Source organism: Streptomyces sp. NBC_00683, assembly GCF_036226745.1.
Taxonomy (GTDB): Bacteria; Actinomycetota; Actinomycetes; order Streptomycetales; family Streptomycetaceae; genus Streptomyces.
Genome location: NZ_CP109013.1, coordinates 3,330,419 through 3,443,690, shown reverse-complemented (window position 1 = coordinate 3,443,690; position 113,272 = coordinate 3,330,419). Strand labels below are relative to the sequence as shown.

The 113,272-nt window shown below is 71.1% G+C and carries 108 protein-coding genes (2 of these 108 cut by a window edge); 63 read left to right on the top strand and 45 right to left on the bottom strand.

The annotated features are described in order from the left end of the window. The 6 genes from OG257_RS15105 to OG257_RS15080 form a co-directional block, all read left to right on the top strand. Positions 1–1,253: the 3' portion of a beta-N-acetylhexosaminidase gene (locus OG257_RS15105; protein ID WP_329208109.1), read on the top strand. The gene continues 343 nt to the left of window position 1, outside the view; the window shows 1,253 of its 1,596 coding nt (coding positions 344–1,596); the start codon falls outside the window, past its left edge; the stop codon is at positions 1,251–1,253. Positions 1,254–1,462: 209 nt separating this feature from the next. Then, entirely contained in the window at positions 1,463–2,194 is a 732-nt protein-coding gene (locus OG257_RS15100) for a DUF4328 domain-containing protein (protein ID WP_329208108.1), read from the top strand. Between the two features lie 74 nt (positions 2,195–2,268). Next, positions 2,269–2,775 carry a hypothetical protein gene (locus tag OG257_RS15095; RefSeq protein WP_329208107.1) on the top strand — a complete coding sequence of 169 codons (507 nt, stop codon included), beginning with the start codon at positions 2,269–2,271 and terminating at the stop codon, positions 2,773–2,775. A 112-nt stretch (positions 2,776–2,887) separates the two neighbouring features. Further along, complete coding sequence (locus OG257_RS15090) at positions 2,888–3,457, top strand: hypothetical protein (RefSeq protein ID WP_329208105.1); 570 nt, start codon at positions 2,888–2,890, stop codon at positions 3,455–3,457. Positions 3,458–3,743: 286 nt separating this feature from the next. After that, complete coding sequence (locus OG257_RS15085) at positions 3,744–4,427, top strand: RNA polymerase sigma factor (RefSeq protein WP_329208103.1); 684 nt, start codon at positions 3,744–3,746, stop codon at positions 4,425–4,427. Further along, complete coding sequence (locus tag OG257_RS15080; protein ID WP_329208101.1) at positions 4,427–5,512, top strand: hypothetical protein; 1,086 nt, start codon at positions 4,427–4,429, stop codon at positions 5,510–5,512. The genes OG257_RS15085 and OG257_RS15080 overlap by 1 nt, the downstream gene beginning before the upstream one ends. Positions 5,513–5,713: 201 nt before the next feature. Here the strand turns inward: OG257_RS15080 and OG257_RS15075 are convergent, their stop codons facing one another. Beyond that, the gene (locus tag OG257_RS15075; protein ID WP_329208099.1) at positions 5,714–6,592 is read right to left on the bottom strand and encodes a L,D-transpeptidase family protein; all 879 of its coding nucleotides are present in this window, start codon (positions 6,590–6,592) and stop codon (positions 5,714–5,716) included. A 222-nt stretch (positions 6,593–6,814) separates the two neighbouring features. On the opposite strand from OG257_RS15075, the gene OG257_RS15070 reads away from it, so the two are divergent. The 4 genes from OG257_RS15070 (at position 6,815) to leuE (ending at position 11,287) form a co-directional block, all read left to right on the top strand. After that, positions 6,815–8,404 (top strand): acyl-CoA mutase large subunit family protein, encoded by a 1,590-nt coding sequence (locus tag OG257_RS15070; protein WP_329208097.1) that lies wholly within the window; start codon positions 6,815–6,817, stop codon positions 8,402–8,404. 245 nt (positions 8,405–8,649) lie between these two features. Continuing rightward, a complete protein-coding gene (locus tag OG257_RS15065; RefSeq protein WP_329208095.1) occupies positions 8,650–9,795 on the top strand; it encodes a hypothetical protein in 1,146 nt (381 codons plus the stop codon). Between the two features lie 109 nt (positions 9,796–9,904). Next, complete coding sequence (locus OG257_RS15060) at positions 9,905–10,558, top strand: class F sortase (RefSeq protein WP_329208093.1); 654 nt, start codon at positions 9,905–9,907, stop codon at positions 10,556–10,558. Between the two features lie 69 nt (positions 10,559–10,627). Further along, the gene (gene leuE / locus OG257_RS15055) at positions 10,628–11,287 is read left to right on the top strand and encodes a leucine efflux protein LeuE (RefSeq protein WP_329208091.1); all 660 of its coding nucleotides are present in this window, start codon (positions 10,628–10,630) and stop codon (positions 11,285–11,287) included. A 24-nt stretch (positions 11,288–11,311) separates the two neighbouring features. On the opposite strand, the gene OG257_RS15050 is transcribed toward leuE, so the two are convergent. Both OG257_RS15050 and OG257_RS15045 read right to left on the bottom strand, forming a co-directional pair. After that, entirely contained in the window at positions 11,312–11,770 is a 459-nt protein-coding gene (locus tag OG257_RS15050; RefSeq protein WP_329208089.1) for a MarR family winged helix-turn-helix transcriptional regulator, read from the bottom strand. Between the two features lie 18 nt (positions 11,771–11,788). After that, positions 11,789–13,213, bottom strand: a complete 1,425-nt coding sequence (locus OG257_RS15045; RefSeq protein WP_329208088.1) for an FAD-dependent monooxygenase — start codon at positions 13,211–13,213, stop codon at positions 11,789–11,791. A gap of 38 nt (positions 13,214–13,251) precedes the next feature. On the opposite strand from OG257_RS15045, the gene OG257_RS15040 reads away from it, so the two are divergent. The 6 genes from OG257_RS15040 (at position 13,252) to OG257_RS15015 (ending at position 21,260) form a co-directional block, all read left to right on the top strand. Continuing rightward, positions 13,252–13,896: a TetR/AcrR family transcriptional regulator C-terminal domain-containing protein gene (locus OG257_RS15040; protein WP_329208087.1), complete on the top strand. Its 645-nt coding sequence runs from the start codon at positions 13,252–13,254 to the stop codon at positions 13,894–13,896. 178 nt (positions 13,897–14,074) lie between these two features. Next, a complete protein-coding gene (locus tag OG257_RS15035; protein ID WP_329208085.1) occupies positions 14,075–15,040 on the top strand; it encodes a glycosyltransferase family 2 protein in 966 nt (321 codons plus the stop codon). A 3-nt stretch (positions 15,041–15,043) separates the two neighbouring features. Next, on the top strand, positions 15,044–16,393 hold the full coding sequence (locus OG257_RS15030; RefSeq protein WP_329208083.1) for a polysialyltransferase family glycosyltransferase: 1,350 nt from the start codon (positions 15,044–15,046) through the stop codon (positions 16,391–16,393). Positions 16,394–16,450: 57 nt separating this feature from the next. Continuing rightward, the gene (locus tag OG257_RS15025) at positions 16,451–17,755 is read left to right on the top strand and encodes a tetratricopeptide repeat protein (RefSeq protein WP_329208082.1); all 1,305 of its coding nucleotides are present in this window, start codon (positions 16,451–16,453) and stop codon (positions 17,753–17,755) included. Continuing rightward, positions 17,752–20,097 carry a tetratricopeptide repeat-containing glycosyltransferase family protein gene (locus OG257_RS15020; RefSeq protein ID WP_329208080.1) on the top strand — a complete coding sequence of 782 codons (2,346 nt, stop codon included), beginning with the start codon at positions 17,752–17,754 and terminating at the stop codon, positions 20,095–20,097. The genes OG257_RS15025 and OG257_RS15020 overlap by 4 nt, the downstream gene beginning before the upstream one ends. A 50-nt stretch (positions 20,098–20,147) precedes the next feature. Further along, positions 20,148–21,260 (top strand): acyltransferase, encoded by a 1,113-nt coding sequence (locus OG257_RS15015; RefSeq protein WP_329208079.1) that lies wholly within the window; start codon positions 20,148–20,150, stop codon positions 21,258–21,260. A gap of 10 nt (positions 21,261–21,270) precedes the next feature. On the opposite strand, the gene OG257_RS15010 is transcribed toward OG257_RS15015, so the two are convergent. Further along, a complete protein-coding gene (locus tag OG257_RS15010; protein WP_329208078.1) occupies positions 21,271–22,611 on the bottom strand; it encodes a polysialyltransferase family glycosyltransferase in 1,341 nt (446 codons plus the stop codon). Then, positions 22,608–23,591 (bottom strand): glycosyltransferase family 2 protein, encoded by a 984-nt coding sequence (locus tag OG257_RS15005; RefSeq protein ID WP_329208076.1) that lies wholly within the window; start codon positions 23,589–23,591, stop codon positions 22,608–22,610. Before OG257_RS15005 ends, OG257_RS15010 begins: the two co-directional genes overlap by 4 nt. 208 nt (positions 23,592–23,799) lie before the next feature. Between OG257_RS15005 and OG257_RS15000 the strand changes: the two genes are divergently transcribed. The 5 genes from OG257_RS15000 to OG257_RS14980 all read left to right on the top strand — a co-directional run bounded on the left by OG257_RS15000 (position 23,800) and on the right by OG257_RS14980 (position 29,297). Then, positions 23,800–25,197, top strand: coding sequence for a DUF6716 putative glycosyltransferase (locus tag OG257_RS15000; protein ID WP_329208075.1), 1,398 nt, complete (start codon positions 23,800–23,802; stop codon positions 25,195–25,197). Between the two features lie 41 nt (positions 25,198–25,238). Next, positions 25,239–26,492, top strand: coding sequence for an acylneuraminate cytidylyltransferase (locus tag OG257_RS14995; protein WP_329208073.1), 1,254 nt, complete (start codon positions 25,239–25,241; stop codon positions 26,490–26,492). A 12-nt stretch (positions 26,493–26,504) separates the two neighbouring features. Next, on the top strand, positions 26,505–27,446 hold the full coding sequence (locus OG257_RS14990; protein ID WP_329208072.1) for an N-acetylneuraminate synthase family protein: 942 nt from the start codon (positions 26,505–26,507) through the stop codon (positions 27,444–27,446). Positions 27,447–27,457: 11 nt separating this feature from the next. Next, the gene (locus OG257_RS14985) at positions 27,458–28,504 is read left to right on the top strand and encodes a hypothetical protein (protein ID WP_329208070.1); all 1,047 of its coding nucleotides are present in this window, start codon (positions 27,458–27,460) and stop codon (positions 28,502–28,504) included. Positions 28,505–28,616: 112 nt separating this feature from the next. Beyond that, positions 28,617–29,297, top strand: a complete 681-nt coding sequence (locus OG257_RS14980) for a hypothetical protein (protein ID WP_329208068.1) — start codon at positions 28,617–28,619, stop codon at positions 29,295–29,297. Between the two features lie 6 nt (positions 29,298–29,303). Here OG257_RS14980 and OG257_RS14975 read toward each other — a convergent pair whose 3' ends face one another. Further along, entirely contained in the window at positions 29,304–30,662 is a 1,359-nt protein-coding gene (locus OG257_RS14975) for a helix-turn-helix domain-containing protein (RefSeq protein WP_443054562.1), read from the bottom strand. Between the two features lie 331 nt (positions 30,663–30,993). Here OG257_RS14975 and OG257_RS14970 point away from each other — a divergent pair, with 331 nt between their 5' ends. Both OG257_RS14970 and OG257_RS14965 read left to right on the top strand, forming a co-directional pair. Next, positions 30,994–31,656: a hypothetical protein gene (locus tag OG257_RS14970; protein ID WP_329208065.1), complete on the top strand. Its 663-nt coding sequence runs from the start codon at positions 30,994–30,996 to the stop codon at positions 31,654–31,656. Positions 31,657–31,827: 171 nt separating this feature from the next. Next, a complete protein-coding gene (locus OG257_RS14965; RefSeq protein ID WP_329208064.1) occupies positions 31,828–32,556 on the top strand; it encodes a hypothetical protein in 729 nt (242 codons plus the stop codon). A gap of 43 nt (positions 32,557–32,599) precedes the next feature. Here the strand turns inward: OG257_RS14965 and OG257_RS14960 are convergent, their stop codons facing one another. The 4 genes from OG257_RS14960 to OG257_RS14945 form a co-directional block, all read right to left on the bottom strand. After that, positions 32,600–33,145 (bottom strand): MOSC domain-containing protein, encoded by a 546-nt coding sequence (locus OG257_RS14960; RefSeq protein ID WP_329215102.1) that lies wholly within the window; start codon positions 33,143–33,145, stop codon positions 32,600–32,602. A 93-nt stretch (positions 33,146–33,238) separates the two neighbouring features. Continuing rightward, the gene (locus OG257_RS14955) at positions 33,239–33,418 is read right to left on the bottom strand and encodes a hypothetical protein (protein ID WP_329208063.1); all 180 of its coding nucleotides are present in this window, start codon (positions 33,416–33,418) and stop codon (positions 33,239–33,241) included. Positions 33,419–33,460: 42 nt separating this feature from the next. Beyond that, a complete protein-coding gene (locus OG257_RS14950) occupies positions 33,461–35,239 on the bottom strand; it encodes a hypothetical protein (RefSeq protein WP_329208062.1) in 1,779 nt (592 codons plus the stop codon). Positions 35,240–35,242: 3 nt separating this feature from the next. After that, the gene (locus tag OG257_RS14945; RefSeq protein WP_329208061.1) at positions 35,243–35,800 is read right to left on the bottom strand and encodes a hypothetical protein; all 558 of its coding nucleotides are present in this window, start codon (positions 35,798–35,800) and stop codon (positions 35,243–35,245) included. Positions 35,801–36,538: 738 nt separating this feature from the next. On the opposite strand from OG257_RS14945, the gene OG257_RS14940 reads away from it, so the two are divergent. From OG257_RS14940 to OG257_RS14895, 10 genes are all read left to right on the top strand, one after another. Then, positions 36,539–37,600: a MarR family transcriptional regulator gene (locus OG257_RS14940; protein ID WP_329208060.1), complete on the top strand. Its 1,062-nt coding sequence runs from the start codon at positions 36,539–36,541 to the stop codon at positions 37,598–37,600. Between the two features lie 342 nt (positions 37,601–37,942). Continuing rightward, positions 37,943–39,190 (top strand): amidohydrolase, encoded by a 1,248-nt coding sequence (locus tag OG257_RS14935; protein WP_329215100.1) that lies wholly within the window; start codon positions 37,943–37,945, stop codon positions 39,188–39,190. Positions 39,191–39,328: 138 nt separating this feature from the next. Then, a complete protein-coding gene (locus tag OG257_RS14930; protein WP_329208059.1) occupies positions 39,329–40,384 on the top strand; it encodes a BMP family lipoprotein in 1,056 nt (351 codons plus the stop codon). A gap of 186 nt (positions 40,385–40,570) precedes the next feature. Beyond that, positions 40,571–42,157 (top strand): ABC transporter ATP-binding protein, encoded by a 1,587-nt coding sequence (locus OG257_RS14925; RefSeq protein WP_329215098.1) that lies wholly within the window; start codon positions 40,571–40,573, stop codon positions 42,155–42,157. Then, positions 42,154–43,272, top strand: coding sequence for an ABC transporter permease (locus OG257_RS14920; RefSeq protein WP_329208058.1), 1,119 nt, complete (start codon positions 42,154–42,156; stop codon positions 43,270–43,272). The genes OG257_RS14925 and OG257_RS14920 overlap by 4 nt, the downstream gene beginning before the upstream one ends. Beyond that, on the top strand, positions 43,269–44,531 hold the full coding sequence (locus OG257_RS14915; protein WP_329208056.1) for an ABC transporter permease: 1,263 nt from the start codon (positions 43,269–43,271) through the stop codon (positions 44,529–44,531). The genes OG257_RS14920 and OG257_RS14915 overlap by 4 nt, the downstream gene beginning before the upstream one ends. Then, on the top strand, positions 44,528–44,944 hold the full coding sequence (locus OG257_RS14910) for a cytidine deaminase (RefSeq protein ID WP_329208055.1): 417 nt from the start codon (positions 44,528–44,530) through the stop codon (positions 44,942–44,944). The genes OG257_RS14915 and OG257_RS14910 overlap by 4 nt, the downstream gene beginning before the upstream one ends. A gap of 147 nt (positions 44,945–45,091) precedes the next feature. After that, positions 45,092–46,369 (top strand): thymidine phosphorylase, encoded by a 1,278-nt coding sequence (locus OG257_RS14905; RefSeq protein ID WP_329208053.1) that lies wholly within the window; start codon positions 45,092–45,094, stop codon positions 46,367–46,369. A 97-nt stretch (positions 46,370–46,466) separates the two neighbouring features. Then, positions 46,467–47,057 (top strand): Uma2 family endonuclease, encoded by a 591-nt coding sequence (locus tag OG257_RS14900; protein WP_329208051.1) that lies wholly within the window; start codon positions 46,467–46,469, stop codon positions 47,055–47,057. Between the two features lie 19 nt (positions 47,058–47,076). After that, positions 47,077–47,442: an STAS domain-containing protein gene (locus OG257_RS14895; protein ID WP_329208049.1), complete on the top strand. Its 366-nt coding sequence runs from the start codon at positions 47,077–47,079 to the stop codon at positions 47,440–47,442. Positions 47,443–47,467: 25 nt separating this feature from the next. On the opposite strand, the gene OG257_RS14890 is transcribed toward OG257_RS14895, so the two are convergent. The 4 genes from OG257_RS14890 to OG257_RS14875 all read right to left on the bottom strand — a co-directional run bounded on the left by OG257_RS14890 (position 47,468) and on the right by OG257_RS14875 (position 50,966). Continuing rightward, positions 47,468–47,761, bottom strand: coding sequence for a hypothetical protein (locus tag OG257_RS14890; protein ID WP_329208047.1), 294 nt, complete (start codon positions 47,759–47,761; stop codon positions 47,468–47,470). Next, positions 47,758–48,753, bottom strand: a complete 996-nt coding sequence (locus tag OG257_RS14885) for a sigma-70 family RNA polymerase sigma factor (protein WP_329208046.1) — start codon at positions 48,751–48,753, stop codon at positions 47,758–47,760. The genes OG257_RS14890 and OG257_RS14885 overlap by 4 nt, the downstream gene beginning before the upstream one ends. 96 nt (positions 48,754–48,849) lie before the next feature. Continuing rightward, positions 48,850–49,569, bottom strand: coding sequence for a L,D-transpeptidase (locus tag OG257_RS14880; protein WP_329208045.1), 720 nt, complete (start codon positions 49,567–49,569; stop codon positions 48,850–48,852). 86 nt (positions 49,570–49,655) lie between these two features. Then, positions 49,656–50,966: an MFS transporter gene (locus OG257_RS14875; RefSeq protein ID WP_329208043.1), complete on the bottom strand. Its 1,311-nt coding sequence runs from the start codon at positions 50,964–50,966 to the stop codon at positions 49,656–49,658. 62 nt (positions 50,967–51,028) lie between these two features. On the opposite strand from OG257_RS14875, the gene OG257_RS14870 reads away from it, so the two are divergent. Continuing rightward, the gene (locus OG257_RS14870) at positions 51,029–51,982 is read left to right on the top strand and encodes a LysR family transcriptional regulator (protein ID WP_329208042.1); all 954 of its coding nucleotides are present in this window, start codon (positions 51,029–51,031) and stop codon (positions 51,980–51,982) included. Positions 51,983–52,010: 28 nt separating this feature from the next. Here OG257_RS14870 and OG257_RS14865 read toward each other — a convergent pair whose 3' ends face one another. After that, complete coding sequence (locus OG257_RS14865; protein WP_329208041.1) at positions 52,011–52,769, bottom strand: alpha/beta hydrolase family protein; 759 nt, start codon at positions 52,767–52,769, stop codon at positions 52,011–52,013. 114 nt (positions 52,770–52,883) lie between these two features. Between OG257_RS14865 and OG257_RS14860 the strand changes: the two genes are divergently transcribed. Then, the gene (locus OG257_RS14860; protein WP_329208039.1) at positions 52,884–54,038 is read left to right on the top strand and encodes an adenosine deaminase; all 1,155 of its coding nucleotides are present in this window, start codon (positions 52,884–52,886) and stop codon (positions 54,036–54,038) included. 134 nt (positions 54,039–54,172) lie between these two features. Further along, positions 54,173–54,481 (top strand): hypothetical protein, encoded by a 309-nt coding sequence (locus OG257_RS14855; RefSeq protein WP_329208038.1) that lies wholly within the window; start codon positions 54,173–54,175, stop codon positions 54,479–54,481. Positions 54,482–54,569: 88 nt separating this feature from the next. Here the strand turns inward: OG257_RS14855 and OG257_RS14850 are convergent, their stop codons facing one another. From OG257_RS14850 to afsQ1, 5 genes are all read right to left on the bottom strand, one after another. Then, a complete protein-coding gene (locus tag OG257_RS14850) occupies positions 54,570–54,773 on the bottom strand; it encodes a PspC domain-containing protein (protein WP_329208037.1) in 204 nt (67 codons plus the stop codon). 91 nt (positions 54,774–54,864) lie between these two features. Next, entirely contained in the window at positions 54,865–55,437 is a 573-nt protein-coding gene (locus tag OG257_RS14845; protein ID WP_329208035.1) for a VanZ family protein, read from the bottom strand. A gap of 95 nt (positions 55,438–55,532) precedes the next feature. After that, on the bottom strand, positions 55,533–56,186 hold the full coding sequence (locus OG257_RS14840; protein ID WP_329208033.1) for a hypothetical protein: 654 nt from the start codon (positions 56,184–56,186) through the stop codon (positions 55,533–55,535). Next, entirely contained in the window at positions 56,183–57,712 is a 1,530-nt protein-coding gene (locus OG257_RS14835) for a HAMP domain-containing sensor histidine kinase (protein ID WP_329208031.1), read from the bottom strand. Before OG257_RS14835 ends, OG257_RS14840 begins: the two co-directional genes overlap by 4 nt. Then, the gene (gene afsQ1 / locus OG257_RS14830) at positions 57,709–58,386 is read right to left on the bottom strand and encodes a two-component system response regulator AfsQ1 (RefSeq protein WP_198959609.1); all 678 of its coding nucleotides are present in this window, start codon (positions 58,384–58,386) and stop codon (positions 57,709–57,711) included. Before afsQ1 ends, OG257_RS14835 begins: the two co-directional genes overlap by 4 nt. Before the next feature lie 203 nt (positions 58,387–58,589). Here afsQ1 and OG257_RS14825 point away from each other — a divergent pair, with 203 nt between their 5' ends. Continuing rightward, positions 58,590–59,366 carry a SigE family RNA polymerase sigma factor gene (locus OG257_RS14825; protein WP_329208030.1) on the top strand — a complete coding sequence of 259 codons (777 nt, stop codon included), beginning with the start codon at positions 58,590–58,592 and terminating at the stop codon, positions 59,364–59,366. 131 nt (positions 59,367–59,497) lie between these two features. Here the strand turns inward: OG257_RS14825 and OG257_RS14820 are convergent, their stop codons facing one another. Beyond that, positions 59,498–60,220 (bottom strand): uridine kinase, encoded by a 723-nt coding sequence (locus OG257_RS14820; RefSeq protein ID WP_329208029.1) that lies wholly within the window; start codon positions 60,218–60,220, stop codon positions 59,498–59,500. 63 nt (positions 60,221–60,283) lie between these two features. On the opposite strand from OG257_RS14820, the gene OG257_RS14815 reads away from it, so the two are divergent. Then, entirely contained in the window at positions 60,284–60,700 is a 417-nt protein-coding gene (locus OG257_RS14815; RefSeq protein ID WP_329208028.1) for a hypothetical protein, read from the top strand. A 75-nt stretch (positions 60,701–60,775) separates the two neighbouring features. Here the strand turns inward: OG257_RS14815 and OG257_RS14810 are convergent, their stop codons facing one another. The 3 genes from OG257_RS14810 to deoC are packed head-to-tail and all read right to left on the bottom strand — an operon-like array spanning position 60,776 to position 64,060. Further along, entirely contained in the window at positions 60,776–61,678 is a 903-nt protein-coding gene (locus tag OG257_RS14810) for an aldehyde dehydrogenase family protein (protein ID WP_329208026.1), read from the bottom strand. Then, on the bottom strand, positions 61,671–63,107 hold the full coding sequence (locus OG257_RS14805) for an aldehyde dehydrogenase family protein (RefSeq protein WP_329208025.1): 1,437 nt from the start codon (positions 63,105–63,107) through the stop codon (positions 61,671–61,673). The genes OG257_RS14810 and OG257_RS14805 overlap by 8 nt, the downstream gene beginning before the upstream one ends. Positions 63,108–63,112: 5 nt before the next feature. Then, entirely contained in the window at positions 63,113–64,060 is a 948-nt protein-coding gene (gene deoC / locus OG257_RS14800) for a deoxyribose-phosphate aldolase (protein WP_329208024.1), read from the bottom strand. Between the two features lie 136 nt (positions 64,061–64,196). Here deoC and OG257_RS14795 point away from each other — a divergent pair, with 136 nt between their 5' ends. Beyond that, positions 64,197–64,835 (top strand): PH domain-containing protein, encoded by a 639-nt coding sequence (locus OG257_RS14795; protein WP_329208022.1) that lies wholly within the window; start codon positions 64,197–64,199, stop codon positions 64,833–64,835. A gap of 95 nt (positions 64,836–64,930) precedes the next feature. Here the strand turns inward: OG257_RS14795 and OG257_RS14790 are convergent, their stop codons facing one another. The 3 genes from OG257_RS14790 to OG257_RS14780 form a co-directional block, all read right to left on the bottom strand. Beyond that, positions 64,931–66,571, bottom strand: coding sequence for a phospho-sugar mutase (locus tag OG257_RS14790; protein ID WP_329208020.1), 1,641 nt, complete (start codon positions 66,569–66,571; stop codon positions 64,931–64,933). 102 nt (positions 66,572–66,673) lie between these two features. Next, the gene (locus OG257_RS14785) at positions 66,674–67,498 is read right to left on the bottom strand and encodes a purine-nucleoside phosphorylase (RefSeq protein ID WP_329208018.1); all 825 of its coding nucleotides are present in this window, start codon (positions 67,496–67,498) and stop codon (positions 66,674–66,676) included. Positions 67,499–67,647: 149 nt separating this feature from the next. Then, positions 67,648–68,085 carry a gamma-glutamylcyclotransferase gene (locus tag OG257_RS14780; protein ID WP_307125293.1) on the bottom strand — a complete coding sequence of 146 codons (438 nt, stop codon included), beginning with the start codon at positions 68,083–68,085 and terminating at the stop codon, positions 67,648–67,650. 262 nt (positions 68,086–68,347) lie between these two features. On the opposite strand from OG257_RS14780, the gene OG257_RS14775 reads away from it, so the two are divergent. Further along, entirely contained in the window at positions 68,348–69,787 is a 1,440-nt protein-coding gene (locus OG257_RS14775) for an NAD(P)H-quinone dehydrogenase (RefSeq protein WP_329208014.1), read from the top strand. A gap of 210 nt (positions 69,788–69,997) precedes the next feature. Continuing rightward, positions 69,998–70,969 carry a DeoR/GlpR family DNA-binding transcription regulator gene (locus OG257_RS14770; protein ID WP_329208012.1) on the top strand — a complete coding sequence of 324 codons (972 nt, stop codon included), beginning with the start codon at positions 69,998–70,000 and terminating at the stop codon, positions 70,967–70,969. Between the two features lie 76 nt (positions 70,970–71,045). Here OG257_RS14770 and OG257_RS14765 read toward each other — a convergent pair whose 3' ends face one another. Then, positions 71,046–71,657, bottom strand: coding sequence for a TetR/AcrR family transcriptional regulator (locus OG257_RS14765; RefSeq protein ID WP_329208011.1), 612 nt, complete (start codon positions 71,655–71,657; stop codon positions 71,046–71,048). A 106-nt stretch (positions 71,658–71,763) separates the two neighbouring features. After that, entirely contained in the window at positions 71,764–73,518 is a 1,755-nt protein-coding gene (locus OG257_RS14760) for an acetyl/propionyl/methylcrotonyl-CoA carboxylase subunit alpha (RefSeq protein WP_329208010.1), read from the bottom strand. A gap of 367 nt (positions 73,519–73,885) precedes the next feature. On the opposite strand from OG257_RS14760, the gene OG257_RS14755 reads away from it, so the two are divergent. Continuing rightward, complete coding sequence (locus tag OG257_RS14755) at positions 73,886–74,350, top strand: hypothetical protein (RefSeq protein WP_329208008.1); 465 nt, start codon at positions 73,886–73,888, stop codon at positions 74,348–74,350. 12 nt (positions 74,351–74,362) lie between these two features. On the opposite strand, the gene OG257_RS14750 is transcribed toward OG257_RS14755, so the two are convergent. The 4 genes from OG257_RS14750 to OG257_RS14735 form a co-directional block, all read right to left on the bottom strand. Beyond that, positions 74,363–74,974 carry a nucleoside triphosphate pyrophosphatase gene (locus OG257_RS14750; RefSeq protein ID WP_329208006.1) on the bottom strand — a complete coding sequence of 204 codons (612 nt, stop codon included), beginning with the start codon at positions 74,972–74,974 and terminating at the stop codon, positions 74,363–74,365. 96 nt (positions 74,975–75,070) lie between these two features. Next, entirely contained in the window at positions 75,071–75,199 is a 129-nt protein-coding gene (mmpB, locus tag OG257_RS14745; RefSeq protein ID WP_099174806.1) for a morphogenic membrane protein MmpB, read from the bottom strand. 84 nt (positions 75,200–75,283) lie between these two features. Further along, positions 75,284–75,490, bottom strand: coding sequence for an acyl-CoA carboxylase epsilon subunit (locus OG257_RS14740; protein WP_329208004.1), 207 nt, complete (start codon positions 75,488–75,490; stop codon positions 75,284–75,286). Positions 75,491–75,505: 15 nt separating this feature from the next. Continuing rightward, positions 75,506–77,086, bottom strand: coding sequence for an acyl-CoA carboxylase subunit beta (locus OG257_RS14735; RefSeq protein ID WP_329208002.1), 1,581 nt, complete (start codon positions 77,084–77,086; stop codon positions 75,506–75,508). Between the two features lie 175 nt (positions 77,087–77,261). On the opposite strand from OG257_RS14735, the gene OG257_RS14730 reads away from it, so the two are divergent. From OG257_RS14730 to hutH, 5 genes are all read left to right on the top strand, one after another. Next, complete coding sequence (locus OG257_RS14730) at positions 77,262–78,170, top strand: biotin--[acetyl-CoA-carboxylase] ligase (protein ID WP_329208000.1); 909 nt, start codon at positions 77,262–77,264, stop codon at positions 78,168–78,170. 181 nt (positions 78,171–78,351) lie between these two features. Further along, positions 78,352–79,551 (top strand): adenylate/guanylate cyclase domain-containing protein, encoded by a 1,200-nt coding sequence (locus OG257_RS14725; protein ID WP_329207998.1) that lies wholly within the window; start codon positions 78,352–78,354, stop codon positions 79,549–79,551. 382 nt (positions 79,552–79,933) lie between these two features. Then, complete coding sequence (locus tag OG257_RS14720) at positions 79,934–80,746, top strand: enoyl-CoA hydratase/isomerase family protein (RefSeq protein WP_329207996.1); 813 nt, start codon at positions 79,934–79,936, stop codon at positions 80,744–80,746. A gap of 82 nt (positions 80,747–80,828) precedes the next feature. After that, positions 80,829–82,007, top strand: a complete 1,179-nt coding sequence (locus tag OG257_RS14715; protein WP_329207995.1) for a GGDEF domain-containing protein — start codon at positions 80,829–80,831, stop codon at positions 82,005–82,007. Between the two features lie 64 nt (positions 82,008–82,071). Then, positions 82,072–83,616: a histidine ammonia-lyase gene (gene hutH, locus OG257_RS14710; RefSeq protein WP_329215094.1), complete on the top strand. Its 1,545-nt coding sequence runs from the start codon at positions 82,072–82,074 to the stop codon at positions 83,614–83,616. A gap of 57 nt (positions 83,617–83,673) precedes the next feature. Here hutH and OG257_RS14705 read toward each other — a convergent pair whose 3' ends face one another. After that, positions 83,674–83,979, bottom strand: coding sequence for a hypothetical protein (locus OG257_RS14705; protein ID WP_329207994.1), 306 nt, complete (start codon positions 83,977–83,979; stop codon positions 83,674–83,676). A gap of 108 nt (positions 83,980–84,087) precedes the next feature. Here OG257_RS14705 and OG257_RS14700 point away from each other — a divergent pair, with 108 nt between their 5' ends. The 4 genes from OG257_RS14700 (at position 84,088) to OG257_RS14685 (ending at position 88,285) form a co-directional block, all read left to right on the top strand. Beyond that, entirely contained in the window at positions 84,088–84,489 is a 402-nt protein-coding gene (locus OG257_RS14700; protein ID WP_329207993.1) for a hypothetical protein, read from the top strand. Between the two features lie 179 nt (positions 84,490–84,668). Continuing rightward, positions 84,669–85,937, top strand: a complete 1,269-nt coding sequence (locus OG257_RS14695) for a L,D-transpeptidase (protein ID WP_329207992.1) — start codon at positions 84,669–84,671, stop codon at positions 85,935–85,937. Between the two features lie 153 nt (positions 85,938–86,090). Continuing rightward, positions 86,091–87,554, top strand: a complete 1,464-nt coding sequence (locus OG257_RS14690; RefSeq protein ID WP_329207990.1) for an ABC transporter permease — start codon at positions 86,091–86,093, stop codon at positions 87,552–87,554. A gap of 47 nt (positions 87,555–87,601) precedes the next feature. Then, positions 87,602–88,285, top strand: a complete 684-nt coding sequence (locus tag OG257_RS14685) for an ABC transporter ATP-binding protein (protein ID WP_329207988.1) — start codon at positions 87,602–87,604, stop codon at positions 88,283–88,285. A 46-nt stretch (positions 88,286–88,331) separates the two neighbouring features. On the opposite strand, the gene OG257_RS14680 is transcribed toward OG257_RS14685, so the two are convergent. Together OG257_RS14680 and OG257_RS14675 are read right to left on the bottom strand one after the other, a co-directional pair. Next, on the bottom strand, positions 88,332–88,835 hold the full coding sequence (locus tag OG257_RS14680; RefSeq protein ID WP_329215092.1) for an RDD family protein: 504 nt from the start codon (positions 88,833–88,835) through the stop codon (positions 88,332–88,334). Positions 88,836–89,084: 249 nt separating this feature from the next. Further along, positions 89,085–90,788, bottom strand: coding sequence for a hypothetical protein (locus OG257_RS14675; RefSeq protein ID WP_443054398.1), 1,704 nt, complete (start codon positions 90,786–90,788; stop codon positions 89,085–89,087). A gap of 214 nt (positions 90,789–91,002) precedes the next feature. Between OG257_RS14675 and gdhA the strand changes: the two genes are divergently transcribed. After that, positions 91,003–92,382 carry an NADP-specific glutamate dehydrogenase gene (gene gdhA, locus OG257_RS14670; RefSeq protein WP_329207983.1) on the top strand — a complete coding sequence of 460 codons (1,380 nt, stop codon included), beginning with the start codon at positions 91,003–91,005 and terminating at the stop codon, positions 92,380–92,382. A 55-nt stretch (positions 92,383–92,437) separates the two neighbouring features. Here the strand turns inward: gdhA and OG257_RS14665 are convergent, their stop codons facing one another. Both OG257_RS14665 and OG257_RS14660 read right to left on the bottom strand, forming a co-directional pair. Next, the gene (locus OG257_RS14665; protein WP_329207982.1) at positions 92,438–92,827 is read right to left on the bottom strand and encodes a YrdB family protein; all 390 of its coding nucleotides are present in this window, start codon (positions 92,825–92,827) and stop codon (positions 92,438–92,440) included. A 64-nt stretch (positions 92,828–92,891) separates the two neighbouring features. Continuing rightward, a complete protein-coding gene (locus tag OG257_RS14660; RefSeq protein ID WP_329207980.1) occupies positions 92,892–95,048 on the bottom strand; it encodes a sigma-70 family RNA polymerase sigma factor in 2,157 nt (718 codons plus the stop codon). 273 nt (positions 95,049–95,321) lie between these two features. Here OG257_RS14660 and OG257_RS14655 point away from each other — a divergent pair, with 273 nt between their 5' ends. From OG257_RS14655 to OG257_RS14640, 4 genes are all read left to right on the top strand, one after another. Then, positions 95,322–96,758 (top strand): pectinesterase family protein, encoded by a 1,437-nt coding sequence (locus OG257_RS14655; RefSeq protein ID WP_329207978.1) that lies wholly within the window; start codon positions 95,322–95,324, stop codon positions 96,756–96,758. 52 nt (positions 96,759–96,810) lie between these two features. Continuing rightward, entirely contained in the window at positions 96,811–98,274 is a 1,464-nt protein-coding gene (locus OG257_RS14650) for an RICIN domain-containing protein (RefSeq protein WP_329207976.1), read from the top strand. Positions 98,275–98,390: 116 nt separating this feature from the next. Further along, the gene (locus OG257_RS14645; RefSeq protein ID WP_329207974.1) at positions 98,391–98,759 is read left to right on the top strand and encodes a helix-turn-helix domain-containing protein; all 369 of its coding nucleotides are present in this window, start codon (positions 98,391–98,393) and stop codon (positions 98,757–98,759) included. Positions 98,760–98,905: 146 nt separating this feature from the next. Continuing rightward, positions 98,906–99,649, top strand: a complete 744-nt coding sequence (locus tag OG257_RS14640) for an esterase/lipase family protein (protein ID WP_329207972.1) — start codon at positions 98,906–98,908, stop codon at positions 99,647–99,649. A gap of 78 nt (positions 99,650–99,727) precedes the next feature. On the opposite strand, the gene msrA is transcribed toward OG257_RS14640, so the two are convergent. Together msrA and OG257_RS14630 are read right to left on the bottom strand one after the other, a co-directional pair. Continuing rightward, entirely contained in the window at positions 99,728–100,432 is a 705-nt protein-coding gene (msrA, locus tag OG257_RS14635; protein WP_329207970.1) for a peptide-methionine (S)-S-oxide reductase MsrA, read from the bottom strand. Between the two features lie 84 nt (positions 100,433–100,516). Continuing rightward, positions 100,517–101,620, bottom strand: coding sequence for a hypothetical protein (locus tag OG257_RS14630; RefSeq protein ID WP_329207968.1), 1,104 nt, complete (start codon positions 101,618–101,620; stop codon positions 100,517–100,519). A gap of 67 nt (positions 101,621–101,687) precedes the next feature. Between OG257_RS14630 and OG257_RS14625 the strand changes: the two genes are divergently transcribed. Beyond that, positions 101,688–102,836 (top strand): cystathionine gamma-synthase, encoded by a 1,149-nt coding sequence (locus OG257_RS14625; protein WP_329207966.1) that lies wholly within the window; start codon positions 101,688–101,690, stop codon positions 102,834–102,836. A gap of 52 nt (positions 102,837–102,888) precedes the next feature. Here the strand turns inward: OG257_RS14625 and OG257_RS14620 are convergent, their stop codons facing one another. Beyond that, complete coding sequence (locus OG257_RS14620) at positions 102,889–103,080, bottom strand: DUF1059 domain-containing protein (protein WP_329207965.1); 192 nt, start codon at positions 103,078–103,080, stop codon at positions 102,889–102,891. Positions 103,081–103,212: 132 nt separating this feature from the next. Next, positions 103,213–103,743, bottom strand: coding sequence for a MarR family winged helix-turn-helix transcriptional regulator (locus tag OG257_RS14615; protein WP_329207963.1), 531 nt, complete (start codon positions 103,741–103,743; stop codon positions 103,213–103,215). Between the two features lie 157 nt (positions 103,744–103,900). Here OG257_RS14615 and ilvA point away from each other — a divergent pair, with 157 nt between their 5' ends. The 3 genes from ilvA (at position 103,901) to OG257_RS14600 (ending at position 107,159) form a co-directional block, all read left to right on the top strand. Then, positions 103,901–105,130 carry a threonine ammonia-lyase gene (gene ilvA / locus OG257_RS14610; protein WP_329207961.1) on the top strand — a complete coding sequence of 410 codons (1,230 nt, stop codon included), beginning with the start codon at positions 103,901–103,903 and terminating at the stop codon, positions 105,128–105,130. A gap of 170 nt (positions 105,131–105,300) precedes the next feature. Next, positions 105,301–106,305 carry an ATP-binding cassette domain-containing protein gene (locus OG257_RS14605; protein WP_329207960.1) on the top strand — a complete coding sequence of 335 codons (1,005 nt, stop codon included), beginning with the start codon at positions 105,301–105,303 and terminating at the stop codon, positions 106,303–106,305. Continuing rightward, entirely contained in the window at positions 106,302–107,159 is an 858-nt protein-coding gene (locus OG257_RS14600) for an ABC transporter permease (RefSeq protein ID WP_329207959.1), read from the top strand. Before OG257_RS14605 ends, OG257_RS14600 begins: the two co-directional genes overlap by 4 nt. Before the next feature lie 61 nt (positions 107,160–107,220). Here OG257_RS14600 and greA read toward each other — a convergent pair whose 3' ends face one another. Both greA and OG257_RS14590 read right to left on the bottom strand, forming a co-directional pair. Further along, on the bottom strand, positions 107,221–107,718 hold the full coding sequence (gene greA, locus OG257_RS14595) for a transcription elongation factor GreA (protein WP_329207958.1): 498 nt from the start codon (positions 107,716–107,718) through the stop codon (positions 107,221–107,223). A gap of 194 nt (positions 107,719–107,912) precedes the next feature. Further along, positions 107,913–108,317 (bottom strand): DUF4307 domain-containing protein, encoded by a 405-nt coding sequence (locus OG257_RS14590; protein ID WP_329207956.1) that lies wholly within the window; start codon positions 108,315–108,317, stop codon positions 107,913–107,915. 97 nt (positions 108,318–108,414) lie between these two features. Here OG257_RS14590 and mca point away from each other — a divergent pair, with 97 nt between their 5' ends. Beyond that, entirely contained in the window at positions 108,415–109,296 is an 882-nt protein-coding gene (mca, locus tag OG257_RS14585; RefSeq protein WP_329207954.1) for a mycothiol conjugate amidase Mca, read from the top strand. A gap of 1 nt (position 109,297) precedes the next feature. Further along, positions 109,298–109,525 carry a hypothetical protein gene (locus OG257_RS14580; RefSeq protein WP_329207952.1) on the top strand — a complete coding sequence of 76 codons (228 nt, stop codon included), beginning with the start codon at positions 109,298–109,300 and terminating at the stop codon, positions 109,523–109,525. A 344-nt stretch (positions 109,526–109,869) separates the two neighbouring features. Here OG257_RS14580 and OG257_RS14575 read toward each other — a convergent pair whose 3' ends face one another. Next, positions 109,870–113,088 (bottom strand): tetratricopeptide repeat protein, encoded by a 3,219-nt coding sequence (locus OG257_RS14575; protein WP_329207950.1) that lies wholly within the window; start codon positions 113,086–113,088, stop codon positions 109,870–109,872. Between the two features lie 132 nt (positions 113,089–113,220). Here OG257_RS14575 and OG257_RS14570 point away from each other — a divergent pair, with 132 nt between their 5' ends. After that, positions 113,221–113,272 carry the beginning of a thioredoxin domain-containing protein gene (locus tag OG257_RS14570; RefSeq protein ID WP_329207948.1) on the top strand. It continues 1,970 nt past the right edge of the window, so only the first 52 of its 2,022 coding nucleotides appear in the window; its start codon is at positions 113,221–113,223; its stop codon lies off the right edge, out of view.

Here is a 113,272-nt window from a genome sequence, read left to right as displayed (position 1 = left end):
CGGCCCGCGCCGGTGACGTCGAGCTGGCGCTCGGGGCCAAGGGCGCCCCGGAGTCGTACACCCTGAGGACGGCGGGCGACCGGGTCACGATCAGCGGCCATGACCAGGCGGGTGTCTTCTACGGGACCCGCACGCTCAAGCAGTCGCTGAACGCCGCCGGGACCATGCCGGAGGGCGTGGTGCGCGACACCCCGGACCGGCCGCAGCGCGGTCTCAACCTCGACATCGCGCGCAAGCACTACAGCGCCGAATGGATCGAGGCCCGGCTGCGCGAGATGGCCGACATCAAACTCAACCAGCTCGGCCTGCACTTCTCCGACGACCAGGCCTTCCGGATCGAGTCCGAGTCGCACCCGGAGGTGGTTTCCGAGCAACACCTCACCAAGGCCGAGGTCCGCCGGATCGTGAAGCTCGCGCGGAGCCTCCACATCACGGTCGTCGGCGAGATCGACTCCCCGGGACACCTGGGCGCGGTCCTGCGTGCCCACCCCGACCTCCAGCTGCGCAACACCCAGGGGGTGGCCCGTCAGGGAGCCATCGACATCTCCGATCCTGAAGCGGCGCAGATCGTCGACGACCTGCTGAAGGAGTACACCGAGCTCTTCCCCGGTGACTGGTTCCACGTCGGTGCGGACGAGTACCAGGCGCTGACGGTGAGCAGCCCGCAGGCCTCGTACCCGCAGCTCGCCGCCGCCGCGCGGGAGAAGTACGGCGACGACGCCACCATCCAGGACCTGGCGGAGGGCTGGCTGAACGACCGAGCCGCGGTCATCCGCAAGGCGGACAAGATCCCCAAGGCCTGGAACGACGGCTTCTTCAGCGGAGGGACCGTCACCGCCCACAAGGGCATCGAGGTCGAGTACTGGACGGGCAAGGAGATCGGCGCCCGGCCGCCCGAGGAGTACCTGGCCGAGGGCCGTGACGTGATCAACCTCAACGACGAGTACCTCTACTACGTACTCGGCCAGCCCAACGACTTCGTCTATCCGACGGGGCAGCGGATCTACGAGCAGTGGACCCCGTTCGTCCTGCGCGGCACCGAGCCGGTGCCCGAGCGCTACTCGAAGCAGATCCTCGGCGGCCGGTTCGCGGTCTGGGGGGACCTGCCGAACGCACAGACCCCGCAACAGGTGGCCGACGGCATCCGGATGCCGCTCAACGCGGTCTCCCAGAAGCTGTGGGATCCACGCAAACCGGCGCTGACCTGGGCACAGTTCCAGCAGCTGGCGGACGAGGTCGAAGGGTCGAACTGATCGGCAACCGCGTGGACAGCGACGCCGCGGGAGGTTAGGTTCCGCTAGCCGCGCGCCCTGGGGAGGGGCGCGCGGCTCATGCGTTGCTGACGAATCCTGGGGGGTTCCGCTCCATGCTGTGTACCCGATGTCATAAGAGACCGGCCGCGTCCGCCGACGGTCGCTGCTCAGCCTGTGCGGCGCTGAGTTTCTTGCGGCCGGGCAGGCTGATGGCTCCGACCCCTGCCCCGATGCAGGAAGGGCTGCACCGGCTGCGCTCACCCGTAGGCCTGTCCAAGGCCGTCGTCGCGCTGCTCGGCGCCGTCATCGTGACCGATGTAGGTGCTGTGGCGGCTGGACTGAACACCAGGCGTGTGTACGCCGACATCGCCGACGGGGATCCCGCGTCCGGCGCCGGCGGCCTGGTACAGCGTGCCGAACTGCTCGACGAGCGGGTGTACAGCCTGCAGCTCCTCGCACTGATGGCCACCGCTGTCGTCTTCATCATCTGGTTCCGCCGGGTCCGGCTCAACGCCGAGGTGTTCGACGCGAGCCAGCAGTCCATGCGGCCCGGTTGGGCGATCGGTTCCTGGTTCGTCCCCGTCGGCAACCTCTGGCTGCCCCGCCGGGTCGCCGCCGGGATCTGGACAGCGAGCGCCCAGACCAACACGGACGGCAGCTGGCGCACCGTCTCCCGTACGCCGCTGAACCTCTGGTGGACAGCCTGGGTGCTCGACTGGCTCTTCGGCCGGTATGCCTCCCGGAATTACGAGCAGGCCGAACTGTGGCAGGACATCGTGGACGCCGTGGGGCTGACCGTCGCCTCCGACGCGCTCGACATCGTCGCCGCCGTCCTCGCGATCCGCTTCGTGCGGAAGCTGACCGCGATGCAGGGGGAGCGGGCGGCCCTCGGGGCGTACCCGCTCCGGGAGCAGCTGGCAGCCGGTCCTGTCCCGTCCTGAGTTGACCCGATTTCGCGCTTCCCCGCCGCGTCCGCCGGGAAGAATGGCACCCCGGACCGCGGGGGGAGCGCGATGTGGGTTTCTGGGGCTATTACTTGGTGGGCCGCAGCGGTGAGCCGCTTTCCGGCCACCCCGCACTGCGGTACGTGGCGGACCGGCTGACCCTGCGGCAGTACCGGGCGGACGGCTGGCAGGTCTGGTCCCACCCGAGCGAGCCGGCCCTCGGCTCCATGGCCGCACTCGCCGAATCCTTACGGGCGCCCGTCCTCTTCGGGTTCGTCATGAACAGTGCCTGCGTGGCCGTGGAGGCGGCGGCGCCGCAGAGCGGGTCCTGGTACGCCTGTCTGGGCCGGGCGCCCATGGCGGCGCATCTCGGTCCGGAGGGCATCACGCTCGAGGACCTGTTCCTGCCACCCGAGGACGCGGCGGCCCGGGCCGTTCAGTGGGCGTCGGAATCCGGCCGCGGCGTCCTCGAAGGACCTCTGCTCGAACTCCTGCGCGTCGAACATCCCGAGTCGCTCGCCGAGCCGCTTTTCTTCGCTTTTCTGGACCGTCTGGGCATCGAGAGCCCGTCTGACTGAGTCTCAGCGTGTTCTCCCGTGTCGCGAGAGTGACGCTTTTCAGCCATCTGGCGCAGTACGCGGTAACAGGAAGCACAGCGTCCCGCTGTGTCCTGACCGAGGGGAGACGCCGATGAGCCTGCTGGAGCTGATCGCTCTTGCCGACGAGCGAGGGCTGGCGGCGAGCGGGCTCGCATGCCTGGACCGCTGCCTGCCGCCTCCGTCCGAGGGCGAAGAACCGGAGCCGCTGCGCCCGCTCTGGGCGAGTTGCGGGAGCGGCGAGGAGTGGGCCACGCGGCTCGCGGCCGTCCGTGCGGCGCTGGACAGTGAAGGGGACGCGCCCGCGGCGGTGATCCGTGTCCGCGCGATGCTCGACGCCGCGCCCGGCGAATTCGCCGTGGCGCCCTTGCGCGCGTGGGCCGACGCCTGCTCGCTCGTCGCGCTGGACATCCACCGGGGGTTCGACTTCCCGGCCGCCGGCGGCGCCGAGCAGTTGGACCGCTGCCGGAGCGGCGACCTGGAAGGCAGCGGGCCGCTCGTCACGGGTGAGGTCCGCCGCCAGATCGAGATCCTGGAGACCCTCGCGGAGACCGCGGGCACCGTGGGCGGCGGAGCGGGCCTGCGCCGCGCGCTCGATCTGTCGACCGAGGGCCAGCGGGTGCTGCGTGCGGTGATGTCCCGCAGGGCGCGCGGCCGGGTCTGACTCTGCGGCGCCTCGCGGACGGGAGAGTAGAGAGGGGACGACGACCGGGGCCGCCACCCCCCACAGGAGAGGCCCCGGTCGTCTTCCACGGGGCCGCAGTGCGACCCCGTACTCATCTCAGCGCCGTGGGTGCGTTTTCTGTCACACCGCGCTGCGTCAGGGGACAGTTGCGGGTTGTACAAGTCATGGACGTGGCACCGTCCGACCACGTAGCGTGCTGAGTCGCGCAGAGTGGCGCAGCAGTGGTGACCAGCTGCGATTCAGATCAGCAGGGCGGGTTGAGGGAGTGCTGGGGGACGACGCGGAGCTGACTGCCGCGGTGCTCGCGGCACAGGACGGGGACGAGGACGCCTTCCGTACTGTGTATCGCGCTGTGCAGCCGCGCCTGTTGGGCTACATACGGACGCTGGTGGGGGAGCCGGACGCCGAGGACGTCGCGTCGGAGTCCTGGCTGCAGATAGCGCGTGACCTCGACCGTTTCAGCGGGGATGCCGACCGGTTCCGCGGCTGGGCCGCCCGGATCGCGCGCAACCGGTCGCTGGACCACATCCGGATGCGTGGCCGGCGGCCGGCCATCGGCGGCGACGAGACCGAGCTGGCCGGGAAGGCCGCCGAGTCCGATACGGCGGGCGAGGCGCTGGAGTCGCTGGGCACCGGCCGTACCCTTTCTCTCATCGCGCAGCTTCCGCAGGACCAGGCCGAGGCCGTCGTGCTCCGCGTGGTGGTCGGGCTGGACGCGAAGAGCGCCGCGCAGACTCTGGGTAAGCGCCCGGGTGCGGTACGCACGGCGGCGCACCGTGGACTGAAGAGGCTGGCGGAGCTGGTCGGAGCGGACAACGGCCCGGACGACGAGATTCCGGCGGCGGGTACCGGACTCGGTGCCGTGCCCGCGCAGCGCCCCGCCCGCAACGGTGTGGCGGCGCCCGCCGGTGTGACGCATTCGCGTCCGTGGACGCAGAAGGACATGTGATGGCCGACGAGCAGTACCAGTGGCTTGACGCGGACGCGGCGGAGCTTTTGCTCCGTGGCGAATCCGTCGAGCCCGTCGACGATCACGCCCGCGACGAGGCCCGGCGGCTGGCGGCCGCGCTGCGGTCCGCGCGTACCCCGCGCCCTTCCGGCGCCGAACTGCCCGGTGAGGCAACCGCGCTGGCAGCCTTCCGCGAGACCTCCCGTGCCAGGAAGCGGGACGGCGCGGTGAGAGCCGGAATCTCGGGCGAGCAGGACGCCCTGCACACCGTACGGATCGGCGCCACGCGGTCCGCCCCGTCCCGGCGCCCGCGCTGGAGCCGCCCCGTGCGCTACGGCCTCGCCGTGTCGCTCGCGGGGTGTGCGCTCGGCGGGGTGGCCGTCGCCGCCGGCACCGGCATGCTTCCCGCGCCGTTCGGAGGCCAGGGCTCCCCGGTCCCCGCCACGTCCGTATCGGCGGCGGCCTCTCCGGAGGAGCTTGGGGCCGAGATGCCCGACGGCGGCCGGCCCTCGCCCCTGCCGTCCGGCTCGCCCGCCTCCCCGGACGCCTCCGGGGCGCCCGGCGGAGCGGTCACCGGAACGGACCCGGGAGCCGGGCGGACCGGTGAGGACAGCAGCGGAACAGGCAACGGCACGGACCGGGGCGACAGCGACCGGGACGGCAGCGCGGACCAGGACGGTTCCGATGGCGGTACGGACGGCCGGGAGACGCCCGACAGTTCGGGCGGCCCGTCCGGTTCCGACGGCACCGGCACCGAGAGCGCCCGTGAGATGTACGAGAGGTCCGTCCGGGCGTGCCGTGACTACCGCGACGGCACCCTCAGCGACGCGAGCGAGCGCCGGCTCATCCGGCTGGCCAAGGGCGAACGCAACCTCGACCGTTTCTGCGACCGCCTCCTCGACGGGGACGGCGGGAGCGGTGACAGCGGTGGGGACGGTTCGGACGGCACCGACGGCGGCAAGGACCCGGGGGACGGCGCCGAGGGCGGCCTCCCGTCGATCTCCTTCCGCACGCCTCCGGTCCAGGACGAGCCGGACGGAGTGGACGCGCAGTCCTCGGCGGAAACCGCCTCATCCACCCGCTGACCTGCGCGGACAAGGCCCGGGAGTGACCTCCGGCTGACAAGTGTGACGTTTTTCGAAGCGCTGACGCAGTAGTAAGTGAGCCGACTGGTCATCGGCCGCGCATTGAGCCGGGGTTCCCCCCGTACCTTCGGCTCGGCGCATCCGGCGCGGGCGGGACACGTTCCCCCGGTCCCGTCCGCGCCCTCTTTTTGGTTGAAGGCGTTACCAATAAATGACGACCTTGTCGCCGTTCCGCACCTGGGCGAAGAGCGAGGCGATCTTCCCCTCGTCCCGGACGTTCACACAGCCGTGCGAGGCGCCGCTGTAGCCGCGGGCCGCGAAGTCCGACGAGTAGTGCACCGCCTGGCCCCCGCTGAAGAACATCGCGTACGGCATGGGCGAGTCGTAGATGGTCGACACGTGGTGACGGGACTTCCAGTACACCGAGAACGTGCCCTCACGGGTGGGCGTGTACTGCGAGCCGAACCGCACGTCCATCGACGAGACGACCCGGCCGTCGATCATCCACGACAGGGTGCGGCTGTTCTTGCTGATGCACAGGACCCGGCCCGTCATACAGCGCGCGTCCGGCTTGGCCGCCGGCCTGTCGGTCGGCGGATCCAGCTCCTGGGCAGTGGGCTTGCGCGTCATCCCGAGCAGCCGCTGCCAGGTGACCGTGTCGGTCCTCCCCGTACGCGACAGGCCCCGCTTGCCCTGGAAGGACTGCACGGACGCGACGGTCGCGGTGCCGTAGTACCCGGTGGGGCTGCGGTCGAAGTGGCCGATCTGGCGCAGCCGGGCCTGGAGCTCCCGCACCTGCTTGCTCCGGTCCCCGACGGACATCAGGGTCTTCGGCTGCGGTGCCGGTTTCTTGCTCGGCTTCGCCTCGGGGGAGGACGGAGTCGCCGGGCTGCTCGGCTTGGCGTCGTCCGTGGGGCTCGCGGCCGTGGAGGGGGCCTTCGGCGTGGCCGTGGGCTCGGCGGCGCCCACCGTCTCCGCCCTGCAGCCCGCCGTCAGTGTGGCGAGGGCGAGGACGCCGACGAATGCCGTCGCCGCCGTGCGCGTTCTGCCTGCACGGCTGTTCGTACCTGTGCGTCTCATCCTCGTCCCCCTGGTTCGCCCACTGTTTCCCGGTATCTCATGGCGCGGATATCTCATGAGACGGATTCCCGTCCTGCCCGGTTGCCGAATCCTGCGCATGATGGGGAAGGTGAGTCCAGGCCCCGGGGCATGCTGTGAGCAAGGTCCCGGCGCCCGGACCCCCGCCGGCAGGTCGGTGGCGACGCCGGTGGCCGAACAGTGGCTTGAGCGGAGGCGCAGGACATGACGCGTGAGTCCGAGTCGGGGTTCCCCATCGAGCCGGTGTACGGGCCGGACGCACTCGACGGCTGGCAGGCCCCGGAGAAGCTGGGCGAGCCGGGCGCGTACCCCTTCACGCGTGGTGTCTACCCGACGATGTACACCGGCCGGCCGTGGACGATGCGGCAGTACGCCGGATTCGGCACGGCCACCGAGTCGAACGCCCGCTACCAGCAGTTGATCGCCCACGGCACGACGGGTCTGTCGGTCGCGTTCGACCTGCCCACCCAGATGGGGCACGACTCGGACGCCCCGATCGCCTCCGGTGAGGTCGGCAAGGTCGGTGTGGCGATCGACTCCATCGACGACATGCGCGTCCTGTTCGGCGGGATCCCGCTGGACAAGGTCTCCACCTCGATGACCATCAACGCGCCCGCCGCCCTCCTCCTGCTGCTCTACCAGCTGGTCGGTGAGGAGCAGGGCGTCCCGGCGGACGCGCTGACCGGCACCATCCAGAACGATGTCCTCAAGGAGTACATCGCCCGCGGCACCTACATCTTCCCGCCGAAGCCCTCGCTGCGGCTGATCGCCGACATCTTCAAGTACTGCCGGGCCGAGATCCCGAAGTGGAACACCATCTCGATCTCCGGGTACCACATGGCGGAGGCGGGCGCCTCGCCCGCGCAGGAGATCGCGTTCACCCTGGCCGACGGCATCGAGTACGTCCGTACGGCCGTCGCGGCCGGCATGGACGTGGACGACTTCGCCCCGCGTCTCTCCTTCTTCTTCGTCGCCCGCACGACGATCCTGGAGGAGGTCGCCAAGTTCCGTGCCGCGCGCCGGATCTGGGCGAAGGTGATGAGGGAGGAGTTCGGTGCGAAGAACCCCAAGTCGCTGATGCTGCGCTTCCACACCCAGACCGCGGGCGTGCAGCTCACCGCCCAGCAGCCCGAGGTCAACCTGGTCAGGGTCGCCGTACAGGGGCTGGGCGCGGTACTGGGCGGCACCCAGTCGCTGCACACCAACTCCTTCGACGAGGCCCTCGCCCTGCCCACCGACAAGTCGGCCCGCCTGGCCCTGCGCACCCAGCAGGTCCTGGCGTACGAGACGGACGTGACGGCGACGGTGGACCCCTTCGCGGGTTCGTACGTCGTGGAGAGGATGACCGACGACGTCGAGGCCGCAGCCCTGGAACTGATGCTCAAGGTCGAGGACATGGGCGGCGCGGTCAATGCCATCGAGCGCGGCTTCCAGAAGGGCGAGATCGAGCGCAGCGCCTACCGGATCGCGCAGGAGACCGACAGCGGCGAACGTGTCGTCGTCGGTGTCAACCGCTTCCGCCTCGACGAGGAGGAGCCGTACGAACCCCTCCGTGTCGACCCGGCCATCGAGGCCCAGCAGGCCGCCCGGCTGGTGAGACTCCGGGCCGAACGCGACCAGGGGGCGGTGGACGCGGCGCTGGCCGAGCTGAAGGAGGCGGCGGGGAGCGACGCGGGCACGGCCAACGTCCTCTATCCGATGAAGGAGGCGCTGAGGGCGCGGGCGACGGTGGGCGAGGTCTGCAACGCTCTGCGCGAGGTCTGGGGGACGTACGTCCCGACGGACGCGTTCTGAGAACCTCCCTCCTCCGACGTGAGTTCACCGGGTCCTTCGCCGAGAATTCGCCGGGCGGCCATGGGAGGGATGTGACGGCTGTCACGCAGTGGTGACACGGAGTGGACACCTCCGTCGAAGGAGATCGTTACCTTCGAACCAGCAGCCCGCCACACCTCTCGGCCCCACCCGACCGAGGAAGCGGCATGCGACTCTCCCTTTTCTCCCGCAGGCCCACGAGGCCGCCTTTCTTCACGGAGTCGTCCATGTCTCTCACCACCTCGCGCCGTCGCCTCGCCCTTCGCACCGCCGTAGCAACCGCAGCGCTCACCGGCATGGTCCTGGCCCCCGCAGCCACGGCGTTCGCCGACACCACTCCGAAGGCCGGTTCAGCCGCCTCGACCACCGCCGAGGGCACCCTCGTCCGCACCGACCAGCTCAAGGGCGGACTGACCGCCGAGGTCTACCGGCACGGGGACACGGACATCTACTACACGGCGGTCGTCCTCAAGGGCGACCAGCAGCTCGGCACCCTCACCGCGGGTGCGGGACACGCCGCGAAGGAGAGCCGGGTCTTCGAAGGCATCCAGGTCACCCTCACCGGCACGGGTGCCGTCACCTCCGTCAGCGACCACGGCAGCGACGGCCAGGGGCCGGAAACCCCGGCGGGCGTCCTGGTCCACAAGGACACGCTCAAGGGCGGGCTGAGCGCCGAGGTCTACCGGCACGGCGAGAAGGACGAGGTCTTCCACTCGGCCACGATCCGCTCCGGCAGCAAGTTCCTCGGCACCCTCGCGGCCGGCCACGGATTCAAGAAGGAGGAGACCAAGCTCTTCGGGGACATCTCGGTGACCCTGTTCTCCGACGGGCGGATCACCTCGGTGAACGACCACGGCAGCGACGGCCAAGGCCCGGAGACCCCCGTCAAGTGCGTGGCCACCGCCCAGAAGGACATCGGAGCGGGCCTCGAGGCCCTTCTGACGATCAGCCCGTCCGGGCCGTCCGTCGTCTTCCGCAGCTTCGGCGACGGGAAGGTGTTCGAGACGCTGGACCGCAAGCACCCCAAGCTCCCCGCGAGCGCGGGAATCATCGGGGAGATCCTCAACCCGGACAGCCACACGCCGCAGTTGCGCACCAACGTCGAGGGCGGCGGCCACCCGGCAAGCGTCACGGACTTCCCGAAGCTCCCCAAGGGCTGCAGCTTCCTCTACGGGAACACTCCGGACAGCGGCACCACCGAGAACGGCACGCAGACCACGGTGATCCCCAAGGGCGGCGTCGCCGCCGGCGCGGAGTACGGGCAGGGCAACGACCACATGCTGGTGACCGCGGGAGGCGCCGCCGCGGCGCTCAGCGCCGCGGGCATCGGCTTCGTCGCCCTGCGCCGCCGCCGGGCCGCCGCCGGTCGCTGAGGCCGGACCGGCCGCCGGGCCGGACAGCCCCCTCAGCCGCCCACGTCGCCCGGACGGGCCGCCGCAGGAAGCGACGGCCCGTCCGGGCTCGCCCCGCCGGGAGCAGTTCATGCACACACGCCAAGGCCGCCGCTCCACCCGAACCGCCGGTCACCGCCTCACCGCCGCCGCGCTCGCGGTCCTCGTACTCGGTGCGCTGACCGGCTGCGGCGTCGACGACGGCGCCCGCGCGGCCACCCCGCCCGCACACGTGGCCACCACCGCCCCGACATCGCCCGCCCCCTCGTCGGCGGCCGTCCCCGCGGAGCCGATGACCGCCTCCGCGCCCGTCAGGGTGCGTGTCCCGTCCGCGGACGTCGACACAGGTCCCGTGCTGAAGCTCGGGCTGGCCGCGGACGGCACCGTCGAGGTCCCGTCCGTCGGACAGGCGGACCGGATCGGCTGGTACACCAAGGGCGTGACGCCCGGTGAGCTCGGTCCCGCCGTCCTCATCGGGCACTTCGACACGGCCGAGGGACCGGCGGTGCTGAAGAACGTTTCCAGGATCAGGGCCGGCGACCGCATCACCGTGTCCCGCGCGGACGGTTCCGACGCGGTCTTCGCGGTCCGGGCACTGGAACAGGTCGACAAGGACAGCTTCCCGACCGACAAGGTCTACGGGGAGACGACCCGCCCCGAACTGCGCCTGATCACCTGCGGCGGGGAACTCGAGAACGGTCACCGGCCGGACAACATCATCGTGTACGCCGACCTCGTGCGGTAGGCGACCGGCGGCAGTCCGGCATCCGGGCCGCCCGGACGGAGTGTCGTACCCGCATGCGACACTCCGTTCATGCTAGGTGTCACCGATCTTCCGACCTATCTCGCCGGCCTCGTGCTGATCATTCTGCTGCCCGGGCCGAACTCGCTGTACGTGCTGTCCGTGGCCGCCCGGCGTGGTGTGCGGACCGGGTATGTGGCCGCAGCGGGTGTGTGGACCGGGGACACGGTCCTGATGACGCTGTCCGCCATGGGGGCCGCGTCCCTGCTGCAGACGACGCCGCTGCTCTTCGCCGTCGTCAAGTACGCGGGTGCGGGGTATCTGACCTGGCTGGCCATCGGGATGCTGAGGGCCGCCGTGTCGACGTGGCGTGAGCGGCATCAGCGGGTCGCCGAGCTGACCGAGGAGGACCCGACGCCCGCCACGGCCGTCGAGCGTCCCTACCGCCGCGCGCTCGTCGTCAGCCTGTTCAACCCGAAGGCCATCCTGTTCCTGATCTCCTTCTTCGTGCAGTTCGTCGACCCGGGGTACGCCTACCCGGCCCTGTCCTTCCTGCTGCTGGGCGTCCTGCTGCAGATCGGCAGCTTCCTGTACCTCACGATGCTCATATTCGGCGGCACCCGCCTGGCCACCGCGTTCCGCCGCCGCAAGCGGCTGTCGGCGGGGGCCACTTCGGCGGCGGGTGTGCTGTTCCTGGGCTTCGCGGCGAAGCTCACCTTCAGCAGCGTCTGAGCGGGCCGCGTCCGCCCCGGGCGTTCAGTGGTGCCAGGCCTTGCCGCCCACGTTGTGGATCATGCGCTGGAGCACCTTGAGGGCGGCGACGAACTCCTCGTCCGGGATGCCGGCGTGGATCTCCGCGCTGGCCCGGCCGACCCGTTCGTACGCCTTTTCGCGCAGTGCGTGCCCCTCGGGGGTCAGCCGCAGGCGGGTGGTGGTGTCCTGGGTGACCAGGCCCCGTGCGATGAGGGTGTCGATCTCGGGCTCCAGTGCGTCCCCGACGGACAGGTAGCCGCGGAGCATCGCCACCACCTCCGCGCGGGGACGGCCCTTGTCGTCCGCGTCGACGAGCTGGTTGATCACCCACCAGGGCGGCTGGGTGAGGCCGTGCTCGGCGAGGGCGGCGCGGATGTGGGTCACGGTCGCTTCGTGGGCGGCCCAGCTCCAGTAGCCGATGGGCTGCCGTGCGAGTCCTGCGTCGTCATGTGAGTAGTCCATGTCCTCGAACGTAGGACCTCAACCAAGCTTGAGGTCAAGGCCCAGTGTCGCGGCGTACTCCGTGAGCCCCGAGGTGTCGTCGCCGGCCCAGCCGATGTAGCCGTCGGGGCGGACGAGGAACAGGCCCTTGCCGTACGCCTCGCAGGCCGCCGCCCGGTGGCTGTGCAGCAACGCGCCTCCGTATGCGGGCAGTCCGGTGTCGGTGCCGACGGCGAGCAGGGTGAAGTGCGGCCCCCGGAAGACGTCGAAGAGCCGCCGCCCGTCGCCCGCCGGCCCGTCCGGTGCCCGGTCGCCGGCTTCGAGCAGGCCCGCCCGGCCGCGGGACAGGGGGCCTTCGCGGTAGCCGAGCCCCAGCTGCTGGGTGGCGGCGCCGCGTTCCTGCTCGCCGCGGTGGATCCGGGTCGACAGGCCCAGCATGTCGGCGGCCACGGGGCGCCGCTCCTCCTCGTAGCTGTCGAGCAGTGCGGGCGGCGCGCCCTGCCGCAGGACCTGGCCGAGCTTCCAGCCGAGGTTGTACGCGTCCTGGACACTGGTGTTCAGGCCCTGCCCGCCGGCCGGGGAGTGGACATGGGCGGCGTCGCCGGTGAGGAAGACGCGGCCCGCGCGGAAGCGCTCGGCCAGTGCGGCGCGCGGCCGGAAGTCCGAGCTCCAGCGCACCTCGGTGACGTCCTGCGGGTTCAGGTGGGTGCGGGCGGCGACGAGCTCCCGTACGGCCTCGGGTGAGGTGTCCGGCTCGCCGTCCTTGAACTGGGCGACGAGCTGGAAGTCGGCCGTGCCGGGCAGCGGGCACAGGGTGGTGTAGCCCGCGTCGCCGGTGAAGATGTGCCAGTTCAGCCGGTCCAGGGCCGTTTCCGTGACCCGGACGTCGGCGACCAGCATGGGTGCGGGGTCGACGCTCTCGCCGTCCATCGGGATGCCGAGCGTGCGCCGGACCGTGGAGCGCCCGCCGTCCGCGGCGACCAGGTAGGACGCGCGCACCGGGCCCGTGGACAGTTCGGCGGTGACCCCGTCGGGGTCCTGGGCGAGGCCGGTCAGGGCGGTGGAGAAGGTGACGTCGCCGCCCAGCTCGCGCAGCCGGGCGAGCAGGATCTCCTGGGTCCGCCACTGCGGCATCATCCACGGTTCCCCGTACGGCTCCGCGTCCGTCGGTGCCGCGCGGCGGAACATGTCGTACGGGCCCTGCCGCTCCCCGTCGCGCCAGGTCATGCCGACGGGGGCGGCGCCGCCGTACGTGCGCACCGCGTCGCCCACCCCGAGGTCGTCGAGCACCTCCCTCGTGCGCGGCTGGATGCCCTTGCCCCGTGAGCCCGGGAAGAGCGCGGCGGCCTGCTCGACGACGAGGGCGCGCACCCCTCTGCGTGCCAGGTCGCAGGCGAGGGCCAGGCCACTGGGGCCGGCTCCGACGATCAGTACCTCAGTTTCCTTAACGCTGTTAAGTTCCATGGTTCGGAGTTTGCGCTTAACGCTGTTAAATTGTCAAGGTGGGTACGACGAAGATCGACAGGGCGCGGGTCGCCGACACGGCACTGCGCCTGCTGAACGAGGTGGGCCTGGACGGGCTGACCCTGCGCGCCATCGCCAGGGAGCTGGACGTCAAGGCGCCCGCTCTGTACTGGCACTTCAAGGACAAGCAGGCACTGCTCGACGAGATGGCGACCGTGATGTACCGCCGGATGCTCGACGAGGAACTGCCCGGCCCCACCGAGGACACCTGGCAGCGGCAACTCGTCGCGTACAACAGCGGACTGCGTGCCGCTCTGCTGCGCTACCGGGACGGCGCGAAGGTCTACAGCGGCGCCAGGTTCACCGGCACCGACCACGCCGAAGGACTCGAAACCCATCTGCGGACCATGGTCGGCGCGGGCTTCGAACTGCGGCAGGCGGTACGGGCCGGCATCACCGCGTACTCGTACACGATGGGCTTCGTCACCGAGGAGCAGGGCGTCCAGCCGATGCCGGACGAGCGCCGGGAGGGCTTCGACATCGGCGAACGGGCCCGGCGGATGGAGCGGTTCCCGCTCGCCGCGGCAGCGGGCGCCGAGATCTTCGCCGGCTACGACGAGCGCTTCGAGGACGGCCTGTGGATCATCGTCGCGGGCATCGAGGCGCGGTACGGAGTGCGGTGAGGCGGGTGCGGTGAGGCGGGGCGCCCCCGCCGGGCACGGCGCCCCCGCCGGGCACGGCGCCCCCGGGGCAGGTCATCGCGCGGATGCCCAGAGTTCACCGCTCGTCGGGCCGGAGGACACCCGCTCCTCCGCGTGACTCATTAGCGTGAGTGGACCAAGATCGAAGGTGAGTCCCCGCGTGCCGAAACTGTCCGTCGTCGTTCCCTTCCACAATGTCGCGGCCTTCGCCGACGCGGCGCTGAGCAGCCTGGCCCGCAACGCAGGCCCGGATGTGGAGTTCCTGCTGGTCGACGACTGCTCGACGGACGACACGCCGTCCGTCATCGACCGGTGGGCGGAGAGACTTCCGCAGGCCGAGGTCATCCGGCACGGCACGAACGTGGGGATCGCGGCAGCCCGTAACAGCGGCATCGACGCGGCCCGCGGCGACTTCGTCACCTTCCTCGACGGCGACGACTGGTACGCGCCCGGCCATCTGGCCCGGCTCCTGCACGCCGCGCAGGAACTCGACTGCGACTTCGCCCGCACCGACCACGTGCAGTCCACCGGCACCAGCCGCGTGGTGCGCCGCGCGCCGGCCCGGCTCCGCGACACCGTGCTCGACCCGAGGGAGGGCATCGCGGCCCCCGAGCGGGAGACGATGGTCGACTACCCGTTCGTATGGGCGGGGATCTACCACCGGCGGCTCTTCGAGGACGGCACACTGCGGTTCGCCACCGAACTGCGCACCGCCGAGGACCGGTTGTTCATCTGGCGGCTCCACCTGCACGCCCGCACCTACGCGGCACTGGGCCTCTACGGCATCTTCTACCGGCGCGGAGTCACCACGTCCCTCACCCAGATCAAGGACTCCCGGCAGCTCGACTTCTTCCCCGCCTACGACACGCTCGTCGAGGAGATCGACCGGGACCGGGACGCGGAACTCCTTCTGCCCAAGGCGGTCCGCACCTACTGCGCGATGATCGCGTTCCACAACGAGAAGGCGGACGTGTACGACCCCGCCACCGCCCGGCGGCTGCGCCACGAGTCGACCGCCGCACTGCACCGCATGCCGCAGCCGGTGCTCGACAGGACCCTGACGATGATGGACAACAAGCGCAGCACCCTGCTCAACCGCCTGCGTGACAAGCAGAAGGCCGCCTGACCCATGCCCACGCGTACCCAGATCTTCCAGGTCTCCACCCTGTACGGGGCGGCCACGCTCGCGGCGGCCCTGGACGCCGGCCAGTTCGGACCCGGCCAGGACAGCCACCGCATCCTGCTCGTCTCCAACAACGCGGAGATCCCCGAAACCGCCCTCCGGCTGGAGGAGATGCGGGGCTACGGAGACATCGCCGCCCGCTTCGACTCCGTCGTCGACTGGAACGAGGCGATCAGCCCCCACCACCCGAGCGGCTGGGGCCCCCGCTCGGAGGAGACCGAGCTGTGGCAGCGGGCCTTCCGGCTCGCCTGGGGGATCCCTCCGGAGAACCCCGTCGACCTGGCCGTCGAATCCATCCAGGTCAACCCGGCCCGCGCCCTGGCCGCGATCTTCGCCGAGAGCGCCCTGCACGTGTACGCGGACGGCCTGATGACCTACGGCCCCACCCGGAACAAGGTGCCGGTGTCGATCGCCTGCCGCATCCAGCGCGTGCTCCACCTGGACCTGGTGACCGGCCTGAAGCCGCTGCTGCTGGCGGAGGCGGGCGTCGAGCCCGAACTCGTACCGGACGATGCCTTCCGCAAGGTCCTCGGCGAGATCGCCCGGGCGGCCGACGGCGACCGCAGGCTCGCGGCGGTCGAGGCCGAGGCACCCACCGCAGTACTCCTCGGGCAGTACCTCGCCGCCCTGAACATCCTCACGCCCGAGGAGGAGGAGGACCTGCACATCCGCATGCTGCACGGTGCGGCGCGCGCGGGTCACACCTCCATCCTCTTCAAGCCGCACCCCACCGCACCGGCCCGCTACTCCCGGGCCCTGGACGACGCGGCCGCCGCCGCGGGGGTGCGCCTGAGCACACTGGACAGCCCGCTGCTCGCCGAGACGCTCTACGAACGGTGCGCACCCACGCTCGTCGTCGGCTGCTTCTCCACCGCGATGTTCACGGCCGCCGCGTACTACGGCATCCCCGTCGCCCGGGTCGGCACCCGACTCGTCCTGGACCGCATCACCCCGTACGAGAACAGCAACCGCATCCCGCTGACCATCGCCGACCACCTCGTACCCGACCTGGACGAGCAGGGGAGCGAGCCCGTCCCGGAGCTGTCCCGCACCGCCCCGGACACCCTCGCACCGCTGGTCAGGACCGTCGGCTACTGCATGCAGTCCGGCCTCCACCCCGCACTGCGCGGCGAGGCCGAGACCTGGCTGCGCGGCGGGCTCGACGCGACGACCCAGCACTACTTCAAGCGCCGCCGTCTGCAGAAGCTCCTCCTGCCCGGCGGCGGCGGACCCGGCGGAGCGGCGGTCCGGCTGCGCCGCACCGTACGGCGCACGCGCAGCAGCCTCGGACTCTGACCTGGCCCCGGGGCGCTGCCCCGGCCGGCCACCGATCACAGAACGGCGGGAACGAGCATGGGCCAGACCTTCACGGGGCTGCTCAAGGCCGTACGGACCAGGACCGCGACGGGCGGCCCCGGGCACCAGGTGCCTGCCGCACCGGCCGTGCTGCGCCTGTGCGGCGACCACCTCGCGGCCCTCGCCGCGTCCGGCCCCATGGACGACGCCAGAAAGAACCGCCTGGTCGCCTCCATCGGCACGCTCACCACGGCCTGTTCCCCCGGAGCGGACGGCCTCTTCGACGCACTGCTGCGGACCGGGCAGCACGCCCTGGAGGCCGGCGGCGACGACCAGGTGCGATTCGCCCTCGGTATCGCCGTCGAGGCGACCGGAATGCGGGACAGGTCCAAGGGGGCGTGGCGGCTGCGCGGACGCGCGCTGGACGCCCTCGGCCGGAGCGAGGAGGCCCTACAGGCCTACGAGCGCCACCTGACGCTGCAGCAGGAACCGTCCTCGTCACAGGACATCGCACGGCGCATCGCGACCCTCCGGGACCTCCGCCGCTGCCTCGACGACGCCGCCGGACTCCTGCCCGAGGGGGAGGACGCCGCCCGGCTGCGGGCCCTGCGCGACGTGCCGGCCGCGGAGGCGGGGGCGGGCTTCGCCGATGTCGTACGGCAGCGGACCACCGGCCGGGGCATGGCCGACCCGGCCGTCCGGAAGCTCGCCGGGGCGTACGCCGCCCACCGGCGTCTGCTGGACAGGGACAGGATGGCCGACCCGCTGCTCGGCGGCACCGAGCCGATCGGGGTCCCGGCCCTGCGCCGTCTCGTCGAGGGCCGCACCGTATGCCTGGTGGCCGGCGCGCCCCGGGTCCTGGAGGAGGAACGGACCGCGGGCAGTCCGCTCGGGAAGCTGATCGACGGGTACGACCTCGTGGTGCGCTGCGACACCCTGCCCACGGGCGGGGACTCCGCGCTCGTGCGCACCGATCTGCACGCCCTCACCCTGCGCGGCGACACCCCTTGGGCCGGACCCGGCTGGGGCCGCCGGGCCGGCACCCGCCTGGTCTTCGGCGACCGGCTCGCCGACTGGCGCCGGGCGCTGCGCGCACGGCTCGTCCCCGATGCCCAGGACCACATCGGCGACGCCTCGTTGCGCCGGCCGCTGAGCGATCCGGCGCTGATCGGGGAGGACGGCTGGGGAACCCGTACCACCACGGCCTTCACCGTGCTGCGGCTCCTGGACTTCCTGGACGCCGACCGCCTGGACCTCATCGGGTTCGGCCTGCCGGGACAGCTGCTGCCGCGGGAGCACGCGTGGGTCACGGCCCGCGCGACCCATGAGGACGAGACCGACCTGAGGACCCAGCTGAGATGAACCCTCGCGCCGATTCCGCCGCCGCGGACGCCGACGACAGACGCGCCGTCACCGGAAAGCGGAGGATCGCCTTCGCCGCCTACACCGACGAGGCCCGTATGCCCGGCCTCCTGGTGCTGCTGCGCAGCCTCGTCCTGACCAACCCGGCCGTCTGCGAGGACTTCCTCGTCCTGCACCCGGGCCTGCCCGACGCCGCCTTCGACGCCGCGCGCCGACTGCACCCCCGGATAGTCCCGTACGAGGCCGCCGACCGCCTCGACGTCTTCCGGGTGGACGCCTACGACACCGTCGTCGCCCTCGGCCCCGGCACGGTCGTGCTCGGCCCGCTGCTGCCCCTGCTGCGGTTGCGCACCGGGGTGGGCGCGGTGCCGCAGCCCGGCCCCGACGGCCGGCGGACCGTACGGGACGACGGCCTGCTGGTCATCCAGCGCCAGGACACCGGCGGAGCGTTCCTCACCGGCCTAGCAGGCCCGGAGCGGTCCGGCGACGCGCACGGCGGCGACGCGCGGGTGCACCGCGCGCTGGGGCGCGAGCCCGGGCTGCTCACGCCCGTCGATTCCCGGTACGACTTCCTGGTCGGCCGGCTCTACGACGACACGCCCGTGCCCGACAGCACCGCCGTACTGCGTTTCACGGACACCGACCGTGCCGGGTACGCCCCGGCGTACGAGGCCCGCGACCGCTACGAGCTGGACGACGACGCGTTCCGTGCCGCGTACTGCGCCCTGTCCGGCCCCAAGCACCCCGAACTGCTCCTGCACCACGCCCTACCGCTCCCGGCCGGGGGGAACGCCCCGGTGGAGCTGGTCCGCCAGGTCGCCGACGTCCTGCGGCAGCAGGGCCGCTACGAGGAGGCCGTCACGCTCCTGACCGCGGCGGTGGACGACCGGCCCGACCTGCCGCGCTGCCACGAGACGCTGGGCATCTGCCTGATGGCTCTGTCCAGGTACGAGGAGGCCGAGGCACACCTCCTGCTGGCCACCGTGTCACCGGACTTCGCCGCCCGCGCGTACGGGCAGCTGGCCCGGCTGGCCTGGCTGCTCGGCCGGACGCGGGACGCACACGGCTACGCCCGCGACGGCCTGGACGCCGACCCCACCGACGCCAACTGCCGTGCCTGGTACGTGCGTACCCCGGAGCGCGGCACGCCCGCGCCCGTCGCCCCTGCCGCCGACCCCGCCGAACAGCTCGCGCACGTCGCGCTGTTCGCCGACGGCCAGGAGAACGCGGGCGACAAGGTGCTGCCCGAAGCCGTCCGCATGTGCTTCGACGCCGACACCGGTCCGCGCCGCTGGCACCAGCAGTCCGTGCACCGGCTGGTGGACGAGCCGGTCCTGGAGGAGCTCAACGCCCGTCGCGGGGTGATCGTCGGCGGCGGCGGGCTCTTCCTCCCCGACACCGCGCCCAACAGCAACAGCGGCTGGCAGTGGAACATCGCGGACGACGTCCTGGGCCGGGTCACCGCGCCGCTGGCCGTCTTCGCGGTCGGCTACAACGTGTTCGACGGCCAGCGCTACCGCCGTGACAGATTCGCGGCGAGTCTGCGCGCCCTGGTCGAACGGTCGGCCTTCTTCGGACTCCGCAACCAGGGTTCCGTCGCCCGGGTCAGGGAACTCCTGCCGGACGACCTGCGCGACCGGGTGCGCTACCAGCCCTGCCCCACCACCGTCGCCCGCCACCTCGACCCCGACTGGACCGATCCGGTGCGACGCGACGACACCGTACTGGTCAACTGCGCCTACGACCGGGCCAATCTGCGCTTCGGGCACGACTACGGGCACTTCCTGGCCGAGATGGACGCCGCCATACGTGCGACAGGGGAACGTGCCGAGGTCCGCTACGCGGCCCACATGCCGGCGGACGAGAAGTTCGTGCACGACCTGCGCCGCGAGCACGGGACCTCCCTGCCGGTGGAGCCGCTGTACCTGCGCTCCAACGAACAGATCCGCGACCTCTACCGGCGTACCCGCCTGGTGATCGGGATGCGCGGACACGCGGGCATGATCCCGTTCGGCTGCGGCACACCCGTCATCAGCCTGGTCTCGCACCCCAAACTCGCCTACTTCCTCACCGACATCGAGCGCCCCGAGTGGGGCGTGTCCGTCCACGACCGGGCCCTGGGCGCCCGCCTCGCCGAGCGGGCGACGGCGGTGCTGGAGGATCACCGGGCCGCCGTTGCCGACGTGCACGGCAGGCAGGAGCACCTCTGGTCGGTGACCCGGGCCAACCTCACCGGGCTGCGCGAGGTCTTCGGTCTGCCACTGCCCGCCCCGCGCATCCCGGGCCCGCGGAGCGCCGGGGGAGCGCACGGCCTTCACCTGCCCGACACCCGGACGAAGTGACTGTTCACCTGCCCGGAGTTCACCCCGGGCGAGTGCGTTCATAGCCTTCGATGACCATGCCATCCTCTGTTTCTCCGGCCGGAGCACCGGCCACCGCACCGGCCACCGCGCCGTCCCCGGAGCCCGCCCCGCAGCCCCGCCCGGTCCGCGAGCACCGCTACGACGTCGACCTGATCCGGCTGCTCTGCTCGGTCGGCGTGATCCTTTGCCACACGGGCTCCGCGTTCGTGAACACGGCGGGCCGCGAGGCCTCCAACGGCCCCGGTACCTACTGGGCCGGCCTGGTGGCGGACTCGGCGGGCCGTTTCGCGGTGCCCCTGTTCTTCGCGATCGCCGGCTGGGTGGTGCTGGTGGGAGCCCCGGTCGGGGACGGCCGCCGGCTGTGGAAGCGCATCGTACGGATCGCGGTACCGCTCGCCGTGTGGACGGCGCTGTACCTGGCGTGGGGCCGCCTGCGCTCCACCAACGACGATCCCATCGGCGACCTGGCACTCGACTCGCTGTTCGCCTCGGTCCGCCCGGCGTACCACCTCTGGTACCTGTACGCCTACATCCCCGTCATCATGCTGCTGGCCTTCGCCGCCCTGGTGAAGGCGGGCAAACGCCCCTGGGGGCTCGGCGCCGCCCTGCTCGTCCTCGGTGCGGCCCCGTCCCTGTTCGGCGACATCGCGCAGGTCACGGACCTCGATCTGCCGCGGTTCGGCTGGGGCTTCGGCCCGTACCAGCTTATCTACGCGGTGCTCGGGGCCCTGATCCTCTCGGTGCCCGTCGGCACGTTCGGCAGGCGCCGCCTGTGGTGGCTCCTCCCGGCGGGCGCGGCGCCGGCCGCGATCGTCGCGTACCAGCACGAGGTGCACTACGCGATCCCGTACGCCAGTGTCCTGGTCGCCCTGTTCAGTGCCGGAGTGCTGCTCTCCCTGCACCGACTGCACATCCCGGACCGGCTGCGGCCGGCCCTGACCCGGCTGTCCGACGCCTCGTTCGGCGCGTACATGATCCATGTCCTCGTCCTGGGCGTCCTCACCGATGCCATGGTCACGGCGGACCTCACCTGGGTGGCGGCCGCGGCCCTCATGGCCGGCATGACGGCCGCCACCACGGTGCTCTCCTTCGGAGCCGCCCTCCTGTGGACCCGTCTCGGCCTGACCCGGCTGCTCGGCTGAGAGCCGGTGGTCACCTGCCGCGGACGCGGCGGGCGAGGCGGCGCAGCGCCGGGTTGCGGCGGATGAAGGCGAGGCGTGAGGGCACCACGCCCGGGAGCGCGAGCGAGGCCAGCCGACGGCGCTTGAAGTAGCGCCAGGTGCGCCCGTCCAGGTGCTCGGAGAGGTAGCGCTCGGCGGCCGGGCGGAGGTCCGGGCGCACCCGGGGCTGCATGGCGAAGCCGACCGCGTGCAGAAGGCCGTCCAGTTTCCGGGCCACGGCCGCCTTCGTGGGCGGCGACTGGAGGGTGACGGCGGCGGCGTCCGTGAGCTCGGGGAGCAGCGCGTCCGTGATCGTGACCGGCACCCTGTGCGTGTTCTCGTACGGGGTCAGGCGCTCCAGGAGCGCTCCGGTGCCCGTCCTTGCCACGGGGAGCTCGTACAGGGTGGCTGCCGTGAGCAGTTCGGTCGCCGAGCAGCCGACGACGAGCGCGGGGCGTATCCGCTGGTACAGGACTTCCGGGAGGACGGGGGCGCCGAGCGGCCCGCTGTCGAGCACCGTCAGTTCGGCGCCGAGGCGGGAAGCCTCACGGGCGAGCGCGTTCGACCACGGGACCGGCGCGTGGGGGTGGGGTACGAGGAGGAGCCGGGTGTGGCCGAGGGCGACGGTGCCGCGCACCATCCGCAGGTGCAGCTCACTCGTCCCGGCCGGGGAGAGGAGCCCGGACTCGGCGAGGCGCTCGCCCAGGAGCAGCGCAGGGCCGTCCGGGAACGGGAACTCCGGCGCGGCGTCGGCCAGTTCGGCGAACACCTTCAGCAGGGCGGCGGCGGGCAGGGGGACAGGCTCCACACCGAACTCGGCCAGCAGCAGCGGCCGCAGACCGGGGAGCAGATCCGGGTGGAGCAGGCGCTGGACCCGGGTGCCGATCAGCGGCGGGAGCTTGCTCCCGGTCGGGCCGTAGCCGGCCAGATCGTCCACGTACACCGTGACGGGTCCGCCGCCGAGGATCTGGGCGAGCGCCAGGGCGGGGGCGGCGTGCGGCGACGCGAGCGCCAGCTCGACCTCGTCGTCCCCGAGGTTCCAGGCGTGGCGCAGATGGCGTTCCCACAGGGGTACGTCGTCGGCGCGCGGGGTCCACTCCGCCGGGTGCTGGGGGGAGATGGTGTCGTTCCAGGAGAGCACCTCGTCGAAGCGGGCGCGCAGCAGGCCGAAACCGGGCATCGAGTCGGCGGGGGGCGCCGCCTCCGGGACCGCCGAGGTGTCGCAGAGCAGCAGGATGCGGCGGTCGGCGTCGTCGAAGCAGTGCGCGTCGAGTGCGGCGGCGAGCGTCGCCGTGCCCTGCGGAGTCGAGGCGACGAAGATCTGAGTGGTCACGCGGCAGCCGCTTCCTTCGCGGCGACCGGCCGGCGACGCAGTCTGCGCAGCAAGGTCGCCCGTTGTACGTCCATGGCATCGAGGGTGTCGTCCAGGATCGGCTGAGGCATGTCCCCGAGCGCTGCCGAACTGAGTGATTTCAGCTTTTGGGCCACGGACGGTTCGAATTTCCCGACGGCGCCGACATGGTGGGCAATGACAGCACAGTACGTACGCACCGCTTTCGGCAGAAGGGCCTCCGCGTCGCGGTCCGCCGCCGTCTCACCCAGGACCTGGTTGTAGGCGCGGATGAAATCGAGCTGACGCTCGTCGCTGATCTGTGTGAGTGATGACGCCACACCCCGGCGGTAGAAATGGCCCAGTGTTCCCAGGACCGCGAAGGAATCCGCTTCGCGGTGCAGCCGCCAGATCCACGGCCGGTCCTCGGCGGTGCGCAGACCGTCGGCGAAATGCAGCAGCCCCCGGTCCAGGAGGCTCCGGTGGTAGAGCCCGGCCCAGGCGTACGCGTAGTCCACCGAGGTGGTCCGGGAGGCCGGCAGAATCGCGTCCCGGGGGGAGCTCACCGCGCCGCGCCGGCCGTGCGGGACGCGGTGCACCGTGCGGGACCTGCCGGTGACCTGGACGTGGTCCGTGCGGACGAAGGAGCAGCCCAGGGCCTCCGTCTGCGCGAGCAGCCGGGCGTAGTGGCCCGGTGCGAGCCAGTCGTCGCCGTCCAGGAAGGCGATGTACTGCCCGCGGGCCGCGTCCAGGCCGGTGTTGCGGGCCGTCGCCAGTCCCGCGTTCCGCTCGTGTCTGTGGACGACGACCCCCTCGATGTCGTCCTGGGCCCGGCGCAGGAGCTCCGCCGTACCGTCGGTCGAACAGTCGTCGACCAGGATGAACTCGAAGTCCTCGCGGGCGTTGGCGCGCAGGCTTCGCAGAGTATCGGGGGCGTATGTCCGCACGTTGTAGAACGGCACGATGACGGAGAGCTTGACCACCCGCATCACGCTAAGGGCGGGCCCGGCATTTCCCTTGTCCCCGAAGAGGACTGAGGGTGAACGACGCATGTCGGATCAGTGAATCGGTGTGAATTCGCGGCTCTTTGGGGTGCTCCCCAGGTCATATCCCCAACCGTCGGCGGGCTGTTAACCATTTGTTGCCCCCGCGTTGGGCCGCTCATAGAAATGCCTTCCTAGCTTTTAGGACGTGCCTCCACGTACCAGTAATTCGGCTGATCCGGCCGACACCGCAGCAGCTGCCTCCCCGGCGCTCAGGGTTGCCGTACTCGCCGACTCCGACACCCGGTGGAAGTGGGGCGCGCTCACCGCGCGCCGCCTGACCGCGGGTGCCGGCGGGACCTTCGGGACCGGCGAGGGCGAACGCCCCGTCGAGGTCACCGGACTGCTGCTGCGCGGCCGTGCCACCCCGACTCCCCGTCAGCTCGCCGAAGTCGGGGAGGTGGGCGTGGACGCCGGCCGGGTGCGTGAGGTGACGGCCGTCGAATTCCTGCACGCGGTGCGGGACGAGGCGTACGACGTCGTCGTGCTCGCCCTCGTCGGCGGTGCCGTCCAGGCGATGCTGCACGGCCTGGCCGCCCTGGGCCTGCCCCGCAGGCCCGTGATCGTCACCGGGTACGTGGGAGTCGTCTACGAGAAGCTCGCCGACGGACTCCTGCTGCGGCACGGCGCGGACATCGTCCTCGCCAACTCCCGTCACGACGCGGAGCGTTTCCGCGCGGTGTACGAGGGCGTGGGTGCCGACGCCTCGTCCGTGACGGAGGCCGCGCTGCCGTTCCTCGGCGGGGCGCCGTACCACCCGGAAGAGGGCCGCGACACCGTCGTGTTCGCCGCCCAGCCCTCCGTGCCGGCCTCCCGCGCGGACCGTACGTACCTGCTGCGCAGGCTCGTCGAGCACGCGAGGCTGCACCCGGGCCGCGAGGTTCTGCTGAAGCTGCGCTCGAAGCCGGGTGAGCACACGACCCACATCGAGGAACTGCCCTACCAGCGGCTCGCGGAGCGCCTCCCGGGCGGACTGCCGCCCAACTTCCGCCTGGTGTACGGGCACATGGGCGAGGTCCTGGACCGCACCGACCTGCTGGTCACGGTCTCCTCGACGGCGGCGCTGGAGTCCCTGCACCGCCGTATCCCTACCGCGATCCTCTCCGACCTCGGCGTACGGGAAACCCTCGGCAACCACCACTTCACCGGCTCCGGGCTGATCACGTCCTGGGACCGGCTCGACGGCGGATACCGCCCCCGGCCCGACGACGCATGGGTGTCCGGCCAGGGGGTCGCCGCCGACGGCTCGTACGACACGGCCTACGACACCGCGCGGGCCAAGGTCGCCGTCCTGCTCGAACGCGGCTCCCTTCCCGACCTTGCGCCGTACTACACCCCTGTCACCGCCCCCGGTTACCTCCCCGGCATCCTCGCCCGCCACCACCTGGCCACCGACGGCCGCCCGCTGCCGGGTGCCACGACGCCCAAGGAGACCGGCCGGGTCAGAGGGGCGGTGCGCGAGACCGTCCGCAACGCGGCGCGCGGCGCCTACCGCCACGGCGTCCAGCGGGTCGCCCCGGTGATCCGCCGGATGGGCGAGCTGTGACCGCCGACCCCGCCGCCACGTCCACCGTTCCAGGAGCAGCCATGACCCCGCCACCGGCCCCGACCGTGCTCGCCGTGATCCCCGCCCGCGGCGGATCCAAGGGTGTGCCCGCCAAGAACCTCGCCCAGGTCGGCGGCGTCCCCCTGGTGGCCCGCGCGGTCCACGCCTGCCTCGCCTCCCCGGAGGTCACGGACGTCGTCGTCACCACCGACGACCCCGCCATCGCGGACGCGGCGCGGGCCGCGGGCCGGGCAGTGGGCGAGTCGGACCGGCTGCACTGCGTGCAACGCCCCGCCGCCATCGCCGGCGACACCGCGACCAGTGAGGCCGCGGTCCTGCACGCCCTCGACGCGTACGAGGCGATGCAGCCCGGCAGGACCGCCGACGTGGTGCTCCTGGTGCAGTGCACCAGCCCCTTCATCACCCGCGAGGACATCGACGGCGTCGCCGCCGCGGTCGCCCGCGAAGGCGCCGACACGGCCGTCACCGTCGCCCCGTTCCACGGGTTCGTCTGGCGCGACGGCAGCGCGGTGGAGGACGACACGTACGGCGTCAACCACGACAAGGCCGTACGCCCCCGCCGCCAGGACCGTCCGCAGGACCTGCTGGAGACGGGCGCCGCGTACGCCATGGACGTCGAGGGCTTCCGCACCCACCGCCACCGCTTCTTCGGCCGCACCGCGCTCGTACGGACCGACCCGGCGCGGGTGCTGGAGATCGACGACCCGCACGACCTGGCCCGCGCCCGCGCCCTCGCGCCGCTCCTGGACCCCTCACCGCTGCCGACCCGCGAGGACATCGACGCAGTCGTCCTCGACTTCGACGGCACGCAGACCGACGACCGCGTCCTCATCGACTCCGACGGACACGAGATCGTCGCCGTGCACCGCGGTGACGGCCTCGGCATCGCCGCCCTGCGCAAGGCCGGCGTACCGCTCCTGATCCTGTCCACGGAGCAGAACCCGGTCGTCGCCGCCCGCGCCCGCAAGCTCCAGGTCCCCGTCCTGCACGGCATCGACCGCAAGGACCTGGCGCTCAAGCAGTGGTGCGAGGAACAGGGCTTCGACCCCGACCGCGTGCTCTACGTCGGCAACGACGTCAACGACCTGCCCTGCTTCGGACTGGCGGGCTGGCCCGTCGCCGTAGCGAGCGCCCACGACTCGGTACGCGCCGCCGCGCGGGCCGTGACCACAACCCCCGGTGGCTTCGGCGCCATCCGCGAGATCGCGGCCTGGCTCCTGGGCCCGACCCTCACCACCGGCTCCACCCCTGCCGGCACCACCCCCACCAAGTAAGGAAGCACCACCATGAGCAGCACCTCCCGCCTGCGCACGTTCGGCACCCGCACCGCCGGCCCCGGCCACCCCGTCTACATCACGGGTGAGATCGGCATCAACCACAACGGCGACCTCGACAACGCCCTCGCGCTGATCGACGTGGCCGCCGAAGCCGGTTGCGACGCCGTCAAGTTCCAGAAGCGCACCCCGGAGATCTGCACCCCGCGCGACCAGTGGGACATCGAGCGCGACACCCCCTGGGGCCGGATGACGTACATCGACTACCGCCACCGCGTCGAGTTCGGCGAGGCCGAGTACCAGGCCATCTCCGACCACTGCGCCAAGCGCGGCATCGACTGGTTCGCCTCCCCGTGGGACACCGAGGCCGTCGCCTTCCTCGAGAAGTTCGACGTCCCGGCACACAAGGTCGCCTCCGCGTCCCTCACCGACGACGAGCTCCTGCGTGCGCTGCGCGCCACGGGCCGCACGGTCGTCCTCTCCACCGGCATGTCGACCCCGCGCCAGATCCGGCACGCGGTCGAGGTGCTCGGCAGCGACAACATCCTTCTCTGCCACGCCACATCGACGTACCCGGCCAAGGCCGAGGAGCTCAACCTGCGCGTCATCAACACCCTGCAGGGCGAGTTCCCGAACGTCCCGATCGGCTACAGCGGCCACGAGACGGGCCTGCAGACGACCCTCGCCGCCGTCGCGCTCGGCGCCGCGTTCGTCGAGCGCCACATCACGCTCGACCGCGCCATGTGGGGCTCCGACCAGGCCGCCTCCGTCGAGCCGCAGGGTCTCACCCGCCTCGTCCGCGACATCCGCACCATCGAGGCCTCCCTCGGTGACGGCGTCAAGAAGGTGTACGAGTCGGAGCTCGGCCCGATGAAGAAGCTCCGCCGGGTCACGGGCGTCGTCGCCGAGACCGAGACCGAGAACGCGCCGGCCGCCGAGCCGGTCGCGGTCTGACGGGCAGACCGGTGAACCTCGCCTTCGTCGAGAGCCCGGTCCAGCTCCTGAACGTCCTGGAGTGGACCCACACCCGGGGAGGCTCCGCCGACACCACGGTCGTCGTCCTCCCCCCGGTCGACCCGATGTCGCGCGGACAGCTGCGCAGGATGGCGGAGCTGGCCCGCGACGAGGGCATAACGGTCCGCTGGCAGGAGGCGCGCGGGGAGACCGGCGCGCCTCTGAAGGCCCTGCGCGCCCTGACCGGGCTGATCCGCAGGGCGGACCGCATCGTCATCGGGGACCCGTTCTCCCGGTACGTGCAACTGCTCCTCTCCCTGGTCCGTACCCGCCGGATCACGGTCGTCGACGACGGTACGGCCACCATGGAGTTCGTCGCCCAACTCGCGCGCGGCGAACGCCTGGTGCGCTGGCACCGGCGCGGCAGCCGGGGCCCGCGCGAACTGCTCCTGGCCCCCGTGACCTCCGCGGCCCGCCGCAGCTTCACACCGTCGGCGACCCGCACGGTCGAGGTGTTCACCGCGATGCCGGTGGATGCGCCGCAGGGCGTCGAGGTCACCCCCAACACCTTCGCCTGGACCCGCGGCCGCTTCGGCCCGCCCCTGATCACCAAGGGTGCCGACCTGGTGGGCACGTCCCTGGTCGAAACGGGCGTGATCGACCCGGTCCCGTACCAGGAGGCGGTCACCTCCCTGGCCCGCGCCCACGGCGCGACCCGCTACTTCGCCCACCGCCGTGAATCCGCGGACAAGCTCCACGCGCTGGAAGCCGCCACCGGCCTGGAGATCGTCCGCCCTGACCTCCCTCTGGAACTCATCGCCCGCAGAGGCCCCATCGGCCACACGGTCCTGAGCTTCCCGTCGACGGTCGTCCACACCCTCCCGCTGGCCCTGGTCGGCACCGGGGTGAAGGTCGCTGTCTGCGACATAGCGCCGGAATGGCTCCGCGACTCGGCCTCCCCGCGCGCCCAGGGCTTCCTGAGCGGGGTCACGGAGACGGCCCGGGACGTCCAGCGGCTCTCGCCCTGGAGAGTCACGGCGGTGACGGCGGAGGGCTGAGGTACCGGCTTGCACACGGTGTGCGCGTGGGGGCCGGAGGGCGGTACCCAACTGGCTCCCGTAGGTTGTGCGTCGACCGTTCGACCCGGACACGCATGAAGGAGCCCGTCGGGTGCCCAGTACTCTCACCCTGCGAACCCTGGGGAAGCTGAGGACCGCACCTGGCGGCCTGTTCGACTGCAGGGTCGACTTCACGGACGGCCCGGGAGCCTCACGGCCCGTCGCCCATGTGGAACGCGAGCTGCCTCCCGACGGCATCTCCGCCTACCTCGCGGCCCGGCAGAGCGGCGCCCGCTCCTTCGTCCTGTGGGCGGACGAGTCCCGCCAGGCACGGGTCGCCACCCTGGTCACCCTCTCCACGAGCGGGGGACGGGCGCAGTTCCAGGTGCTCGGCCCGCAAGGTGAACCGCTCGGTGTGCTCACGCGCGACAAGGCGTTCAGCCGAGGGCTGCGCACCCGCTGGACCGTGAGCCGCGCCGGTGCCCCCGACGCGGTGGGATACAAGGGCCGGCTCTTCTGGTGGGGCGTGTGGTGGCTCTGCACACCGCTGCTGCCGCTGCTGCTCGTGGCTCTCCTCTTCGGCGGCGGCGGCGGTGGCGGGGACTTCCCCCGCGGCCCCCGCCGTATCAAGTGGCGCTCGGGCGGACAGGTCCCGCTGGAGTTCAAGTCGTCCGGCAACGCGGTGCGCCTGCACGCGCCGGACCTGGACTGGCGGCTCGGAGCCGCCCTCACCGCCTTGATCCCCTCCTTCGACGGCTGGATCGGCGATGCCTGGGACGCGCGGAAGGACTGACGGACTTCAGTCCACGCGGGGCGCCCAGGCACGGGCAGAGGTGTCGTACGCGTATGACGTCAGGCCCTTGACGGCACTGGTGCGGAACGGGCGGCCACGGTCATCGATCCGGGCGGTGCCCGTGCGGCCCTGGGACGACCAGTCCAGCTCCAGGTACCAACTGCAGTCGCAGGCACCGGTCCTGGCGGTGACCAGCAGCACCTCGGGGTCCTCCGCGGACACCCGGTAGGGCATGCTCACCGCCGGGATCGGCGTGCCGGCGTCGTTGCCGGCGGTCGCACGGGCGACGGGCCGGTTCCTGTCCAGGTCCACGGCGAAGGACCGCGGGGTGAGGGAGCCGCCGCAGCCCTGGTCCATGGAGTACGCGTTGCCCGGAGCGGGATCGGCGCGGCCGGTCACGCGTACCCGTAGCGCTTCCAGGACCACGGCGGTGTCGGACGTCCCCTGCACGGACAGCTTCACGATCGTCTCCCCGCCGTGCACCGCCCGCTGGGTCGCCGCCCAGGTGCCGGCGTCCTGTTGGACCGGAGGGGGCGGCACCCGCTCCGGCGGTGCGGCGATGACGTAGTCGTGACCGCAGCCGAACGCCCATGCCTGGGAGTCGACGGACCAGGCGAGGGGAGGACCCGCGGGTTCGGACCCTGCCGGGGCGCTCGTGGAGCCGGCCGGGTCCGACGGCTCGCGCCGGGTTCCCGGAGAGCTCGCGGTGCCGTCCTTCGGACCATCGGAAGGCGACACGGAGCGGGTGTGCGAGGCCCTCGGGCCGGCGGACGCGGCCGCGGTCTCCGGGGCGACCGACGCGGCCCGTGCACCGTCGTCGGTGTCCCGGCCGCCGTCCGGCAGCAGGGCCAGGCTCCCCGCAGCGGCGAGCACGGCACACACGACGGCCGCGGCGCGCTTGCGCCGGTACCAGGGCGGGGGGAGGCGGGGCGGCGCGGGCGACGGACCGCTCACCAGGCCCTCCGCGCCGGCCGGACCACCGGCAGCCCCGCTCGTAGGGGCTCCGCCGTCATCGTTGCCGTTGCCGTTACCGTTGCCGCTGTCGCCGGGCTGAGGCCCGGCCGGGGCATCCGATTCCTCCGCCTCACCGAGGGGCGCGGTCGGGTGGGGGCGTTGCCGGGCAGCCACAGCCAGGAGCCAGCGGCGGTGCAGGTCCAGACGCTCCGCATCCGACGCCCCGCACAGAGCCGCGAAACGCTCCACGGGCGCGAAGTCGAGAGGGACCGCCTCGCCGGTGCAGTAGCGGTGCAGCGTGGACGTGTTCATGTGGAGCCGGCGGCCGAGCGAACCGTAACTGCGGTCCGTACGTTCCTTCAGTTCCCTCAGCAGCGCCGCGAACTGTGCCACGGAGTCCTGTGTCTGCACCGTCACCTCCGCACCCGTCAGGCCCGATCCGGTTCCGCGAGCAGGCGTCCCGGGGTGGGGGCCCGTCCCAGGCCCCCATATACCTGCACGTCAGGGTGGCTGGGATGGTTCCACCCCGGCCGGTCCGACGGCGGGCCTTGCGCCGGCCCACCGGGACCGCCGATGCTCGTGGTGCCGCCCCGGTTCCCGCCGGACGCACCGCCACCGTCACGGCGAGCGGCGCGGCGACCTGGCCGTACGACGGCCGGCGCGATGACGTCGGGTCGTCACACCGCCACATCCCACGCATGCCACCAGGCACTTCATCACGCACTCCACACGGGGGACACCCATGCCCATGCACACCCGCACCGCTGTGCTCGCCGCCGCGCTCTCCGTCGTCGCCCTCGCCGCCTGCGCGGTACCGACCCAGGCGCAGGAGGGCGCCGCGCAGGGGAAGGCCGTCGCAGCGAAGAATGCCGTCGTGTCGGCGAAGGCCGTTGCGCCCGCGTTCCTCAAGGCGTCCCAACTGCCTCCGCACCCCTCGTCCGACTGGGTCGCGGGGCCGGTCACCGACGGCTTCCCGGTCGAGCTCGCCTACTGCCTGGGCGAGGGCGTACCGGCTTACGACTACCGGCACCGGGTCTTCCAGACCGATCTGGACACCAACGCCGCGCAGGTCACCGTCATCGCGGGCTCCGACGCCAAGGGCAAGGCGCTCGCCGCACTGCTGAACGAGGAGATCCGCTCCTGCGCCGACCGGATCGAGCAGAGCGACCCGGAGACCGAGGCCGAGGGCCGGGACTACGGCTCGCTGCCGGTCGAGGAGGGCGCGCGGGTGCACGGTCTGCACACCACGACGTCCTACGGCGCCACGGACGTCCATCTGCTGTCCGTGGGACGGGACGGCCGGACGGTGACCGTCGTGAGCTGGGGGCAGATGGGGACCTTCGCCGACGCTCCGGTGGCCGGCTTCAAGAACACGACGACCACGGCGGTCAAGAGGCTGTACTGACACCCCGACAGACGGCATCGCGAAACCGGCCGACCGCACGACCACCATGAAAGTCGGGGCGTCCTCCCGCCGTGGGGGATCCGGGAGGACGCCCCCGACGGCGGCGCGAGCGCCTACCGCCAGGCTGCACGCCGCAGGTCTCCGGCGGTCATGCCGGGCAGACTGTGCGGGGTGAACGACTACCGCCCGGTGGACCGGGACCCCGCTCCCGAGAACTACGGACGCCTGCGCGTCCAGACCGACGATCTCGGCCCGGCGCACTGGCTCACCGAGCGTGCCCCGGGGCACGGTGACTTCGGGACCGTGGCAGGCGTCGCCGCACCCGGATTCACCGCCTACGCCCGGGTGTTGCATCCGGCCTCCCTGGATGAGAGGCCGGTGCGGTGGGCCGAGGTGGCTGCCGCGTACGGGCGCGATGTGGCGCCGGGCACGAACTGGCACGAGCTGATCGGGATGGACCGCGACTACTCCAACGCCGGCGAGTACGGCCTGCCCGGTGTCTGGGACGAGCACCCGGCGGAGGGACCGACGCCCCCTGCTGTCGCCCGGTCCCTGATCCCCGTCCTGGCCCGGCACACCCGCACTTCGGAGAGCTGCTGGTTCGGCCTGTGGAGCGGCTACGGGCGGTGGGACTTCGACCGGGTTCCCTGCTTCGACACTCCCGGCCGGGAAGAGGTCCTGCTCGCCGGGACGCTGGCCGAGGCCGTCTCACCGGTGTCCTTGGACGAGTTCGCGGAACTGCCCGACCTGTGGTGGCCGCAGGACCGTTCCTGGTGCCTGGGCGGTGACGTGGACCTGGTCAGCACCTACATCGGCGGGTCCCGGGCGCTGATCGCCGAACTGCTGGCCGCCCCGGAGCTGGAGACGCATCCGGTGGCGCCGGGCGACGGGGTCGGCTGAGACCCACGGTGGCCGGCCGGTGCCATCGGAACAGGGGAAGTCCCTAGACGCGTTCCAGGGGGCGGTGGGGCAGGGGCGGGAGTTCGATGCCGATGGTGTCGTAGGGGCGAACGGGCCCGCCACGGCGGACCACGGCCATGATGCCGGACTTGAAGGTGAACTCGCCCGAGACCGGGTCCAGGGCGAAGACCTCGCCGAGCAGCCCCGTGCGGAAGTCGTTGATCTTCGCGCACGGGTTGCGTAGTCCCGTCACCTCGACCACCGCCTGCTTCCCGAGGTGGAGCAGAGCGCCGGTGGGGAGGCCGAGGAGGTCGACGCCTCGGGTGGTGATGTTCTCCCCGAGCCCGCCCGCGGAGACATCGAAGCCCTTGAGTGCAAGCTCGTCGAAGAGCTCCTCGTGCATCAGGTGGACCTGGCGCAGATTGGGCAGGTCCGGCTCGTAGGTCATGCGGAACTGGTGGCGGATCGTCTCACCGGCGTGAACGTCCCCTTCGACCCCGAGTCCGGCAAGCAGCGTGATGGACTCGCGATTCGGTTTGCTGAACGAGTACGTCGCGTTGCAGCTCACTGCGGTGACGTGGCCGGCCATCATTTCCCCACCTGTTGTCGGTCTGTGGCCAGGCCGATCCTAAGAGGCGCGCAATCAGCCTCGACCAGTCAGACCCTTTGTGCGGGACAGGCCTCAGCCGTGCTTGCGCCTTCCACGGATCAGCCACACTCCGACAGCGGCCAGCACGGCCGCGATCAGGGCCGTTCCGACCGATCCGTCCGCCTGTGCCGTTCCGAATCCGTAGACCACCGTGAGGAACGCGGCGAACAGGAAGCCGCCTCCGAGGAACCGCTCCCGTGCTCGGACCGTCATCGTTGGCCGCCCCTCGTTGTGTGAACCTGTGAACTCATTGTTCTAACCCTTCAGCTTATCTGCGAGGCCTCCGGAGCATGGCGAGGCCGCCAGCTCCCTCGTGCGCAGAGCGGCATAGGTGCCCAGGCCGAGTCCCTCGCCGGGGTCGCCGTCCCCGGCAAGCGCCGGCAGTCCGACGGGGCGGGTCCGGGCCGCCCGCGCCTCGGCGCCCTTCGAACACGCCAGTTCCGCGCTGCTCCACGCCGTCACGGCTTGCGCCGTGGGGTTGTCCGCCGCCTCGTCCTTCTTCAACTGCTCCAGAAAGGAAGAGGACTCCGCCGCTGTCTGCTTCTGGAAGCCGCCGCAGTCGGCGGTGGTGCTCCAGAGCAGTGTCAGCCATGCCTTCACCGCGTCGCTGCCCTGCGCGTACTGCGCGACGGCTCGCTCCACCGCGTCCTTGAGCAGGGGCGTGTCGTGGTCGAGGACGGCGCAGGACCGGTCCGTCCGCAGCAGGGCGAGCGTCGCGGATGTCGTCACCGTGATCCGGTCAAGGGGGTCCTTCGTCCGCTTCAGCTCAGTCTTCGCCCTGCTGAGGATGTCCTTGGACGGCAAGGGTTCAGCCTTGAGGGACGCCTGCAGGAAGAAGCGCACCTGTTCCCGGAGCGGCGCTGTCGGAGCCGGCTCCCGGATGTCACCGAGGCCGGCGGCTGTTCCGGTCAGTTGAGCCTGAGCGACGGTCGCGAGATACCCGTCAACAGCCGAGTTGTCGTCCGGCTGGTCCGAGATCCTGCCCCGCAGCAGGGCGATGTCCGCCATCGCCTCAGCCGTCGCGTCCGCCACCGCGACCGGTGGCCGGCCGGGCACCGACGCGAGCGCTGCGGACGCCACTGCCAACTCGGTGAGGGAAGCCGAAGCCTTGCGGTAGTACGGGCCGTTGCCGGCCAGCGAATCCCGCAGCGCATCCTGGGCCCGCCGGCCCACGGTCTCGACGTCTCCGGCGTCCTGGCGTCCGTCCGAACGCGCAGCGCCCGACACCTGCAGAAGCAGAACGGCTTCCGGTACGGACCACGAGTCCTCCCGTTTCACCAGCCGCGAGATCTCGGCCCGGACGGCTTCACCGGTCCCCGGTCCCACGTTGCACGGAAATCCGAGGCCGGCCAACGTGCGCGCTGCGACGTAGTCCGACAGGACATCACTGGTCCCCGTGACCCGACAGGCCCGGGGCTGCGCCTTCAGGTGTCCCGCCACCAGCCCCCTGACCTGCGTACCGGCCTCCTTCCACCGTGCGTTACCGGGATCCGTGCGGTGGATCTCGTCGGCCAGCCGCGCCGCTGCCTCCACGTCCGGAAGGGCCGGCCCGCCGAGGAGCAGAGCACGGACGGCAGCGGAAGCCGCAGGCCGCACGAGGTCCGGGTCCAGCTCGCTCCCGAACGCCTGGATGCCGGCCCGCAGGTGCTGGATGTGCAGCGCTGCGTCGTTCTCGGGCGTGGCGAGTACGCGATCCGACCACCAGTCGGCACGCCTGACGAGGTCGGTTGCCGCTTCGGACCGGCCGGTGTTGCGGAGCACAGCGACTGCCGCCGCGGTCCGGTGCGGGTCCTCGCCCGTCAGCGGAACGGTGCTCATGGCGGACGGACGGTCGGCGAAGGTCGCTGCCAGCCGAGCCGTCACTGCTTCAGGAGCCCGCACACGGGGCCCGATGCGCAGCCCCTCATCGGGCGGGAGGTGCGGGGGAGCCTGACAACTCACGATGCCCATCAGCCCCGTGGTCAGCAGGGCGGCGAACATACGGCGCCGGGGGGCGGAAGCGGGCTTCCGCCCCCCGGTGGTCGAGAACGACATGCGTCAGACGGTCCCGCCTATGGGGCTGGTGCGCCTATAGGCATTCACGTCGTAGTGAGTGTTGCCGTACTTCATGCTGGCAGTGGCCGTGTGGGAGACCCAAATCCATCGGCCGTACGGATTCCCGCGTCCGATGACCCTCCCGTGATTGGCAACCACAGCGGAGTTCTTGTCGCCGGCGTAAACCCCGCCGCCACAGTCGTCCTCGCCACCGATGCCGCCGGGGGACAACCCGCCGCCACCGACACTCACGCTGCCTATCCCATACTTGTTGAAGCAGATACCGTCGCTCAGCTTGATGGTGTAGCTGGCCACCGGCCCCGCGGAATTCCTCTTCCAGGACGCAGAGGCAGTGGACGAATCGAGCGTCCACGTCCGCTGCCCCGCGCCACGCCAGGTGTCCTTGAAGCCGACCTTCAGCGTGCCGATACTCACCCTGCGGGTGTTCGACTTGCTGTTCTCGACCGCGACAGCCGGCAGCACACTCGCTGTCAGGACTGCCGAGGCGACGGCCCCGAGTACGACGGCCCGTGCAGCGGACCGTCCCTGATTCTTCCTCACGGAATGTTCCCCCATTTATTCTTCTGTCGCCCGGACGCAGGCAAGCGAAAGCGCCACGCCCGTAGCGGAAGATCGACAGAGCGGTCAGGAAGGAATGGAAACCCCCTGACGATCCCTGCCGCTGACGGTGCAAACCCACCAACGTGCCCCTGGTCAGGGGGCGGTGGGCGACCTTGATCAAAGTATGGCTTCCATGATCCGTTCGCTACAAGGCTCTTGAGGAACATCTGAGGTCGGCGCTCTCTCCGGTCAAAGGATCGCCCGGCTATTCGGCACAGCTGCGGGATTGTCCGCCCGCTTTCCGTACCGGTTGAATTCTGAACCAGATAAACCCCGGTGGTGAGGGTGTCCTTTTGGCCGGGGAAACGGGAGTGGCCACGTCTCGGGCGTCGGCCCGGAGCTCGGGTTCCGGGCCTCGGGTTCCGAGCTCCGGGACCGGACCGTTCACTCTTTGGGGGGTACGTGGAGGAGCGCGGCCCCGAGTCTTGAGCTTCGGGATCCGGGTGTCGGGATACGGGCGCCGAGGTCCGAGCGCTGTCTGTCCTCCGGTAGGTAAAAGAAGGGTTGGGGAAACCTCCCCACCCTCCCTGACCCCTCACGGCCAGCAAGTATGACTAATCGTGACCGGCTTGCGGCGGAGTGTCGCGGCTGCTTACGGTGCCCACAACTGAACGACCCCGACTCGGTGTTGATAGCACCGTGCCGGGGTCTCACCCCAAGATCGAAAAGAGCGATCTCGTGGCTACCGAGCACCCTAGCTCCGCCCTGCGCGCACCCGCATCCTCGCGCCCGTACGCGAGGGCCAATCCCGGCTACGGCAAGCGTTCCGTACCGGATCAACGCCCGCCCCGCGCAGACGACTTCGTGCTCCTTCCGGAGCGGGAGCGCCACATCGCCGGATACGTGGACAGGCTCCCCGACGGCGCCGCCATGGACATCAAGTCGCTGGCCAAGGACCTGCCGCCGTACGGGCAGATGGCCGTCGGCAGCGCACTGAGGGCCCTGGGCGTCGCCGGGCACCTGCGCCACGTCCGGTGCCTGGCCGCCCTCGGGGACGGGCAGGTCCGCTGGGTCACCCGCACGTACTGGTCCCGGACGGCCCGCGACAACGAGTGGTGGAACGCCCGCCTCCACGCCGAGGGCAACCCGGAACCGCCCGCGCCCCTCGCGATCCCGGCCCCTTCTGCCGCCGCCCCGGTCCCGGTGCAGGCCGCAGCCCCCGTCGTACCGCAGCAGCGGCCCACGGCGCCGACAGCGGTTCGCGCGTCGGCGCAAGCACCGGTTCCGGCAGCGGCGTCGGCACCGGTTCCGGCGGCGTCTGCCTCGGCAACGGCGTCGGCACCGCAGGGCCACTCGCCCGGCTACCTCGCCCTGGCCCGGCTCGGCCGCGTCGACCCGCGGCTCGCCCTCTCCGCCGGCGACTGCGACGCCCTGGAGGAACTCGCCGCCGCGTGGCTCGCGCGGGGCGTGGACGGTGAGTACCTCGTCCGTACCCTCGCGGCCGGTCTCCCCGACACCGTCGACTCACCGGTCGGATTCGTCAGGCGCCGGCTCCGCGACAAGATCCCGCCCCGGCTGCCCACCGCACCCACGCCGGGCGAGTCCGTACGCCGGCTGATGGTCGAGTGCACCCAGTGCGGCACCCCCGGCCGCCCGGAGGCGCTCCCCGACGGCCTCTGCCGGTCCTGCCGCACCACCGCCCCGGACGACCCGGGCCCGGACCCGGCCACCGAGCCGACTGTCGAACGCGATGTCACGGCTTACGTCGGCACCCTCCGCGAACTCCTCCGGCTGCCCTGACCTCCGTAAGCGGGGCCGACCACTCACGAATCCGGAACGATGCGTCGCGCGTCGCGTCACGGCCCCGTACCGGCGGGCGTGATCCGATGGGGAGGGCGAACCGGGAGTGGTCAGTGATCCTTGCCCGGCGACCGCGCCGATCGGGCGGGCCGGGTGCCTCGATCCCGCGTGCGGCCGCACTCGCGACCCACTCGCACCGCAGTGGAGAACGGCGGAGTGTACCCACCGTCAATGTCCGTCACACGCCGCAACGCCAACTTTTGTTCCTCTAAGCGGCTGAACTTTTATTGATCTGTGGCCAGTTGAAGGGCTCGGGGGCCTACCCTTCACTGGGTGAACCAGTTGAAGTCCCGCGCGTCCCACGCCGAAGCCGAGCTGCCCGGGGGAGTCGCCCTGCCCGGCGCGCTGCCCGGCGCCCTGTCCGATGAGCTGCGTGCCGAGCTGATCGCCTTCCGGCGTGACCTTCACATGCACCCCGAGCTCGGCAACCAGGAGTTCCGTACCACCGCGGCCATCAAGGCCCGGCTGGAGAGGGCGGGGCTGAAGCCCCGGGTGCTCTCGACCGGGACCGGGCTCATCTGTGACGTGGGACGGCGGGACGGCGACACACGGAGCATGCTCGCGCTGCGGGCCGACATCGACGCGCTGCCGATCCCGGACACCAAGGAGGGCGTCTCCTACCGGTCCACGGTGCCCGACCGGGCGCACGCCTGCGGGCACGACGTCCACACCACCACGGTCCTCGGAGCCGGTCTCGTGCTCGCCGAGCTCGACCGGCAGGGCCTGCTGCCGAACCCCGTGCGGCTGATCTTCCAGCCGGCCGAGGAGGTCCTGCCCGGCGGTGCGGCCGACGCGATCGAGGACGGGGCGCTGGAGGGCGTCCGGCGGATCATCGGCGTGCACTGCGACCCGAAGGTGGACGTGGGGAAGATCGGGCTCCGGATCGGTGCGATCACCTCCGCCTGCGACCGGCTGGAGATCGCCCTCGACGGGCCCGGCGGACACACCGCCCGGCCGCACCTGACCACCGACCTGGTCACCGCCGCGGCCAGGGTCGCCACCGACGTGCCCGCGCTGCTCGCCCGGCGGGTCGACGCGCGCGCGGGGCTCGCCCTCACCTGGGGGCGGCTGGAGACCGGGCACGCGCCCAATGTCATCCCGCAACACGCCGAACTGTCCGGAACGGTTCGCTGCCTCGATCTGGACGCCTGGCGCGAGGCGCCGGATCTGGTGCACGCGGCGGTCGACGAGGTGGCCGGAATGCACAGGGCCAAGACCGTGATCAACTACATCCGCGGTGTGCCGCCCGTCGTGAACGACGCGGAATCCATCGGCCTGCTGGACGCCGCGATGACCGTCCGCCGCGGATCGTATGCGATCGAGGACACCGAACAGAGCCTGGGCGGGGAGGACTTCTCCTGGTACCTGGAGCACGTCTCCGGCGCCATGGCCAGGCTCGGAGTGCGTACGCCGGGCGACACCCGCGGTCTGGACCTGCACCGGGGGAACTTCGACGTGGACGAGGAGGCGATCACTGTTGGAGTGGAGCTGTTCACCGCTTCGGCGCTGCTCGACGGCAACCGCTCGTAACCGGACAGGACACCTCCTGTTCGCGACGATCCGATAACGGCTTCCGTACAGGTCCTTATCTGACATCTACGCGCGTTACGATCGCCGCGAAACCAGCGCCGGAAGAGGCGCTTCGGTCAGGTTTGAAGGAGCCTTCCCTTGCGCCGGATCACCAGGATTGCCACCGTGGGCATTATGTCCGCGGCACTCGCACTCAGCGTTACCGCGTGCGGCGACTCGTCCTCGTCCTCCTCGGACACCGCGTCGTCGTCCACGGACAACAAGACCGCCATCGCGTACGACATCGGTGGCCGCGGCGACCAGTCGTTCAACGACGCCGCTTACGCGGGTCTGGCCAAGGCCGAGAAGGACCTCGGCGTCAAGGGCACCGAGGCCGAGCCCTCCGAGGGCGAGTCGGACGCGGACAAGGTCCAGCGCCTCACCTCGCTGGCCCGCGCCGGCAACAACCCGGTCATCGGTGTCGGCTTCGCCTACGCGCCCGCCATCAAGAAGGTCGCGCCGAAGTTCCCGAAGATCACCTTCGGCATCATCGACGACGCCTCGGTCACCGGCGACAACATCGCCAACATCGTCTTCAACGAGGAGCAGGGCTCCTACCTCGCGGGTGTCGCCGCCGCCAAGGTCACCAAGACCAAGAAGGTCGGCTTCATCGGTGGTGTCGAGACCCCGCTGATCAAGAAGTTCGAGGCGGGCTACGCCCAGGGTGTCGCGGACACCGACCCCTCGGTGAAGGTCATCCCGCAGTACCTGACCCAGCCGCCGAACTTCGACGGCTTCTCCAAGCCCGACCTCGGCAAGGCCGCTGCCCAGGGTCAGCTCGACCAGGGTGCCGACGTGATCTACTCGGCGGCCGGTCTGGCCGGTTCCGGTGCGATCGAGGCCGTCTCCAAGGCGGGCAAGTGGAACATCGGCGTCGACTCCGACCAGTACAACCAGGAAGGCCTCGCCGCCTACAAGAAGTCCATCCTGACCTCGGTCACCAAGGACGTCGAACTCGCCGTCTTCAACCTGATCAAGTCGGTCCAGGACGGCAAGCCGCAGACCGGTGAGATCCGCTACGGCCTGGACAAGGACGGCGTCGGCCTGGCCATGTCCAACCCGGCCTTCACCGAGATGACCGAGGTCATCGCCGCGGTGGACAAGGCGAAGCAGGAGATCATCGACGGCAAGATCACCGTCAAGACCACTCCGTAACGACCCCGGTCGTTCGTCTGGTTTCCTGTGGGCCCGGAGCGTGCGCATCACTGCCGCTCCGGGCCTCCGGAGTAACTCCCCGAAGAAGATCCGCCCGTCTGATTTACGATTCGGCAGCGCTACGCGTGTAGACAGCCCTCAGGCGCGATAACTTCACCCCGCCCCTTTGCCCCTCCGCCCCCGCTCCTGTCCGGCCAAGGAGAGTGCGTCATCAACGCGTCCAGCAGCCCCCCTGCCGTAGAACTGCACGGCATCACCAAGCGTTTCCCCGGCGTCGTCGCCAACCACGACATCGGCATCACCGTCCGCAAGGGCACCGTCCACGCCCTCGTCGGCGAGAACGGCGCCGGCAAGTCGACGCTGATGAAGATCCTCTACGGCATGCAGAAGCCGGACGAGGGAACCATCGCCGTGGACGGCGAGCAGGTCTCGTTCGGCAACCCCGGCGACGCCATCGCGCGCGGCATCGGCATGGTGCACCAGCACTTCATGCTCGCCGACAACTTCACCGTCCTGGAGAACGTCGTCCTCGGCGGCGAGAGCCTGTACGGCATCGGCTCCGCCGCACGTAAGAAGATCAAGGAGATCTCGGACGCGTACGGCCTGGGGGTCCGGCCCGACGCACTCGTCGAGGACCTCGGGGTCGCCGACCGCCAGCGCGTGGAGATCCTCAAGGTCCTCTACCGCGGCGCCCGCATCCTCATCCTCGACGAGCCGACCGCGGTGCTCGTGCCGCAGGAGGTCGACGCGCTCTTCGCGAACCTCCGCGAGCTCAAGGCCGAGGGACTCACCGTCATCTTCATCTCGCACAAGCTCGGCGAGGTCCTCTCGGTCGCCGACGAGATCACGGTGATCCGGCGCGGTACGACGGTGGGCACCGCGGATCCCGCGCACACGACCACCAAGCAGCTCGCCGAGCTGATGGTCGGCAGCGAGCTCCCCTCGCCCGAGACCCGTGAGTCCACGGTGACGGATGTGCCGATGCTTCGCGTCGAGGGCCTCTCCCTCGGCGTGACGGACCCGGACGGGGTCGTCCGTGACGTCCTGTCCGATGTCGGCTTCACCATTCACAAGGGTGAGGTCCTCGGCATCGCGGGCGTCGAGGGCAACGGGCAGACCGAGCTGATCGACGCGCTCATCGGCATGCGGGCGGCCGACAGCGGTGTGATCACCCTGGGCGACGACGACATCTCCCGCGCGCCCACGCGCAAGCGGCGCGAGGCGGGCATCGGCTACATCCCCGAGGACCGGCACCGGCACGGAGTCCTGCTGGACGCACCGCTCTGGGAGAACCGCATCCTCGGCCACGTCAGCGAGAAGCCCAACAGCCGCGGGTTCCTGCTGGACCCCAAGGCGGCGCGCCAGGACACCGAGCGGATCGTGCGGGAGTACGACGTCCGTACCCCGGGCATCGAGGTCACGGCCGGCTCCCTCTCCGGCGGCAACCAGCAGAAGCTGATCGTCGGCCGCGAGATGAGCCACGAACCGAAGCTCCTGATCGCCGCCCACCCCACCCGTGGCGTGGACGTCGGCGCGCAGGCGCAGATCTGGGACCAGATCCGCGCGGCCCGCCGCGAAGGACTCGCAGTCCTGCTCATCTCGGCGGACCTGGACGAGCTCATCGGGCTCTCCGACACCCTGCGCGTCATGTACCGAGGGCGGCTGGTCGCTGACGCCGACCCCGCCACCATCACCCCCGAGGAACTGGGCTCGGCCATGACCGGCGCCGCCGCCGGTCGCCTCGACGCAGCACCGGAGGACGAGGCCCGATGAAGAAATTCGACAAGGACCGGCTGATCCTGGGCTTCGCAGGGCCGGTACTCGCCCTGGTCGTCGCCTTCGCGCTCGCCACCGTGGTCCTGCTCATCTCGAACCGTGATCCGTTCGAGCTGTACCGGCTGCTGTTCGAGCAGGCGTCGTACTCCGACGTACAGGTACTGATCATCAACCAGGCCGGTACGTACTACCTCGCCGCTCTCGCGGTCGCGGTCGGCTTCCGGATGAACCTCTTCAACATCGGCGTCGACGGCCAGTACCGCCTCGCGGCGATGATGGCGGCCCTGGTCGGCGCGAGCGTCAGCCTTCCCGGACCGCTCCACATCGCCCTGATCGTCGTCGTCGCCATGCTGGTGGGCGCGTTCTGGGCCGGCATCGCGGGCATCCTCAAGACGACGCGGGGGGTGAGCGAGGTCGTTTCGACGATCATGCTGAACTCCATCGCGACCTCGTTGATCGCCTGGCTGATCCTGCCGAAGAACTTCGGTGACCAGGCAGCCGGTTCCAACAACCTGACCACGGGCGAGATCCCGGAGTCCGGCTGGTTCCCGGGGCTGTCCCTGGGCGCCGAGGCCGGAGAGATCTACGGCTTCACCTTCGTCGCCGCCGGCTGCGGCCTCGTCTACTGGTTCGTCCTGAACCGCACCCGGTTCGGCTTCGACCTGCGGGCCACGGGCGCGAGCGAGACCGCCGCCCAGGCGTCCGGCGTGGACGCCAAGAAGATGATCCTGACCTCCATGCTCATCTCCGGCGCGGTCGCCGGTCTGGCCGGAATGGCGACGCTGCTGGGCGACACCCACACGTACAGCCTCGACTTCCCGGTCGGCATCGGCTTCACGGGCATCACCATCGCGCTGCTCGGCCGTAACCACCCGGTGGGCATCGCCCTCAGCGCCCTGCTGATCGCGTTCCTGGACAAGGCGTCCTCGTCGCTCGACCAGTTCGGGTTCGAGAAGGAGATCGCCACGATCATGCAGGGCCTGATCGTGATCTCCGTCGTCATCAGCTACGAACTGGTCCGCCGTTACGGGACCCGCCGTCAGCAGCAGAAGGTCGGCGAGGAACTCGCCGCCGGCCACGCCCTCACGACCGAGAAGGAGGCGGCCCTGTGAGCACCCAAGTACCTGCCGCACGCGTCGCCCCCAAGAAGGGCGGCGGACGCCGCAAGCTCTCCCTGCCCGTCGTCCTCCTGATCATCGCCGGTGCCCTCGCCCTGGTCTCGCTGGTACGCCTCATCAGCGGTGCGGAGGACGTGACCTCCGTCGGACAGGTCGCGGGCGCCCTCGAACTGGCCGTTCCCATCGGCCTCGCCGGTCTCGGCGGTCTGTGGGCCGAGCGGGCCGGCGTCATCAACATCGGGCTCGAGGGCATGATGATCCTCGGCACCTGGTTCGGTGCCTGGGCCGGATTCCAGTGGGGCCCGTGGGTGGGCGTGCTGTTCGGCATCATCGGCGGCGCGCTCGGCGGTCTGCTGCACGCGGTCATGACCGTCACCTTCGGCGTGAACCACATCGTCTCCGGTGTGGCGATCAACATCCTCGCCGTCGGAGTCACCCGCTACCTCTCGAACTTCACCTTCGCCCAGGAGCCGGGCGGCTCCTCCAAGCAGTCCCCCCGGCTCGAGGAGATCGACAAGATCACCATTCCGGGGCTGTCGGACTGGATGCAGGACCTGCAACAGGAACACTGGTTCTTCGTCTCCGACCTCGCCGGCATCATCGGCGGGCTCGTCACCGGACTGTCCCTGCTGACCGTCGTGGCCCTGCTGCTGGTCCCCGCCACGTGGTGGATCCTGTGGCGCACCGCGTTCGGCCTGCGGCTCCGCTCCTGCGGCGAGAGCCCGGTGGCCGCCGAGACCCTCGGCGTGAACGTCTACAAGTACAAGTACATCGCCGTCGTCATCTCCGGCGGACTGGCGGGACTCGGTGGTGCGTTCCTCGCCATCGTCGCCACGAGCATCTACCAGGAGGGCCAGACCGGCGGCCGCGGTTACATCGGTCTCGCCGCGATGATCTTCGGTAACTGGATGCCGGGCGGAATGGCCCTGGGTGCCGGGCTCTTCGGCTTCACCGACAGCCTCAAGCTGCGCGGTGGCGCGGAGAACGTGCACGCGATGCTGCTGCTCCTGGCGATCCTGCTGGTGATCGCCGCGTTCTGGCAGCTGTACCGGAAGAAGTACGTGTCCGCGGTGATCTCGGCGGCCTGTTCCGCGCTGCTGTTCACCTGGTACGCGCTGACGGACCAGGTCCCGAGCCAGTTCGTCGACGCCGCTCCGTACGTCACCACGCTGCTCGTGCTCGCACTGTCGGCGCAGCGGCTGCGGCCGCCGAAGGCGGACGGTGTGCCGTACCGCAAGGGCGAGGGCAAGTGACACCGCCGACCGCGGATGCCGGTGCGGCGACTGTCGACTGGGAGTCGCTGCGCAGGGCCGCCCGGGACGCGATGTCCCGGGCGTACGCCCCGTACTCGGGCTTCCCGGTCGGTGTCGCGGCCCTGGTCGACGACGGCCGCACGATCGTCGGCTGCAACGTCGAGAACGCGTCGTACGGCATTGGCCTGTGCGCCGAGTGCGGCCTGGTCTCCCAGCTTGCCGCCACGGGCGGCGGCCGGCTGACCCACTTCACCTGTGTGGACGGCAGGGGCGCGGTGCTCGTGCCGTGCGGGCGGTGCCGGCAGCTGCTGTACGAGTTCGGGGGGCCCGAGCTCGTCCTGGAGACCCCGGACGGCTTCCGGACGCTCGACGAGATGCTGCCGCAGGCTTTCGGGCCGCAGCACCTGAGGTAATGCGGGGGCAGGGCGCCGCCGGGGTCTTCCGGCGGCCGCTCGCCCTCAATCGCCGGGCCGGCTTGGCCTTTTGTGAACCAGAATCTCTATGCGCGTAGAGTCATTCGGGACTCTTGCGTACGTACCGGCCGGAAGGACTCCAAGGACATGGACGCCATCTCCGTCATCCGCACGAAGCGGGACCGCGGCGAGCTGAGCCCCGAGCAGATCGACTGGGTCATCGACGCGTACACCCGCGGCGAGGTCGCCGACGAGCAGATGTCCGCGTTGGCCATGGCGATCCTGCTGAACGGTATGAACCGCACCGAGATCGCCCGCTGGACCGCCGCGATGATCGCCTCCGGTGAGCGGATGAACTTCGACGCGCTCTCCCGCCCCACCACCGACAAGCACTCCACCGGCGGCGTCGGCGACAAGATCACGCTGCCGCTCGCCCCGCTGGTCGCCGCCTGCGGCGCCGCGGTGCCGCAGCTCAGCGGCCGGGGCCTCGGCCACACCGGCGGGACCCTCGACAAACTGGAGTCCATCCGCGGCTGGCGGGCGCACCTCACGAACGCCGAGATGCTGCACGTCCTCGACACCACCGGGGCCGTGATCTGCGCCGCGGGCGACCAACTCGCCCCCGCCGACAAGAAGCTGTACGCGCTCCGCGATGTCACCGGCACCGTCGAGGCCATCCCGCTCATCGCCAGCTCGATCATGTCCAAGAAGATCGCCGAGGGCACGGGCGCGCTCGTCCTGGACGTCAAGGTCGGTTCCGGCGCCTTCATGAAGACCATCGAGGACGCCCGTGAACTGGCCTCCACCATGGTCGCGCTGGGCACCGACAGCGGTGTACGGACGGTCGCGCTGCTCACCGACATGTCCACCCCGCTCGGCCTGACGGCGGGCAACGCCCTGGAGGTACGCGAGTCCGTCGAGGTCCTCGCCGGCGGCGGCCCCAAGGACGTCATCGACCTGACCCTCGCGCTGGCCCGCGAGATGCTCGACGCTGCCGGGCTCAAGGACGCCGACCCGGAGAAGGCACTCGCCGACGGCTCCGCGATGGACGTGTGGCGCCGCATGATCTCCGCCCAGGGCGGCGACCCGGACGCCGAGCTCCCCGTCGCCCGCGAGCAGCACGTGGTGACGGCCCCGTCCTCGGGCGTGCTGACCCGCCTGGACGCCTACGACATCGGTGTGGCCGCCTGGCGCCTCGGTGCGGGCCGCGCGCGCAAGGAGGACCCGGTGCAGGAGGGTGCGGGCATCGAGCTGCACGCCAAGCCCGGTGACACGGTGACCGAGGGCCAGCCGCTGCTGACGCTGCACACGGAGACTCCGGAGAAGTTCGAGTACGCGCTGAAGGCACTGCCCGACTCGTACGACATCGCTCCGGCCGGCACACCGTTCGCCGCCACGCCGGTCGTGCGGGAACGTATCGCCTGACCTGGCGCTTTCCCTTTCGGGTGAACGGGACCGGTGGACCACCGCCGGTCCCGTTCGGCATGCTGGACTCGGTGACGCACCGAATGAGGAGACCGCCATGAGCGCACTCACTGTCGATCCCGTCCCGGGCAACGGCCAGGAATGGGACGACCTCGTCCGTATCTGGGAGGAGACGGACGCACCCGAGGGCTGCAAGGTGGAGATCATCGAGGGGATCGTCACCGTGTCGCCACCGCCGTCCGATGAGCACAACATCACCGCGGAGTTGTTGCAACGCCGGCTCTACGCCGTGCTGCCGGAGGACTGGGGTATTTACCAGACGGTCGGTGTCTCGATTCCGGGCCAGGACGGGCTGTACATTCCGGACCTGGTGATTCTGCCCCGTGACGCCCTCACCGGGACCGGCAGTCCCGTTCCGGCGGGGGAGGCTCTGCTCGTCGTGGAGATCACCTCCAAGGCGAATGCCAACCATGACCGCATCAAGAAGGCACACGGCTACGCGAAAGCGGGGGCCGAACTCTTCCTGCTCCTTGACCCATGGCACTCCGGTCGGCCCACTGCCACCCTCTACGGTGACCCGGAGCGTGGCACCTACCGTGTCTTGGAGTCGGTCGAGTACGGCGGGAAGCTGGCGCTCCCCGAGCCGTTCGGGCTGGAAGTGGACACGGGGATGTTCCCGGTCTGCTGAGGCGACTTCGTCGTGAGCGATGAGTTTCGGGCGTCACGCCGGTCTCTGTGGTGTGGATGCCATGACACCGAACGCTCTCGTCCTCACCGGCCGCATCACCAGGGCCGATGTGCCGGGACTCTGTGCCGAGCTGGAGGCACTGCTGCGCGGCCGCGAGGACGCCGGGCCGCCCGCGGCGGTGGACTGCGATGTGGGCGGTGTCCTGCGCCCGGACCTCGCCCTGGTCGAGGCGCTGGCCCGGCTGGCGCTCGTCGCGCGCCGGGCCGGAGGCGCCGAGCTGCGGCTGCGCAACGTACCGGGCGAACTCCGGGCGCTGCTCGACCTCGTGGGTCTGGCCGATGTGGTGGGCCTGGGTGGTGCGGACCAGGAGAGGGACCCGGTCTGATCCGGTGCCGCCCGGCATCCCGCGGTCAGCGGACGGCCACGGCGTAGTCGCAGAGGTGCTGGACCGCCCGCCCGTCCCCCTTCTCGACGCTCAGCAGCCACTCGCTCGGGCCGGGCGACGGTGTGGCGCCCGGCCTCGCTCGCACCGTCGAGCACGGCCCTTCGGGCTGCGGTCCCGGTTCCGCGTCGGCCGGAGAGCTCGGGGCCGGGGCGGGCCCCGGCCCGGCGGTGGCCGTCGGCTCGCCGAGCCAGAGGGTCGCCGCCCAGCCGCCCGCCGCGAGGAGGGCCCAGCCGATCACCACCGGTCCGCGCACCCTCACGAGGCGTCTGCCTCCAGATGGTCGGGGAGACCGAACAGCGGGAACCAGCGCGGCGTGTCCAGGAAGCAGTGCATCCCGGTGATGGAACCCCCCGAGATGTCGATGACCTGCACCGCCCACGGCACGAAGCCCGGTCCGTCGGGGTTCGGCTTGTAGTGCGCGAAGGCCGGGGATCCGTTGGCCTCGGTCGCCACCAGCCGGGAGCCCTCGCAGCTCGCGCCGATGCTGAGCATGAAGCCCGTGATGTCGTCGTGCCCCTGCAGCCAGAGGTCGAACGGCGGCATGGTCATCACGGCGTCCTCGTGGAGCAGCGCGGTCAGCGCCGCCATGTCGTACCCCTCGAAGGCCGCCACGTACCGGTCGAGGAGCTTGCGCTGCTCGTCGTCCAGCGGGTTCGCGGTGTCGGGGGCCGAGCTGTCCGTGTCCGCGAGCGTCGCCCGTGCCCTCTGCAGGGCGCTGTTGACCGAGGCGACCGAGGTGTCGAGGAGCTCGGCGACCTCGCTCGCCTTCCACGCGAGGACCTCGCGCAGGATCAGCACGGCACGCTGCTTGGGCGGCAGATGCTGCAGAGCGGCGACGAAGGCGAGGCGCACCGACTCACGTGCCACGGCGGCCTCGGCCGGGTCGGCCACCGAGGGCAGGATGCGGCCGTCCGGCATCGGCTCGAGCCAGGTGTTCTCCGGAAGCGGATTGAGCGCCGCCTGCGCCAGCGGCGTCGGGCCGGTCAGGTCGACCGGCCGCGCCCGCTTGTTGCCCGCGTTCAGCATGTCCAGGCACACGTTCGTCGCGATCCGGTACAGCCACGAGCGCAGCGAGGAACGGCCCTCGAACTTGTCGAAGTTGCGCCAGGCACGCACGAGCGTGTCCTGGACCGCGTCCTCCGCCTCGAAGGCCGAACCGAGCATCCGGTAGCAGTAGCCCGTCAGCTCGATCCGGTATTCCTCCAGACGGCTGTCGACACTCGTCCCGGCCGTGGCTGTCAGATCACTCATTGCTTCACCCCAGTTGCGCTGTGACACCGCTCACTCAGCACTGTGGAAGCTACCGCAGGCCACTGACAATCGGGCGGGAAGCGCGGAAACCGCTGCTCAGGTGCCGGGCTTACGTCCGTACACGAAGACGTCGTCGCCGTTCTTCAGCAGGTTCCAGTATGACTTCGCGTCCGCGGGGCGCATGTTGACGCAGCCCGCCGAGCCGGGGTTGTTGTACATGGACTTGGTGACCGAGTGGAACGCCTGGCCGCCGTCGAAGAACTGCGCGTACGGCATGCGGACGTCGTAGAGCGTCGACCAGTGGTTGATGCTGCGCCAGTAGACCTTGCGGGAGCCGGTCCGCGTCTCCGCGCCGTTACGGCCCGTCCGCACCGGCACCGGACCGAACTTCAGCTTGCTGCCGTCCTGGATCCAGGTCAGCTGCCGGGTCAGGTCCACGCACGCGATGCGCCCCTTGTTGGTGGGGCACTTCTTCGCGGCGTTGGGGGTCTTCCCGGCCGCCTTCTGGGCGGCGATCGTCTTCATCGTGCGCCAGGTCACCGGCCCCGCGTACCCGATGGCCGGGGTGATGCCCTTGGCCACCTGGTAGGAACGGATCGCGTTGCAGTCGGCCGTCGACTGCCGGCCGTCGGCGGGCAGCTTCAGGTTCCTCTCGACCTGGATCTGGTACGGCCCCTTGGCCGCCGTGCAGGACGCCGCCTGGGCGGAGGTCCCGGTGCCCAGGACGATGGCCGGTGCGGCCACCAGACCGGCGACGGACAGCGTGACCCCGCGCCGTGTCCCCGCGCCGGTGCGTATCTTCCCCGAGATTGTCATGTACGCCTGCTCCCCTTCGCGCGACCGCGCTGTGTCTTCGCCTGTTGGACGCGCGTGGGGGAGCGGTGGTTGTGCGTGCGCAGGTCTCAGTTCTGCATGGCTGCCGACGGCAGGGCCAGGCGGCGCTCCGCCCGTGCGGCCCGGGTGCCGTACAGCGTGATCGAGACCACGCCGAGGACCGCGAGGAGACCCAGTGCGACCGTGGCCGCCCAGCCCCCCGTGTGGAAGGCGACAGCGCCGAGCGTGCCGCCCGCGCTGGAGCCCAGGTAGTAGGCGGACTGGTAGAGCGCCGAGGCCTGGGCGCGGCCCGTCGTGGCCGTACGGCTCACCGAGGAGGAGGCGACCGCGTGCCCGGCGAAGAAGCCGGCCGTGATCAGGACCAGGCCGAGCAGGACGGCGGCGAGCACGTCGGCCAGGGAGAGCAGCAGGCCCGCGGCCGTCGTGGAGACGGCTAGGTAGAGCGCCCCGCGCCGGCCCAGCCGGGCGACCAGGCGGCCGGCCGCGGCGGAGGAGAGCGTGCCGACGAGGTAGATCAGGAAGATCGAACCGACGATGCCCTGCGGGAGGTTGAACGGAGCCCCGACGAGCCGGTAGCCGATCACGGTGTACACCGCGCCGAACACCGTCATGAACAGGGCGCCGATCGCGTACAGCCGGCGCAGGAGCGGGTCGGAGAGGTGTCCCCCGACCGTCTTCGCCAGGGCCCTCGGGTTCAGCGAACCGGGGGTGAAGTTACGGGCCTTCGGGATCATGAAGTGGAAGACGACCGCGCAGGCGAGGGCGAGGAGCCCGATCGCGCCGAGCGCGGCGCGCCAGCCCCACAGCTGGGCGACCCATCCGGCGAGGATCCGGCCGCTCATGCCGCCGATGCTGTTGCCCGCCACGAACAGGCCGATCGCGGCCACCAGTGCCTTGGGCCGCACCTCCTCGGCCAGGTACGCCATCGCCGAGGCCGGCAGTCCGGCCAGCGCCGCACCCTGGATCACGCGCAGCGCGATCAGCCAGCCGAGCGACGGGGCGAACGGGACGAGCAGCCCGACCAGTACCGCGACCGTCAGTGAGGCCGTCATCATCTGACGCCGCCCGAAGCGCTCCGAGAGGGCGCTCAGCGGCAGCACGCACAGTGCCAGCGCTCCGGTCGCCGCGGAGACCGTCCAGCTCGCCTGGCCGGCCGTGGCGCCGAAGGACGCGGAGACGGCGGGCAGCAGCGCCTGGGTGGAGTAGAGGAGTGCGAAGGTCGCGATCCCGGCGGCGAACAGCGCGAAGCTCATCCGGCGGTAGCCGGGACGGCCCGGCTCGAGGCGGTCCGGGTCCGGGGCGGGGACGGCGGCGACGGGCAATGACGGAGTTGAGGCGCCCAGCACGATGGTGGACGCCCCGGTACTGGCAGGAGGCATACCCCGAACGTAGGGCTCGGCGTTTCATGCGTCCAATGCATGAACTCGTCATAATCGTTCCCATGGTGCATCAACACAGCTCACAGCCTCGGCTGTCACCGAGCAGTTACGAAGAAGACATTCGCTCCGTGCTCGCGCCACGCCTCGCGTACTTCGAAGCGGTGGCGCGCCACGAGCACGTCACCCGTGCCGCGCACGAGCTCGGCGTCCCGCAGTCGACGCTGTCGCGGGCCATGGTCAGGCTCGAACAGGACCTGGGTGTCGCCCTGTTCGCCCGCCGTGGCCGCACCGTCTCGCTCACCCCGGCGGGCCGTACCTTCCTCGGCTCCGCCGAACGCGCCCTGGCCGAGGTGGAGAAGGCCGCCGACTCGGTACGTGCGGACGCCGACCCGACGGCGGGCAAGGTCGCCTTCGGCTTCCTGCACACGATGGGATCCGAGACCGTGCCCGCCCTGATCCGCGCCTTCCGGGCCGACCACCCGCGGGTCCGCTTCCAGCTCGTCCAGAACTACGGCGAGGCGATGATCGAACGCCTGCGGGCGGGCGACCTCGACCTCTGCCTCACCTCACCCGTCCCCGACGCGCCGGATCTCGTGACCCGCCGCCTGGACGAGCAGCGGCTGCGGCTGGTCGTCCCCGACGACCACAGGCTGGCGGGCCGCCGCCGCATCCGGCTGGCCGAGGCCGCCGACGAAACGTTCGTCACCCTCGAACCCGGTTACGGCCTGCGGCGGATCACCGACGACCTCTGCGCGGAGGCCGGATTCACCCCGCGCGTGGCATTCGAGGGGGAGGAGGCCGAGACGCTGCGCGGCCTGGTCGCGGCCGGGCTCGGGGTGGCCCTGCTCCCGCCGCCCGCGGTCGCCCGGCCGGGTGTGGTCGAACTGACGGTCACGGCTCCGCGCGCCGCCCGTGAGATCGGGGTCGCATGGCTGGACGGCCACCCGGACACGCCGCCGGTGGCCGCCTTCAAACACTTCCTGCTGTCGCGCCGGGGGAACCTGCTCCCTGACTGATGCGCGGCAACTGCTGCCGCACGGCCGCTCAGTACCGCAGCGACTGCCCGAACCCCGCGGCCAGCGGCATCCGCAGCCCCAGCGGCGGCGGCGCGGCGAACGCGTCGGCGACGGGCCGTGCGTACGACCCGGCGAACAGCGAGCCGCGGATGAAGTCCGCGGCCAGCGCCACTACTTCGGCCCGGTGCTGCCGCAGCGCGTGCCCGTCCGAGTGGACCTCGAACCGGCAGGTGTCCCGGTTGGCCTTCTTGGTCCGCTCGGCCAGCCGGTAGGAGAGCTCGGGGTCCGTCCGGGAGTCGTTCGTGCCGTGCACGATCAGCACCCGCCGCCCCGCCAGGTGCTTCACCGGCTCGGGCTCCGGTGCCTCGGAGCCGGGCAGCCAGGGAGCCATCGCCAGTACGGAGGTGACGGCGGGGTGCCCGCCCGCACGCAGGGCCGCCCGGCCCCCCATCCCGTGTCCGGCCAGGCAGACGGGGATGTCGCCGTAGCGGCGCACGGCCTCGTCGGCGGCCCATTCCGCGTCCGGTACCGGATCGCCGTCGGCGTTCCAGCCGCGCCGGCGGTAGTGCACCACGTGCACGGCGAGACCGTCGCCCTGCGCGGCCCGCGCCAGCATCCGGGCGAACGGCAGCTGTACCGCGTACGAAAAGGTGGAGGGGCGGCGCTGTGAGTGGGTCTCGCCGTCCGGGAGCAGCAGGACCACGCCGCTGACCTCAGGTGGTGCTCCGGCCGTGTGGACGGCCCGTCCCAGCCTCGCAGCAGGCAGGGGAAGTGCGCGCTGTGCCATGACAGAACAGTGTCAGAAGGGCAGGTGTATTCCACCCGACATCGCGGTCACTGTTACGCATCGGCAGCCGGCGCCCTCCACGCGCTCTACGCGCGTAGGCGCTAGAGTGCCCCAATGACGAGCCAGACCCTGAATGTCCCCGGACCCGATCAGATCCGCCGCGCGCCCAAGGTGCTTCTCCACGACCATCTCGACGGGGGCCTGCGCCCCGGCACCATCGTCGAGCTGGCGCTCGCGCAAGGCTATGACGCGCTGCCCGAGACGGAACCCGACAAACTCGGCATCTGGTTCCGCGAGGCGGCGGACTCCGGTTCGCTGGAGCGCTACCTGGAGACGTTCGCCCACACCTGCGCCGTCATGCAGACACGCGACGCCCTGTTCCGGGTGGCCGCGGAGTGCGCCGAGGACCTCGCCGAGGACGGCGTCGTCTACGCCGAGGTGCGGTACGCGCCCGAGCAGCACCTCACCGCCGGCCTGACCCTCGAAGAGGTCGTCGAGGCGGTCAACGAGGGCTTCCGGGAGGGCGAGCGCCGGGCCCGCGCGAACGGCCACCGCATCCGTATCGGCGCCCTCCTGACCGCCATGCGGCACGCCGCCCGCGCCCTGGAGATCGCCGAACTCGCCAACCGCTACCGCGACCTGGGCGTCGTCGGCTTCGACATCGCGGGCGCCGAGGCGGGCTTCCCGCCCACCCGGCACCTCGACGCGTTCGAGTACCTCAAGCGCGAGAACAACCACTTCACCATCCACGCGGGCGAGGCCTTCGGGCTGCCGTCGATCTGGCAGGCCCTCCAGTGGTGCGGCGCCGACCGGCTCGGCCACGGCGTCCGCATCATCGACGACATCGAGATCGCCGAGGACGGCAGCGTGACGCTGGGCCGCCTCGCCTCCTACGTACGGGACAAGCGGATCCCGCTGGAGCTCTGCCCGACCTCCAACCTCCAGACCGGTGCCGCGCCCTCGTACGCGGAGCACCCCATCGGGCTGCTGCGGAAGCTGCATTTCCGCGCCACGGTGAATACGGACAACCGGCTGATGAGCGGTACCAGCATGAGCCAGGAATTCGAGCGGCTGACCGAGACATTCGGATACACGCTCGATGACATGCAGTGGTTCACAGTCAATGCGATGAAATCAGCGTTCATTCCTTTCGATGAACGTCTGGCGATGATCAACGACGTCGTCAAGCCGGGATACGCGGAGCTGAAGTCCGAGTGGCTTTTCCGTCAGACGGCTACGACCAGCGCTTCTTCGTCGGTGGCAGGCTGAGGACACCGAAATGGGAACGGCCGGGATCTTCGGATCCCGGCCTTTTTTCGTGTCTTGGCATGTTTGCGGGAAGGGCGGAGGGATGACTACGTTGCAGAGCCGCTCACATCCCCTTCCCCAAGGATGAATTTCACATGAAGCAGTCTGCTGTCAGGACCCTCGGTGTCGCCGCTCTCGGTGCCGCTTTCGCTGCCGCCGGTGCGGGAAGCGCCTCCGCGGTCGCCCTGCCCGTCGACGCTGCCGCCGGCGCGCTCCCGGCCGGTGTCGCGCTCGACTCCGTGACTGACGCGCTGCCTGCCGTGCAGGAGGCGGCCAGCGGCCTCCTCAACCAGCAGGGCGGCGGCAGCGAGGTCTCGGCGCCGGGCACCAACCTGCTCGGCGGCCTGCCCGCGGGCGGACTGACGGGTGCCCTGCCGCTCGGTGCCCTGCCGATCGGCGGCTGACCGCCCCGCACACGCGTATGGGGCGCGCACCCGGCCGGGTGCGCGCCCCATCGTGTTCTCCTGTTCCGTACCCCCGTGGTCCCGCCGGTCACCAGGCCGTCGCGGACGAGGTCTTCTCCGACGGCAGCAGCAGCCACAGCGCCAGGTAGATCAGGAACTGGGGGCCGGGAAGCAGGCACGAGACCAGGAAGATGATCCGCATCGTCCTTGCGGAGGTGCCGAAGCGCCGTGCCAGCGCCGCGCACACTCCACCGATCATGCGTCCCTCACTGGGGCGGACAAGTGCGGCCATGGTGGGCTCCTTCGCGAACCGTTTCGGGGGCGGCTCCGTCGCGCTCCCGGTACCTCCATAGTGGCTCCGCGAAGGGGTGCAAAGCGTCGCTCTACGGGGCGATACCGACCCTGGAAATCGTCGGGGTCGACCCCTGAGGAGCCTCGCTCCTGAGGCGGGCCTCGTTCCTGAGGCGGGCCAGATCCCCGGCGCCGGCCCGGTTCCCGCGGCGCAGCCGCGCCCGGGACATCGGAACGACGAGCAGATGGGCGATCGCGACACCCGCGGTGTTCAGCAGCATCGAGTCGACATCGACGACCTGCCCCGGCACCCCGGTCTGGCCCAGTTCGATGGCCATGGAGATCAGTGCCCCGGCCGCGACGGTCCGGGCCAGCGAGGCCCACGGGGAGACGAGCAGCCGTCCCCCTGCCATCGGCAGGAGCACGCCCAGCGGAGACAGCAGCAGCAGCCCCTCACCGATCCGGCGCGCCGCCTCGACGGGGCCGAACGCCAGGTCCGCCCTGATTCCGGCGAACGGCTGCAGATTCGCGGCCGTCACCCAGGGCACGTCCAGCGGGCGCAACGTCAGCCAGCCGACGAACAGCAGATGCGCGAGGAGGAGGAGGATCCCCGCCGCGCGGAAGCGGATGACGGCGCTGCCGTCCGAACTGTGGCGCACGTGCACCAAGACGCCACGACCGGCAGGATCGGTTCCGCCCGGTTGCAGGAAGCGTCTGTGACGACGGGCACGGAGGGCGGATCCGGGCCCGGACACGGCCCTCAGGGCAGCTCGACCGCACCCAGCGTCGGTACGTTCCCCGGACGGCTCTTCGTCTCCGTCGTGCACAGGTAGCCCCGTGGGGTGTAGTTCCCGGGCCCGCCGAGGAGCACCGAACCCCCGGAGCTGAGCGGCTCGCTCTCCGCGTACGAGCACACCACCTGCGCGAGCGCCTCCGCGGGCAGGTCCTCGGGCTGCTCGCTGAGGCGCAGCGTGCCCTCCGGGTCGCCCTTGCGCGCCGCGGTGACCCGCAGATCCGTCGGCACGTTCGTGGAGAAGCCGGCGCGCCGCTCCTCGGCGGTCGGAACCCGCTGGAGCTCGCCGAGCAGCGACTGGGCCATGCGGAGCCGGTCGGAACTGGACTCGTCGACCTCCACCGTGCGCTCCACCGTCACCAGCTGCGAGGCGCAGACCAGGTAGATGTGGACCGGGATGCTCTCCAGCGGCTGAGCGGTCGCCGCCGGCGCCGACGTACGGCACGGCATCCGGGACGGTGCCGCCCCCGCGTCGACCGGCACGGAAGTGCTCCTGATGCCGCACCCGGCGGCCAGCGCCGTACACGCCACGACGGCCGCGAGTGCGGCGGCCACCCGGCCGGGGACCCTCTGGGAGGATCCCGTGCGGGGCGCGTCGTACGCGCGGTCGCTGCGTATCACTTCGCGCCGCCCTTCTCGTTCCGGTCCGGGTCGTCCCCGGGGGCGCCGGTCAGCCGCTCCGCGTCGCGCGGCAGCCGCAGCACGAACACCGCCCCGTCGCCGTCCGGCGAGTTCGAGGCCGTGATGTCACCGCCGTGGATGTGCGCGTTCTCCATCGCGATCGACAGACCCAGACCACTGCCCTCGGAACGCGGCCGGGAGGCACTCGCCTTGTAGAAGCGGTCGAACACGTGCGGAAGGACGTCCTCGGGGATACCCGGACCGTGGTCCCGTACCTCGATGACCAGCTCGTCGTCGTCGGCCCGCACGGACACGCGTACCGGCGAACCGCCGTGCTTGAGCGCGTTGCCGATCAGATTCGCCAGGATCACATCGAGCCGGCGCGGATCGAGCCGCACCATCATGCCCCGCTCCGCGTCCAGGTCGACCGCGTCCAGCCAGGCGCGTGCGTCGATGCAGGCGGTGACCATGTCGGCCACGTCGACCGTGTCCAGGACGAGCCGGGCGGTACCCGCGTCGAAGCGGGTGACCTCCATGAGGTTCTCGACCAGGTCGTTCAGCCGCCGGGTCTCGCTCACCACCAGGTGAACGGCGGGCGCGATCATCGGATCGAGGCTGTCGGCCTCGTCCTCCAGCACCTCGGCGACCGCGGTGATCGCGGTCAGCGGGGTCCGCAGCTCGTGCGACATGTCGGCGACGAACCGGCGGCTCGACTCCTCCCGCGCGGTCATGTCCGCGACCTTCTTCTCCAGCGAGCTCGCCGTCCTGTTGAACGTGCGGGAGAGATCGGCCAGTTCATCGGTGCCGGAGACCACGAGACGGGTGTCGAGCTTCCCCTCGCCGAGCTTGCGGGCCGCGTCCCCGAGCCGTTGCACGGGGCGCAGCACGGTCGTTGCCGCACCCTGCGCGAGGAGCGCCGAGCCGACGAGGGCCAGCGCGGTGGCGATGCCCAGGGACCAGGCCAGCGAGTTGAGGTCCTGGCGCTCCTGGTCCAGCGACTTCAGCATGTAGCCCGCGGGACCACCACCGATGATCTTCGTTCCGGCCACCAGGTACGGCGTGCCGCCGATGCTCGTGCGCTGCCAGAACAGGTGGTACTCGTGGGTGTTGCTCGACGTCAGCGGCTGCTTCTTGTTCACCTGCCGCTGCAGTGAGGCGGGTACGTCGAGCTTGGTGAAGGCATCGATGTCGGAGGACCCGACGATCGGCTTGCCGTCGTGGGAATCGACCAGCAGCACGTGGTAGCCGGGTCCACTGCTCGCCATCTGCCCGGCGGCGTCCCGCAGATCGCTGCCCGTCGGCTGCAGCGGCAGCGAGGCCGCCCGGTTCTGCATCTGCCGCCGGAAGTCGCCGAGCGCCGTGTCCTGCGTACGCGTCAGGACGGCCTCGCGGTTGAGCCAGTACGCGATGCCCGACGCGGACACCGCGGCTGTCAGTGCCACCAGCGCGAACACGACAACGAGCCGCAGCCGCAGGCTGGTCCAGCGAAGACCCGCGAGTATGGAGCGTTTCGCGGAATCGCTCACTGAGGCGAGTCCAGCCGGTAGCCCACGCCGCGCACGGTCCGGATCAGGGTCGGCGAGGACGGCACGTCCTCCACCTTCGCGCGCAGCCGCTGTACGCAGGCGTCCACGAGCCGCGAGTCACCGAGGTAGTCGTGCTCCCACACCAGGCGCAGCAACTGCTGCCGAGACAGGGCCTGACCGGGCCTGCGGCTCAGTTCGAGCAGGAGCCGCAGCTCGGTCGGCGTGAGCTGCAGGTCCTCCCCGTTCTTGGTGACGGTCATCGCCGAGCGGTCGATGACGACGCTCCCGAAGGTCGCCGAGTCGGTGGACTCGCGTTCACCACGCCGCAGCACCGCACGGATACGGGCGTCGAGCACCCGGCCCTGTACGGGTTTCACCACGTAGTCGTCCGCGCCGGACTCCAGTCCCACCACGACGTCGATGTCGTCGCTGCGCGCGGTCAGCAGAATGATCGGCAGCTGGTCGGTCCGCCGGATGCGCCGGCACACCTCGAAACCGTCGATCCCGGGCAGCATCACGTCCAGCACAACCAGGTCCGGCCGCTGCTCCCTGAGCAGGTCCAGGCCGTCCTCTCCCGTCGCCGCGGTGGCCACACGGTGGCCCTGGCGTGACAACGAGAGTTCGAGGGCCGTGCGGATGGCGTCGTCGTCCTCGATCAGCAACAGGAAAGGCACGGAGGTCATTCTGGCCCATGGTGGTGCCACAGTTCGACAAACCCCCCTACTGGATCTGTCTCCCCATGCACTCCGACGCCCCCGTGGCGCGGTCAACATGCCCTGTGACAGGCCTGTGACAGTCGGGGGACAGCGCCATGAAACTGCCCCGGCAAGCTCATTGGCACAGGGAACGAACGGACTCCACCGACGGGGGGCGCGAGATGAACGCACTGCACAGCACCACCTCAAGCGCAGTTGTCACGCGTCTCCACGACGTCGGCCGGAGCCCGGAGAAGTCCGGCGCCGGGGGAGGGCGGGGGTGCTTCCGCGGCGCCGGGCGTCAGCACTCGTCGTATCTGACGATGGTTGACGCGCCCACGGGGGGAAACGGGGGCCACGGGGGAAACGGGGCCAACGGGGAAACCGCGTACGGGGAGGTCACGGGGGAGCGGAAGCCCCTGGAGCGGACCGAGGACGCCGAAGCGGCGTTCACGGCCTACGTCCAGGAGCGCCGCGCCTCCCTGTACGCGACCGCCTATCACCTGACCGGCGACCGGTTCGAGGCCGAGGACCTGCTGCAGAGCGCCCTCTTCTCGACGTACCGGGCGTGGGACAGGATCAGTGACAAGGCGGCGGTCGGCGGATACCTCCGCCGCACCATGACCAATCTGCACATCAGCGCCTGGCGCAGGCGCAAGCTCAACGAGTACCCGACCGAGGAGCTGCCGGAGACGGTGGGCGACACGGACGCGATGCGCGGCACGGAGCTGCGCGCGGTGCTCTGGCAGGCCCTCGCGCGGCTGCCGGAACTCCAGCGCACGATGCTGGTCCTCCGCTACTACGAGGGCCGCACGGACCCGGAGATCGCGTCCATCCTCGACATCAGTGTCGGCACGGTGAAGTCGAGCATCTGGCGGTCGCTCCGCCGGCTGCGCGAGGACGAGGTCCTCAGCTTCGGCCGTGACGAGGAGGAGTCCTTCGGCGAGCTGGTGGCCTGAGGCGCAGGGGGGAACGGGGGAACGGGCCGCGGCTTCGGGGGAAGCGGCGGTACGGGGGAAGTGCGTGGCGGGGTCGGACGGGCCGGGGGGTCCTGTCCGGCCCCGCTGCGTCGTGCGTTGCGGTCCGAGTGTCAGGGCGCGGGCGGGGCCGGTGAGGCTGCCGCCGCCGTCGTCCGGCGGCAGCGGCCCGCCGCGGCCGCGGCCAGGCGGCCCAGGGCCTCGGCCTTGCCGCACGGGTACGCGCCCAGCGCGGTCTGGCGGGCCACGATGCGCCGCTCGGCCCGCATCAGGCGCCAGCCGCGGCGCAGCAGGAACGGAACCGACTTCCGGCCCTCGCGCAGATCCCGCAGCAGCCGCCGCCGGAACGTCGTCGACGGGCGCCCGCGCAGGCACAGCGCGTCCGCGAGCAGCCCCAGTTCCTGGCAGCGCTCCACGATGTCCGCGGCGAAGATGCCCTCGGCGACGAACAGGGGCGTGCGCTCTATGTCGAGCGCCTCACGGTCGACCCGGGAGCTCGTGGCGATGTCGTACACCGGGACGTTCGTACGCCCGGTGCGGCACAGCTCGGCGATGGCGGCGACCGCCCCGTCCGCGTCCCAGGACCGCGCCGAGTCCCAGTCGATGTCCGTGCTGCCGGTGACCAGAGGCAGCGTCGGGTCGTTGCCCTCCTTGTAGAAGTCGTCCAGCCGCAGGACCGGAAGACCGGTGCGGGCGGCGAGGGAGGACTTGCCGGAGCCGGAGGGACCGGCGAGCAGCACGACTCGAGTGGGGATCGGTTGGGAACTCACAGAACAGAAGTGTGAGGCATTGACCCGCGCAGGGGATCCCCGGGAGGTCCTGTTGGTATCGAGCATCACACCTCAACTACTCTGCGCGCACGGATGATTACTCAAACAGCCTCGATCAGGTGGGAAAACATGGCACGTCATGCACTCTCCAAGCCCCGGCGCCGCGCCCTGCTGCGCGCCGGCCTGACCCTCACCGCGCTGGGCGCGGCGCTCGGTGCGGGAGGTGCGGCGGCCCAGGCGGCACCGCTGCCCGCCGCTCCGGCCACCGGCGCGGACAGCACCCTCGGGGCGGTCAGCGACGCGGCGGCGCCCGCCCTGACCAGCGCGCTCGGCTACGGGCTCGCCGGTGCCGTCGCCCCCGTCACCGATCTGCAGCTCGACCCGCTGGCCGGGACGGGGGTGGACCCGCTGGACAACGCCGTGGGTACCCAGATCGCCGACTTCAAGCCGGTGACGACGGCCATCGTGACCGACCCGCTGACCAGTGGCGCGGCGCTCGGCGACCTGCCCGTGGTGGGACAGGTGACCGGCCTGATCACCGGCTGACGCGCGCACGGTGCGCACAGCACGCAGGGCCGCCCCGGGGAGCGGCCCTGCGTGCGCCCAGAGGGCCTTTGAGCGTCAGTACGAGGAGCCGGAGGCTCCCAGGGCGCCCGTCGGGTGCCAGACCGTCTTGGTCTCCAGGAAGGCCGTCAGGCGGCGCGTGCCCGGATCGGCGGTCCAGTCCGCGCTGTCCACAGCCTGTGGACGAAGAACCCGCTTCACGTTGTCCGCCGCCGCGATCTCCAGGTCCTTCGCGAGCTCGCTGCCCGCGACCGCACCCGTGAGATCGATCGCGTTGACGTCCTGGTGGGACGCCAGCGGAGCGGCGAGCTCCGCGGTCTTCCCCGACAGGATGTTCACCACACCACCCGGCAGGTCCGAGGTGGCCAGCACCTCGCCCAGCGAGAGCGCGGGCAGCGGGGCGTCGGCCGAGGCGATGACGACCGCCGTGTTACCGGTGGCGATCACCGGTGCGATCACCGAGATCAGGCCCAGGAACGACGACTCCTGCGGGGCCAGGACCGTGACGACACCGGTCGGCTCCGGGGTGGACAGGTTGAAGTACGGCCCCGCGACCGGGTTCGCCCCGCCCACGATCTGGCCGATCTTGTCGGTCCAGCCCGCGTACCAGACCCAGCGGTCGATCGCCGCGTCGACGACGGCCGCCGCCTTGGACTTCGACAGTCCCTCGGCGTCCGCCACCTCCCGTACGAACTGCTCCCGGCGGCCCTCCAGCATCTCCGCGACGCGGTAGAGGACCTGGCCGCGGTTGTACGCGGTCGCTCCCGACCAGCCGCCGAACGCCTTGCGCGCGGCCACGACGGCGTCGCGCGCGTCCTTGCGGGAGGACTGCGGGGCGTTCGCCAGCCACCTGCCCTTGGAGTCCGTCACCTCGTACACCCGGCCGCTCTCGGAGCGGGGGAACTTGCCCCCGACGTACAGCTTGTAGGTCTTGAAGACGCTCAGTCGTCCGTCAGACATCGAGGTAGGCCTCCAGACCGTGGCGGCCGCCTTCGCGGCCGAAGCCCGACTCCTTGTATCCGCCGAACGGCGAGGTCGGGTCGAACTTGTTGAACGTGTTGGCCCAGACGACGCCCGCACGGAGCTTGTTCGCCACCGCGAGGATGCGGGAGCCCTTCTCCGTCCAGATGCCCGCCGAGAGGCCGTACTGGCTGTTGTTGGCCTTGGCGACGGCCTCGTCCGGCGTACGGAAGGAGAGCACCGACAGCACCGGACCGAAGATCTCGTCGCGGGCCACCCGGTGCGCCTGCGTGACGCCGGTGAACAGGGTCGGCGCGAACCAGTAGCCGGAGGACGGCAGTTCGCACGGGGCGGACCAGCGCTCGGCGCCCTCCGCCTCGCCCGTCTCGACGAGCGCGGTGATCCGGGAGAGCTGCTCCTCGGAGTTGATCGCGCCGATGTCGGTGTTCTTGTCCAGCGGGTCGCCGAGGCGGAGCGTGGACAGACGGCGCTTGAGGGAGTGCAGCACCTCGTCCTGGACGGACTCCTGTACGAGGAGCCGCGAGCCCGCGCAGCAGACCTGGCCCTGGTTGAAGAAGATCCCGTTGACGATGCCCTCGACGGCCTGGTCGACGGGCGCGTCGTCGAAGACGATGTTGGCGCCCTTGCCGCCCAGTTCCAGCGTGGCCTTCTTGCCCGTGCCGGCGATCTGGCGGGCGATGGCCTTGCCGACCGCGGTCGATCCCGTGAAGGCGACCTTGTTGACGTCGGGGTGCTCGACGAGGGCCGAACCCGCGTCCCCGTATCCCGTCAGGATGTTGACGACACCCTTGGGCAGGCCCGCCTGACGGCAGATGTCGGCGAAGAAGAGCGCGGAGAGCGGGGTCGTCTCGGCGGGCTTCAGCACGACCGTGTTGCCGGTGGCGAGCGCCGGGGCGATCTTCCACGCGAGCATCAGGAGCGGGAAGTTCCACGGGATGATCTGTCCGGCCACACCGAGCGGGCGCGGGTCGGCCCCGTACCCGGCGTGGTCGAGCTTGTCGGCCCAGCCCGCGTAGTAGAAGAAGTGCGCGGCGACCAGCGGGAGGTCCGCGTCGCGGGTCTCCTTGATCGGCTTGCCGTTGTCCAGGGTCTCCAGGACGGCCAGTTCGCGGGAGCGCTCCTGGATGATCCTGGCGATCCGGAACAGGTACTTGGCGCGCTCGGAGCCGGGCAGCGCCGACCACTTCTCGAACGCCCTGCGGGCGGCCTTCACGGCCCGGTCCACGTCCTCGGCGCCGGCGCGGGCGACCTCGGAGAGCACCTCCTCGGACGACGGGCTGACCGTCTTGAAGACCTTGCCGTCGGCGGCCTCGGTGAACTCGCCGTCGATGAACAGGCCGTACGAGGGGGCGATGTCGACGACGGAGCGGGACTCCGGAGCCGGTGCGTAATCGAATGCAGATGCCATGGGGATCAGTCCACCGTCACGTAATCGGGGCCGGAGTAACGGCCGGTGCTGAGCTTCTGGCGCTGCATCAGCAGGTCGTTCAGCAGGCTGGAGGCGCCGAAGCGGAACCAGTGGTTGTCCAGCCAGTCCTCGCCCGCGGTCTCGTTCACCAGGACCAGGAACTTGATCGCGTCCTTGGACGTGCGGATGCCGCCCGCGGGCTTCACACCGATCTGCACTCCGGTCTGCTCCCGGAAGTCGCGCACGGCCTCCAGCATCAGCAGCGTGTTCGCCGGTGTGGCGTTGGTCCCGACCTTGCCGGTCGAGGTCTTGATGAAGTCCGCGCCCGCCAGCATCCCGAGCCACGAGGCCCGCCGGATGTTGTCGTACGTGGACAGCTCGCCGGTCTCGAAGATCACCTTCAGCCGGGCCGAGCCGCACTCGGCCCTCACGGCGAGGATCTCCTCGTACACCTTCAGGTAACGGCCGGAGAGGAAGGCACCGCGGTCGATCACCATGTCGATCTCGTCGGCCCCTGCCGCCACGGCGTCGCGGACGTCCGCGAGCTTGACGTCCAGCGCGGCGCGCCCGGCGGGGAAGGCCGTCGCGACGGACGCCACCTTCACTCCGGAGCCGGCCAGTGCTGCGGCGGCGGTCGCCGCCATGTCGGGGTAGACGCAGACCGCGGCGGTGCGCGGGGTCGTGCGGTCGGTGGGGTCGGGGTTGACGGCCTTGGCGGCGAGAGCCCGGACCTTGCCCGGGGTGTCCGCGCCTTCCAGCGTCGTCAGGTCGATCATCGAAATGGCGAGATCGATGGCGTACGCCTTGGCAGTCGTCTTGATCGATCGGGTACCGAGAGAGGCGGCGCGCGCTTCGAGGCCGACGGTGTCGACGCCGGGCAGCCCGTGCAGGAAGCGGCGCAGCGCACTGTCGGACGCCGTCGCGTCGGCGAATGCAGGTGCAGTGGTGGGCATGGTCACCACATGAGCATATCTACGCGCGTAGCGACCTGTACAGGGCCCTCCCCGTTTCCGCGTCTCCCGCAGGCCGGACGGGGCCGCCGGACGGGCCCCCCGCCACCGCCCGCGCCCGTCAGGCAGAATCGGGACCATGACGAGCCCCACACCTCCCGCCGAGCCCGCCTACGCCGACCGGACCTTCCGGTCGGTTGCCGGGCTGGTCAGCGGCGCCTTGCTGATCCTGCTGGTCGGCTGGATCGGCGGCGACGCGGTGGTCCGGGGCCACGGATGGGTGCCGTGGCAGGCGCTGGCCGCGCTGCTGACCCTGATTCCGCTGATCGTGGCGTTCACCCTGCGGCCGGCGGTGTTCGCCGACGAGGAGCGGATCCGCATCCGCAACCCGTTCCGGACGATCGTGCTGCCCTGGACCGATGTCTCCGACGTCCGGGCCTCGTACTCCAGCGAACTGTTCACCCAGGACGGCAGGAAGTACCAGCTGTGGGCGGTGCCCGTATCGCTGCGCGAGCGCAAGCGTGCGGCGCGGAAGGCGACCCGGGAGGCGCACGACGACCCGTACGGCCGGACCTCCGTGCACGCCGACGTCCGCGACATGCAGGCCCGCGCCGCCGCCGCCGACCAGTCCGTGCGGGACCTGAGGGAGCTGGCCGAGCGGGCGGGCAGGCGCGACGAGGAGGCCGTGACCACGGCGTCGGTGCGCTGGGCGTACGAGGTGATCGCCCCGGCCGTCGTCGGCGCGGTGCTGCTCGTGGTGCTGCTCGCGATCGCCTGAGGCGCCGGACGTGTACGCCGTAGGTCTCCCTGACGTGAGGGACGCGAGGGACGCGCGGAGCCGATGCCCGGACGCACCGGCCCCGCCCTCGACCCTCAGATGCCGGCGGCGGCAGCCAGGTCGCGCTTGATGCCGCCGAGCAGTTCCGTGGCCCGTTCCCGGGCCGCGGGCAGCTCGTCCGCCGAGGCGACCGGCACCACGACCTCCAGGTAGCACTTGAGCTTCGGCTCGGTGCCGCTCGGGCGGACGATGACCCGGGCGCCCGTGAGGTGGTAGCGCAGACCGTCCGTGGGCGGCAGCTGCTCCGAACCCCGGGACAGGTCCTCGGCCGAGGTGACGGGAAGGCCGGCCAGCGCGGCCGGGGGGTTCTCCCGCAGGCGGCGCATGGCGTCGGCGATGACCGTCAGGTCCTCGACGCGGACCGACAGCTGGTCCGTGGCGTGCAGGCCGTGCGCGAGCGCGAGGTCGTCGAGCAGGTCGAGGAGGGTGCGGCCCTTCTCCTTCAGTACGGAGGCGAGTTCGGCGATCAGCAGCGCGGCTGTGATGCCGTCCTTGTCGCGGACCCCGTCCGGGTCCACGCAGTAGCCCAGCGCCTCCTCGTACCCGTAGCGCAGACCCTCGACGCGGGCGATCCACTTGAAGCCCGTCAGCGTCTCCTCGTAGCCGAGACCCGCCTTCTCGGCGATCCGGCCCAGCAGCGACGAGGACACGATCGACTCGGCGAACACGCCTGTGGCGCCCCGGTCCACCAGGTGTGCCGCCAGCAGCGCGCCCACCTCGTCGCCGCGCAGCATCCGCCAGCCGCCGTCCGTGGACGCGTCCGGCACGGCGACGGCGCAGCGGTCGGCGTCCGGGTCGTTGGCGATGATGATGTCCGGATCCGTACGGCGCGCGGTCGCGAAGGCGAGATCCATGGCGCCGGGCTCTTCCGGATTGGGGAAGGCGACGGTGGGGAACGCCGGGTCGGGCTCGGCCTGCTCGGCGACGAGCACGGGCGCGGGGAAACCGGCCCGTGCGAAGGCGGCCGTGAGGACGGAGGTGCCGACGCCGTGCAGGGCCGTGTAGACGGTGCGCGCCGTACGCGGGGAGCCGGGGCCGAGGACGGTGTCCGTACGGGCGAGGTAGGCGTCCAGGACCTCGTCGCCGAGGGTCTGCCAGCCGGTCTCGGGGCGCGGCACGGTCTCCAGCGGGCCGACCGCCGCGATCGCGGCGGCGATCTCCGCGTCGGCCGGCGGCACGATCTGCGAGCCGTCGCCGAGGTAGACCTTGTAGCCGTTGTCGCGCGGCGGATTGTGGCTGGCGGTGACCTCCACGCCCGCCACGGCGCCCAGATGCCTTATGGCGTACGCGAGGACGGGGGTGGGCAGCGGGCGGGGGAGCACGGCGGCGCGCAGGCCCGCCCCGGTCATCACGGCCGCGGTGTCGCGGGCGAAGTCGGCCGACTTGTAGCGGGCGTCGTAGCCGATGACCACGAGTCCGCCGGCCTGCCCCTGCGCCCTCAGGTACGCGGCGAGGCCGGCGGCTGCGCGGATGACGACGGACCGGTTCATCCGCATCGGGCCCGCGCCGAGCTCACCGCGCAGGCCCGCCGTGCCGAACTGCAGGGTGCCCGCGAAGCGGTCGGCGAGGGCGGCGAGGTCCCCGGCGTCGACGAGTCCGGCGAGCTCCGCGCGGGTCTCGGGGTCCGGGTCCTCGGCGAGCCAGGTCCTGGCCCGCGTGATGAGGTCCTGCTGCACGGTGTCCGCCTTTCTGCGGTGCGGTTGTGTGGGCCGGGGAGGGGCGCTGCGGGGGCTCTGCCCCGACCACCGCGCCCCGGACGCCGGCGAGGCCGGTCCTGCTCAGATCCGGTCGAGGACCCGGGCCAGGAGCGAACCCATCCGGGCGGCCGAGTCCCGGCCGGCCTGGAGGACCTCTTCGTGGTTGAGGGGCTCACCGCTCAGGCCGGCGGCCAGATTCGTGACCAGGGAGATCCCCAGCACCTCCGCGCCCGCCTCACGGGCCGCGATGGCCTCCAGCACGGTGGACATGCCGACGAGGTCGCCGCCCATCACGCGCACCATGTTGATCTCGGCCGGAGTCTCGTAGTGCGGGCCGGGGAACTGCACGTACACGCCCTCTTCGAGGGTCTCGTCGATCTCCTTGCACAACGCGCGCAGCCGCGGCGAGTACAGGTCGGTCAGGTCGACGAAGTTGGCGCCGATGATCGGCGACGCCGCCGTGAGGTTGATGTGGTCGCTGATGAGCACGGGCTGTCCGGGGCGCATGCCCTCGCGGAGACCGCCGCAGCCGTTCGTCAGGACGATGGTCTTGCAGCCCGCGGCGACGGCCGTACGGACACCGTGGGCGACGGCGGCGACGCCGCGGCCCTCGTAGTAGTGCGTGCGGCCGAGGAAGACCAGGGCGCGCTTCTCACCGATCCGGTACGAGCGGATCGTGCCGCCGTGCCCCTCCACCGCGGGCGCCGGGAATCCGGGCAGTGCGGTCACCGGGAACTCGGCCTCCGGCGCGCCGAGCGCATCGCCGGCGGGGGCCCACCCGGAGCCCATCACGAGGGCGACGTCATGGGTCTCGGCACCGGTGAGCTCGCGCAGGCGGGCGGCGGCGTCGGCTGCGGCGACGTGGGGGTCGCCCTGGATGTGGTCCGGAATAACAGATGCGTTCACGCGGATGAGGGTAACCGGTGAATCCCTACGCGCGTAGATGCGCAGGTTCAGAGTCTGGCCTGTCGTACTCGTACTTTCGTACGAAAGCGGTGCGGCAGTGCTGCGGGGAGTGCCGCTCAACAGGGGATCGGCACGGGCTCGGCGGGAGCTCAGCAGGGGTGCTTGCGCAGGCCCATCACATAGTCGTGCGGCGCGCCCGCGGACTCGGCGGCGTCGGCCACCTCGCCCAGATAGCGGGCGGACGGCAGCCCGCCCTCGTAGCCGTTCAGCACGTACATCCAGGCCGGTTCCTCGCCGTCCAGGGTGTGCACGCGCACCCGCATCCGCCGGTAGATGTCGAGGCCGACACCCTCCCAGCGGTCCATCGAGTCCTCGTCCATCGGCGCCAGGTCGTACAGCGCGACGAAGACCTGGGAACGCGGCGCCTCCACGACCGTGGCGAGCGCGCCCTCCCAGCCCATCTGCTCCCCGCCGAACGTCAGCCGCCAGCCGTTGAGCCAGCCGGTGCCGCGCAGCGGGGAATGCGGGGCGCGGCGCGTCATCAGCCGCGCGTCGAGGTTGCCGGCGTACGCGGCGTAGAGCGACATGGGGTCGAGGGTACGGGAGGTGGCGGGGCGCGTGCCGTTTCCTGTGAGGAAGCCCCCGGCCGGGGCGTCGTCCGGGGCGGTGTCCGCGGGCCTGCGGGCCGTGGCCCGATCGGCCTCGTTCCCGTATGGAGGGCCCCGGGGCGAAGCACCTTGGCGCGTGCGGGACAATGAATTACGTACTGCATTCCCCGGGGCGATCCCCCGGACCCCCGGCCGGGGCGGCAGACGGCCGCGGGAAGACACCACGCGAGGCGGACTTTTCGTGACCCGGATCGTGATCATCGGCGGTGGCCCCGGCGGCTACGAGGCGGCACTGGTGGGCGCCCAGCTCGGCGCCGAGGTGACCGTCGTCGACTGCGACGGCCTCGGCGGCGCGTCGGTACTCACCGACTGCGTACCTTCGAAGACCCTGATCGCGACGGCCGAGGTGATGACCACCTTCGACTCCTCGTACGAGGAACTCGGCATCATCGTCGCCGACGACACGCCGCACATAGAGCAGGCGGCGCGTGTGGTCGGTGTCGACCTCGGCAAGGTCAACCGACGGGTCAAGCGCCTGGCGCTCGCCCAGTCCCACGACATCACCGCCTCCGTCACCCGCGCCGGTGCCAGGGTCATGCGCGGCCGCGGCCGCCTCGAGGGCCTCCAGGCCGCCGACGGCTCCCGCCAGGTCGTGGTGACCGCGGCCGACGGCACCGAGGAGCGCCTCACCGCCGACGCCGTCCTGATCGCGACGGGTGCCCACCCCCGGGAGATCCCGGACGCACTGCCCGACGGCGAGCGCATCCTGAACTGGACCCAGGTCTACGACCTGGACGAGCTCCCCGAGGAGCTCATCGTGGTCGGCTCCGGTGTGACCGGCGCCGAGTTCGCCGGTGCCTACCAGGCGCTCGGCTCCCGCGTCACCCTCGTCTCCTCCCGCGACCGGGTCCTCCCGGGCGAGGACCCGGACGCCGCAGCCGTCCTGGAGGACGTCTTCCGGCGCCGCGGCATGAACGTCATGGCCCGCTCCCGGGCCCAGTCCGCGAAGCGCGTCGGGGACCGCGTCGAGGTCACGCTGGCCGACGGCCGCGTCATCTCCGGTACGCACTGCCTGATGGCCGTCGGCGCGATCCCCAACACCGCGGGGATGGGCCTGGAGGAGTCCGGGGTCCTGCTCAAGGAGTCCGGCCACATCCGGACCGACCGGGTCTCCCGCACGAGCGCCCCCGGCGTGTACGCGGCCGGCGACGTCACCGGCATCTTCGCGCTGGCCTCCGTCGCCGCGATGCAGGGCCGGATCGCGATGTACCACTTCCTCGGGGACGCGGTGGCCCCGCTGAACCTGAAGACGGTCTCCTCCAACGTCTTCACCGACCCCGAGATCGCCACGGTCGGATACAGCCAGGCCGATGTCGACTCCGGCAAGATCGACGCCCGCGTCGTGAAACTGCCGCTGCTGCGCAATCCGCGCGCCAAGATGCAGGGCATCCGGGACGGCTTCGTCAAGATCTTCTGCCGGCCCGGCACCGGCATCGTGGTCGGCGGCTGTGTCGTCGCACCGAGGGCCAGTGAACTGATTCATCCGATCTCGATCGCGGTCGACAACAACCTGACCGTGGAACAGATCGCGAACGCGTTCACCGTGTACCCGTCCCTGTCCGGATCGATCGCTGAAGTGGCCCGGCAGTTGCACACCCGTAAGCGGGCCGGCGAGGCGTAGGCAGGACCCGGAGGGCTGCCGGCGAACCGGCAACTCCCGGCGTCCCCGGCGTCCTGACAGGGTGTTTGTACATCTCCCCGGCATCTCCCGGACCACCCATGAACAACAACAGGGCCTCCTATACCACTAGGGGGCCCTGTGCATGTACAACTTCTCTTATTCGGCGCAAACTGCTGAAAAGCAACCCATGGCCAGGTTACTGTCAGTTTCGTGTTCGCTGCAGAACGTCGTCAGTTGATCCTCGAAATGGTGCGCGCCAACGGGGCGGTATCGCTCCGTGAGCTCGCCCGCGTCGTCCAGACCTCCGAAGTGACCGTACGGCGGGACGTGCGGGCACTGGAGGCAGAAGGACTCCTCGACCGCCGACATGGCGGTGCGGTTTTGCCGGGCGGTTTTACGCGGGAGTCCGGCTTTCCGCAGAAATCCCATCTCTCCACCGCGGAGAAAACGGCTATCGCCGACCTGGCCGCCGGCCTCGTCGGTGAAGGCGAGGCCATTGTGGTCGGCGCCGGAACGACCACGCAGGAGCTGGCCCGCCGGCTCGCGCGTGTTCCCGGTCTGACCGTGGTCACCAACTCGCTGCTCGTCGCCCAGGCGTTGGCCCATGCCAACCGGGTGGAAGTGGTGATGACCGGTGGCACCCTGCGCGGGAGCAACTACGCGCTCGTGGGCAGCGGGGCCGAGCAGTCCCTCCAGGGGCTGCGGGTGTCCCGTGCGTTCCTCTCCGGGAGCGGACTGACCGCCGAGCGCGGGCTGTCCACGTCCAACATGCTCTCGGCGAGCGTCGACCGGGCGCTGGTGCAGGCGGCGGCGGAGGTGGTGGTCCTCGCGGACCACACCAAGCTCGGCTCCGACACCATGTTCCAGACGGTGCCCACGGAGCTGATCACCCGGCTGGTGACGGACGAACCACCGGTCCACGACGAGCGTGCCGCCACCGAGCTGCAGGCTCTGGCGGACCAGGGCGTGGAGATCACGGTCGCGGGACCCGACACGGAGTCCTCCGGCGGTGAGAGCGGCGCGGGCCACCGGCCCCGGCGGGACATGCCGCTCCCGGGCCAGCGCCGCACCCAGCCCGGGGGCCACTCGGGTCTGGGGCCACCGCAGTTGCGGAGTGCGGCGGCACTGGCCGAGCAGGGGCCGGGGGAGCGTGCCCGGGTGGCGGACCTGCGGCGGCGGTAGCGGTAGCGGGGCCGTGTGGCGGCCTCTCTCCGTCCGCCTTCCCCTCCCCGAAACAACCGGGGGCCGGGGGACTGCCTCAGCCGCCGTGTGGGCCAGGTGCGGCTGCCCCGCTCTTCAGGCCCTGGAGCGTCAGCATCAGAAGGCGGTCGGCCAGCCCGGGATCCGACGGAGTCTGCTCGGCCGCCAGCGCGATCGCGTTCGTCAGCTGGAGCAGGTCGTCGATCGAGACGTCCGCCCGCACCGAACCGCTCGCCTGGGCCCGCGCCAGTAGCCGCGCCCCCGCCTGACGCAGGGGCACATTGCACTGCGCCAGTGCCGAAGTCGTGTCGCCCGACGCCGACATGAGCGCCTGTGCCAGGCCGCGGTACTCACCGGCATGGGTGACGATCGCGCCCAGCCACTCCACCAGCGCCCTGCACGGCTGCTCCGCCTCCGCCAGTTCGTGCGAGCGGGCGAGCAGTGAGGCCAGGGCTTCCTGGAACACCGCGTTCATCAGCGCGTGACGGTTCGGGAAGTGCCGGTACAGCGTGCCGATGCCGACCTCGGCCTGCCGGGCGATGTCCTCGAGGGAGGCATCCGTACCGTGCTCGGCGAAGGACGTGCGGGCCTCGCCGACCAGCCGCTCGTAGTTGCGGCGCGCGTCGGCGCGCATCGGCCGGTCCGGTGTCCGTGCCGTGCTCATCGCCATCGCGCTGTCCTCCTGGTCTCCGCCTGCGTCCAGGATGCCACCGAGGGCCCGGTCGCTGTCGGGTACGTCATCGACAGCGACCGGGCCCCCGGGAGGAGAAGAGCGCTCAGTCCTTGATCTCGCAGATCATGGCGCCGGAGGAGACGGAGCTGCCGACCTCGGCTGCCAGGCCCTTGACGGTGCCGGAGCGGTGGGCGTTGAGGGGCTGTTCCATCTTCATCGCTTCGAGGACGACGATGAGGTCGCCTTCCTTGACTTCCTGGCCCTCCTCGACGGCGATCTTGACGATGGTGCCCTGCATGGGCGAGGCGAGGGTGTCGCCGGAGGCGGCGGAGCCGGCCTTCTTCGCGGCGCGGCGCTTGGGCTTGGCGCCGGCGGCGAGGCCGGTGCGGGCCAGGCTCATGCCGAGCGAGGAGGGCAGGGAGACCTCGAGGCGCTTGCCGCCGACCTCGACGACGACGGTCTCGCGGCCCGACTCCTCGTCCGCTTCGGTGTCGGCGGGGACGGCGAAGGCGGGGATCTCGTTGACGAACTCCGTCTCGATCCACCGGGTGTGGACGCGGAACGGGTCGGCGGTGAATGCCGGGTCGGCGACGACGGCCCGGTGGAAGGGGATGGCGGTGGCCATGCCCTCGACTGTGAACTCGCGCAGGGCGCGGGCGGCGCGCTGGAGTGCCTGCTCACGCGTAGCACCGGTCACGATGAGCTTGGCGAGGAGGGAGTCCCAGGCGGGGCCGATGACGCTGCCGGACTCGACGCCCGCGTCGAGGCGGACACCGGGGCCGGAGGGCGGGCTGAAGGTGGTGACGGTGCCGGGGGCGGGCAGGAAGCCGCGGCCGGGGTCCTCGCCGTTGATCCGGAACTCGAAGGAGTGGCCGCGCACGGCGGGGTCGCCGTAGCCGAGCTCCTCGCCGTCGGCGATGCGGAACATCTCGCGGACGAGGTCGAGGCCGGTGACCTCCTCGGTGACCGGGTGCTCGACCTGGAGGCGGGTGTTGACCTCGAGGAAGGAGATGGTGCCGTCCGTGCCGACGAGGAACTCCACGGTGCCGGCGCCGACGTAGCCGGCTTCCTTGAGGATGGCCTTCGACGCGGCGTACAGCTCGGCGTTCTGTGCCTCGGAGAGGAACGGTGCGGGGGCCTCCTCCACCAGTTTCTGGTGGCGGCGCTGCAGGGAGCAGTCGCGGGTGGAGACGACGACCACGTTGCCGTGGGAGTCGGCCAGGCACTGGGTCTCCACGTGGCGGGGCTTGTCGAGGTAGCGCTCGACGAAGCACTCGCCGCGGCCGAACGCGGCGACGGCCTCGCGGACGGCGGAGTCGTAGAGCTCGGGGATCTCTTCGAGGGTGCGGGCGACCTTGAGGCCGCGGCCGCCGCCGCCGAAGGCGGCCTTGATCGCGATCGGGAGGCCGTTCTGCTCGGCGAACGCGACGACCTCGTCCGAGCCGGAGACCGGGTCGGGGGTGCCGGCGACGAGGGGGGCGCCGGCGCGCTGGGCGATGTGCCGGGCGGCGACCTTGTCACCGAGGTCGCGGATGGCCTGCGGGGGCGGGCCGATCCAGGTCAGGCCGGCGTCCAGGACGGCCTGGGCGAACTCGGCGTTCTCCGAGAGGAAGCCGTAGCCGGGGTGGATCGCGTCGGCCCCGGAGTCCTTGGCCGCCTGGAGGACCTTGCCCATGTCCAGGTAGCTGGCGGCCGGGGTGTCACCGCCCAGAGCGAACGCCTCGTCGGCCGCGCGGACATGCAGAGCATCCCGGTCCGGATCGGCGTAGACGGCTACGCTCGCGATTCCGGCATCCTGGCACGCCCGAGCAACGCGGACAGCGATTTCGCCACGGTTGGCGATGAGCACCTTGCGCACGATGACTCCCTCCTTGAGAACAAGCTGAGTTTAGGGACTACCGACACGGCCGTACGACCCGTCCCCAAAGGTGAACTTGCCCACACGGAGTGTGATTCGAGGCTTGCTCGAGTCGCGAAATCCCTTGTCGCACCACGGTACGCCGCGATCCTTAACCGCACAGTAGCCACGAGGTGTGGTCCAAGTCTCTGTTCTAACGGTCAGCCACATGCAGTGTTTCTTTGTGGACACCCTACGAACGGCCGATGGAATCTTTGCCGAACGTACGAGGAGGCGCGAGGACTGCGCGACCCCTTGTCCGGAGGATTACCGGTTAGTAGGGTCCGCGCTGTATCGCAGGTACTACAGGTAACAGGGGGTGGGCGCCGTGGTGCGCAGATCAGTGGCCGTCATAACCGCGATCGTTCTGTTCGGGGAAGCCGCGGGCATCGTGCTCATCAACGGCATCCTCGCAACGGTCGTCGACAATCAGAAGATGTCCCTGGCGGGCATGGACCCGGACGTGATGTCCACCGGCACATGGGTGATGGGCGGCTTCTCCGGGCTCCTGCTGGTGGCGTGCGGTCTGATCCCGCTGCTGGCCGGGATCCGTGACCGCGCGCCGGGCCGGATCGGCAGGATCGCCCTCATCGGGTGCGCGGTCGTGCACGGGGTGCTGGGCGCCGTGGTGGTCGGACTGGTCGGCTGGACCGCGTTCGCCTTCATGATGGTCGTCCTGGGACTGATCGTGCTCACCCTGGTGGCGTACGGACGCCGTGAGACGGGCAGCGACGAGAAGGAGACCGGCACCAGCGGGAGCGGCGCCGGAGCCGGGGCGCCCGCGCCGGCGTGAAACCGGGCCCGCTCAGACCCACAACTCCGTCACGGAGATGTCGAGTTCGCCGAGCAGGCGGCGCAGCAGGGGCAGCGAGAGCCCGATGACGTTGCCGTGGTCGCCCTCGATCGAGTCGACGAAGGGCGCCGAGCGGCCGTCCAGGGTGAACGCGCCCGCGACATGGAGAGGCTCGCCGGAAGCGACATAGGCGGCCACCTCGGCGTCGGTCGGCTCGCCGAACCTGACGACGGTGGACGCGGTCGCCGACGCCGTACGGCCGGTCGCCGTGTCGATGACGCTGTGCCCGGTCTGCAGGACCCCGGACCGGCCGCGCATGGACTTCCAGCGCGCGGTGGCCTCCTCGCTGTCGGCGGGCTTGCCGAGCGCCTCACCGTCCAGCTCGAGGACGGAGTCGCAGCCGATGACGAGCGCGCCCGAGGCTTCGGGGCGGGCCGCGACGGCGGCGGCCTTGGCCTCGGCCAGTACGAGCGCCAGCTCGGCCGGTGTCGGGGCCGAGAGCGCGTCCTCGTCCACGCCGCTGACGATCACCTCGGGGGCGAAGCCCGCCTGGCGCAGGAGGCCGAGACGGGCGGGGGACGCGGAGGCGAGCACGAGGCGGCGCTGATCAGTCATAGCGGCCATCGTAGAAGGGCCCCGGAGCCCTCGGAACCCGGACTCGGCCCCTGTGACACGGGCCCGGCCCGCCGGGACGCGGACCCGGTCCCTCGTGACGGGGACTCAGCGGGTGCCCAGTACGAACATCGCGACGACCATGGCCAGGGCGAGCAGCAGCCCCGCGCGGCGCATCATGTCCTGGGCGTCGCGCAGTTCCTTGGGCGGCTTGTTCTCGGGGTCTGACCACAGCATGGTTCCGATGGTGGCCCCGGTACGACTGCGGCGCCTGAGTACGCGTACTCAGGCGCCGCAGCGGTGCGACTCAGCGCTTCCGGTTCAGACGGGCCAGTACGTCCGGGCCCAGGACCGCGGGCCCGGCCGCAGCGCCCCGCGGCGCGCGACACGGCCCGGGTCGGACCACTGCTCGGGCGGCAGCGGATCGCCGGACGGCAGGGCGGCACCCGCCACGGCGCGCGCACGGACGACCGCGAGCGCGGCAGCCAGTTCCTCCGGGGTGGGATTGCCCCGTACGACCTTGATCATGGTGGCTCCCGGTGCCTAGAGGGGGATGTTGCCGTGCTTCTTCGGGGGCAGCGACTCGCGCTTGGTGCGGAGCTGGCGCAGGCCCTTCACGAGGTGGGCCCGGGTGTCGGACGGCATGATGACCGCGTCGACGTAGCCGCGCTCGGCGGCGACGTACGGGTTGAGGAGGGCGTCCTCGTAGTCGGCCATCAGTTCGGCGCGGGTGGTCTCCGGGTCGTCGGCGGCGGCGATGGTCCGGCGGTGCAGGATGTTGACCGCGCCCTGCGCGCCCATGACCGCGATCTGCGCGGTCGGCCAGGCCAGGTTGAGGTCGGCGCCCAGGTGCTTGGAGCCCATGACGTCGTAGGCGCCGCCGAAGGCCTTGCGGGTGATGACCGTGATCAGCGGGACGGTCGCCTCGGCGTACGCGTAGATCAGCTTGGCGCCGCGGCGGATGATGCCGCCGTACTCCTGGTCGACGCCCGGCAGGAAGCCGGGGACGTCCACGAAGGTCAGGACCGGCACGTTGAACGCGTCGCACGTACGGACGAAGCGCGCGGCCTTCTCGCTGGCGTTGATGTCCAGACAGCCGGCGAACTGCATCGGCTGGTTGGCGACGATGCCGACGGGGTAGCCCTCGATGCGGCCGAAGCCCGTGATGATGTTCGGCGCGAACAGGGCCTGGGTCTCCAGGAACTCGCCCTCGTCGAGCACGTGCTCGATGGCGGTGTGCATGTCGTACGGCTGGTTCGCCGAGTCCGGGATGAGGGAGTCGAGCTCGCGGTCCTCGTCCGTCGTCTCCAGGTCGGCCTCCTCGGGGAAGGCCGGAGCCTCCGAGAGGTTGTTCGACGGGAGGTAGGACAGCAGGGACTTGACGTACTCGATGGCGTCCTTCTCGTCGCCCGCCATGTGGTGCGCGACGCCGGAGGTGGTGTTGTGCGTGCGGGCGCCGCCCAGCTCCTCGAAGCCGACGTCCTCGCCGGTGACCGTCTTGATGACGTCGGGCCCGGTGATGAACATGTGCGAGGTCTGGTCGACCATGACCGTGAAGTCGGTGATCGCGGGGGAGTAGACCGCGCCGCCGGCGCACGGTCCGACGATCAGGGAGATCTGCGGGACGACACCCGAGGCGTGCACGTTGCGGCGGAAGATCTCGGCGAACAGGCCGAGGGCGGCCACGCCCTCCTGGATACGGGCGCCGCCGCCGTCGTTGATGCCGATGACCGGGCAGCCGGTCTTCATCGCGAAGTCCATGACCTTCACGATCTTCTCGCCGTAGACCTCGCCGAGCGAGCCGCCGAAGATCGTGAAGTCCTGCGAGTACACGCAGACGGGGCGGCCGTCGACCGTGCCGTAGCCGGTGACGACACCGTCGCCGTAGGGGCGGTTCTTCTCGATGCCGAAGTTCGTCGACCGGTGCCGTGCGAACTCGTCGAGCTCCACGAAGGAACCTTCGTCGAGCAGGAGCTCGACGCGCTCACGGGCGGTCAACTTGCCCTTGGCGTGCTGCTTTTCGACGGCGCGTGCGGAACCTGCGTGCGTGGCCTCGTCAATACGGCGCTGCAGATCCGCGATCTTGCCCGCGGTCGTGTGGATGTCGCTCTGCGGCTCGGACATCGGGTGGCGGCTCCCTGCCTGGTCACGGGGACGGCTGGTACATCCAGTAAAGGTGCTGGACCGAAAAGTGCTCGACGGCTACCGGCTCGTCGGCTGGTGTTAGCTACTGACCCGTAGCGTATCGGCGCGCATACGGTTCGGCAGTGCGTCGTTGCCCACACCTAATGTGGGTTGCATGACACCTCCGGATGCGCCACACAACCGCTGGTCGGACCTCGACAGACCGCCCCTGAACGCCGCCGCGCTGCGCCGTGGACTGCTGAAACCGGGCGGCCTGTGGACCTCGCTCGAGATCGTCGGGACGACCGGCTCCACCAACTCCGACCTCGCGGCACGGGCCGCCTCCGGACTGGCCGAGGGCACGGTCCTGGTCGCCGAGGAGCAGACCGCGGGCCGCGGGCGGCTGGACCGGAGCTGGACGGCGCCGCCCCGGTCGGGGCTGTTCTTCTCGGTCTACCTGACCCCCGGTGACGTGCCCCCCGAGCGCTGGGGATGGCTGCCGCTGCTGGCCGGTGTGGCCACCGCGACGGGTCTCGCACAATCCGCCGGCGTCGACATGGCACTGAAATGGCCCAACGACCTCCTGGTGACCATTCCGACGGGCTCAGGCACCCTCCCCGGGGAGACAGGGACCCCGCCCGGCGCGGAGCGCAAGACCGGCGGCATCCTCGCCGAACGTGCCGGTGACGGCGTCGTCATCGGCATCGGGCTCAACGTCTCCCTGCGCGCGGCCGAGCTGCCCGCCCCTCAGGCCGGTTCGCTGGCGCTCGCCGGGGCCGTGTCGACCGACCGGGAAACGCTGCTGCGGGCCGTCCTGCGCTCGCTGGAGGAGTGGTACGGCCGGTGGCGCGAGGCCAACGGCGACGCCGCCGAGAGCGGCCTCCAGGCCGCGTACGCGGCGGGCTGCGCCACGCTCGACCGCACGGTGCGGGCCGAGCTGCCCGGCGACCGGTCCGTCGTCGGCGAGGCCGTCGCGATCGACGGCGACGGACGGCTGGTCCTGGCCACCGGGGACGGGCTCCAGGAGCCTGTCTCCGCCGGTGACATCGTCCATCTGCGCGGAGCGGAGGGCGGGCTGACCTGAACCGGGCCGGCGCCGGCGTACGCACGGCGCGGACGGCACAGGCGATTACGGACGATGTCTCTCATGACGCACCCGAACCGGGCAACCGGGGACGTGAGCTGGGGCACACCTGCCGTATCGTTGAGGCGATCCAGCGACAGATCGGCAGGGCAGTGCGCAGGGAACGGGCAGGAGGCGGCCGGTGACCGTCGACGACACGAACTCAGGCGAGGGCGCGGAGCCCCCGCCGGGATCCTCGGTCCACGCGACACCGCATCACGAAGTCGACCACACGGCCGAACCGACCGACGACCCTCTCGCGATCCGGCTGGAACAGCTGATCCTGGGGGCCGACCGGCGCTACACGCCGTTCCAGGCGGCCAGGACCGCCGGGGTCTCCATGGACCTGGCGTCCCGGTTCTGGCGGGCCATGGGCTTCGCCGACATCGGGCAGGCCAAGGCGCTCACCGAGGCGGACGTGCTGGCGCTGCGGCGCCTCGCGGGCCTCGTGGAGGCCGGGCTGCTCAGCGAGCCGATGGCGATCCAGGTGGCCCGGTCGACCGGGCAGACGACCGCGCGGCTCGCGGAGTGGCAGATCGACTCCTTCCTGGAAGGGCTGACCGAGCCCCCCGAGCCCGGCATGACCCGTACCGAGGTCACCTATCCGCTGGTCGAGCTGCTCCTGCCCGAGCTGCAGGAATTCCTCGTGTACGTGTGGCGGCGCCAGCTGGCCGCCGCCACGGGCCGGGTCGTGCAGGCCGCGGACGACGAGGAGATGGTCGACCGACGGCTCGCCGTGGGCTTCGCCGACCTGGTCGGCTTCACGCGGCTCACCCGGCGGCTGGAGGAGGAGGAGCTCGGCGAGCTCGTCGAGGCCTTCGAGACGACCTCCGCCGACCTGGTCGCCGCCCATGGCGGACGGCTCATCAAGACGCTGGGCGACGAGGTCCTCTTCGCCGCGGACGACGCGGGCACGGCGGGTGAGATAGCGCTCCGGCTGGTGGAGGCGATGGCGCAGGACACCACGATGCCCGCTCTGCGGGTGGGCATCGCGTTCGGCACCGTCACCACCCGGATGGGCGATGTGTTCGGGACGACGGTGAATCTGGCCAGCCGGCTGACCTCGATAGCGCCGAAGGACGCCGTGCTGGTCGACGGCGCGTTCGCCCAGGAACTGACGCGGACCGGTGACGCCCCCGCCTCCGAGGCGCAGGCGGCCGAGGTGGTCGCGGCGGCGGCCGAGCGGGCGCGGCTGGCCGAGAAGGAGGGCCGGCCGGTGGAGGATGAGCCGCCGCTGCCGACGTACCGCTTCGGGCTGCAGCCGATGTGGCAGCGGCCTGTGCGAGGGCTGGGCGTCGTGGAGCCGTGGTTGCTGGCGCGGCGGGGTAAGCCGGCGTCCTGACGGGGTGGGGGTGCGGGTGGCGCCTGCGGCGGGCCTGTCCCCTACCCGCCCCTTCCCGAAACCGTGGGCTCCGCCCCGGGCCCCGGTCCTCAAGCGCCGGACGGGCTCCAAGGATGCCCTCAAGCGCCGGGCGGGCTCGAAGGGTGCCGGGGTGGGCTCGAAGGGTGCCCTCAAGCGCCGGGCGGGCTGGGGGTAGCCGGGGTGGACTCGAAGTAGCCGGGGGTGGGCTCGAAGTTGCCGGGGTGGGCTCGAAGGGTGCCCTCAGACGCCGGGCGGGCATGGGGTTGCCGGGGTGGGCTCGAGGTTGGCGGGGTGGGCTGGGGCCGGGGGGTCCGGGCGCCTAGGATCCCCCGGTAACGCTCGTTAACCGGAGGGGTGCAGCATGACCGTCACGTCGGAGCAGCGGTTCGGGGAGTTCGTCGTCGTGCGGCGGCACGAGGGCCAGGAGCATGTGGCCGAGCTCGTGCTCGACCGGCCCAAGGCGATGAACGCGGTGTCCACCGACATGGCCCGTTCGATCGGGGCCGCCTGCGACGCGCTCGGCGCCGATCAGGGGGTGCGCGTCACCGTGCTCACCTCCAGCCATGAGCGGGCCTTCTGCGTGGGCGCGGACCTCAAGGAGCGGAACTCCTTCACGGACGCCGAGCTGGTGCGGCAGCGGCCCACCGCGAGGGCCGCGTACACGGGTGTGCTCGAACTGCCGATGCCGACCGTCGCCGCCGTCCACGGCTTCGCCCTCGGCGGCGGCTTCGAGCTCGCGCTGGCCTGCGACGTGATCGTGGCCGACCGTACGGCCGTGGTCGGACTGCCCGAGGTGTCCGTCGGCGTGATTCCCGGCGGCGGCGGTACGCAGCTGCTGCCCCGCCGGGTCGGCGCCGCGCGCGCTGCGGAGCTCGTCTTCTCCGCGCGGCGGGTGGAGGCGGCCGAGGCGCGTGAGCTGGGGCTGGTGGACGAGCTGGTCGACGCGGGTCTGGACCGGGACGAGGCGCTGGCGCTCGGCGGCCGGATCGCCGTCAACTCCCCGGTGGGGCTGCGCGCCGCGAAGCGGGCCCTGCGGCTCGGCCAGGGGCTGGATCTGCGGGCGGGGCTCGAGGTGGAGGACGCGGCCTGGCGGTCGGTGGCCTTCTCCGGGGACCGGGCCGAGGGCGTGGCCGCGTTCAACGAGAAGCGGAAGCCGAACTGGCCGGGTGAGTGACGACCGCGCCCGGCGGAACGCTCTGAAGATCATCCGCGCTGTCAACTGATCAAATCACCGCAAACCTCCCTAAGCTGTGGTGATGGGCGGTGATGATGTGCGTCTGCGCGCCGTGGTTTCGCTGGCGCAGACGATGGCGGCGGCCTACACCTCGCGCGAGTCCTGGCGGGCCGCGGCGCTGGGGGCGTGCGAGGCGCTGGGCGGCAGCTTCGCGGCCCTGTCCGTGTGGGAGCGCGACCGGGGCAGGCTGCGGGTGCTGGTGAACGCGGGGGAGCGGGCCGAGGGGGAGGAGGAGTTCCCCGACGAGGAGGCCTACCCCGTGCACCAGTTCCCGGAGATCACCGAGTTCCTGCACGAGCGCTGGGCGGGCGGCGGTGAGCCGGACGCCTGGGTGGAGACCGCCGACGGGAGCTCGGCCGCCGGTGCTCCGGCCCGGGGTGCCCGCCCGTACTGCCACCAGCGGGTCGCGGCCCTGCGGCGGCGGGGGCGGGGCTGCTGCGTGGTGGCACCGATCGTGCTGCACGGGAGGGCCTGGGGCGAGCTGTACGTGGCCCGTCCGGCCGGTGCGCCGGTGTTCGACCGGGACGACGCGGACTTCGCCACCGTGCTGGCCGCCGTCGTCGCGGCGGGCATCGCCCAGACCGAGCGTCTGGAGGAGGTCCGCAAGCTGGCCTTCACCGACCCGCTGACCGGGCTCGCCAACCGCCGCGCAGTCGACCTCCGGCTCGACGAGGCGGTGGAGCGGCATCGTATGGAGGACACCGTCGTGAGCCTGGTCGTCTGCGACCTGAACGGTCTCAAGGCGGTCAACGACACCCATGGCCACGCGGTCGGCGACCGCCTGCTGGAACGTTTCGGCTCCGTGCTCTCGCTCTGCGGGGCGATGCTCCCCGGCGCGCTGGCGGCACGGCTGGGCGGCGACGAGTTCTGCCTGCTGACCGTGGGGCCCTCGGCGGACGACGTGGTCCGGGTCTCCGAGGAGCTCTGCGCGCGGGCCGTCGCCCTGGAACTCGGCAACGGGGTCGCCTGCGGAGTCGCCTCGACCGGCGACGAGATCGGTCCCGTACGCTCCGCGCGCCGGCTCTTCCGGCTCGCCGACGCGGCCCAGTACCAGGCCAAGGCGGCCCATTCCAGGAGGCCGGTGGTGGCGGGGCGCGACGGCGAGGTGATCCGGCTCGCCGACTCCCCGCCCAAGTCGCCGCACGACCGCCGCAGGCTGCGCGGAAGTCCGCCGCCGGGGAACGGGATGCCGGATCGGTAAGGGGTCAACCCGTCGACCACTAGTGACATGTCGAGATTCAGTCCGTACGCTTCTGAATATGGATATGCATACAGTCGTGGTGGGGACGTCCGGTACCACCGCCGAGGACGTCATCGCCGTGGCCCGCGAGGGCGCCCGTGTCGAGCTCTCGCAGGACGCCGTCGACGCCCTGGCCGCCGCCCGGGAGATCGTCGACGCGCTGGCCGCCAAGCCCGAGCCGGTCTACGGCGTCTCGACCGGCTTCGGCGCTCTCGCCAGCCGGCACATCAGCCCGGACCTCCGGGCGCAGCTGCAGCGCAACATCGTGCGCTCGCACGCGGCGGGCATGGGCCCCCACGTGGAGCGCGAGGTCGTACGGGCGCTGATGTTCCTGCGGCTGAAGACGCTCGCCTCCGGGCACACCGGCGTACGCCCCCAGGTCGCGCAGACCATGGCCGACGTGCTCAACGCGGGCATCACCCCCGTCGTGCACGAGTACGGCTCGCTCGGCTGCTCCGGCGACCTGGCCCCGCTCTCGCACTGCGCCCTGACCCTCATGGGCGAGGGCGACGCGGAGGGCCCCGACGGCGTCGTGCGCCCCGCCGGTGAGCTCCTCGCCGCCCACGGCATCACGCCCGTCGAACTGCGCGAGAAGGAGGGCCTCGCCCTCCTCAACGGCACCGACGGCATGCTCGGCATGCTCGTGATGGCCCTCGCCGACCTGAAGAACCTCTACACCGCCGCGGACATCACCGCCGCGCTCTCCCTGGAAGGCCTCCTCGGCACGGAGAAGGTCCTCGCCCCCGAGCTCCACGCCATCCGCCCCCACCCGGGCCAGGGTGCCTCCGCCGACAACATGCTGCGGGTGCTGGCCGGGTCCGGTCTCACCGGCCACCACCAGGACGACGCGCCCCGGGTCCAGGACGCCTACTCCGTACGCTGCGCACCCCAGGTCAACGGGGCCGGACGGGACACCCTCACGCACGGGCGGCTCGTCGCGGACCGTGAGCTGGCCTCCGCCGTCGACAACCCCGTCGTGCTCCCGGACGGCCGCGTGGAGTCCAACGGCAACTTCCACGGTGCGCCCGTCGCGTACGTGCTCGACTTCCTGGCGATCGTGGCCGCCGACCTCGGCTCGATCACCGAGCGCCGCACCGACCGGCTCCTGGACAAGAACCGCTCGCACGGGCTGCCGCCGTTCCTCGCCGACGACGCCGGTGTCGACTCCGGGCTGATGATCGCCCAGTACACGCAGGCCGCCCTGGTCAGCGAGATGAAGCGGCTCGCGGTCCCGGCGTCCGTCGACTCGATCCCGTCCTCCGCGATGCAGGAGGACCACGTCTCCATGGGCTGGTCGGCCGCGCGCAAGCTCCGTACCGCCGTCACCAACCTCGCGCGGATCGTCGCAGTCGAGCTGTACGCGGCCACGCGCGCCGTCGAACTGCGCGCCGCCCAGGGGCTGGCCCCCGCGCCAGCCTCGCTGGCCGTCATCGAGGCGCTGCGGGCCGCCGGTGTCCAGGGGCCCGGCCCCGACCGCTTCCTCTCGCCCGATCTGGCAGCCGCCGACGCCTTCGTACGGGAAGGGAAGCTGGTCGCCGTCGCGGAGACGGTGACCGGACCGCTCGCCTGACCCCGTACGCACGGAAGGGCCGTTGCACCCGCGGGTGCAACGGCCCTTCCGCGTACGTCAGAAGCCCGGGCTCACGGTGCCCCGGCGTACCGAATACGCGACGAATCCCGCTCCGGCACACAGGAAGGCCGTACCGCCGATCAGATACGGGGTGGTGTCGACCCCCGCCCCGGTGTCGGCGAGCGTCTCCTGTGCGGTGATCTCTCCTGCGGCGGACGCCTGTTGGACAGGAGCCGAGGAGCCGGCGGAACCGCTCCGCGGGCCTGCCCCGTCCGTCGCGTTGGCGGAGGGGACGAACCAGAGAGCGCAGAGCAGGGTGCCTGCCGCGGTGGTGGTCAGCAGCGTGCGACGAGCGATGGACACAGAATCGATCCCCTTGCGACAACCATCAGTTAGCCCCGTGGGCCGATGCTAAGCAAAGCAGCGGGTCGGAGGAAAGCCGAGGGGCCCAGGAGCCTTACGCTCCGGCGTATGAGCACTTCAGAGACAACCGCATTTGTTCGGCTTCGCGTGGAGATGGTGCTGGAGATCACCGACGCGGACGCCCTGACCGGCACCGCGCTCGAGAGCATCGCCGCCGATCACGCGGCATCCGGCGCCGCCGCCGAGGACTCCGCCGAAGAACGTATGCATGCCGAGGCGACGGTCAGGGAAGACGATGCGGAGGCGCTCGCGTCACTTATCGACCCGTTCGACCTGGTCAGCCAGGTACCCGGGGTCGAGCTCGCCCAGGCCTCGTGGAGCAGCGAGACCATCGACTACGACCCCGGCGCCGACGACTGGACCGCCGGCGGGGACGACGAGGACGAGGGCCACTACGGGATCGAGGACAATGAGACGGACGACGAAGAGGGTGGCGGGACGGAACGCTGACTCCGCTCGGCACGCCGGCCGGGCAGCGGGAACCGCTGCTGCCCCCGGTGCGTCGATGAGTGGTGTTCCCCACATCTTCGGCTGATGAGGAACGGAAGACCCGGTCAGGGTGTTCTTGGAGCATTGACGGGTGTTCGCCGTCCGGCGGCCCCGTCGGGGATTTTGGGGAATCGGCAACGATGGAGAAGCGTGTGATGACGGACAGCAAGCGGCGCAGGGGCCTCATGGCCGCGTCCGCACTGCTCGGCGGCGTGCTGGTGCTTTCGGCCTGTAGCGACGACGGTGGTGGCAAGGGCGGCAGCGCCGAGAGCTCGAAGACGTCGCAGGCCGAGGTGGACGAGGCGGCGGCCAAGGACGCCTCCGAGGCGCAGATAACGATCGCGCCGAAGAACGGTGCCACCAACGCGAGCATCAACAGCGCCGCCATGGTCACCGTCGCCAAGGGCAAACTCACCGAGGTCACCATGACCACGTCGGCCGGAGAGACCGTCGAGGGCACGCTCGCCGCCGACGGCTCCAGCTGGAAGCCGACGGGCCAGCTCGAACGCTCGACCACGTACAAGATCAGCGCGACGGCCACCGACTCCAAGGACCGCGAGGCGCACGCCAACAGCTCCTTCACCACCGTTTCACCCGAGAACAGCTTCATCGGGAACTTCACCCCCGAGGACGGCTCCACCGTCGGCGTCGGCATGCCCGTCTCGATCAACTTCAACAAGGCGATCACGAACAAGAAGGCCGTCCAGGACGGCATCACCGTGACGTCGAGCAGCGGCCAGGAAGTCGTCGGCCACTGGTTCAACGAGAAGCGCCTGGACCTGCGCCCCGAGAACTACTGGCAGGGCAACTCCACCGTCACGCTGAAGCTGGCGCTCGACGGCGTCGAGGGTGCCGACGGCGTCGTGGGTGTGCAGCAGAAGACGGTCACCTTCAAGGTCGGCCGCAACCAGGTCTCGACCGTGGACGCCAAGGCGCACACCATGACCGTCACCCGGGACGGCCAGACGATCAAGACCATCCCGATCTCCGCCGGTTCCTCGGACAACCCGACGTACAACGGCCAGATGGTGATCTCCGAGAAGTTCAAGGAGACCCGCATGGACGGTTCGACGGTCGGCTTCACCGACGACGACGGCAAGGGTGAGTACGACATCAAGGACGTGCCGCACGCCATGCGGCTGTCCACGTCGGGCACCTTCATCCACGGCAACTACTGGGGCGCCAAGTCGATCTTCGGCAGCGTCAACACCAGCCACGGCTGCGTCGGCCTGTCCGACACGAAGGGCGCGGGCGACCCCGACGTGCCGGCCGCCTGGTTCTACAACAACTCCATGATCGGTGACGTGGTCGTCGTCAAGAACTCCCCGGACAAGACCATCGCCCCCGACAACGGGCTCAACGGCTGGAACATGAGCTGGGCGCAGTGGACGGCGGACTCCGCCGCCTGACCGTCCCACCCGCGCTGATCCCCCGTACGAAGGCGGCGGCACCCCGGATTCCCCGGGTGCCGCCGCCTTCGGCGTGTGCGGCCCGCAGGCGTTCTCATCCAGCTCTCATCGCAGACTTAACTCCTCATCACACCCGCTCCGTAACTTCGCGCCATGTTCTTCACCTATCTCCGGCGCGAGCTGCGCCGCCGCAGAAAGGCGGCGCTCGTCGTCGCCTCGGGGCTCGCCCTCGGCATTGCGCTGGTCATCATCGTCAGCTCGGTCTCCTCGGGCATGAGCAAGGCCCAGGACAAGGTCCTCCAGTCGCTGTACGGCCTGGGTACGGACATGACGGTGACCAAGGCCGCCGCCGCTCCGGGTTCCGGCACCGAACGGCCCCGGTTCGAGTTCGACGCCAAGGACGACGACGACGCGACCCAGAGCACCGACCGCGTCATGGTCCAGGGCTTCCAGACACTGGCCTCCACCACCGTCGACAAGGTCGGCAAGCAGAGCGGCGTCGCGGACGCCGTCGGCGGGCTGAGCCTGACCGTCATGAAGGTCGACGGCCAGTTCAAGCGCGGTGAGTTCAAGCAGTCCCCCGAGGACGGGGCAGCGACCCAGGGCGGCCCCCGCGGCGGCGGCAGCGGTCAGCCGCAGGGCGAGGTCCAGGGCGGCGGCGCCTCCTTCGACGTCAACTCCTTCACCGTGTACGGCACCGACGTCACCCAGCAGGACCTCGGTCCGCTGACCTCCTCCAAGATCACCAAGGGTCGTACGTTCAAGGCCACCGAGACGGACGCCAAGGTCGCGATCGTCGACGCCGCGTACGCCAAGGAGAAGGAGCTCGCGGTCGACAAGACCGTCACGATCTCCGGCACGAAGTACACGATCGTCGGAGTCTCGACGGCGGACAGCGGTGACGCGGCCGCCAACGTCTACGTCCCGCTGAAGCAGGCACAGACGCTCGCCGACTCCAAGGACAAGGTCACCACGGTCTACGTCAAGGCCGCCGACTCGCAGGCGATCGACACCGTCAAGGCCGCCATCCAGAAGAACATCTCCGGCACGACGGTCACCACGTCCGCGGACCTCGCCGACACGGTCTCCGGTTCCCTCTCCACCGCCTCCGACCTCGCCTCCAGCGTCGGCAAGTGGCTCTCCATCGCCGTCCTGGTCGCCGCCTTCCTCGTCGCGGGCCTGCTCACCTCCTCGGCGGTCAGCCGCCGCGTACGGGAGTTCGGCACCCTCAAGGCGCTCGGCTGGAAGAGCGGACGCGTCACCCGCCAGGTCGTCGGCGAGGCACTCGTCAACGGCCTCATGGGCGGTGTCCTCGGCATCGCCGTCGGGCTCGCCGGCGCCTACGCCGTGACCGCCATCAGCCCCACCCTCACCGCCCAGCTCGGCTCCCCGGGCGGCGGAGGCGGCATGGGAGGCGGCGGCCCGATGGGCGGCGGCGGCCCCGGCCGCCAGACCGCGGCCAAGACCCTCGACATCGCGCTGACCGCCCCGGTCTCCCTCACCACGATCCTGACCGCCGTCGCGCTGGCGGTGGCGGGAGGACTCATCGCGGGTGCCTTCGGCGGCTGGCGGGCCTCCAGGCTGCGCCCGGCCGACGCCCTGCGCCGCGTCGCGTAACGCCGCCCCCGCCCCTCCCCCCCCGTACGTACAGCAGGAGTCCACACGTGTACCAGCTCAAGGGCGTCACCAAGCGCTACATGCGCGGCAAGAACCCCGTCGACGCACTCGCGGGCGTCGACCTGACCATCGAGGACGGCGGCAGGCTCGTCATCCAGGGTCCGACCGGCGGAGGCAAGTCCACGCTCCTCCAGATGCTCGGCGGGCTGGACAGACCCACCTCCGGCACCATCGAGCTCGACGGCGTGGACCTGGCGAAGCTGCCCGAGTCCCGGCTCACCAAGGTCCGGGCGGAGTCCATCGGCTTCGTCTTCCAGAGCTTCAACCTGATCCCGACGCTCACCGCCCAGGAGAACGTCGAGACCGCGCTCGTCCCGCTCGGCCTCGGCGCCAGGACCCGCCGGGAACGGGCCGCGGAGGCCCTCGAATCGGTCGGCCTCGGCGACCGTCCCACCCACCTGCCGGGCGAGATGTCCGGCGGCCAGCAGCAGCGCGTCGCGATCGCCCGTGCGCTCGTGAAGCGGCCCAAGGTACTGCTCGCCGACGAACCCACGGGCAACCTCGACGAATCCATGCGCGACGAGATCATGGAACTGCTCGACGGGCTGTGGAAGGAGCACGGGCTGACCTTCGTGATGGTCACCCACGACAGTTCCCTCGCCCGCAAGGCGCCGCGGGTGGCGACCATCCGCAAGGGCAAGGTGACGGTGACGGAGAACGCGGCGGCCTGAGGCCGGCGGTACGTGGCGCTCCCGGCCGACGGGCGGGGGCGCCGCGTCACGCGGACGCGTGCGCGGCGACGGACCTGCGGTAGGTCCGCAGGTCCCCGCGCCTCACCTGGCGCAGCCCCGCCACGTCGTCGTCGGCCACGCTGCTGGGCCGTGGGCATTCGGGCTGCGCGATCCCGGGCTGTGGGTTGCCGGGCTGTCCGCTCGTGGACCGTGGGACGCAGGTCCGGGCGGGTTGCGGGCGCAGCCAGTACCAGGGCTGCAGCGGAGGCCGGACCAGCCCGTACAGCCAGCGCCTGACCAGCTGCCCCAGCCCCGGCCGGCGGGCGTCGGGCAGCCCGACCACCCGTACCCCCATGATCAGTTTGCCCGCGCTGCCCCGGACGGCCGCCGTCAGCAGCACCTGGTTGACGAAGGAGAGCGCGAGGGCCGGCAGGGCGGTCAGGACCACCGCCCGGCCCGTTTCGGCCGCATGCACGTACGGCCGGGTCAGTAACCCGGCCGCCAGCAGACAGAGGTAGCAGTCCAGGGCGATCGCGAGATACCGCCGCATGCCGTCGGCGCCGGACGGCAGGGAGGGCGGCGGCCGGAGCAGACCGTACGGGGGAGGCGGCATCGCGCTGTCGTGCGAGCGGGGCGGGCGCCCCAACGCCGTTTTCCTGTAGGTACGTTGACTTCCGGTGGCGTTCCGGGCCCCCCGTGGCGATGTCATGACGGCATCATGACCGATCGTCAGCCGGCGGGAGCTTCTCCTGCAGCCCCGACTTGCCGAGGATGTCGGCCGGGCGGCGCGGGAGCACGGTCAGCAGCCGCCGCCCCCGGGTAGCCCGTAGCGGGAATCCAGCCGGTACACGCCGGCCCGCGGCACCGTGAGCCGTGTCCAGGCGCCGTCCCGCCCCACGCACGCCCCGCCGTTCGCCCGCAGCCAGGGCGAGTACGCGATCCGCACCCGCACCGACCCCGCCGACGGCATCCGCACCACCAGCGTCGCCGCGTCCCCGCGCACCACCTCACCCGGCGCCGACACCGGACCGGCCGCCCCGCGGACCCGGTAGACCCGCCACCAGGTGTCCTGCCACACCGGTTCCAGCCAGTCCGCGCCGCGCCGGACGAGGGCCGCCTCCGCCTCGGCCGGACTGTCCGGCGTGCCGCTGTGCAGCACCACCAGGCCCACGCCCCACCGGTCGAGCCAGTCGCGGTACGCCGCCGGTGCCAGCGTCCTCCCGTAGAACAGCCGGCCGCGCTCCACGTCCAGCTGGCGGTTCCAGCCGCGCGCCATCGTGACGTGCGGGGCGAGCAGGGCCGCCTCCCGGTGGTTGCGGGCGGGGACGACCTCCACCCGGGTGCGGTCCGCGCCGAGTGCGTGCAGCGCGGCGACGACACCGTCGGTGTGCACGGCCCAGTCGGGCACGGTGGTGGAGACCTCCAGGTCGTCGCCGGTCTTGTCCAGCACCCAGCCGGTGTTGACCAGGAGGACGCCCGCGAGCACCGCGGTCCCCACCCGCCGGACCGCCCCTGCCCGGCCCCGGACGCCCGTGAGCAGCGCCGCGAGCAGCACGGGCGGCCCGGCGAGCCCCACCAGCCGCTCCACGTTCGTCCCGACCGGCGAGGCGACACAGAAGGTCAGGACGACCCCGGTCGCGTACACCGCGGCCGCGAACCTGACCACCCGCCAGCCGCCCGAGCGCGGCGCGGCGAGCCACACGGCCGCGCACGTGCCGAGCGGCATCCACAACACGCCCGCACGCATGGGCTGTTCGCCCGTGAACGGAAACAGCACCGCCGTCGCCGCGACCACCGCGACCGGCGCGGCCAGCAGCGCGAGCGCCCTGCGCCCCTGCCTGTCCAGTCCGTACGCCGCACCCGCCACCACCAGGAACAGCCCCGCCACCGGACTTGCCGCCGTCGCCAGGGCGGCACACCCCGCGGCGACGACGGGGCGCCCCGTCACGTACGACAGGGCGGCCAGCCCGATCGCCGCGCCCAGCGCGAACGTCGTACGCCCGGAGGCGACGTTGCACCAGATCCCGAACGACCCCAGCACCGCGGGCGCCACCGGCCACCGCACCCCGCTGCGCACGCACAGCCGCCCCAGCGCCCACGACCCGCCGAGTCCCGCTGCCACGGAGACCGTCCGCACGCCGAGGACGGCCATCAGGTGCGGGGTGAGCACGCTGTAGCTGGCGGTGTGCATCCCGCCGTACCAGGAGAGGTTGTACGCCGACGAGGGATGGCGCCCCGCGAAGTCCGCCCACGCCAGCTGCGCCGCGAGGTCCCCGCCGCCGGTGGACAGGGCCGCGGCCCACACCACGTACAACGGCACGACCGCCAGCGTCGCCACGAGCGGTACCCGCCACGGCGGACTCCGGTCGACCGCCACGCCCGGGCTCGAACTGCTGCGCGGCCGCGGGATCTTCGCGGACAGGCGGCCGGGCGCTTGCGTATGCGTACGAACACGTTCGGTGATCCCCACTCCGCACACCCTACGGCGGGGCGGGGCACTCATCCGGCCCTCACACTCCTGCCCGGGGGGCTGTGAGCTTCGCCACCGTACGGGTCGTCATGACGACGATCGTGGTCAGTATGGAGGCGGCTCCGGGCTTCTCCGGGGCCACGCTGGGACAATCGCCCGGTGCGACGGTCCTCCCCCCGACCGGTGGCGCTTCCAGGGACATGGAGCGCCGTTGTGCACGAGCCCACCCATGGAAGGTCTTGATCAGATGCCCGCCACCTCCGGCTCCGTCAGCCCGCACACCGCCTCCACCCGCGTCATCGAGCCGCTCTACGCGGAAGTTCTGCGACGCAACCAGGGTGAGAAGGAATTCCACCAGGCGGTACGCGAGGTCCTCGAAACCCTGGGCCCGGTGCTGGCACAGCGGCCGGAACTGGTCGACGCCCGGATCATCGAGCGGATCTGCGAGCCCGAGCGGCAGCTCATCTTCCGTGTGCCGTGGTCGGACGACTCCGGCGACATCCACGTCAACCGCGGTTTCCGCGTCGAGTTCTCCAGTGCCCTCGGCCCGTACAAGGGCGGACTGCGCTTCCACCCCTCGGTCAACCTCGGCATCGTGAAGTTCCTCGGCTTCGAGCAGATCTTCAAGAACGCCCTCACCGGCATGCCGATCGGCGGCGGCAAGGGTGGCGCGGACTTCGACCCGAAGGGCCGCTCCGACGCCGAGATCATGCGGTTCTGCCAGTCCTTCATGACGGAACTCCACCGCCATCTGGGCGAGTACACCGACGTGCCCGCCGGTGACATCGGCGTGGGCGGCCGTGAGATCGGCTACCTCTTCGGCCAGTACAAGCGGATCACCAACCGCTACGAGTCCGGCGTGCTCACCGGAAAGGGCCTCGGCTGGGGCGGCGCCCAGGCCCGCACCGAGGCGACCGGGTACGGCTGCGTCCTGTTCACCGCCGAAATGCTCCGCAGCCGCGGCGAATCCCTCGACGGCCAGCGCATCGCCGTCTCGGGTTCGGGGAACGTGGCCATCTACGCGATCGAGAAGGCCCAGCAGTTCGGCGCGACCGTCGTGACCTGCTCCGACTCGGGCGGCTTCGTGGTCGACGAGAAGGGCATCGACCTCGACCTCCTCAAGGAGGTCAAGGAAGCAGGCCGCGGCCGCGTCTCCGACTACGCGGAGCGCCGGGGCGAGCATGCGCGCTACGTCCCCGGTACGGGTGTCTGGAACGTCCCCGTGGACGTCGCCCTGCCCTGCGCCACCCAGAACGAACTCGACGAGACCGACGCCATCGCCCTCGTACGCCACGGTGTGAAGGCGGTCGCGGAGGGCGCCAACATGCCCACCACCCCCGAGGCCGTCCGCATCCTCCAGGACGCGGGTGTCGCCTTCGCCCCCGGCAAGGCGGCCAACGCGGGCGGCGTGGCCACGAGCGCGCTGGAGATGCAGCAGAACGCCTCCCGCGACTCCTGGACCTTCGCCCACACGGAGGAGCGCCTCGCGGAGATCATGCGCCACATCCACGACGCCTGCTACACGACGGCCGAGCGCTACGGCAGCCCCGGCAACTACGTGGTGGGCGCGAACATCGCGGGCTTCGAACTGGTCGCCGACGCGATGCTCGCGCAGGGCCTGATCTGATCCGCCCGGCTCGGGGCGGCACACGTCCCGAGCCGGCCGGCGGGGGCACGCGGCCTCACACCCGTCTGCGGGAGAACTCCGCCAGACCGGTGTTCACCACCAGCACCACCGCGAGGACCGCGGCCGCCACCGGATGACCCGTCCCGTGGACCGCGGCGGCACCTCCGCCGAGCACCACCGCCTTCACCGCCAGAACCCCGGCGAGCGGCAGCCGGACCCGCGCGCGGGGCGCCGCGAACAGCGCCCACAGGACGACGGCCGCCGCAGGTGTGCCAAGTCCCAGCAGCAGCGAGGCCGCCCAGCCGTCCACGGCCGTGAAGCCCCACCAGGCAAGGCAGCCGATCGCCACCAGTTCGAGGACGAAGGCGAGCACCTCGTTCGCGGCGAACCACCACGGACGGCCCCGCAGGGCGGTGAGGTGGCTGTGGTCGTCGCTCGCCGTCATCGGATCCGAACTCTCCTTCGATCGAGGCTCCTTGGGCGCAAGGGTGCCACGTGCCGGCGCCGGCTCAGGAGCCTTCGGCCATACGCGCCCCGGGCTGCCGCCCGGCCGGGGCCAGGAAGGACGTCCGGGGCAGTGCGGCGTCGGCGGTGCGGGGCGACTCGGCGGTGGACGGGTCGGTCGTGGTGAACATCGACGGGCTCCCGCCCCCGCCGTCCCAGGTGTTGCCCTCGGAACGGGCGGAGTCCGCGAGTACCGGCTCCGGTCCTTCCGCGTTGTCCACGGCCGCGTTCGCGCTCAGCACGGCGGACGAGCTGGCCAGGTAGAAGCCGGTGCCGTTGCGGAAGGCGGTGTTGCGGGTGAGGCGGATGGCGCCGGGATTGCCCTCGTCGTTGAAGCCGAGCCCGGCGTTGTCCCAGGCCGCGTCGTCGGTCAGCACGTGCGCCACCGAGGCGGCGGTGTTGCCCCCGCCGAGCGTGAAACCGTTGCCGTTGCGGTAGGACCAGGTGCTCTCCACGGTGACCGGGGTGGTGAAGCCGCCGAGGTCGATGCCGTCGGCCCCGTTGCCGAAGGCGCGGCAGCCCCGGACCACGTTGCCCACACCGGAGCCGAACTTGACCGCCAGGCCGACACCGCCCGCCGGTTTCGGCCCGTTGGAGTGGAAGTCGCTGTCGAGCACACTGTTGCCCTCGGTACCGGAGTCGCGCAGGGTGAGCCCGGACTCGGCGTTGTCGTGCAGGGAGAGCCCCCGGAAAACGTTGTCCCGGCAGCCCCGGCAGACGTACGCGTGGCTTCCCGAGCCCCGGATCTCCAGCCCCTGCACGGTCCAGTGATCCGCCTGCTGCGTGATCGCCCAGGTGTCCGCGGGTACGCCGGACGCGTCGATCACCGGCCGTTCGCCCCGGACGTTGCTGAGTGTGATGCGGCGGTCGGCGGTGCCGTCCGTGCCGATGTCCACCCCCTGGTCCGGCCGGTACGTGCCACCGCGCATGGCGATCGTCTGTCCGGGCCGGACCACCGACACCGCCTTGCCGAGCGTGGCGAAGGGCCGAGCCCGGCTGCCGTCGCCCGAGTCCGAGCCGCCGGGCGCGAGATAGATGTCGGCACTGGTCACTCCGATCGCCCCCGACCCCTTCCGCGCAGCAGCAGCCGCCTTCGTCGGGACCGCGGAAGGCGAGGCGGTGGCGGAACGCGCCAGAGCCGGACGGGAAGGCGTAGGGGCCGTCGGCTGCGCGGGGCGGCTCGCGGCCGGTGGCGCCGCCTGCGGAGAGGGCGCGGGGGAGTGCCACACCGGGTAGGTCAGGGCCCCGGCGACGACCGCCAGCACGGCAGCGGAGGCCGTGACCGACTTCGCCGTGAGGTGGTGCAGGTAGCCGCGGACCCCGCCGACCGCCGTCTGCCCGATCACGGACGCGGTCTCCACGCTCAGCCGCACCCCGTCCAGCAGCCCGCCGGGGATCGGTACGAGTCCCAGCCCGGGCAACAGCTTCTCCGGCGCAACCAGCCCCGAACCCTCGGCCCCGCACAGCGGGCAGCCCCGCACATGCCGGGTCAGTCTCTTGCGCCAGAGGGCACCTGTGCTGCCGTCCCAGCCCTGCGCCGCGTCCGCCAGCCCGGGGCAGCGGGGCGTGACGGCCAGCGCGCGGACGACCGTGCGCGCGGCCTCCAGCTGGACCTTCATGCGCCGTACCCGCACGGCGGTGTGCCGGGCGTCCAGGCCGATGGCACCGGCGACCTCGGCCCGGGTGAGGCGGCCGGCCTCCTCCTCCCACCACAGGGCGAGCAGCCGACGGTCGTCCCCGTCCAGCCAGCGGGCCGCACGGGCCAGTTCCCTGCGCTGCCCGGTGAGTTCCAGCTCGGCGACGGTGCGCTCGGCGAAGTCGGTGAGCGGGTCGGCGACCTCCTCCACCTCGTGCCGGTGGAACCGGTCGCGGGCCGTGCGCCGCTGGTGCTGCTGGATCTCCCGGTACGCGATGGCCACCGCCCAGGAGCGGAACCGCTCGGGCTCGCGCAGCGACGGCAGCGCGCGGACGATCCGCAGCATCACGTCCTGCACCAGGTCGTCGACGTCGGGGTGGCCGTTGAGGGCCCGCCCGACGATTCCGTATACCAACGGCAGGTGGACGCCGAGCAGTTCCTCCATCGCCCCGGTGTCGCCGCCCCTGGCCCTGTGCACCAGTGCCGGAACGTCGCGCACCGTAGCTCCGGTCCCGCTGTCCGTCATCCCGTCACGACTCCCTCGTCCCCTTCGGGGCCGGTCACCGGACGGCCCCGAACAAGCGGCCGACAGGGCCCCGGAGCCACGCATCGTGGCACAACGTGACCGACCCGTAAAGAAGTTGCCGCTTCCACCACAAGCGAACCCGGGCAACTTCCGCCTCCAGGGCCCCGGAGAAGTTTCTTCCAGGTTTTCTGTCATCCCCCTCCGTTTCGCGCATCTACCTGGGCACTGCGGCTCCAAAGCACCGCAGCAACCGTCCATCTGGAGGAGCGAACGATGTCCGAGAAACCGAACAAGAGACGGCGCGCCCTGGCACTCGCACTACCGGCCGCCCTCCTCGTGGCCGGTGGTCTGGTGTCGACGGCGGATGCGGCGGAGCTGCCGGCCGCAGGGGGTGTGTACCAGCTCGCCGTCACGAAGAGTGGCAAGTGCGTCGATGTGCCGGCGGCGTCGACGGCGAACGGTGCGTTGCTGCAGCAGTGGGGCTGCACGGAGGGGGCTGCGTGGCAGCAGTTCACGCTGACGGCGGACGGTTCGGGGCGGTACCGGCTGGTGAACAAGCAGAGTGGTAAGTGCGTGGATGTGCCCGACTATTCGAAGGTGAGCGGGGTGCAGCTCCAGCAGTGGGGGTGTGCCGGGCAGACGAACCAGCAGTGGACGCTGACCCCGAGCGGTACGGGGACGTACCAGATCATCAATGTCAACAGCGGTCTGTGCATGAGTGACAAGGACGCCTCCACGGCCAGCGGTGCCGCGATCATCCAGGAGACCTGCACCGCCAACAGCAACAAGCAGTGGGCCTTCAAACCGGTCGGCGGTTCCACCGGCCCGACCACCGTCGCCTCCGACGGAACCGGCACCTACCGGACGGTCCAGGCCGCGGTGAACGCGGTCGGCACCGGCAACGCGAGCCGCGTCACCATCACCATCAAGCCCGGCACCTACCGCGAGCAGGTGACCATCCCCGTCGACAAGCCCTTCATCACCCTGAAGGGAACCGGCGATTCGGCGGACGACGTGGTCGTCATCGGCAACCGCAACGCCGGCACCTACGGCACCGCGGGATCGGCCACCGTCGTCGCCAAGGGCCACGACTTCCAGGCCCTCAACCTGACCATGGCGAACGATTTCGACGAGAACAGCTCCGACACCGGCGACCAGGCGCTCGCCCTCTACCTCGACGCCGACCGCGCCGTCCTGGACGACGTCAGGCTGCTCGGCGACCAGGACACCTTCCTGGTGAACAACAGCGCCCGCGCCTACATCGTGGATTCCTACGTCGAAGGCACCGTGGACTTCATCTACGGCGGTGGCATCGCCGTGTTCCACACCTCCACCATCCACGAGAAGCGCAGCACCGGCGGCCCGATCACCGCGGCGAGCACCCCTGCGGACAGGGCGTACGGATTCCTGTTCTACCGGTCCACCGTGACCGGCGCCGTGGCGAACACCACCCAGCTGGGCCGCCCCTGGCGCGCCGACGCGCAGGTCCTCTACCGCGAGACCTCCCTCTCCTCGGCCCTCGCCACCGCCCAGCCGTGGACGGACATGTCCACCAACTCGTGGAAGAACGCCAGGTTCTCCGAGTACCGCAACACCGGCGCCGGAGCCACCGTCAACGGCAACCGCCCACAGCTGACGGACGCCCAGGCCGCGAACTACACGCCGCAGAAGTACCTGGCCGGCACGGACGGCTGGAACCCGGTGCGCTGACCGGGCTCCCGCATCCGAATCCCTACGCATCCCGTTCGAGAGGAAAGAAAGCATGCGCAAGCACAGGAACAGGCGGAGGACGCTGGGGCTCGGAGCCCTGGTGACGTCGCTGCTGCTGGCCGTCGGAGGCGTCCTTGCCGGTGGTCTGGTGTCGACGGCGGGTGCGGCGGAGCTGCCGCCCGCGGGCGGTGTCTATCAGCTGGTGGTGAAGACGAGTGGCAAGTGCGTCGATGTGCCGGCGGCGTCGACGGCGAACGGTGCGTTGCTGCAGCAGTGGGGCTGCACGGAGGGGGCTGCGTGGCAGCAGTTCACGCTGACGGCGGACGGTTCGGGGCGGTACCGGCTGGTGAACAAGCAGAGTGGTAAGTGCGTGGATGTGCCCGACTATTCGAAGGTGAGCGGGGTGCAGCTCCAGCAGTGGGGGTGTGCCGGGCAGACGAACCAGCAGTGGACGCTGACTCCGAGCGGTACGGGGACGTACCAGATCATCAATGTCAACAGTGGTCTGTGCATGAGTGACAAGGACGCCTCCACGGCCAGCGGTGCCGCGATCATCCAGGAGACCTGCACCGCCAACAGCAACAAGCAGTGGGCCTTCCAGCCCGTGTCCGGAGGGCGCACCTGGTCCGACAAGGCCGACGGCTTCGCCTCCACGGGAGGCGGCACCACCGGAGGGGCGGCCGGGCCCACCGTCACCGTCACGAACTTCGCCGACCTGGTGAAGTACGCCACCGCTTCCACGCCCTACGTCATCAAGGTGGCGTCCGCGATCACGGTCACCCCGTACGGGCACGAGATACCCGTGAAGTCCGACAAGACCCTCATCGGTGTCGGTACCTCCGGGCAGATCGTCGGCGGCGGCCTCTTCCTCGGCACCGGCGTCCACAACGTCATCATCCGCAACCTCACCATCCGCGACACCCGGATGACAGAGGACGATCCCGATGACAAGGACTACGACTACGACGGCATCCAGATGGACACCGCCGACCACATCTGGATCGACCACAACCGCATCGAGCGGATGAACGACGGCCTCATCGACAGCCGCAAGGACACCAGCTACCTCACCGTCTCCTGGAACGTCATGGGCGAGCAGAACAAGGCCTTCGGCATCGGCTGGACGGAGAACGTCACCGCCCGGATGACCATCCACCACAACTGGATCCACGACACCAACCAGCGCAACCCCAGCATCGACAACGTCGCGTACGCCCACCTCTACAACAACTACCTGCAGAACGTGACGTCCTACGGAAACCTCTCGCGCGGCGCCTCGAAGACCGTCATCGAGAACAGCTACTACCGGAACGTCGCCAACCCCTACAACATCGACACCTCGGCGGCATCCCTGACCCAGACGGGCAGCATCTGCGTCTCGTGCACCGGCAAGCAGCAGACCAACGGGACGACCTTCAAGCCGGGCGACCACTACAGCTACACGCTGGACCCGGCCGCGGACGTCCCCGCCCTGCTCCAGCAGTACGGCGGCCCGCAGAGCACCATCGGCAAGTGACCGGACCCGTAGGACCCGGATCCGTCGCACCACACCCGGCTTAGCCAACAGCAGATTCGCCCGGCGCGGAACGCTTCCACCTCCCGCGCCGGGCGCAGCGCTCCTAGGCTGGGGTGATGAGCAGCCACGCGCAGAACCGCGCCCGCGTCATCCCTCTGCGTCCCGTCCCCGCGACACCGGGTCCCGCGCCCGCCGCCAGAGAGCCGCTCTGGCGGGACGTCGTCGGGGACGTCCTGCGCCGCGAGCGGCTCGCCCAGGGGCGGACGCTCAAGGACGTGGCCGAGGACGCCCGGATCTCGATGCCGTACCTCTCCGAGGTCGAGCGCGGCCTCAAGGAGGCCTCGTCCGAGGTCCTTGCCGCTGCTGCCCGCTCGCTCGGGCTCGGGCTCACGGACGTGCTGTCCCTGGCTCAGCAGGAGCTCGCCCGGCAGAGCCGGACCGCACCCGCCGGGGCTCCGATGGGCGCAGTGCTGCTGGCGGCCTGAGCCCGGGTACGGGACACGCGCCGCTTCCTGCGTGATGCGCGGACGGGGATCCGGCCGACGGCACTGGTCATTTCGCCGATGGCGGGCAGCTCCTCGCCGAGGACTCTGGGCGGGTCAGGCACCCGTATCCCCGTCAGGAGTGCTCCATGCGTCGTCGATCCCCGCGTCGGCTTCTCGGCGTTCTCGCGTCCGCCGCGGTCGCGTTCACCCTCTTCTCCGCCGCCCCCACGGCCGGCGCGGCCGAAACAGCGCAGCCCGCCTCCGCCGCGCAGTCGGCCGACGCGGCCGTCCAGCCGCTGTCGACGAGCACACCGGTCGTCTTCGTCCACGGCTACACCGGCAACGCGTCCAACTGGACCACCGCGATAAGCGTCTTCCAGCTCAACGGCTGGTCCAGCTCCAAGCTCTTCGCCTACGAGTACAACTCGTACGGCAACAACGTCTCCAACGCCCAGGGCCTCGCGTCCTTCGTCAACAACGTGAAGGCGCGGACCGGCGCGAGCAAGGTCGCGATCGTCAACCACTCGATGGGCGGCCTCGTCAGCCAGTACTACCTGAAGGTGCTGGGCGGCAACACCAGCGTCAGCCATCTCGCCTCGATCGCCGGCGCGAACCACGGCACCACGTACGCGGGCGCCTGCCTGATCTACACGACCTGCCAGCAGATGTACCCCGGCTCCTCCTTCATCGCCCAGATCACCGCGGGTGACGAGACGCCGGGTGACACCAAATACGCCAGCTGGTACTCGGCCTGCGACGGAATCATCATTCCGTACACCAGCACCCGGCTGAGCGGCGCGACGAACAACGACGTGCTGTGCCAGACCCACATCGGGTTCCTGGCGGACACGGTCGTGCTCGGTCAGATCGCACGCTTCGTCGCCTCCTGACCTGCCCCGCACGACACGTGGGCCCCGTCACCGGCAGCAGCCGGTGACGGGGCCCACGTCACTGCGCGGAGCCTCGGCTCACGCTCCGGGAGCCGGGGCGATGCCCGTCGGGCAGGCGCGGCCCCAGTTCGTCTCGGAGGGGGACTCCAGCGTGGCTCCCGTACCGCCGATGCCGCAGTAGCCGTCCGGGTTCTTGTCCAGGTACTGCTGGTGGTACGGCTCCGCCGGCCACAGCGTGCGGCCCTCGGCCGGCAGGATCTCCGTGGTGATCTCGCCGAAGCCGGCGCCGGTGAGGACCCGCTGGTACGCCTCGCGGGACGCGGCCGCGCCCTCCGCCTGCTCCGCGGTGTGGGTGTAGACCGCCGACCGGTACTGCGTGCCCACGTCGTTGCCCTGGCGGAAGCCCTGGGTCGGGTTGTGGGACTCCCAGAAGAGCTTCAGCAGCTCCGCGTAACCCACGACCGTCGGGTCGAAGACGACACGGACCGCCTCGGTGTGGCCCGTCAGGCCCGAGCAGACCTCTTCGTACGCCGGGTTCTCCGTGAAGCCGCCCTGGTAGCCGACGAGGGTCGTCCACACGCCTTCGGTCTGCCAGAACTTGCGCTCGGCACCCCAGAAACAGCCCAGTGCGAAGTCCGCGACCTCCAGACCCTCCGGGTACGGGCCGGTCAGCGGGTTGCCGAGGACCGTGTGGCGGGACGGGACCGGGAATTCGGGGACGGGGCGGCCACGCAGGGCCTCCTCGGGGGTGGGGAGCTGCGGGGTGCGGTGGTTCAGGAACATGCGGGGGCTCCTCCGGGGTCGGTGTTCAGTGCGTACAACGCCACGGGGGCGCCGTGGATTCCGGCACCCCCTGCCCGTCGGCGGCTACTGCGGCAGCGTCGCCGGGCTGCCGCCGTTCGCCTCGTACCCGGCGACGGCCAGCGCCCGGTACACCGTGTACTCGGCGGCCGGATCGGAGTCCTGGATCCAGGGCAGCGCACCCACGTGGCCGTCGATGTGGACGAGCTGGTGCATCGCCTCCGACCAGCGCTCCATGCGGACGAGGAAGAGGACCAGCAAGTGCCGGACGTGGGCGAGTACCGGATCGTCCGCGCGGGCGGCGTGCACCGCGAACATCGCGCCCCCGACCGCCTTCGTCACGACGGTACCCCGGTAGAAGCCCTGCACGAGGTTGACCTCCGGCAGGTTCTCGTACAGCGCGAACAGCGGCAGCGCGGCCAGCAGCGAGCCCTGCGGGGCGCGGGCGGCGGCCGCGGTGGCGAAGCGGTCGACGAGCTCGGCCGAGCCGTGCCACTTCTCGCACCAGAAGTGCAGGGCGGCGATGTGCGCACCCATGTGGGCGGGGGCGCGGTCGATGACCTTCGCCCACACCTGGTCGAACTGCTCGTGGGAGTAGCCCAGTCCGCGGGCGACGGCCAGTTCCACGATGTACGGGACGGGGTCGCCCGGCGCCAGCAGCGCCGCCTCGCCGCACACCGTACGGGCCTCCTCCAGGATGATCCGGAAGTCATCGGTGCCCACCGCGGCGGTGCGCCACGCCTGCTGCACCAGGAACTCGGCGTGCACCGCCGCGCCGCCCGCGTCCTTCGGGGCCTCGGCCCGCCACTTCCGCAGCCACGCCCCGCCCTCACCGGGCCGCCGCGCCAGCTCCAGCGAGGCCGCACCGGCGAAGGCCTGCACCCGCTGCCAGCGGATCTCGCTCTCCTTGGGCGTGCCCGCAAGCAGCTGGGAGGCGGCCCGCCACTCCTGGGTGCCCTGCACGACGTCCAGGACATCGAGAAGGTCCTGGTCGGGGCCGGGCATCCGGATGTCCAGCTCCTCCTGGCGCACGAACCCGTAGTTCTCCGGGTCGGCGGCGTCCGGGGAACCGGGCGCGACCTGCCGGATGCCGCCACGGCGGCGCAGCATGATCGGGCCCACGACCACGGCGAGCATGCACAGGGCGAGCAGGAACCACAGAATCTCCATGGCTCCATTGTCCCTTGGCGGCGCAGCGGCCGGTAAGTGCCCTCTTGACGAACTACGCTCGGTCCTCATGAGCGACCAGCACAGCTTCGAGACCCTTGCGATCCACGCCGGCAACACGGCGGATCCCCTCACCGGCGCCGTGGTCCCGCCGATCTACCAGGTGTCCACGTACAAGCAGGACGGCGTCGGCGGGCTGCGTGGCGGCTACGAGTACAGCCGCAGCGCCAACCCCACCCGTACCGCCCTGGAGGAGAACCTGGCGGCCCTGGAGGGCGGCAGGCGCGGCCTCGCCTTCGCGTCCGGCCTCGCCGCGGAGGACTGCCTCCTGCGCACGCTGCTCACGCCCGGCGACCACGTGATCATCCCGAACGACGCCTACGGCGGCACGTTCCGGCTGTTCGCGAAGGTGGCCTCGCGCTGGGGCGTGGAGTTCTCGGTCGCCGACACCTCCGACGTGTCGGCGGTACGGGCGGCGATCACCGCCCGCACCAAGGCCATCTGGGTGGAGACACCGTCCAACCCGCTGCTCGGCATCACGGACATCGCGGCCGTCGCCGGTGTGGCCCGGCAGGCGGGCGTGCGGCTGGTCGTCGACAACACCTTCGCCAGCCCCTACCTCCAGCAGCCGCTCGCGCTCGGCGCGGACGTCGTCGTGCACTCGACCACCAAGTACATGGGCGGGCACTCGGACGTCGTCGGCGGTGCACTCGTCGTCAGCGACCCCGAGCTGGCCGAGGAGCTCGCGTACCACCAGAACGCGATGGGCGCCGTCGCCGGGCCGTTCGACGCGTGGCTGGTGCTGCGCGGCATCAAGACCCTCGCGGTCCGTATGGACCGCCACGACGAGAACGCGACCAAGGTCGCCGACCTGCTGACCCGCCACCCCAAGGTGACCAAGGTCCTGTACCCGGGGCTGCCGGAGCACCCGGGGCACGAGATCGCCGCAAAGCAGATGAAGGCGTTCGGCGGGATGGTGTCCTTCCGCGTCGCGGGCGGCGAGGAAGCGGCGGTCGAGGTCTGCAACCGCGCGAAGCTGTTCACGCTCGGTGAGTCGCTCGGCGGTGTCGAGTCGCTGCTGGAGCACCCGGGCCGCATGACGCACGCGTCGGCCGCCGGCTCCCCGCTGGAGGTGCCCGGCGACCTGGTGCGCCTGTCCGTCGGCATCGAGAACGCCGACGACCTGCTGGCCGACCTCACGCAGGCGCTCGGCCAGTAGACACCTCCGTCCGGCGGCCGTGACGCATCACGGCCGCCGGACGGCTCCGCTGTCAGACAGCTACCTTCTCGTCCTCCAGCGAGGCCCGGATCTGCTCGCGCAGCTCGGGGCTGTCCGTGTGCTCGTGGACCGAGACGGCGTGTTCGGCGGCTGCCCGTACGACTTCGTCCTCCTCGCCGGTGATGGCGAGTGAGCAGTTCGACACGCTCGGGTACTTACGGCAGTCGGCGATCTTCCGTGTCATGACAGCCTCCTAGGCTCGTACCTGGCGACTCTTCCAGGATAGATCCGAGCGAAAAGGGATGCCCAGCGGCTGTCGCCGGCCGCCCTGCGGGCGTCGTCGGCCCGGGAGGCGCGAGAACCGGTGCGCCGCCGGTCAGTTGTCCTGTACCGGCTGGTGTGCGGCTTGCCGCGCCGCCAGTGAGGCGTTGAACCGGGTGAGAAGGGCGCAGAAGGTGTCGCGTTCCTCCTCGCTCCAGCCGTCGGTCACCTGGGACATCAGCTCGCGCCGCGAGGCCCGGACCTCGTCGAGGCGCGCCTGGCCGCGCGGTGACAGCTGCAGCACGACCGCCCGGCCGTCCTCCGGGTGCGAGGTGCGCTTGACCAGGCCGGTGTCGACGAGCGGTGCGACCTGCCGGGTCACGGTCGAGGAGTCGATCCCCATGCCCGCGGCCAGCGCCTTGACGCCCATCGGGCCTTCCCGGTCGAGCCGGTTGAGGAGCAGATAGGCGGCGCGGTCCATGGAATTGCGGACCTGGCCGACACCGCCGAGGCGGGTCTGTTCGGCACGGCGGGCGAAGACGGCCACCTGGTGCTGGAGAGCATCGAGGAGGGGGTCGGTACCCGGGTGTCCGGGGGCGGCGCCCCCGGAAGGAGACGCAGCAGTCGTCATGTCCTGAGGGGGCATGGCCGGGGGCTCTCTTCGTGCGGTGTCGGATGGGTGGGGGACAGAGTACGCGGCCACGGGGCAACGTGTACCAGCGCTGCACAAACCTATGGACACCACCGCAGGCCACCATGAGATGCGAGGGCCGCGACCGCTCCGAGCTGCAAGACTTGCTGTCATGACCTACCGGACGCCAGGCCCCTTTCCTCCGCTGATCCTCGACGACATCCGTGGGGCGCAGAAGATGCTGTCCGGGGTGGCCAGAACCACCGGGATGGAGGGCAGCCGCCATCTGACGGCACTGGTCGGCGCGCCGGTCCACTTCAAGTGCGAGAACCTGCAGCGCACCGGCTCGTTCAAACTGCGCGGCGCGTACGTACGGATCGCGGGCCTCAGCCCGGTGGAACGGGCCGCCGGAGTCGTGGCCGCAAGTGCCGGAAACCATGCGCAGGGTGTCGCACTGGCCTCCTCGCTGCTCGGCGTACGGTCGACGGTCTTCATGCCGCTCGGCGCCCCCCTGCCGAAGGTGGCGGCAACACGCGAGTACGGGGCGGAGGTTCACCTCCACGGACACGTCGTCGACGAGACGCTCGCCGCCGCCGAGGAGTACGCGGAACGGACCGGGGCCGTCTTCATCCACCCCTTCGACCACCCGGACATCATCGCGGGCCAGGGCACCGTGGGCCTGGAGATCCTCGAACAGTGCCCGGAGGTCCGCACGATCGTCGTCGGCATCGGCGGCGGCGGTCTCGCCGCGGGCGTCGCCGTCGCCGTGAAGGCGCTGCGCCCCGACGTCAGGATCGTGGGCGTGCAGGCCGCGGGCGCTGCCAGTTACCCGCCGTCGCTGGCGGCCGGGCACCCCGTGGCGCTCGACTCGGTGCAGACCATGGCCGACGGCATCAAGGTGGGCCGTCCCGGTGACATTCCGTTCGGGCTCGTCCAGGAACTGGTCGACGAAGTCCGTACGGTCTCCGAGGACGAGCTGTCCAGTGCCCTGCTGCTCTGCCTGGAACGGGCCAAGATGGTCGTCGAGCCCGCCGGGGCGAGCCCGGTGGCTGCGCTGCTGAGCGACCCGAAGGCGTTCCGCGGGCCGGTGGTCGCCGTACTGTCCGGCGGCAACGTCGACCCCCTGCTGATGCAGCGCATCCTGACGCACGGCATGGCGGCGGCAGGCCGCTACCTCAGCCTGCGGCTGCGGCTGACGGACCGGCCGGGGGCGCTGGCCGCGTTGCTCGCCACGCTTTCCGTGGCCGACGCCAACGTGCTCGACGTCAGTCACGTGCGGACCGATCCGAGGCTGGGGCTCACCGAGGCGGAAGTGGAACTGCACCTGGAGACGAAGGGCCGGGAACACTGCGAGGAGGTCGCGGCCGCACTGCGGGAGGCCGGCTACCTCGTGATGGGCTGAGCGCCGGGCCGAGTGCCGGACCCGGCAACGGGCTTGGTACGGAAAGCTGTTGTGGCTCACGATGTATCGCGATAGCGTGCACCGCCGAACAGTCCGTGGCTGACACCGGACCACCGGCAAATCTAGGATCCGTTCTCAGGAAGTCACCGAAGCAACTGGGGGAGTCCCACATGCCAGGCGCCATTTACGCCGAAGGCCTGGTGAAGACCTTTGGCGAAGTACGAGCACTGGACGGCGTCGACCTCGACGTACCGGAGGGCACCGTCCTGGGACTTCTGGGTCCCAACGGCGCCGGCAAGACCACCGCCGTACGCGTTCTGACCACTCTGCTCCAGCCCGACAGCGGCAAGGCTGTCGTGGCGGGCATCGACGTGCTGAAGAATCCCAACGAGGTACGCCACTCGATCGGGCTGTCCGGCCAGTTCGCCGCGGTCGACGAGTACCTCACCGGCCGCGAGAACCTGCAGATGGTCGGGCAGCTCTACCAGCTGAGCTCACGTGACGCGAAGAAGCGGGCGGGGCAGCTCCTGGAGAAGTTCAACCTCGCCGACGCGGCCGACCGCACCGCGAAGACGTACTCCGGAGGCATGCGCCGCCGTCTCGACCTGGCGGCCGCGCTCGTCGTCTCCCCGCCCGTGATGTTCATGGACGAGCCCACCACCGGCCTCGACCCGCGCAACCGGCAGCAGCTCTGGGAGGTCATCCAGGAGCTCGTCGCAGGCGGTACGACGCTGCTGCTGACCACGCAGTACCTGGAGGAGGCCGATCACCTCGCCCACGACATCTGCGTCATCGACCACGGCAAGGTCATCGCCCGCGGAACCTCCGACCAGCTGAAGGCCCGCACCGGCGGGGAGCGCGTCGAGGTCATCGTGCACGAGCGGGACCGGATCGAGGCCGCCCGCTCGGTGCTCGCCACGTACGGCAAGGGCGAGATCGCCTTCGCCGAACACACCCGCAAGCTGACCGTCCCGGTCAGCGGCGGAGCCAAACTGCTCGCCGAAGTCATCCGCGACCTCGACGCCAACGGTGTGGAGATCGACGACATCGGCCTGCGCCGCCCCACTCTCGACGACGTCTTCATCTCGCTCACCGGCCACGCCGCCGAGCTGGAGAAGAACGAGGAGAGCGGACCGACACCCGCCGCGAAGAGCGGCAAGGAGGCCGGGCAGTGACTGCCACCACGGAAACCCCCGAACTCGCGCCGGTCAGTCAGCGCGGCGGCATCAGCCAGTCGGTCGCCGACTCCCTCGTCGTCGCCAGACGCAACCTCATCCGCATGGCCCGCATCCCGGAGATGGTCATCTTCGGGCTGATCCAGCCGATCATGTTCGTGGTGCTGTTCACCTACGTGTTCGGCGGCTCCATCAAGGTCGGCAGCACCATCTCGTCGACGGACTACAAAGAGTTCCTGATGGCGGGGATCTTCGCCCAGACCGTCACCTTCGCCACGGCCGGGGCCGGCGCGGGTATCGCGGACGACATGCACAAGGGGCTGATCGACCGCTTCAGGTCGCTGCCGATGGCCCGGGGAGCAGTCCTCACCGGACGTACCCTCGCCGACCTCGTGCAGACCGCGCTCACCCTCGTCGTGCTCGCCGGTGTCGCCCTGCTCATCGGCTGGCGGACCCACGAGAACCTCGGCAAGGTGCTGCTCGGCTTCCTGCTGCTGCTCCTGCTCGGGTACGCGTTCTCCTGGATCGGCGCGCTGATCGGCCTCGTCGTACGGACACCGGAGGCCGCCACGTCGGGCGGACTGATCTGGCTCTTCCCGCTGACGTTCATCTCGAACGCCTTCGTGGACGCCAACCAGATGCCGACCGTCCTGCGCCACATCGCGGAATGGAACCCCTTCAGCGCCACGGTGCAGGCCTGCCGCGAGCTGTTCGGCAACCTGCCGCCGGGCTTCGTCACCCCGGAGGCCTGGCCGATGCAGAACCCGATCCTCGCCTCGGTGCTCTGGTCGGTCCTGATCGTCGTGGTCTTCCGCACCCTGGCGGTCCGCAAGTACCGCTCGGCCACCGCCTGAGCACGACAGCGAGGAGCCCCGGCCGCGCATGCGGCCGGGGCTCTCTCATGACTGCTGCGGATCAGCCCGTGTACGGCTTGGCCGCGATGATCTTCACCGAGGCCGTCTTGCCGTTCGGCAGCTCGTAGTCCGCGTCGTCGCCGATCCTCTTGCCGTTCACCCCGGTGCCGAGCGGCGACTGGGGGGAGTACGTCTCGATGTCCGCGCTCGCGTACTCGCGCGAGGCGAGCAGGAAGGTGACGGTGTCGTCGGGGTCGCCGTCGAAGGCGATCGTCACGACCATGCCGGGCTCGACCACTCCGTCGTCGGCAGGCGCCTCGCCGACCTTCGCGTGCTCCAGGAGCTGGGTGAGCTGGCGCACCCGGAGCTCCATCTTGCCCTGCTCCTCCTTGGCGGCGTGGTACCCGCCGTTCTCCTTGAGGTCACCCTCCTCACGTGCTGCCGCGATCTTGACGGCGATCTCCGCGCGCGCGGGACCAGTGAGGCGCGCCAGCTCAGCCTTCAGCTGGTTGTACGCCTCCTGCGTGAGCCAGGTGACGTTATCGCTGGTCTGGGTCATCACAGGGTGCTCCTCGTCGGTACTGGGAATACAAAGCATCGCCCTACCCCAAGCATGTGCTGCCACGGGTGGGCGAAACCACGAGCCTAACAATTCCCCGCGAAAAGGGGGAGAAGGTAAACGCTCACATGCGCATCCGTGCAGGTGAGCGCCGGGGCGTGCGTATCAGGCGCGGCGCGCGCCCGGCACTGCGATCAGCCGCCGGCGGTACACGCCAGCAGTTCCACCGCGGTCGCCCTGGACGTCGTCCGCAGCGAGACGACCTCGTCGATCCGCTCGGAGCGCTCGTCGAAACGGAAGTCCTTGCGGGCCACCTCGCCGCCGTCCTGGCTCAGCGCGCGGACCGTGCAGTACCCGTCGGTGTCCCGGTCCTTGCGCACCTCCAGGTGCGCCTGGGCCCGGTCGTCCGAGACGATGTCGGACTTGATGAGCTCCGCGCTGATGTCCTGGCCCGCGACGTAGTCGTAGCCGAACCAGCCGATCATGCCGAGGAAGGCCACACCGAGCACAGTGCCGACGATCTTGAGCTTGCGGTCCGCACGCTGATCCTCGGACCGGCCGTAGCGCCCTTCGGGCAAGGCCTCGCGCACCGCCGCCATGATCGTTCCTCCCGTACAGGGGATCGAGGAATTTTCCACCCCCCGGGTCAGTCACTATAGAAGCCGACCATCGCGACCAATCACTGAGGACCGAGTCTTGACCGAGCAGCTGAGACTGATGGCCGTTCACGCCCACCCCGACGACGAGTCGAGCAAGGGCGCGGCCACCATGGCCAAGTACGTGTCCGAGGGGGTGGACGTCCTGGTCGTCACCTGCACAGGGGGCGAGCGGGGATCCATTCTCAACCCGAAGCTCCAGGGGGACGCGTACATCGAGGCGAACATTCACGAGGTGCGCCAGAAGGAGATGGACGAGGCCCGCGAGATCCTGGGCATCGACCAGCAGTGGCTCGGCTTCGTCGACTCGGGTCTGCCCGAGGGCGACCCGCTGCCGCCGCTGCCCGAGGGCTGCTTCGCACTGGAGGACGACGAGAAGGCCGCGGGCCGCCTGGTCGCGAAGATCCGTGCGTTCCGGCCGCAGGTCATCACCACGTACGACGAGAACGGCGGGTACCCGCACCCCGACCACATCAAGACCCACACCATCTCGATGATCGCCTTCGAGGGCGCGGCGGACGCCGAGAGGTTCCCCGAGGCGGAGTTCGGGCCCGTCTGGAAGCCGCTGAAGCTCTACTACAACCAGGGCTTCAACCGGCCGCGCACGGTCGCCCTCCACGAGGCGCTGCTCGCTCGCGGGCTGGAGTCCCCGTACGGCGACTGGCTGGAGCGCTGGAAGGAGTTCCAGCGCGAGGAGCGCACGCTGACCACGCATGTTCCGTGCGACGAGTTCTTCGAGATCCGCGACAAGGCGCTGATCGCGCACGCGACGCAGATCGACCCGGACGGCGGCTGGTTCCGGGTCCCGATGGACATCCAGCGGGAGGTCTGGCCGACGGAGGAGTACGAGCTGGCCAAGTCTCTCGTCGATACGTCCCTCCCCGAGAGCGACCTCTTCGCGGGCATCCGCGACAATGCCTGATATGTACGCGACCCAGGCACTGAACCAGCTCGTCCCTCTGGCCAAGGAGGTCGACGACAACAAGGTGACGCCCGGCGTCCTCGGCTTCCTCGTCTTCGCGGCGCTCGCCGTGGGCGTGTGGCTGCTGATGAAGTCGATGAACCGCCACATGGGCAAGATCGACTTCGAGGAGGCGCCGGACCCCGCGGCCGAGAAGACGACGCCGGCGGCGGCCCCCGGCAAGAAGTAGGCGCGCGCCCCGGACCGGGGCGCGGGCCTTTGTCCTCAATCGCCGGACGGGCTTGATCGCGGGCCCGGTCCGCGGGGTGCGCCCTGCGCGGTGCCCCTCCGGAGTGTCTCCCCGGCGCCTGCCACCCGGTGGTCGCAGGCACGCGACGGCCGGTCCGGGGCCGTGCAGGAGGGTCCCCGCAGGGCGACGAACAACGAGCAGGTGCACCCGCGTGGAGCGCGCACGTTCGTTGCCCGAGGAGACACTCCGGAGGGGCACCGGGCCACCCCCACGCACGGAGTGCACCCCGCGGACCGGGCCACAATCGAGCCCGCCCGGCGATCGAGGGCAGAAGCCCGAGCCGCTTACGGCCGCACCCCCACCGGCACCCCCATGACCTCCCGCGCATGCCGTGACGGGGTCAGGCCGAGGCGCCACGCCTGCCAGCCGTCGTCCAGGTCCACGCCGCGGTTCAGGACGACCGCGAATGCCTCCGCGCAGTCCTCCAGCTTGCCGTCCCGCATCGGATGGGCGGCCCCGAGCAGGTCCGCGAGCTCCTGCTGGGCCACGGCCGTACCGACCTCGCTGCCCCCCGGTGACGCGTACGGCAGCAGCGTGCACCGCAGGAACGCGGCCCAGTCGCCGCCCCTGACGTCCCCGTACGAGGCGAACAGGCCGATCGCCTCGTCGCACAGCTCCAGTGCCTGCGCCGTACGGTTGTTGCCGCCGTCGATCAGAGCCAGCTCCAGGCAGGTCCAGGCCTCACCGTGGGCCACCCCGATGCGCCGGAAGTCGGCCCGCGCGTCCACGAGGAGCTGCCGGGCGAAACCGGAGTTGCGCAGGTTGCCCGTCTGCGCGGCCCGCTGGTCGCGGGTGACGCGCCCCGAGTGGTGCCGGGCGCACGCCAGCCCGTAGACGTCCCGCATCCGGGAGAACATCGTGCGGGACCGCTCCAGCTCCCGTACCGCCTGATCGGTGTCTCCGTCCTCCTCCAGGGCCTGCCCCAGGTAGTACCGCGTCCACGCCTCGCCCCGCGCGTCCTCGTTGTCCCGGTGCCGGGCCAGGGCGCCGCGCAGCTGCTCCACCGCGGGGGCGGGGTCGCCGTCCAGCAGCCGGGCGCGGGCCAGCTGGGTCAGGGCCCAGGCCTCCCCGCGCTCGTCCCGGGTGCGGCCGTACAGGTCCAGCGCGGTCGTCAGCTCCTCCTCGGCCCGCGCCACCTCGCCCATTCGCAGGCAGACCTGGCCGAGCTGGAAGTGCGACCAGGCCTCACCGTGCAGCGACTCGCCCTCCCGGTGCAGGGCGAGCGCGGTGTCCAGGAGCGTCAGGGCCTCGGCCAGGTTGGCCCGGTCGCGCTCGACGGCCGCCAGGGCGTGCAGGGACCAGGCCCGGTCCTCGGCCTGCTCCGGGGACGCCTGCAGCGCGAGCGCCTCCCGCAGCCGCACAGAGGCCTCGGCCAGGTTGCCCTGGTGGTGCAGGGTGATGCCGAGCGAGCAGAGCGCCAGCGCCGCACCAGCGTCGTTCTGCGCCTCCCGGTAGAGGCCGACGACGGAGGAGAGCGTGGTGCGGGCCTTGTCGAGCTCGCCGAGCTGTCGGGCCGCGATGCCCGTACGCCACTGGACCGACCGCTCCAGCAGCCCCTGGTCGACCGCCTGCGTCAGCTCGCTGATCTCGCCGAGCCGGTAGAGGTCGCCGCGCAGCAGGCAGTAGTCGCACAGGGCGCCCAGCAGATGGAGCACGGCCCCCTGGTCGACTCCTTCGGCGTGCCGCAGTGCCGAGGTGATGAAGCTCGACTCGTCGTCCAGCCAGCGAAGCGCGGCGTCCAGCGAGCTGAAGCCGTGCGAGCCGAACTGCCCGGCGCGGGTGGACATCTTGCCGTCCACCATGCGGATCACCGCGTCGGCCAGCTCCGCGTAGTTCTGGATGAGGCGTTCCTGCGCGGCGGTACGGTCCGCCGCCTCCTCCTCGTCGAGCAGCCGGGCCAGGGCGAAGTCCCGTACGAGGTCGTGCAGCCGGTAGCGCGAGCCGCGCACATGGGTGAGGAGCCCGGCCCGGGACAGGGTCTCCAGCAGCCGTGCGGCCTCCTGCTCCTCGGCGGACAGCAGGGACGCGGCAGCCGCCGCGCCGAGGCTGGCGCGCCCCGCCAGGGCGAGCCGCCGCAGCAGCCGCCTGGCCTGCTCGGGCTGGTCGGTGTAGCGCAGCCACAGGGCCCGGTCGACAGGCGCGACCGGACCGTACGCGCCGAGGTCGGCCGCGAGCGCGCTGCGGGTCCGTGCGCCGAGCGAGGAGCCCGCGACGCGCAGGGCGAGCGGCAGCCCGCCGCACAGTTCGACGACGGCGTCCGTGGACGGGTAGTCGTACGGCCCGTCCTCCTCGTCCTCGGCCGACTCCCGCAGCAGCTCCTCGGCGCCCGCCGCGTCCAGTCCGCCGACCGGCAGCTGGTGCACCCACGCCGGGATTCCGTCGGGCAGTTCGAGCGGTTCGCGCGCGGTGACGAGCACGAGGCTGTCGGAGCGCTCCGGCAGCAGCGTGCGGACCTGGGCGGCGTCGGTGGCGTCATCGAGGACGATGGTGACGGGAGTGCCGGTGAGGTGCTGGTGGTAGAGCTCGCTCAGACGCCGTACGTGCTGCTCGGCGGAGGACCTCTCCCGGAAGAGGAGCTGTTCGCGCGGTGCGCCCAGCCGGTTGAGCAGGTGCAGCAGGGCGTCCCGGGTCGCCAGCGGGGCCTCCCCGGACACATTGCCGCGGAGATCGACCACGCACGCCCCCCGGAACTGGTCCCTGAGCGCGTGAGCGGCTCGCACGGCGAGGGCCGTGCGCCCGGAACCGGGGGTGCCGTGCAGGACGACGACGGTCGGCTTGGTCTCCGTGGAGGCGCGGGCGGCGTGCACCCACTGGGCGATCTGCGCCAGTTCGCCGCGGCGGCCCGTGAACGGGCCGTCGGCTGCGGGCAGATGACCGAAGGACTGTTCGAGCAGCGACCGGGTGCGGGCGGCCGCGCTGCGGTCCCCGCCGCGCAGTTGCGGCACCACGGAGGAGGCCGCCTTCTTCGGAGTGCGGGAGGAGGCGGTCAGCATGCGCTGCTGGTCCAGGAACGGGCGGATGCCCCGTACCTCCAGTGCCGTCAGCCACTGCAGCCGCAGCTGTTCGGGGCCGCCGGGCTGGTTCAGCGCGCCCGCTCTGCGATGCGCGGCGGGCCAGTGCGACGCGGTGGCCCGGGCGACGGTCGCGGTCGCCCCCGCGACGGCGACCACGGCGCCCGCCCCGAGGGCGAGACCGGCCGCGGTGCCGAGCGCGAGGTCCGCGCCGAAGGCGGCGACGGAGGCAACCCCCGTCACCACCAGGGGTGTTCCCAGCGAGGCTCTGCTGAACCGCTCCGACAACGGCCTCTGCCCGGCCTCCGCGGCGTCGAGCGCGAGCGTGTAGGCGGCGTACTCCTCAGCCGCGCCGGCGGCCATCGTGTCGAGCGCGCCCCGCGCACGCGCCAGGAGCGCGCCCGAGTCGGTCCGTCCGCCGGTCCGCCGCGCTTCGTCCTCCACGGCGCGTACCAACAGGCGTTCTGCTTCCGCCCGATGGCTGTCCCGCATGCGTCCCCCTAGGTTCCAGCGACTGCGCATCAACCAGCTGTCATGGTCACCCAGTGTCCTGCGTACGGCGCGTCAGCGCGAGAGAGCGAGGCGATCAACCGGTAGGGGGACCGGGTACGCAAGGATTGGGTCATGGCCAACCGACTTGCGCAGACAACCTCCCCGTACCTCCTCCAGCACGCCG

What these genes read in the sequence shown, in the direction of transcription:
- OG257_RS15100 (WP_329208108.1), top strand. Translation starts at nt 1,463, where the DNA reads ATGGCTCCGACCCCTGCCCCGATGCAGGAAGGGCTGCACCGGCTGCGC.
- OG257_RS15090 (WP_329208105.1), top strand. Translation starts at nt 2,888, where the DNA reads ATGAGCCTGCTGGAGCTGATCGCTCTTGCCGACGAGCGAGGGCTGGCG.
- OG257_RS15080 (WP_329208101.1), top strand. Translation starts at nt 4,427, where the DNA reads ATGGCCGACGAGCAGTACCAGTGGCTTGACGCGGACGCGGCGGAGCTT.
- OG257_RS15075 (WP_329208099.1), bottom strand. Translation starts at nt 6,592, where the DNA reads ATGAGACGCACAGGTACGAACAGCCGTGCAGGCAGAACGCGCACGGCG.
- OG257_RS15070 (WP_329208097.1), top strand. Translation starts at nt 6,815, where the DNA reads ATGACGCGTGAGTCCGAGTCGGGGTTCCCCATCGAGCCGGTGTACGGG.
- OG257_RS15065 (WP_329208095.1), top strand. Translation starts at nt 8,650, where the DNA reads ATGTCTCTCACCACCTCGCGCCGTCGCCTCGCCCTTCGCACCGCCGTA.
- OG257_RS15060 (WP_329208093.1), top strand. Translation starts at nt 9,905, where the DNA reads ATGCACACACGCCAAGGCCGCCGCTCCACCCGAACCGCCGGTCACCGC.
- leuE (WP_329208091.1), top strand. Translation starts at nt 10,628, where the DNA reads ATGCTAGGTGTCACCGATCTTCCGACCTATCTCGCCGGCCTCGTGCTG.
- OG257_RS15050 (WP_329208089.1), bottom strand. Translation starts at nt 11,770, where the DNA reads ATGGACTACTCACATGACGACGCAGGACTCGCACGGCAGCCCATCGGC.
- OG257_RS15045 (WP_329208088.1), bottom strand. Translation starts at nt 13,213, where the DNA reads ATGGAACTTAACAGCGTTAAGGAAACTGAGGTACTGATCGTCGGAGCC.
- OG257_RS15030 (WP_329208083.1), top strand. Translation starts at nt 15,044, where the DNA reads ATGCCCACGCGTACCCAGATCTTCCAGGTCTCCACCCTGTACGGGGCG.
- OG257_RS15025 (WP_329208082.1), top strand. Translation starts at nt 16,451, where the DNA reads ATGGGCCAGACCTTCACGGGGCTGCTCAAGGCCGTACGGACCAGGACC.
- OG257_RS15020 (WP_329208080.1), top strand. Translation starts at nt 17,752, where the DNA reads ATGAACCCTCGCGCCGATTCCGCCGCCGCGGACGCCGACGACAGACGC.
- OG257_RS15015 (WP_329208079.1), top strand. Translation starts at nt 20,148, where the DNA reads ATGACCATGCCATCCTCTGTTTCTCCGGCCGGAGCACCGGCCACCGCA.
- OG257_RS14995 (WP_329208073.1), top strand. Translation starts at nt 25,239, where the DNA reads ATGACCCCGCCACCGGCCCCGACCGTGCTCGCCGTGATCCCCGCCCGC.
- OG257_RS14990 (WP_329208072.1), top strand. Translation starts at nt 26,505, where the DNA reads ATGAGCAGCACCTCCCGCCTGCGCACGTTCGGCACCCGCACCGCCGGC.
- OG257_RS14970 (WP_329208065.1), top strand. Translation starts at nt 30,994, where the DNA reads ATGCCCATGCACACCCGCACCGCTGTGCTCGCCGCCGCGCTCTCCGTC.
- OG257_RS14960 (WP_329215102.1), bottom strand. Translation starts at nt 33,145, where the DNA reads ATGGCCGGCCACGTCACCGCAGTGAGCTGCAACGCGACGTACTCGTTC.
- OG257_RS14955 (WP_329208063.1), bottom strand. Translation starts at nt 33,418, where the DNA reads ATGACGGTCCGAGCACGGGAGCGGTTCCTCGGAGGCGGCTTCCTGTTC.
- OG257_RS14950 (WP_329208062.1), bottom strand. Translation starts at nt 35,239, where the DNA reads ATGTCGTTCTCGACCACCGGGGGGCGGAAGCCCGCTTCCGCCCCCCGG.
- OG257_RS14920 (WP_329208058.1), top strand. Translation starts at nt 42,154, where the DNA reads ATGAAGAAATTCGACAAGGACCGGCTGATCCTGGGCTTCGCAGGGCCG.
- OG257_RS14905 (WP_329208053.1), top strand. Translation starts at nt 45,092, where the DNA reads ATGGACGCCATCTCCGTCATCCGCACGAAGCGGGACCGCGGCGAGCTG.
- OG257_RS14900 (WP_329208051.1), top strand. Translation starts at nt 46,467, where the DNA reads ATGAGCGCACTCACTGTCGATCCCGTCCCGGGCAACGGCCAGGAATGG.
- OG257_RS14895 (WP_329208049.1), top strand. Translation starts at nt 47,077, where the DNA reads ATGAGTTTCGGGCGTCACGCCGGTCTCTGTGGTGTGGATGCCATGACA.
- OG257_RS14885 (WP_329208046.1), bottom strand. Translation starts at nt 48,753, where the DNA reads ATGAGTGATCTGACAGCCACGGCCGGGACGAGTGTCGACAGCCGTCTG.
- OG257_RS14880 (WP_329208045.1), bottom strand. Translation starts at nt 49,569, where the DNA reads ATGACAATCTCGGGGAAGATACGCACCGGCGCGGGGACACGGCGCGGG.
- OG257_RS14875 (WP_329208043.1), bottom strand. Translation starts at nt 50,966, where the DNA reads ATGCCTCCTGCCAGTACCGGGGCGTCCACCATCGTGCTGGGCGCCTCA.
- OG257_RS14870 (WP_329208042.1), top strand. Translation starts at nt 51,029, where the DNA reads ATGGTGCATCAACACAGCTCACAGCCTCGGCTGTCACCGAGCAGTTAC.
- OG257_RS14865 (WP_329208041.1), bottom strand. Translation starts at nt 52,769, where the DNA reads ATGGCACAGCGCGCACTTCCCCTGCCTGCTGCGAGGCTGGGACGGGCC.
- OG257_RS14860 (WP_329208039.1), top strand. Translation starts at nt 52,884, where the DNA reads ATGACGAGCCAGACCCTGAATGTCCCCGGACCCGATCAGATCCGCCGC.
- OG257_RS14855 (WP_329208038.1), top strand. Translation starts at nt 54,173, where the DNA reads ATGAAGCAGTCTGCTGTCAGGACCCTCGGTGTCGCCGCTCTCGGTGCC.
- OG257_RS14850 (WP_329208037.1), bottom strand. Translation starts at nt 54,773, where the DNA reads ATGGCCGCACTTGTCCGCCCCAGTGAGGGACGCATGATCGGTGGAGTG.
- OG257_RS14825 (WP_329208030.1), top strand. Translation starts at nt 58,590, where the DNA reads ATGAACGCACTGCACAGCACCACCTCAAGCGCAGTTGTCACGCGTCTC.
- OG257_RS14820 (WP_329208029.1), bottom strand. Translation starts at nt 60,220, where the DNA reads ATGCTCGATACCAACAGGACCTCCCGGGGATCCCCTGCGCGGGTCAAT.
- OG257_RS14815 (WP_329208028.1), top strand. Translation starts at nt 60,284, where the DNA reads ATGGCACGTCATGCACTCTCCAAGCCCCGGCGCCGCGCCCTGCTGCGC.
- OG257_RS14810 (WP_329208026.1), bottom strand. Translation starts at nt 61,678, where the DNA reads ATGTCTGACGGACGACTGAGCGTCTTCAAGACCTACAAGCTGTACGTC.
- OG257_RS14805 (WP_329208025.1), bottom strand. Translation starts at nt 63,107, where the DNA reads ATGGCATCTGCATTCGATTACGCACCGGCTCCGGAGTCCCGCTCCGTC.
- deoC (WP_329208024.1), bottom strand. Translation starts at nt 64,060, where the DNA reads ATGCCCACCACTGCACCTGCATTCGCCGACGCGACGGCGTCCGACAGT.
- OG257_RS14795 (WP_329208022.1), top strand. Translation starts at nt 64,197, where the DNA reads ATGACGAGCCCCACACCTCCCGCCGAGCCCGCCTACGCCGACCGGACC.
- OG257_RS14780 (WP_307125293.1), bottom strand. Translation starts at nt 68,085, where the DNA reads ATGTCGCTCTACGCCGCGTACGCCGGCAACCTCGACGCGCGGCTGATG.
- OG257_RS14765 (WP_329208011.1), bottom strand. Translation starts at nt 71,657, where the DNA reads ATGGCGATGAGCACGGCACGGACACCGGACCGGCCGATGCGCGCCGAC.
- OG257_RS14750 (WP_329208006.1), bottom strand. Translation starts at nt 74,974, where the DNA reads ATGGCCGCTATGACTGATCAGCGCCGCCTCGTGCTCGCCTCCGCGTCC.
- mmpB (WP_099174806.1), bottom strand. Translation starts at nt 75,199, where the DNA reads ATGCTGTGGTCAGACCCCGAGAACAAGCCGCCCAAGGAACTGCGCGAC.
- OG257_RS14740 (WP_329208004.1), bottom strand. Translation starts at nt 75,490, where the DNA reads ATGATCAAGGTCGTACGGGGCAATCCCACCCCGGAGGAACTGGCTGCC.
- OG257_RS14735 (WP_329208002.1), bottom strand. Translation starts at nt 77,086, where the DNA reads ATGTCCGAGCCGCAGAGCGACATCCACACGACCGCGGGCAAGATCGCG.
- OG257_RS14730 (WP_329208000.1), top strand. Translation starts at nt 77,262, where the DNA reads ATGACACCTCCGGATGCGCCACACAACCGCTGGTCGGACCTCGACAGA.
- OG257_RS14720 (WP_329207996.1), top strand. Translation starts at nt 79,934, where the DNA reads ATGACCGTCACGTCGGAGCAGCGGTTCGGGGAGTTCGTCGTCGTGCGG.
- OG257_RS14715 (WP_329207995.1), top strand. Translation starts at nt 80,829, where the DNA reads ATGGGCGGTGATGATGTGCGTCTGCGCGCCGTGGTTTCGCTGGCGCAG.
- hutH (WP_329215094.1), top strand. Translation starts at nt 82,072, where the DNA reads ATGCATACAGTCGTGGTGGGGACGTCCGGTACCACCGCCGAGGACGTC.
- OG257_RS14700 (WP_329207993.1), top strand. Translation starts at nt 84,088, where the DNA reads ATGAGCACTTCAGAGACAACCGCATTTGTTCGGCTTCGCGTGGAGATG.
- OG257_RS14695 (WP_329207992.1), top strand. Translation starts at nt 84,669, where the DNA reads ATGGAGAAGCGTGTGATGACGGACAGCAAGCGGCGCAGGGGCCTCATG.
- OG257_RS14690 (WP_329207990.1), top strand. Translation starts at nt 86,091, where the DNA reads ATGTTCTTCACCTATCTCCGGCGCGAGCTGCGCCGCCGCAGAAAGGCG.
- OG257_RS14680 (WP_329215092.1), bottom strand. Translation starts at nt 88,835, where the DNA reads ATGCGGCGGTATCTCGCGATCGCCCTGGACTGCTACCTCTGTCTGCTG.
- OG257_RS14675 (WP_443054398.1), bottom strand. Translation starts at nt 90,788, where the DNA reads ATGAGTGCCCCGCCCCGCCGTAGGGTGTGCGGAGTGGGGATCACCGAA.
- gdhA (WP_329207983.1), top strand. Translation starts at nt 91,003, where the DNA reads ATGCCCGCCACCTCCGGCTCCGTCAGCCCGCACACCGCCTCCACCCGC.
- OG257_RS14665 (WP_329207982.1), bottom strand. Translation starts at nt 92,827, where the DNA reads ATGACGGCGAGCGACGACCACAGCCACCTCACCGCCCTGCGGGGCCGT.
- OG257_RS14660 (WP_329207980.1), bottom strand. Translation starts at nt 95,048, where the DNA reads ATGACGGACAGCGGGACCGGAGCTACGGTGCGCGACGTTCCGGCACTG.
- OG257_RS14655 (WP_329207978.1), top strand. Translation starts at nt 95,322, where the DNA reads ATGTCCGAGAAACCGAACAAGAGACGGCGCGCCCTGGCACTCGCACTA.
- OG257_RS14650 (WP_329207976.1), top strand. Translation starts at nt 96,811, where the DNA reads ATGCGCAAGCACAGGAACAGGCGGAGGACGCTGGGGCTCGGAGCCCTG.
- OG257_RS14645 (WP_329207974.1), top strand. Translation starts at nt 98,391, where the DNA reads ATGAGCAGCCACGCGCAGAACCGCGCCCGCGTCATCCCTCTGCGTCCC.
- OG257_RS14640 (WP_329207972.1), top strand. Translation starts at nt 98,906, where the DNA reads ATGCGTCGTCGATCCCCGCGTCGGCTTCTCGGCGTTCTCGCGTCCGCC.
- msrA (WP_329207970.1), bottom strand. Translation starts at nt 100,432, where the DNA reads ATGTTCCTGAACCACCGCACCCCGCAGCTCCCCACCCCCGAGGAGGCC.
- OG257_RS14630 (WP_329207968.1), bottom strand. Translation starts at nt 101,620, where the DNA reads ATGGAGATTCTGTGGTTCCTGCTCGCCCTGTGCATGCTCGCCGTGGTC.
- OG257_RS14625 (WP_329207966.1), top strand. Translation starts at nt 101,688, where the DNA reads ATGAGCGACCAGCACAGCTTCGAGACCCTTGCGATCCACGCCGGCAAC.
- OG257_RS14620 (WP_329207965.1), bottom strand. Translation starts at nt 103,080, where the DNA reads ATGACACGGAAGATCGCCGACTGCCGTAAGTACCCGAGCGTGTCGAAC.
- OG257_RS14615 (WP_329207963.1), bottom strand. Translation starts at nt 103,743, where the DNA reads ATGCCCCCTCAGGACATGACGACTGCTGCGTCTCCTTCCGGGGGCGCC.
- ilvA (WP_329207961.1), top strand. Translation starts at nt 103,901, where the DNA reads ATGACCTACCGGACGCCAGGCCCCTTTCCTCCGCTGATCCTCGACGAC.
- OG257_RS14605 (WP_329207960.1), top strand. Translation starts at nt 105,301, where the DNA reads ATGCCAGGCGCCATTTACGCCGAAGGCCTGGTGAAGACCTTTGGCGAA.
- greA (WP_329207958.1), bottom strand. Translation starts at nt 107,718, where the DNA reads ATGACCCAGACCAGCGATAACGTCACCTGGCTCACGCAGGAGGCGTAC.
- OG257_RS14590 (WP_329207956.1), bottom strand. Translation starts at nt 108,317, where the DNA reads ATGGCGGCGGTGCGCGAGGCCTTGCCCGAAGGGCGCTACGGCCGGTCC.
- OG257_RS14580 (WP_329207952.1), top strand. Translation starts at nt 109,298, where the DNA reads ATGTACGCGACCCAGGCACTGAACCAGCTCGTCCCTCTGGCCAAGGAG.
- OG257_RS14575 (WP_329207950.1), bottom strand. Translation starts at nt 113,088, where the DNA reads ATGCGGGACAGCCATCGGGCGGAAGCAGAACGCCTGTTGGTACGCGCC.